70 protein-coding genes (1 of these 70 running past the window's edge) are annotated in these 115,343 nt (G+C 74.8%); 44 read left to right on the top strand and 26 right to left on the bottom strand.

Going from position 1 to position 115,343, the window contains the following annotated elements:
• The 4 genes from ACIPLC_RS18570 to ACIPLC_RS18555 all read right to left on the bottom strand — a co-directional run.
• Positions 1-47 carry the 5' portion of an amino acid adenylation domain-containing protein gene (locus ACIPLC_RS18570; protein ID WP_400474063.1) on the bottom strand. The gene continues 9,490 nt to the left of window position 1, outside the view, so the window shows 47 of its 9,537 coding nt (coding positions 1-47); its start codon is at positions 45-47; the stop codon falls past the left edge of the window.
• Between the two features lie 238 nt (positions 48-285).
• Positions 286-498: an MbtH family protein gene (locus tag ACIPLC_RS18565; protein WP_400474062.1), complete on the bottom strand. Its 213-nt coding sequence runs from the start codon at positions 496-498 to the stop codon at positions 286-288.
• 59 nt (positions 499-557) lie between these two features.
• Positions 558-686: a hypothetical protein gene (locus ACIPLC_RS18560; protein WP_400474061.1), complete on the bottom strand. Its 129-nt coding sequence runs from the start codon at positions 684-686 to the stop codon at positions 558-560.
• A gap of 295 nt (positions 687-981) precedes the next feature.
• Positions 982-2,178 (bottom strand): IS256 family transposase, encoded by a 1,197-nt coding sequence (locus tag ACIPLC_RS18555; protein WP_400474060.1) that lies wholly within the window; start codon positions 2,176-2,178, stop codon positions 982-984.
• 392 nt (positions 2,179-2,570) lie between these two features.
• Here ACIPLC_RS18555 and ACIPLC_RS18550 point away from each other — a divergent pair, with 392 nt between their 5' ends.
• Positions 2,571-3,554 (top strand): LuxR C-terminal-related transcriptional regulator, encoded by a 984-nt coding sequence (locus tag ACIPLC_RS18550; RefSeq protein WP_400474059.1) that lies wholly within the window; start codon positions 2,571-2,573, stop codon positions 3,552-3,554.
• A 54-nt stretch (positions 3,555-3,608) separates the two neighbouring features.
• On the opposite strand, the gene ACIPLC_RS18545 is transcribed toward ACIPLC_RS18550, so the two are convergent.
• The 3 genes from ACIPLC_RS18545 to ACIPLC_RS18535 are packed head-to-tail and all read right to left on the bottom strand — an operon-like array spanning position 3,609 to position 7,302.
• Positions 3,609-6,074: an ABC transporter permease gene (locus tag ACIPLC_RS18545; RefSeq protein WP_400474058.1), complete on the bottom strand. Its 2,466-nt coding sequence runs from the start codon at positions 6,072-6,074 to the stop codon at positions 3,609-3,611.
• An 11-nt stretch (positions 6,075-6,085) separates the two neighbouring features.
• On the bottom strand, positions 6,086-6,766 hold the full coding sequence (locus tag ACIPLC_RS18540; RefSeq protein WP_400474057.1) for an ABC transporter ATP-binding protein: 681 nt from the start codon (positions 6,764-6,766) through the stop codon (positions 6,086-6,088).
• Between the two features lie 2 nt (positions 6,767-6,768).
• Positions 6,769-7,302, bottom strand: coding sequence for a PadR family transcriptional regulator (locus tag ACIPLC_RS18535; protein ID WP_363374032.1), 534 nt, complete (start codon positions 7,300-7,302; stop codon positions 6,769-6,771).
• A 368-nt stretch (positions 7,303-7,670) separates the two neighbouring features.
• On the opposite strand from ACIPLC_RS18535, the gene ACIPLC_RS18530 reads away from it, so the two are divergent.
• The gene (locus ACIPLC_RS18530) at positions 7,671-8,117 is read left to right on the top strand and encodes a hypothetical protein (RefSeq protein ID WP_400474056.1); all 447 of its coding nucleotides are present in this window, start codon (positions 7,671-7,673) and stop codon (positions 8,115-8,117) included.
• The gene (locus ACIPLC_RS18525; RefSeq protein WP_400474055.1) at positions 8,117-9,427 is read left to right on the top strand and encodes a hypothetical protein; all 1,311 of its coding nucleotides are present in this window, start codon (positions 8,117-8,119) and stop codon (positions 9,425-9,427) included. Before ACIPLC_RS18530 ends, ACIPLC_RS18525 begins: the two co-directional genes overlap by 1 nt.
• A gap of 51 nt (positions 9,428-9,478) precedes the next feature.
• Here ACIPLC_RS18525 and ACIPLC_RS18520 read toward each other — a convergent pair whose 3' ends face one another.
• Both ACIPLC_RS18520 and ACIPLC_RS18515 read right to left on the bottom strand, forming a co-directional pair.
• Positions 9,479-10,921 (bottom strand): M1 family metallopeptidase, encoded by a 1,443-nt coding sequence (locus ACIPLC_RS18520; RefSeq protein ID WP_400474054.1) that lies wholly within the window; start codon positions 10,919-10,921, stop codon positions 9,479-9,481.
• Between the two features lie 23 nt (positions 10,922-10,944).
• Positions 10,945-11,880, bottom strand: coding sequence for a M20/M25/M40 family metallo-hydrolase (locus ACIPLC_RS18515; protein ID WP_400474053.1), 936 nt, complete (start codon positions 11,878-11,880; stop codon positions 10,945-10,947).
• Between the two features lie 142 nt (positions 11,881-12,022).
• Between ACIPLC_RS18515 and ACIPLC_RS18510 the strand changes: the two genes are divergently transcribed.
• From ACIPLC_RS18510 to ACIPLC_RS18485, 6 genes are all read left to right on the top strand, one after another.
• A complete protein-coding gene (locus ACIPLC_RS18510) occupies positions 12,023-12,859 on the top strand; it encodes a response regulator transcription factor (protein WP_400474052.1) in 837 nt (278 codons plus the stop codon).
• Positions 12,849-14,765: a sensor histidine kinase gene (locus tag ACIPLC_RS18505; protein WP_400474051.1), complete on the top strand. Its 1,917-nt coding sequence runs from the start codon at positions 12,849-12,851 to the stop codon at positions 14,763-14,765. The genes ACIPLC_RS18510 and ACIPLC_RS18505 overlap by 11 nt, the downstream gene beginning before the upstream one ends.
• Positions 14,766-14,809: 44 nt before the next feature.
• Positions 14,810-15,175 (top strand): PadR family transcriptional regulator, encoded by a 366-nt coding sequence (locus ACIPLC_RS18500; protein WP_400474050.1) that lies wholly within the window; start codon positions 14,810-14,812, stop codon positions 15,173-15,175.
• Complete coding sequence (locus tag ACIPLC_RS18495; RefSeq protein ID WP_400474049.1) at positions 15,172-16,164, top strand: hypothetical protein; 993 nt, start codon at positions 15,172-15,174, stop codon at positions 16,162-16,164. The genes ACIPLC_RS18500 and ACIPLC_RS18495 overlap by 4 nt, the downstream gene beginning before the upstream one ends.
• A 170-nt stretch (positions 16,165-16,334) precedes the next feature.
• Positions 16,335-16,988 carry an RNA polymerase sigma factor gene (locus tag ACIPLC_RS18490; protein WP_400474048.1) on the top strand — a complete coding sequence of 218 codons (654 nt, stop codon included), beginning with the start codon at positions 16,335-16,337 and terminating at the stop codon, positions 16,986-16,988.
• Positions 16,985-17,746, top strand: coding sequence for a hypothetical protein (locus ACIPLC_RS18485; RefSeq protein ID WP_400474047.1), 762 nt, complete (start codon positions 16,985-16,987; stop codon positions 17,744-17,746). Before ACIPLC_RS18490 ends, ACIPLC_RS18485 begins: the two co-directional genes overlap by 4 nt.
• A gap of 335 nt (positions 17,747-18,081) precedes the next feature.
• Here the strand turns inward: ACIPLC_RS18485 and ACIPLC_RS18480 are convergent, their stop codons facing one another.
• The 4 genes from ACIPLC_RS18480 to ACIPLC_RS18465 form a co-directional block, all read right to left on the bottom strand.
• Positions 18,082-18,801 (bottom strand): ATP-binding cassette domain-containing protein, encoded by a 720-nt coding sequence (locus ACIPLC_RS18480; RefSeq protein WP_400474099.1) that lies wholly within the window; start codon positions 18,799-18,801, stop codon positions 18,082-18,084.
• A gap of 217 nt (positions 18,802-19,018) precedes the next feature.
• Positions 19,019-19,822 (bottom strand): ArsR/SmtB family transcription factor, encoded by an 804-nt coding sequence (locus ACIPLC_RS18475; protein WP_400474046.1) that lies wholly within the window; start codon positions 19,820-19,822, stop codon positions 19,019-19,021.
• Between the two features lie 119 nt (positions 19,823-19,941).
• Positions 19,942-20,571: a hypothetical protein gene (locus tag ACIPLC_RS18470; protein WP_400474045.1), complete on the bottom strand. Its 630-nt coding sequence runs from the start codon at positions 20,569-20,571 to the stop codon at positions 19,942-19,944.
• Between the two features lie 713 nt (positions 20,572-21,284).
• Positions 21,285-21,704, bottom strand: coding sequence for a hypothetical protein (locus ACIPLC_RS18465; protein ID WP_400474044.1), 420 nt, complete (start codon positions 21,702-21,704; stop codon positions 21,285-21,287).
• Between the two features lie 328 nt (positions 21,705-22,032).
• Here ACIPLC_RS18465 and leuC (ACIPLC_RS18460) point away from each other — a divergent pair, with 328 nt between their 5' ends.
• Genes leuC (ACIPLC_RS18460) through ACIPLC_RS18440 form a run of 5 tightly spaced genes read left to right on the top strand, consistent with a single transcriptional unit; the run spans position 22,033 to position 27,659 of the window.
• A complete protein-coding gene (gene leuC, locus ACIPLC_RS18460) occupies positions 22,033-23,433 on the top strand; it encodes a 3-isopropylmalate dehydratase large subunit (RefSeq protein WP_400474043.1) in 1,401 nt (466 codons plus the stop codon).
• A 35-nt stretch (positions 23,434-23,468) separates the two neighbouring features.
• Complete coding sequence (gene leuD, locus ACIPLC_RS18455) at positions 23,469-24,116, top strand: 3-isopropylmalate dehydratase small subunit (RefSeq protein ID WP_400474042.1); 648 nt, start codon at positions 23,469-23,471, stop codon at positions 24,114-24,116.
• Positions 24,113-25,312 (top strand): pyridoxal phosphate-dependent aminotransferase, encoded by a 1,200-nt coding sequence (locus tag ACIPLC_RS18450; protein ID WP_400474041.1) that lies wholly within the window; start codon positions 24,113-24,115, stop codon positions 25,310-25,312. The genes leuD (ACIPLC_RS18455) and ACIPLC_RS18450 overlap by 4 nt, the downstream gene beginning before the upstream one ends.
• Positions 25,309-26,337 carry a TauD/TfdA family dioxygenase gene (locus tag ACIPLC_RS18445; protein ID WP_400474040.1) on the top strand — a complete coding sequence of 343 codons (1,029 nt, stop codon included), beginning with the start codon at positions 25,309-25,311 and terminating at the stop codon, positions 26,335-26,337. Before ACIPLC_RS18450 ends, ACIPLC_RS18445 begins: the two co-directional genes overlap by 4 nt.
• Positions 26,334-27,659 carry an MFS transporter gene (locus tag ACIPLC_RS18440; protein ID WP_400474039.1) on the top strand — a complete coding sequence of 442 codons (1,326 nt, stop codon included), beginning with the start codon at positions 26,334-26,336 and terminating at the stop codon, positions 27,657-27,659. The genes ACIPLC_RS18445 and ACIPLC_RS18440 overlap by 4 nt, the downstream gene beginning before the upstream one ends.
• Positions 27,660-27,747: 88 nt before the next feature.
• Here ACIPLC_RS18440 and ACIPLC_RS18435 read toward each other — a convergent pair whose 3' ends face one another.
• Positions 27,748-28,392 (bottom strand): response regulator transcription factor, encoded by a 645-nt coding sequence (locus ACIPLC_RS18435; protein WP_350880992.1) that lies wholly within the window; start codon positions 28,390-28,392, stop codon positions 27,748-27,750.
• The gene (locus ACIPLC_RS18430) at positions 28,380-29,672 is read right to left on the bottom strand and encodes a sensor histidine kinase (protein WP_400474038.1); all 1,293 of its coding nucleotides are present in this window, start codon (positions 29,670-29,672) and stop codon (positions 28,380-28,382) included. Before ACIPLC_RS18430 ends, ACIPLC_RS18435 begins: the two co-directional genes overlap by 13 nt.
• A 274-nt stretch (positions 29,673-29,946) precedes the next feature.
• Here ACIPLC_RS18430 and ACIPLC_RS18425 point away from each other — a divergent pair, with 274 nt between their 5' ends.
• The 23 genes from ACIPLC_RS18425 to ddaH all read left to right on the top strand — a co-directional run bounded on the left by ACIPLC_RS18425 (position 29,947) and on the right by ddaH (position 95,342).
• Positions 29,947-30,681 (top strand): ABC transporter ATP-binding protein, encoded by a 735-nt coding sequence (locus tag ACIPLC_RS18425; protein ID WP_400474098.1) that lies wholly within the window; start codon positions 29,947-29,949, stop codon positions 30,679-30,681.
• 3 nt (positions 30,682-30,684) lie between these two features.
• Positions 30,685-33,255 (top strand): ABC transporter permease, encoded by a 2,571-nt coding sequence (locus ACIPLC_RS18420; protein WP_400474037.1) that lies wholly within the window; start codon positions 30,685-30,687, stop codon positions 33,253-33,255.
• Positions 33,256-33,415: 160 nt separating this feature from the next.
• Positions 33,416-34,768 carry a serine hydrolase domain-containing protein gene (locus ACIPLC_RS18415; protein WP_400474036.1) on the top strand — a complete coding sequence of 451 codons (1,353 nt, stop codon included), beginning with the start codon at positions 33,416-33,418 and terminating at the stop codon, positions 34,766-34,768.
• Between the two features lie 18 nt (positions 34,769-34,786).
• On the top strand, positions 34,787-41,131 hold the full coding sequence (locus ACIPLC_RS18410) for an amino acid adenylation domain-containing protein (RefSeq protein WP_400474035.1): 6,345 nt from the start codon (positions 34,787-34,789) through the stop codon (positions 41,129-41,131).
• Complete coding sequence (locus ACIPLC_RS18405; protein WP_400474034.1) at positions 41,128-53,598, top strand: amino acid adenylation domain-containing protein; 12,471 nt, start codon at positions 41,128-41,130, stop codon at positions 53,596-53,598. The genes ACIPLC_RS18410 and ACIPLC_RS18405 overlap by 4 nt, the downstream gene beginning before the upstream one ends.
• A 12-nt stretch (positions 53,599-53,610) precedes the next feature.
• Positions 53,611-58,221: an amino acid adenylation domain-containing protein gene (locus ACIPLC_RS18400; protein WP_400474033.1), complete on the top strand. Its 4,611-nt coding sequence runs from the start codon at positions 53,611-53,613 to the stop codon at positions 58,219-58,221.
• Positions 58,222-58,276: 55 nt separating this feature from the next.
• The gene (locus ACIPLC_RS18395; protein ID WP_400474032.1) at positions 58,277-59,050 is read left to right on the top strand and encodes a thioesterase II family protein; all 774 of its coding nucleotides are present in this window, start codon (positions 58,277-58,279) and stop codon (positions 59,048-59,050) included.
• 299 nt (positions 59,051-59,349) lie between these two features.
• Positions 59,350-60,894: a tryptophan halogenase family protein gene (locus tag ACIPLC_RS18390; RefSeq protein WP_400474031.1), complete on the top strand. Its 1,545-nt coding sequence runs from the start codon at positions 59,350-59,352 to the stop codon at positions 60,892-60,894.
• Positions 60,895-60,923: 29 nt separating this feature from the next.
• Positions 60,924-62,186: a cation:proton antiporter gene (locus tag ACIPLC_RS18385; RefSeq protein WP_400474030.1), complete on the top strand. Its 1,263-nt coding sequence runs from the start codon at positions 60,924-60,926 to the stop codon at positions 62,184-62,186.
• Positions 62,187-62,191: 5 nt separating this feature from the next.
• The gene (locus ACIPLC_RS18380; protein WP_400474029.1) at positions 62,192-62,686 is read left to right on the top strand and encodes a flavin reductase family protein; all 495 of its coding nucleotides are present in this window, start codon (positions 62,192-62,194) and stop codon (positions 62,684-62,686) included.
• Between the two features lie 46 nt (positions 62,687-62,732).
• Positions 62,733-64,436: a 2-isopropylmalate synthase gene (locus ACIPLC_RS18375; RefSeq protein ID WP_400474028.1), complete on the top strand. Its 1,704-nt coding sequence runs from the start codon at positions 62,733-62,735 to the stop codon at positions 64,434-64,436.
• A 130-nt stretch (positions 64,437-64,566) separates the two neighbouring features.
• Positions 64,567-65,988: a PLP-dependent aminotransferase family protein gene (locus ACIPLC_RS18370; RefSeq protein ID WP_400474027.1), complete on the top strand. Its 1,422-nt coding sequence runs from the start codon at positions 64,567-64,569 to the stop codon at positions 65,986-65,988.
• A gap of 120 nt (positions 65,989-66,108) precedes the next feature.
• Positions 66,109-67,131 (top strand): 3-oxoacyl-ACP synthase, encoded by a 1,023-nt coding sequence (locus ACIPLC_RS18365; protein WP_400474026.1) that lies wholly within the window; start codon positions 66,109-66,111, stop codon positions 67,129-67,131.
• Positions 67,128-67,409, top strand: coding sequence for a phosphopantetheine-binding protein (locus tag ACIPLC_RS18360; protein WP_400474025.1), 282 nt, complete (start codon positions 67,128-67,130; stop codon positions 67,407-67,409). Before ACIPLC_RS18365 ends, ACIPLC_RS18360 begins: the two co-directional genes overlap by 4 nt.
• Positions 67,393-68,556 (top strand): acyl-CoA dehydrogenase family protein, encoded by a 1,164-nt coding sequence (locus tag ACIPLC_RS18355; RefSeq protein ID WP_400474024.1) that lies wholly within the window; start codon positions 67,393-67,395, stop codon positions 68,554-68,556. Before ACIPLC_RS18360 ends, ACIPLC_RS18355 begins: the two co-directional genes overlap by 17 nt.
• Positions 68,557-68,591: 35 nt before the next feature.
• Entirely contained in the window at positions 68,592-69,836 is a 1,245-nt protein-coding gene (locus ACIPLC_RS18350) for an HAD-IIIC family phosphatase (protein WP_400474023.1), read from the top strand.
• Between the two features lie 128 nt (positions 69,837-69,964).
• Positions 69,965-70,825 carry a 3-hydroxyacyl-CoA dehydrogenase family protein gene (locus tag ACIPLC_RS18345; protein WP_400474097.1) on the top strand — a complete coding sequence of 287 codons (861 nt, stop codon included), beginning with the start codon at positions 69,965-69,967 and terminating at the stop codon, positions 70,823-70,825.
• On the top strand, positions 70,822-72,756 hold the full coding sequence (locus ACIPLC_RS18340) for a non-ribosomal peptide synthetase (protein WP_400474022.1): 1,935 nt from the start codon (positions 70,822-70,824) through the stop codon (positions 72,754-72,756). Before ACIPLC_RS18345 ends, ACIPLC_RS18340 begins: the two co-directional genes overlap by 4 nt.
• Positions 72,757-72,775: 19 nt before the next feature.
• A complete protein-coding gene (locus ACIPLC_RS18335; RefSeq protein ID WP_400474021.1) occupies positions 72,776-77,437 on the top strand; it encodes a condensation domain-containing protein in 4,662 nt (1,553 codons plus the stop codon).
• A complete protein-coding gene (locus ACIPLC_RS18330) occupies positions 77,434-82,920 on the top strand; it encodes an amino acid adenylation domain-containing protein (protein WP_400474020.1) in 5,487 nt (1,828 codons plus the stop codon). Before ACIPLC_RS18335 ends, ACIPLC_RS18330 begins: the two co-directional genes overlap by 4 nt.
• 5 nt (positions 82,921-82,925) lie before the next feature.
• Entirely contained in the window at positions 82,926-94,028 is an 11,103-nt protein-coding gene (locus ACIPLC_RS18325) for an amino acid adenylation domain-containing protein (RefSeq protein WP_400474019.1), read from the top strand.
• Entirely contained in the window at positions 94,025-94,249 is a 225-nt protein-coding gene (locus ACIPLC_RS18320) for an MbtH family protein (RefSeq protein WP_063349723.1), read from the top strand. Before ACIPLC_RS18325 ends, ACIPLC_RS18320 begins: the two co-directional genes overlap by 4 nt.
• Before the next feature lie 253 nt (positions 94,250-94,502).
• Entirely contained in the window at positions 94,503-95,342 is an 840-nt protein-coding gene (gene ddaH, locus ACIPLC_RS18315) for a dimethylargininase (protein WP_400474018.1), read from the top strand.
• 195 nt (positions 95,343-95,537) lie between these two features.
• Here ddaH and trpD read toward each other — a convergent pair whose 3' ends face one another.
• Genes trpD through ACIPLC_RS18300 form a run of 3 tightly spaced genes read right to left on the bottom strand, consistent with a single transcriptional unit; the run spans position 95,538 to position 98,712 of the window.
• Positions 95,538-96,599, bottom strand: coding sequence for an anthranilate phosphoribosyltransferase (gene trpD, locus ACIPLC_RS18310; RefSeq protein WP_400474017.1), 1,062 nt, complete (start codon positions 96,597-96,599; stop codon positions 95,538-95,540).
• A gap of 41 nt (positions 96,600-96,640) precedes the next feature.
• Positions 96,641-97,216 (bottom strand): anthranilate synthase component II, encoded by a 576-nt coding sequence (locus ACIPLC_RS18305; protein WP_400474016.1) that lies wholly within the window; start codon positions 97,214-97,216, stop codon positions 96,641-96,643.
• Positions 97,213-98,712 carry an anthranilate synthase component I family protein gene (locus ACIPLC_RS18300; protein WP_400474015.1) on the bottom strand — a complete coding sequence of 500 codons (1,500 nt, stop codon included), beginning with the start codon at positions 98,710-98,712 and terminating at the stop codon, positions 97,213-97,215. Before ACIPLC_RS18300 ends, ACIPLC_RS18305 begins: the two co-directional genes overlap by 4 nt.
• Before the next feature lie 195 nt (positions 98,713-98,907).
• Between ACIPLC_RS18300 and ACIPLC_RS18295 the strand changes: the two genes are divergently transcribed.
• Complete coding sequence (locus tag ACIPLC_RS18295; RefSeq protein WP_400474096.1) at positions 98,908-100,251, top strand: class II 3-deoxy-7-phosphoheptulonate synthase; 1,344 nt, start codon at positions 98,908-98,910, stop codon at positions 100,249-100,251.
• 252 nt (positions 100,252-100,503) lie between these two features.
• Positions 100,504-103,617: an AfsR/SARP family transcriptional regulator gene (locus tag ACIPLC_RS18290; RefSeq protein WP_400474014.1), complete on the top strand. Its 3,114-nt coding sequence runs from the start codon at positions 100,504-100,506 to the stop codon at positions 103,615-103,617.
• On the opposite strand, the gene ACIPLC_RS18285 is transcribed toward ACIPLC_RS18290, so the two are convergent.
• Complete coding sequence (locus ACIPLC_RS18285) at positions 103,614-103,952, bottom strand: hydroxyisourate hydrolase (RefSeq protein ID WP_400474013.1); 339 nt, start codon at positions 103,950-103,952, stop codon at positions 103,614-103,616. The genes ACIPLC_RS18290 and ACIPLC_RS18285 overlap by 4 nt on opposite strands.
• Positions 103,953-104,253: 301 nt before the next feature.
• Here ACIPLC_RS18285 and ACIPLC_RS18280 point away from each other — a divergent pair, with 301 nt between their 5' ends.
• The 5 genes from ACIPLC_RS18280 to ACIPLC_RS18260 all read left to right on the top strand — a co-directional run bounded on the left by ACIPLC_RS18280 (position 104,254) and on the right by ACIPLC_RS18260 (position 109,529).
• A complete protein-coding gene (locus ACIPLC_RS18280) occupies positions 104,254-105,447 on the top strand; it encodes a LeuA family protein (protein WP_400474012.1) in 1,194 nt (397 codons plus the stop codon).
• The gene (gene leuC / locus ACIPLC_RS18275) at positions 105,447-106,847 is read left to right on the top strand and encodes a 3-isopropylmalate dehydratase large subunit (protein ID WP_400474011.1); all 1,401 of its coding nucleotides are present in this window, start codon (positions 105,447-105,449) and stop codon (positions 106,845-106,847) included. The genes ACIPLC_RS18280 and leuC (ACIPLC_RS18275) overlap by 1 nt, the downstream gene beginning before the upstream one ends.
• 169 nt (positions 106,848-107,016) lie before the next feature.
• Positions 107,017-107,655 carry a 3-isopropylmalate dehydratase small subunit gene (gene leuD, locus ACIPLC_RS18270; protein WP_400474010.1) on the top strand — a complete coding sequence of 213 codons (639 nt, stop codon included), beginning with the start codon at positions 107,017-107,019 and terminating at the stop codon, positions 107,653-107,655.
• A 119-nt stretch (positions 107,656-107,774) separates the two neighbouring features.
• A complete protein-coding gene (locus tag ACIPLC_RS18265) occupies positions 107,775-108,812 on the top strand; it encodes an isocitrate/isopropylmalate dehydrogenase family protein (RefSeq protein WP_400474009.1) in 1,038 nt (345 codons plus the stop codon).
• Positions 108,813-109,112: 300 nt separating this feature from the next.
• Complete coding sequence (locus tag ACIPLC_RS18260) at positions 109,113-109,529, top strand: ArsR/SmtB family transcription factor (RefSeq protein WP_400474008.1); 417 nt, start codon at positions 109,113-109,115, stop codon at positions 109,527-109,529.
• A 32-nt stretch (positions 109,530-109,561) separates the two neighbouring features.
• Here the strand turns inward: ACIPLC_RS18260 and ACIPLC_RS18255 are convergent, their stop codons facing one another.
• The 7 genes from ACIPLC_RS18255 to ACIPLC_RS18225 all read right to left on the bottom strand — a co-directional run bounded on the left by ACIPLC_RS18255 (position 109,562) and on the right by ACIPLC_RS18225 (position 115,110).
• Positions 109,562-110,959: a nitrate/sulfonate/bicarbonate ABC transporter ATP-binding protein gene (locus tag ACIPLC_RS18255; RefSeq protein WP_400474007.1), complete on the bottom strand. Its 1,398-nt coding sequence runs from the start codon at positions 110,957-110,959 to the stop codon at positions 109,562-109,564.
• Between the two features lie 33 nt (positions 110,960-110,992).
• A complete protein-coding gene (locus tag ACIPLC_RS18250) occupies positions 110,993-112,750 on the bottom strand; it encodes an ABC transporter permease (RefSeq protein WP_400474006.1) in 1,758 nt (585 codons plus the stop codon).
• A gap of 291 nt (positions 112,751-113,041) precedes the next feature.
• Positions 113,042-113,407, bottom strand: a complete 366-nt coding sequence (locus ACIPLC_RS18245; protein WP_400474005.1) for a VOC family protein — start codon at positions 113,405-113,407, stop codon at positions 113,042-113,044.
• The gene (locus tag ACIPLC_RS18240) at positions 113,404-113,874 is read right to left on the bottom strand and encodes a hypothetical protein (RefSeq protein WP_400474004.1); all 471 of its coding nucleotides are present in this window, start codon (positions 113,872-113,874) and stop codon (positions 113,404-113,406) included. The genes ACIPLC_RS18245 and ACIPLC_RS18240 overlap by 4 nt, the downstream gene beginning before the upstream one ends.
• Positions 113,875-113,983: 109 nt before the next feature.
• The gene (locus ACIPLC_RS18235) at positions 113,984-114,391 is read right to left on the bottom strand and encodes a winged helix-turn-helix domain-containing protein (protein WP_400474003.1); all 408 of its coding nucleotides are present in this window, start codon (positions 114,389-114,391) and stop codon (positions 113,984-113,986) included.
• 105 nt (positions 114,392-114,496) lie between these two features.
• Entirely contained in the window at positions 114,497-114,763 is a 267-nt protein-coding gene (locus ACIPLC_RS18230) for a hypothetical protein (RefSeq protein WP_400474002.1), read from the bottom strand.
• Positions 114,764-114,837: 74 nt separating this feature from the next.
• On the bottom strand, positions 114,838-115,110 hold the full coding sequence (locus ACIPLC_RS18225; protein WP_400474001.1) for a hypothetical protein: 273 nt from the start codon (positions 115,108-115,110) through the stop codon (positions 114,838-114,840).
• Positions 115,111-115,343: the final 233 nt, after the last annotated feature.

Raw genomic sequence — 115,343 nt, 5'->3', positions numbered from 1 at the left:
AGGGTCGGCCGCTGGTCGGCTCTGTGCGTCTGCTGGACCCCGGACATGTGACTCTCTCCCTCGTACGGCTGGCCCCCGGGTGCGGGAGCGGCTTGCTGGGCGACCTTCGGGGCGGTCGGCCCGGGCGGTCGATGGAGCGGCGGCGCGGCTTCAGCGGTGGTGCGGCGGCGCGGTTTCAGCGGTGCGGTGGTGCAACGGCGCGGCTCCAGCGGTGCGGTGGTGCGACGGCGCGGCTCCAGCGGTGCGGTGGTGCGACGGCGCGGCTCCAGCGGTGGCCTGCTGCGGTCAGTGGCCGGTCTGCTGGGCGATCAGGCTCTTCGGCCGCAGGTCCTGCCAGTTCTGTTCGACGTAGTCGAGGCAGTCCTGTCGGCCGGCGGCGCCGAAGACCTGCTGCCAGCCGTCGGGCACCGGGCTGAAGACCGGCCACAGCGAGTGCTGGCCCTCGTCGTTCACCAGGACGAGGTAGCTGGCGTCGGGGTCCTCGAACGGGTTCGCCATCGTCGGTTTCCTCTTTGTTCGGAGAATTTCGGGAGGGGGGAATTACGCCGGAGCGCGGCTCACGGACCCCAGCCGGAGTCGGCGTTGGGCGCCGAGACGGCTGTGGCGGAGGCCAGGGGCGAGTGCGGCTCGGCGCTGCTCTGGAAGCCCAGTCCGGCGACCAGCAGAACGGCGAGAATCCCGAGCATATGGTGAATGCGAACGGCAAGATTCTTCATCGCTAATTCCTTTTTCCGAGGGGGCGGTCGGCCCTCTTCGCTCGGAAATTCATCCTGCCGAGGCTCAAACGGGCGTGGAAGCTCTGGCCATGATCGGGAACACGCATTGCGGGAACCGGAAGCTCGAACAGACTGTGTCAAAAACAGACAGATATGATCCAAAGAGTGCCTGGCTCTGTCAGATCAGTGGTGGGAATCGGTCAGAGTTGCGAGTTCCGGTCAGCAGTGGGGGCCCCGGCCCCTCCGGGGCCGGGGTGACGGTGCATCAGTAGTGGGAGCCCCGGCGCAGTTCCTCGCGGACGGTGGGCCAGTCCTCGGTCCACGTCCGCCCCGCCGCGGCGGGTGACTCCAGGGCGAGTGTCGCCAGGTAGGCGCGCTTGAGCGCGGCCCGCTCGTCCTGCACCCGGCCCGCCGCCTGCTCGATCCGGCGCAGCCGGGCGTGCAGCCGTTCCAGGGTGCCCCCGCCCGCGAGCAGGCGCCGCGCCTCGGGGCCGAAGCGGAAGCCGGCGGCGAGCAGCGGCCAGGCCGCCCGCCACACCCGGAACACCTCGCGGTGGCCGGGGCCCCACTCCCGTTCGGCCCGGGACAGCCGCGCCATCGCCGCCCGCTCGGTGGGCGCGGCACAGATCTCGCGCAGCGTCCGCGCGAGCGCACCCCAGTCCTCGCCGGGCGCGTGCCGCAGCGCGGCGTGCAGCAGGTGGGCCATCGAGCCGTGCAGCACGGTGCGCGGCCACTGCGCGGCCACCGCCTCGGCCAGGCCCCCGCCGGTGTCGCCGACCAGCACCCACACCTCGCGCACCCCGCGCTCGGTGAGCTCGGCCAGCACCTGCGGCCAGTGCTCCCCGTCCGTGGCGGGCCACAGACCCAGGACCTCGCGCCGGCCGTCGGTGGCGATCCCGAGCGCCAGGTGCACCAGCGGGCCGCCCGAGCGGCCGCTGCGCACCGCGTCGAGGAAGACCGCCGGGTAGACGGGGTCGAGCGGGCAGCGCCGCCGCTCGTCGAGTTCGTCGAGCACCTGGTCGGTGATGGCGGAGACGGTCTCCCGGCTGAGCTCCACGCCGTACACCTCGGCCAGGTGCGCCACCAGCTCGCCCGAGCTGAGGCCGCGCGCGGTGAGCGAGATGACCAGCCGGTCGAGGCCGGGCAGCCGGCGGGCCCGGGGGCGGACGGCCCGGGGGCTGAAGCTGCCCTGGCGGTCCCGGGGCACCCGCACCTCGACCGGGCCGATCTCGGTGAGCAGCCGCCTGGCCCGGGCGCCGTTGCGGGCGTTGGCGCCGGGGTCGGCGCCGCCCAGGTGCTCCTGGAGTTCGAGTTCCAGGGCGTGCTCGATCAGCTGCTTGGCGAGGGTCTGGAACAGTCCGCCCTCGCCCAGCAGCCGGATCGCGCCGGAGCCGACCTGCTCGGCGGCGGCCTCCGCCAGCTGCCGCACCAGCCGCTGGTCCACCAGCTCGGCCAGGTCCACGGGTGGGACCGCCGGGCCGGGATCAGCTCGCAACAAGGGGTGCCCTCCGTCTGTCGGCCGTTCCGTCCGCCGGCCGTCCGCCCCGGCCGCCCTGACGGGGCGACAGGCGCGACACGGCGGCCATCCGCCTGTCGCGGCGGCCGTCCGCCCGCCACCGCGGCCGGGTACGGTCGGGTTCGCCACCGCCCGGTCGGCTCTCCCGCCTCCGGGCACGCTCGGCTTTGCCGTCAGCCGCTGATTTCCGCGCCACTTGGGCGTACACTCACGGCAGTCAGAGCCCGGGGGACGGCTTCCGAACGACAGGTGATCTCCATCCTGCCATTTCAGACGCCTGGCGGTGGCCGGTACGGGCATTCGTGAAACCGCAATGCCGAAGCCGGAAGGATGCCCAGATGTGCCGATCCCAGGACAACAGCGCGGGAATGGGGACACCCCAGCTCTGTGACCGGGGGATCGAGTTCTACCGGGTGGCGCTGGCCGAGGGCTGCGCCACCGGCGAGGCCCCCGAGTGCCTCCTCGCGATGGGCCTGCTGCGCTCCCTGCCCGGCTCCGGCGAGCGGCTGGCACCCGTCCCGCCCGACATCGCGGCCACCGGCCTGACCCGGCCGATCGAACTCGCCGTGCTGACCCACCAGGAACAGCTCGCCGAGATGCGCACCGCCTTCACCGCCGCCGACCGCGCCTACCAGGACGTGATGCGCCGGGCCCAGCTGCCGGTCCGCCTCCTGACGGGCGAGGAGATCAACCCCGCGCTGGAGAAGGCCGTCGCCGCCTGCACCGAGGAACTGCGCACCGCCCAGCCCGGCGGCGGCCGGAGCCCCGAGCACCTCGCGGACGCGCTCCCGCGCGACCTCGCCCTCGCCGGGCGCGGCGTGCGCCAGCGCACCCTCTACCAGCACACCGTGCGCTCGCACGGCCCGACGCTGGCCTACATCGAGCAGGTCACGGCCCAGGGCGCCCGGGTGCGCACCCTGAACGAGGTGTTCGACCGGGTGATCATCTGCGACCGCTCCGCCGCCTTCATCCCGGCCGCGGCCAACCGCGAGGCCGCCGCGATGCTGATCCAGTTCCCACCGCTGGTCGAGTACCTGCTCAAGCTCTACGAGCTGATGTGGGAACGCGCCGAGCCGGTCACCTACCTGGAGGGCCGCCACCGCCCCCAGCTGCTCACCGACCGCACCCGCCAGAACGTCCTGCGCCTGATGGTCAACGGCTACACCGACGAGGCCATCGCCTCCCGCCTCGGCATGAGCACCCGCACCGTCTCCAGCCACATCCAGAAGGCCAGCGAACTCCTCGGCAGCCGCAGCCGCGGCCACCTCGGCTACATCATCGCCCGCGAGGGCGTCCTGGACGAACCCCTCGACGACCTGTGACCGGCACCGGGGGCCGTCGCCGTCGCTCGGCGGGACGGCCCCCGGTGGCCGGTGCTACTCGTAGCGGAGTTCGCCGGGGCGCATGAGGCGGAGGAGCTGCGGCAGGCCGAGTGCGGTCGTGAGGAGGACGGCGCCGGCGGCGATCGCGGACATGGCCAGCATGGAGCCCCAGTCGAGGGCGAAGGCCAGTCCTGCCGTGTACTGCAGGACGGCTCCCATCAGCAGGCCGCCGCCGGTGGCCAGCAGCATGCCCAGGGCCATCGGGACGAGGGTCTGCCACAGCACCGACAGGCCCAGGATCCGGCGGCGGGTGCCGACGGCGCTCAGCACGCCGAGGATGCGGCGCTGCTCCCGGAAGCGCTCCAGTTGGCCGACCAGCAGGCTGAGGGCGACCAGGAGCAGGGTGACCGCGGAGCCGGCGGTGAGCAGGCGTTTGACGGCGAGGTAGGTCGGGTCGAAGGTGCGGTCGAGGGGGGATTCGGTGACGCCCTGCGGGTCGATCGCCATGACGTCGGTGGCGAGTTGCTCCTTCGGGTCCGGCAGGCCGTGGGCCATCGCGACCAGGACGGTCGCGGGCTGGCCGCGCAGTGCGGCGGCCGGGGCGGCGCCCGGGGTGAGGAGCAGCAGGCCGGCGCCGATCCGCCCGTTGGGGTCGGAGCCTTCGACGGGCTCGACGGTGGCCGTCACGGCGGGGAGCGGCCAGGACGGCGGCTCGCCGTCGCCGCGGAAGAAGGCGGCGTGGACGGGCGTGCCGGGCCCGGTCGCGGGGGCGGCGTCCGCGCCGTCGTCCGGCCGGGTGGTCCGGCCCTGGACGACGAAGGCGTCACCGTCCTTGCAGTCGGGCAGGGTGGCGAAGCCGCGCAGCACGGCGCAGCCGGCGATCCGGACGCCGGGCAGCTCCCAGGGCTTGGCGGTGGGGCTCTCCAGGGAGAGCTCGGTGTAGGCGGCGGTGGCCTGCACCCCGGGGGAGTGCGCCAGCCGGTCGGCGAGCCGGTCGGCCTGCGGGCCGCCGCCGGGGAAGGACACCGACTGCTGGTACGGCCCGACCGCGACGCTGGGGCGCGGGCGGCCCTCGTAGGTCGCGCTGACGCCGAGGAAGAGCGTCTGCAGGGCGATCGCCCCGGCGACGGCCACGACCACGCCACTGACCGCGGCCGAGGCGGGGCCCGAGCCCAACTGGAGTCGGCGGATGGCGAGTTGCCAGGACACTCCGCCGCCGGAGCGCCGGGTGGCGGCCTCCACCAGCCAGGGCAGCAGCGTGCAGACGCCCACCAGCATCAGCAGCACGCCGAACGCGACCAGCAGTGAGCCGCGGGTGTCCTGAACGGAGTTGAAGACGGCGGCGCGCTCCATCCCGGACGGGTTGTACTGCGTGGGCAGGACCAGGGCGAGCGCCGTCAGGGCCAGTCCGGCCAGCGGCAGTGCCAGCCGCCACCCGATCCGGCGCCGGCCGGGGCCGGACCGGCGGACCACGCCGAGCGGGTCGACGGTGACCCGGCGCATCGCGAGCAGGGTCACGCCGATGCCGAGGAGCGGGACGACCACGGCGATCGCGGCGGCGACGGCGGGGTGCGGCGCGATGTCCTCGGGGTAGAAACTGAGGCCGGCGAGCCGCAGGTGCCCGGTCAGCTGTCGGCCGAGCAGGAACAGCGCCGCGCCCGCGACCAGGCCCAGCGCCGCGCCGACCAGGGACTCGCCGGCGGCGAGCCGGGCGGTCATCCGGCGGTCCGCGCCGACCAGGCGCAGCGCGGCGAGCCTGCGGTCGCGCCGTTCGCCGCCGAAGCGGGCGGCGGCGGCGAGGAAGACGCCGACCGGCGCGAGCATCACGGTCAGGCCGACGGCGTTGAGCAGGATCAGCCGGGGGTCCATCGGCTTGGGCGGCGAGAAGTGGCCGTACGAGGTGATGCGGGTGGCCCCGGTGTCCAGCGAGAGCCGGTCGCCGCCGAGCAGGAAACCGGCCTGGCCGGGACCGAGCAGGCCGGCCGGGCCGATGGCGCCGACCACCGGGTAGGGGAGACGGTCGCGCAGCAGCTGGTTGGCCGGGTCCTTCAGGAGGTCGGCCAGGGCGGGCGAGACGACCATCCGCCCCGGCGGCGGGTAGGCGGCCACTCCGGGCGGGAGCGCCGCGTCCGGGCCCTCGGGCTGGACGACCCGCCCGCGGATCGCGGTGCCCCGGAAGGTGGTGTCGGCGGTGGCGACGAGGACCGTCCGGTCGCCGGGCGTGGGCAGGTCCTCGTCGTGGAAGGTGTCGTTCTGTACGTACAGGCGCTCGTTGCGGTGCTGGACGATGCCGGGGAAGGAGGCGGTGAACAGCAGCAGCGCCACCCCCAGGCCGACGCCGCAGGCGGTGAGCAGCAGCCGCCCCCAGCCGTCGCGCCCGTTGGTGAGGGCCAGGCGGACGCCGAGGCCGAGCTGGTCCAGGAACGGCGAGCGCACCCGGTCGGTGGCGGGGGCGTTCAGACCGGGGTCGCTCGCGCGGGGGTTGCTCGCGCCGGGGCCGCTCGCCCCGGGGTCGCTCATGCCTGGGCCGCTCATATCGCGCCCGCCAGGTCGCGGGTGCGGCCGTCACGGACGACGATCTCGCGGTCGGCGTAGGCGGCGACCCTGACCTCGTGGGTGACCAGGACGACGGCGGCGCCGGTCTCCCGGGCGGCCTGGGTGAGCAGTTTCATCACCCGCTCGCCGTTGAGGGAGTCGAGCGCGCCGGTCGGTTCGTCGGCGAAGACCGCCTTGGGCCCGGTGATCAGGGCCCGTGCGGCGCCCACCCGCTGGCCCTGGCCGCCGGAGACCTCGCCGGGGCGATGGGCGGCCACGTCGGCCACCTCCAGGCGCTCCAGCCATTCGCGGGCCCGGGCCTCGGCGGCCCGTCGGCGCAGTCCGTTGAGGCGCAGCGGGAGCGCGACGTTCTCCAGGCAGGAGAGTTCCGGGACGAGCTGGCCGAACTGGAACAGGAAGCCGAACTCGGTGCGCCGCAGGGCGCTCAGCTCGGCGTCGGAGCAGGCGGTGAGGTCGCGTTCCCGGTAGCGGATGCCGCCGCTGTCGGGGCGGGTGATCCCGGCGAGGCAGTGCAGCAGGGTGGACTTGCCGGAGCCCGACGGGCCCATCACGGCGACGAGTTCGCCGGCCGCGACGGTGAGCGAGGCTCCGCTGAGCGCGGGGGTGAGCCCGAAGCTCTTGTGCAGGTCGTGGGCGGAGAGCAGGGGTTCGGACATGGTCAACGCTGGGACTCCGTGATGCGGGCGGCGAGTTCGTCCAGGCGGGCGGCGGTGAGCTCCAGCCAGCGCAGGTCGGCTTCCAGGTGGAACAGGGCGTGGTCGCAGATCAGCTGGTCGGTGAGGTCCCCGGTGAGCTTGCGGCGGGTCAGCTCCCGCATCTCCTTGAGGTGTTCGGCCCGCTGGGCGTCCAGCACGTCGGCGCCGGAACGGCCGGTCAGGAGGGCGAGCACGACCTTCTGGTAGAGCGTGCTCTGCAGGTACGGCTGCGGGCTCTCCGGGTGCGCGAGCCAGTTGGCGAGGTCGGTGACCCCGGCGTCGGTGATCGCGTACCGCTTGCGCTCCGGGCCGTCGCCGGCCTCGACGCCGTCGACCACCACCAGGCCGTTCTTCAGCAGTCGGGAGAGCGTCGCGTACACCTGCCCGTAGTGCAGGCCGCGGTCGCGTCCGAAGTGCTCGTCGTGAAGGCGTTTGATGTCGTATCCGTGGCGGGGCTGGGTCTCCAGCAGGCCGAGGAACAGCTGTCCTAGTGACATGCCCAGGGACTATACAGGCCATGTATACACATGGGTGTATAGAGGGTGCTGCCCGCGGGTCGGCGCACGACGACGGCCCCTCCCCGAGCATCACCATGGAGGAGAACTACGGCAACGCCGCTGTGCAGTGCTGAGCGGCCGGCCATGACGCGCGGTGCCCCTTCCTCCCGGCCAGGGAGGGAGGGGCACCGTCGTCCGTGCTGCTGTCGGCGCCACCCGATCGTCCGACCGATCGTCCGACCGGCCGGGAGCCCGGTGCGCCGCCGGGGCCGGGCTGGTGTCAGGAAGGTGTCAGGGCGGGGGCGGTGATCGTTGGGATGTCGTCAAGAGTGGCCGGGGCCCGGGGCGGGCTCGGGTGAGGTGGGTGGATGCCGACTCCTCCGTTGCCCGATGTGCCCGGTCCCACTGGTGGTTACCGCAACGCGCCCACCGGGGTGCCGCCGTACAGCGGGCCGGCGTTGCCGACGCTGCCGGCCCTGGACGGGACGCTGGTGGTCGACTTCGCGCTGGTCGGCAAGGCCGGGGCGGATGCGGGCCGTGCGGCCGACGGCATGGCTGCCGCCTGGACGGCGCTCGGTTCCGCGGCCCTGTTCGGTGCGGCGCCCTGGGGGGACGACCCGGCCCTCGGGCAGGGCTTCGACCAGGTCTTCGCCCAGCCGCGGGACGACCTGCTGAAGGCGGTGCAGGCGCTGCCGGACACCCTGCGCAAGCTCGCCGACGCCCTCGGCGCCACCCGCAGCACGTTCGAGAAGGCCGACGAGCTCGCCACCGAGCTCGCCTGGACGTTCCCGGTGCCCGGCAGCGGCGGCGCGTGATGGCGGTCGACGCCCCCAACGCCTCGCTGCCGGACGGGCTGCAGAACCTGCTGATGATCCTGGTGGGCAACAAGTGGCCCACCGGGAACGAGACCGCGCTGCGGGCCGAGGCGGACGCCTGGGCCGAGGCGGCGAAGTCGATCCGCACCTGCATCCGGGAGCTGACGGACGCCAAGTCCCAGCTCGACCAGGGCTTGAGCGGCGCCACCAAGGACGCGTTCGACGCCTACCTGGCCAAGCTCGCCGTCGCCGACGACGCCGCGCTGCCGCTCATCGCTCAGTGCTGCGAGGCCGCCGCCGACGCGCTGCACAACCTGGCGAACCAGATCGAGACCCTGCGCATCGAGATCATCGGCGCGCTGGTGGTCCTGGCCGTCCAACTGGCCATCGACGCCGCGATGTTCCTCTTCGGCGGGGCCGAGGCGGCGCCGGTGGAGATCGCCTTCACCAGGGCCCTGGTGTGGGCCTTCCTGCGCAAGGCGCTGATCAGCGCGGTGACCCGGGTCGCCGAGTCGGTGCTCGCCCAGGTCGGCTTCGACCTGCTGGCCCAGGTGATCGAGCTGGGCCAGGGCCACCGCACGTCGATCGACGGCGGCGAGCTGGGCACCGCCGCCATCAACGGCGCGGTGGGCGGTGCGGTCGGTGTCGGCGCGGGGTGGCTCGGCAAGGGGCTGGGCAAGGGGCTGGGCAAGGGCCTCGGGAAGGGTTTCACCTCGCTGACCGGCAAGGAGGCCGGCGCGTTCGCCAAGGGCGCGGCCGGGCTGGTCTGGAACACCGGCTACGGGGCGCTGACCGGGATGGCCGAAGGCGTGGCGCAGGACTCGGTGTTCGGGCTGTCGGGCGACTACGTCTCCGGCGCGGCCAACGGCGCGTTCGCCGGGGCGTGGGGGTGGCGGCACGGGGCGATGAACCCCCGGAACAAGTTCTCCATCTCGCCGGGCGACCACATCGAGGGCTGGTTGAACGGAAAGCTGGAGGGGCCGCGCCCGCCGCGCGGCGGCACGACGGGGGACGGCACGCCCGGGGGCGGCCCGTCGGAGATCGAGCTCCGGCCGGTCGGGGAGCTGCCCCATGAGCTGCCGCCGCTGCCGCCGCAGGACACGGACCTCTCGGGCCTGTTCCACGAGATGGGCCACTTCCCGGCCCCCGTCGGCGACTTCAGGCCGAAGCCGGGCGGCACCTCGGCTCCGCCGCCACCGCCGCCACCACCACCGCCGCCATCACCGGTTCCGAGCCCGCAGCCGCACCCGCGAACCGTCTCGGACGCCATCCTGGAGGAGCTCAACCCGACTGTGCACCAGCCCTCCTGATGATTCATCAGGAGAGCTGGTGCCGGATCCATGAGGCGTGGGCCGCGAGTTCTACCGGCCGGCCGCCGGGGCCAGGGGGGCCAGGGCGCCGGGGTAGAGGTACTCCTTCGCGGGGATCGTGGTGCCGTGGGCCCAGGCGTCGAAGAAGCCCTTGAGGTCCTTGCCGGAGACCTTCGCGGCGAGGGCCTCGAACTGGGGGAAGGAGGCGTTGCCGTAGGCGTGGTCGGAGGTCCAGCGCTTGAGGGTGGCGAAGAACACGTCGTCGCCGACGGTGCGCCGCAGGGCGTGCATCATCAGGGAGCCCTTGAAGTAGAGGGCTGCGGCGAGCTCCTTGCCCTGGCCGGGGCCGTACAGCTTGGTGGACCAGTACTCCGGGTTGTTCCGGTTCTCCTCGACGTTGGCGGCGTAGAAGGCGGTGTCGAGGTTCGAGCCCTGGTGCTCGTCCCACAGCTGGTTGGCGTACTGGGCGACGCATTCGGCGATGCAGCCGTCGCGCCAGTCGGTGAACGAGACGCTGTCGCCGAACCACTGGTGGGTGATCTCGTGGACCGCCGCGGAGTCCCAGAAGTAGTTGGTGTAGGTGGGCCGGCTCTGGGTCTCCAGGTCCGGCGCGCCGGTGCCCGACTCCTTGGGCCAGCTGCGGACGATGGCGCCCGCGGAGGAGAACGGGTACGGGCCGAACTTGGAGGCCAGGAAGGCGATGATCTCCGGCTGCTGGGCCTCGGTCGCCTTGGCCATGTCGTCGATCGGCACGTCCGGGCCGTAGGCCGTGATGACCGGCGTCCCGTCGGGCAGCTCCGAGCGGTGGACGGTGAACTTGTCGATGGCGACGGTGCTGAGGTACGTCGCCATCGGCTTGTCCTCGCGCCAGCGGAAGGTCGTCGAGCCGTCCTTGCTGGTGGTCTGGCCGGGCCGGCCGTTGCCGATGGCCGTCCAGCCGTCGGGGACGGTGGCGGCGAGGGAGAAGGTGGCCTTGTCGGACGGGTGGTCGTTGGACGGGAACCAGGAGGTCGCGGAGTGCGGCTCGCCCATCGCGTTGATGCCGCCGGACACCAGTTGGTGCCAGCCCTCGGGGTCGGGCTTGCCCGCGTAGACCACCCGCACGGCGAAGGAGGCGCCGCCGGCCAGCCGGCGGGCGGGCACGATGTCCAGCTTGTGCTCTCCCGAGCGGGAGAACGACTTGGCCGGGGTGCCGTTCACGGTGACCGAGGCGACCTGGAAGCCCTTGAGGTCCAGGGAGAGGCGGTCCAGTGAGCGCAGGGCCCGGGCGGTGGCGGTGGTGTCACCGTTCAACTGGTCGGGGTGCGCCGGGTCGTAGGCGATCCGGACGTCGTAGTTCGCCACGTCGTAGCCGGCGTTGCCGTCCTCGGGGAAGTACGGGTCCCCGATACCGGCCGCTCCCGCGGGGGCGGCGGTCAGGGCGACGCCGAGGGCGGTGGCGGCCGCGACCAGGGTGGCGGCCTTGCGGCGGTGGTGAGTCAGCGGTGTGCGCATCTGTGGCTCCTGGGGACAGGCGATCAGGACCGGGCGGGGGCGGCCGGGGCGGCGGCGGGGGCGGTGGTGGCGAACTGCCAGACCACGCCGATCATGGCGTTGGTGCTGGTCGCCTGCGTCGCGGGGTCGACGTTGGCGAGGTTGTCGCACGCGCTGTGGAGGCAGTCCGAGACGCCGCTGCTGAAGCCGGACGACGGGATCCCCGCGTCCCCGAACGGCTGGCTGTCGGAGCTGTCCAGCGGGATGTCGAAGGTGGCCAGGCCTCGGTCGGTGAACCACTTCTCGAAGGCCTGGAAGGCCGCGGTCTCGTTGTTCTTCGCGTCCTTCACCAGGAGGTACTGCTGGAGGTTCTTGCTGCCCGCCTGGTCGAGGTTGAGGTACAGGTCGATGGCCTTGCGGTCGCCGGCGGACAGGTTCTTGACGTAGTCCGCCGAGCCGACCATCCCCAGCTCCTCCGCGCCCCACCAGGCGAAGCGCAGGTGCCGCTCGGGCTTCAGCTTGGCCTTGGCCACCTGGAGGGCGGTGGTCAGGACGGCCGCCGAGCCGGAGCCGTTGTCGTTGATCCCCGGGCCCATCGGGACGCTGTCCAGGTGGGCGCCGGTGAGCAGCACGTGGTCGGGGTCGCCGCCCTGCCAGTCGGCGATCAGGTTGTAGCCGTCCTTGCCGTCGTGGGAGAAGCGGCGCAGCTGCGTCTGGAAGCCGGCCCGGTCCAGCGCGTGCTTCACGTACGCCACCGACTCCGCGTACCCCTTGGTGCCGTGCGCGCGGTTGCCGCCGTTGCGGTCCGCGATCCGCTGCAGGGCCTGGAGGTGCGGCATCACCTCGGCCGCCTCGACGGTGGGCGCGGCCGGGGCGGGCTTGTGCTCGGCGGCCGTGGCCGCGGCGGCGGGGACGGCGGACAGCAGCAGGGCCGCCCCGAGGGCGCGGGCGGTGAGGGACACCAGACGGCGGGAGGGCATCACGCGGGAGCCTTTCGGAGGCGGGTCCGGGGGCTTCCCCCGGCGGATTCCCCCCACCCTGGTCCGTCGATGTCAGGAACTTGTCGAGAGGCTGTCGTGAAGCGGTAGGGGTGCTTCCGGAGGGCGACTTACGATCATCCTCATGTGCGCACATGTCGTGGTCGCCGAGGACGATCCCAAGCAGGCCGACCTGGCCCGCCTGTACCTGGAGCGGGAAGGGCATCGCGTGGTCGTCGTCCACGACGGCCGGGCCGCGCTGGACGAGGCCCGGCGCGGCCCGGTGGACCTCCTGGTCCTCGACGTGATGATGCCCGTCATGGACGGGCTCGACGTCTGCCGCGCCCTGCGGGCCGAATCCGCCCTGCCGGTGCTGATGCTGACGGCCCGCACCGCCGAGGAGGACCTGCTGCTCGGCCTCGACCTCGGCGCCGACGACTACCTCACCAAGCCGTACAGCCCGCGGGAGCTCGTCGCCCGGGTCCGCGCCCTGCTGCGCCGCGGGTCCCGGTCGCTGCCCCCGGGTGCTCCCGCGCCGCCGGCCGCGCCCACCCTGTCGCCGACCGCGCCGCCCGCCGCCGCGCCGCCCGCCGCCGCGCCGCCCGTCGCCGCGCCGCCCGTCGCCGCGCCGCCCGTCGCCGCGCCGCCCGTCGCCGCGCCTCCGGCCGTACTGACCGCCGGGGCCCTCACCGTCGACCCCCTGCGCCACGAGGTCACCGCCGACGGACGGCCGGTCAGCTGTACGCCCGGCGAGTTCCGGCTGCTGGCGGTGCTGGCCGCCCAGCCCGGCCGGGTCTTCACCCGGGCCCAGCTGCTGGAGCACCTGCACGGCATCGACCGGTACATCACCACCCGGACCGTCGACACCCACGTGATGAACCTGCGTCGCAAGATCGAACCACAACCCCGCCGCCCCACCCGCCTGCTGACGGTCTACGGCATCGGCTACAAGCTCGCGGAGGGGCCGCGCGGTGCGTCGTGACGCCCCGCCGCGCCGCAGCCTGCTGATCCGGCTGCTCGCCCTCTCCGCCCTGGTCTCGCTCTGTTCCATCGCCGCGACGGCCTGGCTGACCGCCCGCACCACGACGGGCGCGATCAGGCAGGAGCAGCGCCAGGTCGTCGCGGACCAGGCCCGGATCTACCACGAACTGCTCGGCTACGCGGCGACCCACCCCGACTGGACCGGCGCGGAGAGCACCGTGCGGCGGCTGGCCGCCGACACCGGGCAGCGCATCCTGCTGACCACGCCGCGCTTCGAGACGGTCGTCGACTCCGCGGCCGCCGCACCCGGGCCGCCGGCCGCCGCCGCACCCGGGTCACCGGCCGCCACGCCCGGCTCACCGCCCCCGGCCGCCACGCCGTCGGCGCCGGACCCGGGCGGCGCCGACCGGACGGCCCTGCCCCGGACGCCCACCACCACCGTCGACCCGCTCTCCGTCGACCTCGCCATGCTGCCCGACGCCCCGGCCGACCGGATCGACGCCCGCGCGGTGGGCCCGTTCCGGCTGACGAGCGCCGAGCGCGCGGCCGTGGAGGAGGCCGCGCGGAACCGGGCCGGCTGTCTGCGGTCGGAACTGGGCGTCGAGGCGACCGTCACCGACGACGCCGCCGGGCGCCCCGTGGTGAGCGTCCCCGGTGGCCGGCCCCTCGGGGTGCGCTGCGCGCCCCCGCTGGTGCTGGACGCCCCGACCCGTACCGAGAGCGCCGCGCTCGCCGACCTCACCGGGCTCGTCAACGCCTGCCTGGAGCGCCAGCAGATCCGGCCCGTGACGCTGTCCCTGACGCTCCAGTGGGCCCCGGCCCGCGACCGGGAGCAGGAGCAGGTGATCTCCGCCTGCCTCGCCAACTCCCGTCGGCAGCAGCTCGTCCGGTACGTGGCGCCGCCCGTGCTGCTGTTCGCCGGCGCGCCCGCCGGTGCGGCGGACCAGGCCCCCGTGCTGTCCGCCCCGCACCGCGGGCGGGTCGCCGAGGTCGCCGCGCTGGTGCTGGCGGTCACCGTGGCGATCACCACGACGGTCGGCCTGCGGCTCTCCCGGCCGCTGAACGCGCTCACCCGCGCCGCCCGGCGGATGACCGACGGGGACCTCTCCGCCCGGGTGACCGCGACCGGCCGCGACGAGATCGCCGGACTCGCCGCCGCCTTCAACGCCATGGCGCAGCGCCGCGAACAACTGGAGGAGTTGCGCCAGGCGATGGTCGGCGACATCGCGCACGAGCTGCGCACCCCGCTCAGCAACATCCGCGGCTGGTTGGAGGCCGTCGAGGACGGGGTCGTGACGGCGGACCGCGCCCTGACGGGTTCGCTGCTGGAGGAGGCCCTCCAGCTCCAGCACCTGATCGACGACCTGCGGGACCTCGCCGCCGCCGATGCCGGCGAACTGGCCCTGCACCGCGAGCCGGTGGACGCCGATGACCTGCTGAGCCAGGTCGCCACCGCGCACGGCGCCCGGGCGCAGGCGTCGGGCGTGGTCCTGGTCGTCGAGGCGGCCGCGGACCAGGCGGGGTGCGAGGTGTTCGCCGACCCGGTGCGCCTGCGCCAGCTGGTGGGCAACCTGGTCGCCAACGCCGTCCGGCACACCCCGGCGGGTGGCACGGTCACCCTGCGGACCCGCCGGGAGGCCGACGCCCTGCTCATCGAGGTCGCCGACACCGGCGGCGGTATCGCCGAGGCGGACCTGCCGTTGGTGTTCGAGCGCTTCTGGCGGGCCGACAAGTCCCGCAACCGGCAGAGCGGTGGCAGCGGTCTGGGCCTCGCCATCGTCCGCAAGCTCGCCGAGGTCCACGGCGGCGGCGTCCACGCGGCCAGCACCCCTGGCGCGGGCTCGGTGTTCACCGTGCGCCTTCCGGCTCCGGCGGCCGCCGGAGCTGGGGGTGGCGCGGGCCAATAGCTCAATCATCGACATATGTTCACCATTGATCTATGCTCGCCGCCATGGCTAACCGTCAACTACAGGAGCCGACTCGGCTCGTGCTCACCGCGCTCGCCGATGCCCCGCGGCACGGCTACGCGATCGTCCAGGAGGTCCTGGCCATCTCCGACGGCCGGACCAAGCTGCTCACCGGCACGCTCTACACCGCGCTGGACCGGCTCCTCCAGCAGGGGCTGATCCGGATCGACCACGAGGAGGTCGTCGGCGGCCGGATGCGGCGCACCTTCGCCCTCACCGAGGACGGCCGGGGCGTCCTGGGCGAGGAGACCGAACGGCTGCGGGCCGGAGTCGTCGAGGCCGAGCGCAGGCTCGCGCTCGGGCGCGCGCCGCGCCTCGGGGCGCTCCGGCTGAGCGGGGGCACGGCATGAGCGCGCAGCCCGTCCGGCTTCCGTTGGTCGGCATCTACCCCGCCTCCTACCGGGCCTCGCACGGCCAGGAGATCGCCGCCGTCTTCGCCGAGTCCGTCGAGGGCGCCGACCGGCGCACCGTGCTGCGCGAGTGGGCGGCGCTGGCCTCGCACGCCGTCCGGCTGCGGACCAGGCTCAGCTCCAGCGACCCCGCGGGCCGGGTGCTCGCCGGCGCCGCGCCGTACCTGCTGGCCGGCGGGGCGGCCCTGGCCTTCGTCCAGTTGCTGATGCGCCTCTTCATCACGGACACCCGCTTCGACGTGATGGGGTTGAACACCACGACCGCGACCGTGGTGCACGCGGTGCAGGCCGCCCCCTGGGTCCTCGCGCTGCTCTGCGCCGGCCTCGGGCGCTGGAGCGCCGCCCGCCTCCTGGTCCTGGCCGGCGTCCTCGCCCGGATCGGCGCCGCGGTCGGCTACTCCGTCCACCCGTCCGGCGTGCTCGTCGAGTCCTTCTACCTGCTGCCCCTCTGGCTCCTGCTCGGGGTGCCGCTGCTCGTCGCCCCGCCCGACGGCTTCGACCGGCGCGTCCGCGCCCGGGCCGGGATGGTCGCCGCGGCGGCCGCCATCGCGCTGCCGATGAGCGCACTCGTCCTGCTGTGGCCCTGGCGCGATCTGGACGACAACTCCGAGATCATCTTCCCGCGCAGCACCCAGATGCTGCTCGACGCGTCGTCGGCCTGGCCCGCCGCGGTGATGGCGACCGCCTTCCTCGTCCAGTTCGCCGCCCGCCGGCCCGACCGGCCACGCGCCGTCGGTGTGGCGCTGGCCGCCCTCCCCTGGGCGGTCATGCTCCCCGCGCCCTACTACTGGGCGCCGCCGCGCGACCTCGCCGACCTCGGGCGCAACCTCGCGGTCGTGGTCGGCCTGCTGGCCGTCGCCGCCGTCCTCGCCGCGTTCGGCCGCACCCTGGCCGCCTCCCGGGACCCGGAGCCGGTCGAGCCGGCCTGACCGCGGAGGCGGCGCCCCGAACTGCCCGCCGGTGTCGGGCCGGCCGGTCCGAGGATCCCCGAGTCCCTTCTTCCGGAAGGGGCTCGGGGATCCTTCGGCGATGGGGGGCGGCCCGGCGCGGTGTGGCGTGGATCACGGCAACGGGTGGCGGCGGCGGGACAGGAGCTGGTGTGGAGAATTCGATACGCGCCCGGGTGCGCGCTGGGGACGCGGCGGCGTTCGGGCTGGTCTTCGAGGACCACGCCCAGGCGGTGTACCGGCACGCCGTACGGATGACCGGGGACTGGGCCGTCGCCGAGGACGTGGTCTCGCTGACGTTCCTGGAGGCGTGGCGGCTGCGCGCGCGGGTCGATCCCGAGGGGGAGAGCCTGCGGCCGTGGCTGCTGGGGATCGCGGGCAACGTCATCCGCAACACCCGTCGGGCCGCGCGGCGCCACCAGCGGGCGCTGGCCAAGCTGCCACCGCGCGCGGCGATGCCGGACTTCGCCGGGGAGCTGGCGGGCCGGATCGCCGACGCCGAGGAGCTGGCCGCCGCGAAGGCCGCGCTGGAACGGCTGCGGCCGGCGGAGCGCGAGGTGTTCGCGCTGTGTGTGTGGGAGGGCCTGGACCACGCGGCCGTCGCCGAGGCGCTGGGCCGGCCGGTGGGGACGATCCGCTCGCGGTTGTCGCGGGCCCGGGCCCGGCTGCGGGAGTTGACGGCGAAGGAGCTCGCCGCGTCACGGTCCGCGCGCTCGGGAAGAGGTGGGCAACGCCCGGGCGCCGGCGGACAGGTAGCAGGTGACCGCGACCTCGCGGTCCGGCCGTACGAGGAGACGACCCGATGAACGCCACCCCCCGGGACCGGTCCGAGCAGACCGAGCGGGAGGACCTGGTCCGGCTGCTGCCGGCCCCGGCGGCCCCGGAGCTCCCCCCGGGCCGCCACCTCCTGCTGAAGGAACACCTGATGGACACCGTCACCGACAACTCCCGGCGCACGGCCCGGCGGCGCAGCCTGGCGCTGCGCCTGGCCCTCCCGGCGGGCCTGGCCGCCGCCCTGGTCGGCGCCCTCCTCGCCACGGGCCCCGGCCGCCCCGCCCCGGACACCGGGCACCAGGACGCCCAGCACCAGGACGCCCAGCACCCGGCCGGCGGCACCGGCCACGTGCTGGGCCGCGTCGACAACGCCGCGTACACCCTCGAAGGCGGTGACGACCTCGTCAAACTCACCATCCTGGAGCAGTACAAGCCGGTGGACCCGGACCAACTGCAGCGCGACCTGGACCGGTTCGGGATCCCCGCCCGGGTCTACGCCGGCCAGCCCGGCTGCCGCGCCTCCGAGCCGGAGACCCCGGACAACCAGGAGGGCCAGGACAGTTGGGACATGCGGACGGAGGGAGCCGGCCCGCTCGTCCTCACCGTCCGCCCCCGCGCCGTCCCGGCCGGTCTCAAACTCTTCATCTACCTGCCCTTCGCCGGGACCGACCCCGCCCACAGCTCGCGCGAGATGCACACCGGCCTCATGCGGAGCCCGGGCCCGGCCTGCATGCCGTCCAAGGTCTACTTCAACCCCCTGGCGAGCCTGATCCCGACCCCGCCGCACTGAGCGGCTGACGACTGACGGCTGACGACCGGCGGCAGTGGCTGGCGGGTTCGCAGCGGCGGCAGCAGCAGTAGCTGGCGACGGCAGGCGACGGCAGGCGACGGCAGGGGTGTCCGCCGGGGGCCTGCGGGGTGTCGCCGGGCGGGCCGGCCGGGTGTGGGGCGGCGGTCCGGGGATTCGCCGGCGCGGTGCGCGGGAGGACGCACGGGGCGCGGGGGCCGGCCGCTGGGGAAGCGCTGTGCACCGCTTGACCGGGGGGCGCCGGGGAGGGCGAGGGGCGCCGGGGAAGGGGGCGCCGGGGGCGCCCGGGGAGAGGGGCGCCGGGGAAGGCGGGCGGATCAGGTGGTCGAGCCTCTTCGGAGGTGCTGGAGGCAGTCGGCGATCTCGGCGGGGGTGGAGGGGCCGAGGGCGTCGGCGAGGCGGCCGTGGTGGAGGAAGACGACGCTGTCCGCGTACGCGGCGGCTTCCGGGTCGGTGGTGACGAGGACCGCCGTGAGGTCGAGGGCGCGGACCGCGCGGCGGAGCGAGGCGCCGATGGCGCGGGCGAGTTCGGGCGAGTCGTCGTGGCCGGGGGTGTCGACCAGCAGCAGGCGCGGGGAGCCGGCCAGCAGCCGGGCCAGCATGGCGTTGTGCTGCTGGACCCGGCCCAGCCTCCGGAGCGGCCGCCGCCAGAGCCACAGTCGGGTGATCCGACTGATCTGCCAGGCGTGGCGGCGGCCGAGTGCGGGAGCGCCCGGGTCGACGAACTCACGAACCGTCACATTGGGGTGGACAGGCTCGTGTTGGCCCCAGAGTGCGCCGACGGAGCCCCGTTCGCCGTCGGCCCAGTGGACCGTTCCGGTGGACGGGGTGGTGACACCGGCCATGCACTCCAGGAGTGCCGTGGTGCTGGCGCGTTCGTCTCCCATGACGGCACAGAAGCGGCCTTTTCGTACACCGAGTGAGAACTCGCGCAGGACCGCCGTGGGACCGTTCGTGCCCGGGTGGATTTTCGACACGTTTTCCAGCGTGACGGCACAGTCTGGGGCGGCTTCCCGCTCAGCTGGTGCACCTCCCATCATGAATCCGCTCCCAGGCTTCCGTAATTGATGCGTGCGGCGACAAGGCATCGTGCTTGCATGCCCAGAACCTACTCGCTCGTAATGGGTTTAGGCCATGCTGCCCGCATCCGTATGTATGGTGCACTTTCCTAGACCATCCGTGTCGGATCCAGATCGCGCCTCGGGGTGAGTTGTCGGTTCGTTACTTCGGGAATCGTCGGTATAGGGCGAATTGTCAGACCAGTGGATCCCCACGAAGAAGAGCCCCGCCCAGGGGGGTCAGGGTGTGGTGCACTTTGTTGAGCGAGCGCAGGGTGGTGATAAGGCCGGCGGCCCGCAGGACGGCGGTGTGCTGGCTCGCCGCGGCGGTGGAGATGCCCACCAACTCGCCGACCTCGGTGGTCGTGCAGGTGGTCGTCAGCACCTGGAGGACGGCCGCCCGGGTGCGTCCCAGCAGGGCGCCCAGGGCCTGGTCGCCGTCGGGTGCCGGGTCCCACAGGTTCTCCCGGTCGCGGGGGACGGGGATCGGGTAGAGCAGCAGTAGGGGCCGGTCGCCCTGCTGTTCGACCAGGATCGGAGAGCGGGAGAACAGGAACAGCGACGGCGCGATCTCCAGGCCGGTCGACTCCAGTTTGATGTCGTGCCCCGTCCCGGGGACCTCCAGCACCGGGGGGCGCCAGCGGATCGCCGGGTGCAGGGTGCTGAGCAACTGGTCGACGCCGCCGCTCATCATGATCTGGGCCCGGGCGTTCCGGTCGACTTCGAGCAGGGTCGACACCTGGCTCCAGTACGGCTCCACGGCGATCCGGTGGAATGTCTCCAGGTCGCGCAGAACCCGCGGTCGGAATTCGTTCCCGGATCCGGTCGCGGAGGAGTTCTCAAGAATTCGATAGAGGTCGGGGAAAGGGCGTACGGTGCGGGCGAGTTCGGCGAGTGCCCGGCCGTCCCGCTCACCCGCGACCCGTCGTCGCCAGGAATGGAAGACGGGGCCTCCGCCGCCCGTCGCGAAGGTTTCCAGGGCGCACAGCGCCTCTCTCATCGGATCCAGATGGGCGGCCGACGACACTTTGGCCAGGCTCGCCGGACTGAAGAATATGCGTCGCATTGCGGTGTTCCCCCTTGAAGGTCCGACGCTGTCGCGATCGGAGGTCATCGGTCTCAGGCGGGCATCGCTGCCGCTTCGATCACGTCCTCGGTCGCACAGTTCGGTCCGTAGGGGAGAATGGGGTAGAAGAGCGTCGGTCCGTCGGCAATGGCGTGGTCGTCGACCAGGACCGGGGAATCGGGTGCCAGGAAGTAGGACGGCGCAATCGTCAGCCCGACCTCTTCCAGTTGCACGTCCTCGCTCTGCCCGGGTATCTCCAGGGAGCAGGTGGAGAGCCGGACGGTCGGGTGAAGAGTGCTCAGCAGGCCGCGTGCGCCGCGGTCCTGGAGGATTTCCAGCCGCTTCCTCCGGTCGCTCTGAACCGTGAGGGAGATCACGTCCCAGTGCGGGGCGACCATGATGCGGTAGAAGGACTCCAGATCCCGGAGCAGGCGCATATCGGCGCCGTTCCCGGGGTGCCGGGCGCGCCGGACCATGGTGTCCAGATCGGGGAACGGGCGGACGGTTCGGGCGAGTTCGACGAGCTGCTGGGCGGACCCGAGACGGCGGGCGGGGCCCAGCCGGCGGGCCGGCCCCACGGGGCGGGTTTTATGCCATCGGAGCCGGCGTTTCGCCTGGCGGTGCCGGGAGGAGAGCAGGTCCAGGGCGAAGAGTGATTCGCTGACCCAGTCCGGGGTCGGCATGATACGCGTTCTCAACAGGCTTGCCGACGTGAAGTGCAGACGTGGCACGAGTCCCCCAGAATGCCGTTGATGTAGGCGGGTCGGGAGCCGGGATCCACGGTGAGGTGGATGGTCGAACCTGCGTGACCGCAAGTTCGACATGGCCATGCCCGTTCCCGTACCGACTACGCTACGTGGCACTTTAGGAGGGTGACAGTCGAGTCTTCGCCAGTTCGAAGGTGCAGTTCTCTGCACCTGATCCGGATAGCGCACTCGACTCGGTTCGACCGCCCTCTGACACGCCGTGCGGCGCATGGGGCGGGTGTGACAAGAGGGGCCTGTGGGACCGGAGTCGCGCTGGACGTGGGTCCGCGCTCTCGGCCTACCTGCCAAGAGCGCGGAAGTTCCTCAGGCGCGGATTCGATCTGCTCGTCAGATCGTGATCAACACGTTGATCAGAACGCCAACGGCGACCACCGCGAGGACGACCCAGGGCCACATCGGGCGTTCCTTAGTGGGCTTCCAGCCGGTCGAATCGGGCATGACTGCTCCTGGCTTGTATTGGTACGGGGAGATTTACGGCCGGGCCCCCCGGAAGACGGGGGACCCAACGAGGGGCCCGGCCAAGGGAATCGGTGGGGGAACTGTTAGTGCCCTGTTCACCGATTCCGGTCTGGGGTCACCGTGCGCTCCATGGGAGCCTCAACGGTGGCGCTGGTTCGGAAGCCCAGTCCTCACGGATAGTCGTGGTGATCGAGGCAGGTCTGGCGCAGTTCCTTGATGCGGTCGTTCTGCTCACCGATGTATCCGACCACGGTGCGCACCGCACCCTTCTCGCGGATGTCGGCGTTGCGCATCTTGTCGGCGGTCGACTGGATCGCATTGCGGAGCTTGTCGTCCCCGGCCTGCTTGGCCAGCCCGTCGAGCTCGTCGGCCCGGTCGCGCATCTTCTTGCGGGCCTCCTCCACGTTGTCCGGGAACGGATCGGTGAAGGTCTTGCCGAAGATCTTCGCGCACAGCTCGATCCGGTCGGCGGCCTTGGTACTGACCTGGCAGGCGGACGTTCCGGCGCCGACCATGAGGACGGCGGCCAGGGTCAGCACGACCGTCCTGCTTCGCCGGCCTCCGGGCTCGGCCCCGTGGCTCCTCCGCATCGGGTACATGCTTCCTCCCTGGCTCCCGCGGGATCCGATGATCTTCTGCCCGTCGTCCTGGCGTTGGTTCCGCCTTCGATGACTCCATCCTGAACCCGGGCGCGGCCGATTTCATGGGGGCTTACTTCCGATCCGAGGTGCAGTTCTCTGCACCTTTCTTCGTGCACGTGATCCGTTGTCCTGGGCGTTTTCGCACCGGCTTAAAGACGTGGTGGGCGGCGGGCGGTGCCATGGAGGCTGAGGTGCGTACGGCCGGACGGCAGGCGGTACCCGGCGTTCCGCCTCGGGGCCGTGGTGCACGGACAGCGCAGGGGAGAGAAGGACGACGATGGGCCCAGCACGGACACTCGCGGAGAAGCTGTGGGAGCGCCACGTCGTGGCGTCCCGGCCCGGCGAACCGGACCTCCTGTACATCGACCTCCACCTGACCCACGAGGCCACCTCCCCGCAGGCCTTCGACGGGCTGCGGCTGGCCGGCCGCAGCGTCCGGCGGCCCGGGCTGACCCTGGCGCTGGAGGACCACAACGTCGCCACCACGGCGACCGCGGTGCTCGACCCGGTCAGCCTGGTCCAGTTGGACACGCTGCGCCGCAACTGCGCCGAACAGGGCGTCGAGCTCTACTCGGTCGGCCACCGGCGGCAGGGCATCGTGCACGTCGTCGGGCCCGAACTCGGCCTGGTGCAGCCCGGCATGACGGTCGTCTGCGGGGACAGCCACACCGCCACGCACGGCGCGTTCGGCGCGCTCGCCTTCGGCATCGGCACCAGCGACGTGGAGCACGTCCTGGCCACCCAGTGCCTGGAGATCGGCCGGCCGCGCACGCTGGCCGTCGAGTTCACCGGCCAACTCCCCCCGGAGGTCGGGGCGAAGGAGATGATCCTCGCGCTGATCGCCCGGATCGGGGCCAACGGCGCGCAGGGCCACCTCATCGAGTACCGCGGCGACGCGGTGCGCGGGCTCTCCATGGAGGCCCGGATGACGCTCTGCAACATGAGCATCGAGGCCGGCGCCCGGGCCGGGATCGTCGCACCCGACGCGACCACCCTGGAGTACCTGCGCGGCCGTCCGCACGCCCCCGCCGGGGCGGACTGGGACGCCGCCGTCGCCGACTGGTCGACCCTGGTCACCGACCCCGGCGCGGTCTTCGACCGGACGGTCGTGCTCGACGTGGGCGGGCTCACCCCGCTCGTCACCTGGGGCACCAACCCCTCCCAGACCGTGCCGCTCGCCGCCGCGGTGCCCGACCCGCAGACCTTCGCCGACCCGCTCGAACTCGCCTCGGCCCAGAAGGCGTTGGCCTACATGGGCCTGCGGCCCGGGACGCCGATGCGGGACCTCGCGATCGACGTCGTCTTCGTCGGCTCCTGCACCAACGGCCGGATCGAGGACCTCCGCTCCGCCGCCGGGGTGCTGCGCGGGCGCACCGTCGCCGCCGGCACCCGGATGCTGGTCGTCCCCGGCTCGATGCAGGTGCGGGCCGAGGCCGAGGCGGAGGGGCTGCACGAGGTCTTCCTGGCTGCCGGCGCCGAGTGGCGCCTGCCCGGCTGCTCGATGTGCCTGGGCATGAACACCGACCGTCTTGAGGGTGTCGAGCGCTGCGCCTCCACCTCGAACCGTAACTTCGAAGGCCGCCAAGGGGCGCGGGCCCGCACCCACCTGGTGTCGCCCGCGGTCGCCGCCGCGACGGCGGTGGCCGGGCGGCTCGCGGTCCCCGCCGACCTGGCCTGACAGCGCCGGCCCGGCCGGAGAGAGGACAGCTGAGTATGGAACCCTTCGTCGAACACCACGGTCGCGCGGTCGCCCTGCGCCGCGACGACGTCGACACCGACCAGATCCTGCCCGCGGAGTTCTGCAAGCGGGTCACCAAGAGCGGCTACGAGGACGCGCTGTTCGCCCGCTGGCGCGCCGAGGACGGCTTCGTCCTGGAGCAGCCGCGCCACGCGGACGCGACGGTCCTGCTGGCCGGCCGGGACTTCGGCATCGGCAGCTCCCGCGAGCACGCCGTCTGGGCGCTGCGCGACTGGGGGTTCCGCGCGGTCGTCGCCACCGGCTTCGGCGACATCTTCCGCCGCAACGCCCTCAACAACGGGCTCGTCCCGGTCGACCTGCCGACCCCCGTGGTCGAGGAGCTGATGGACCTCGCGGAGTCCGCCGAGGGCCTGCGGCTCACCGTGGACCTGCGGGCCGGCCTGCTGCGCCGGCCGGGCGGCGAGCACCCGTTCACGGTCGACGCGCGGGCCCGGGCCCGGCTGCTCGAAGGGCAGGACGTGATCGCGGAGACCCTGCTCAGGAGCGGGGACATCGAGGCGTACGAGGCGGGCCGCCCGGCCTGGCTGCCGGAGATCCCGCGCGGCGCCTTCGACCGGGCCGAACGGCTCCTCCGGGCCGACGCCTCGGGGGTGGGTCGATGAGCGCCACCACGCGCCGTGACACCCCGGCCCGCCGCACCCTGGGCGCCGAGCGGGTGGGCGGGCTGCCCGGCGGGGGGCTGGCCGCGCTGCTGATGGAGGGCCTGCCCCCGGGCACGGTCGACCTCGCGGTCGGCACCCCGGCCTACCCCGACACGCCGCCCGGGCTGGTCGAGGCGGCGGTGGCCGCGCTGCGGGCCGGCGTCCACCAGTACCAGGACCCGGCCGGGGTGGCGCTGCTGCGCGAGCGGATCGCCGCGGCCCTGCCCGGCGCCCCGGACCCGGGCTCCGAGATCACCGTCACCGTCGGCGGCAGCGAGGGCCTGGCCGTCGCCCTGCTGTCGTTCGTCGACCCCGGCGACGAGGTGATCGTGTTCGAGCCCTTCTACGAGAACTTCCTCAGCGCCATCGCCCTCACCGGCGCCCGCCCGCGCCCCGTCCGGCTGCGCGAGCCGGACTGGAGCGTCGACCCGGACGAGCTGGCCGCGGCCTTCGGACCGCGCACCCGCGCCGTCATCGTGAACAGCCCGGCCAACCCGACCGGCGTCGTCCTGGAGCGCGGCACCCTCGACCTGCTCGCCGAGCTGTGCCGGCGCTGGGGCGCCGTGGTGATCTCGGACGAGGTGTACGCGGGGTACGTCTACGAGCCGGCCGGCTACCGCTCGGTCGCCGAGATCGAGGGCCTGGCCGACCGGTCCGTGGTGGTCGGCAGCCTCTCCAAGAGCCATGCGATCAGCGGCTGGCGGCTCGGCTTCCTGCGCGCGGCGCCGGACCTCACCGCCCTGCTGCGCAAGGTGCACGTGGCCACCACCGGCGGCGCGGCGGCCGCGCTCCAGCACGCCGCGGCCAATGCGGATCTGCTGCTGCCGGAGCGCTGGGACCACGCGGCGGGGATGCGCGAGCGGCGCGACCGGACGGTGGCCCTGCTGCGGGACGCCGGCTTCGACTTCGTCCCCCCGGCCGGCGGCTGCTACGTGCTGGCCCGGATCGACGGGCTGACCGACGAGCCCAGCCCGCGGTTCGTCCGCACGCTGCTCGCCGAGACCGGTGTGCTGGTGGCGCCGGGCACCTCGTTCTTCGTCGATCCGGCCGATGGCGAGCGCTACGTCCGGATCGCCTTCAACCGTCCACTCCAGACCCTCGACACCGCTGCCGAGCGGCTTCGCGCCCGCAGCCCGCAGAAGGGAGTCACTCCGTGACAACCGCCATCAGCATCTCGACCGAAGCGCGGCACGACGGACTGGTCCTCGGGATCACCGCCGAGAGCGCGCGGAACCGGCTGGTCGACCTCGGCAAGGAGCAGGGGGAGTTCATCCGCCAGCGGATCACCGAGCACGGCGCGGTCGTGCTCAGCGGCTTCGACTGGCAGGAGTGGCCGGAGCTGGACACCTTCGTCAACGCCGTCGTCGGCCGGCCGCTCGACTACACCGAGCGCTCCTCGCCGCGCACCGAACTGCACCCCGGGGTGTTCACGGCCACCGACCACCCGGCGACCGAGGAGATCTTCCTCCACACCGAGCAGTCGTACAACCTGAACGTTCCGCGCTACCTGTTCTTCTTCTGCCGCCAGGAGTCGCCGGACGGCGGCGCCAGCCTGCTGGCCGACTGCCGCGCCCTGCACGGCGGGCTGCCCCGGGAGACCGCCGAGCGGTTCGAGCGCGAGGGCTACCTGCTCGTCCGCAACTTCCGCCCCGGCCTGGGCCTTTCCTGGCAGGAGGCGTTCGGCACCAGCGACCCGGACGAGGTCAAGGCCTACTGCGACGCCAACCGCATCGAGCTGGAGTGGCTGGAACGCAACCACCTGAGGACCCGTCAACTCCGGTGGGCCGTCGCCACCCACCCGGAGACCGGCGTCCGCTCCTGGTTCAACCACCTGACCTTCTTCCACGCCCGCACCCTGCGCGAGGACGTCGCCGACTTCCTGCTGGAGGAGTACGGCCCGTGGGGGATGCCCACCAACACCTTCCACGCCGACGGCAGCGAGATCCCGGACGAGGTCGTCCGGCAGCTCCAGGCCGCGTACCGGGCGCAGCAGATCGACGTCAACGTGCACACCGGTGAGGTCCTGATCGTGGACAACATCAGCGTGGCGCACGGGCGGGCCCCCTTCGTCCCGCCGCGCGACCTGTTCGTCAGCATGGCCGGGGCGCACGCGTGGTCCGAACTCCGGCCGGTGGAGCGGACGTCGGCGCCCGCGGTGGCGCTGCCGACCGCGCCGCAGTGACGTCGGGCAGCACGACGGCCGACGCCGCCGTGGCCGCCGCGCCGGGCCCGCCGCCGCTGTCCCGCAACCGTGAGTACAACGTGTTGTGGACCGCGAACGTGGTCTCCCAGCTGGGGGCGCAGGGCACGCTGATCGCGTACCCGCTGCTGGTGCTCGGGCTCGGCGGCACCGCCTTCGAGGCCTCGCTGGCCGAGTTCGCCATCGCGGGGTCGCGGGCGCTCGCCGCGCTGCCCGCGGGGGCGCTGGCCGACCGGGTCAGCCGCAAGAAGCTGATGCTGGTCTCGGAGCTCGGGCGGGCCGTGGCGCTGGGCCTGCTCGCGCTGCTGGTGGCGATCGGGCACGCGCCGCTGGCGGCGATCGTGGTGGTGGCGGTCGTCGAGGGCGTGTGCACCGCGCTGTTCGGCACCGCCGACCAGGCGCTGCTGCCGAGCGTCGTGCCGCCCTCGCAGCTCACCGACGCGGTCACCCGGAACACCGCCCGCTACTACCTCGCGACCATCGTGGGCCCGGGGATCGGCGGATTCCTGTACGGCGTCCAGCGGTTGCTGCCGTTCGTCACCCAGGCGGTCACCTCCGCGATCGCCTTCGTCACGCTGCTGTTCCTGCGGCCGCCGGCGGCGAAGCCCGCACCGACGGCGCCGTCCGAGGGCGGCGCCGCCCGGGCCGAGGGCGGCGCTGCCCGGGCCGAGGGGACGTTGCAGGCGATGGCGTCGGGGCTGCGCTGGCTGCGCGGCAACCCGGCGGTGCGGGCCACCGTGCTGTTCGGCACCGCCTTCAACCTGGTGTTCAGCGGCCTGCTGATCGCCGTGGTGGTGATGGCCCAGCAGGACGGGCGGTCCGGTGCCGAGATCGGCGCCATCGGCGCCCTGATCGGCGCGGGCGGCGTGCTGGGCGCGCTGGCGGCCGGGCGGCTGCGCCGCTCGCTGTCGCCGTACACGGCGCTCATGGTGCTGACCTGGGCCACCGCCGTGCTGGTGCCGCTGCTCGCGGTGGTGCCGACCGGCTGGCCGGCCGGGCTGGTGCTGGGGGCCGCCGCGTTCCTCGCACCCACCGCCACCGCCCTGGTGGCGGGCCATCAGATGATGGTCACACCGGATGAGATGCGCGGCCGGCTGGCCGGCCTGATCGGGGTCTCGATGGGCGCCGCCGCGGCGCTCGGCCCGCTGCTGTGCGGGCTGCTGCTGGAGACCGTGCACGGTGTGCCCACCGTCCTGAGCTGTGCGGCGGTGTTCCTGCTGATCGCACTCGGCGTGGCCGTCACCCCCGCGGTCCGCGCCTTCCCCGCCCTGCCCGACCACCGGGAGCACCCGTCCGGGAGTTGAGGAGGGGGACACGAGGAGAGGGGCGGCGCCCGATCGGCGCCGCCCCTCCCGGTGTCCCCGGCCGCTCGGGCCCGCGGGCACCGGCCGCTCAGGCCCGCAGGTAGGTGAGCACGGCGAGCACCCGGCGGTGGCCGCTGTCCGGCGTCGGCATGTTCAGCTTGGCGAAGATGTTGCCGATGTGCTTGTTCACCGAACTCTCCGCGATGAACAGCATCTCGGCGATGGTGCCGTTGTTGCGCCCCTCCGCCATCAGCGCCAGGACCTCGCGCTCGCGCTGGGTCAGCGAGGACAGCGGGTCGTCGCCGGCCCGGCGGACCATCAGCTGCGAGATGACCTCCGGGTCCATCGCGGTGCCGCCGTCGGCGACCCGCTCCAGCGCGAGCAGGAACTCCTCGGCGCGCCCCACCCGGTCCTTCAGCAGGTAGCCGACCCCGGAGGCGCTCTGCGCCAGCAGCTCCGTCGCGTACGCCCGTTCGACGTACTGCGAGAGCACCAGGACGGGCAGGTTGGGCAGTTGCTTGCGGGCCTCGACGACGGCCCGCAGGCCCTCGTCCCGGAACGTCGGCGGCAGCCGGACGTCCACCACGGCGACGTCCGGGCGGTGTGCGAGCAGCGCGGGCAGCAGGTCGTCCCCGTTGTCCACGGTGGCGCACACCTCGTGCCCCTCGCTGTTCAGCAGCAGGACCAGCCCCTCACGGAGCAGGGCGTTGTCTTCGGCGATCAGGATCCGCATGGAATCTCCACCTTCAGTACGGTCGGGCCCCCGGGCGGGCTGAACAGGTCGGTGGTGCCGTCGAAGGCGGCGACCCGGCGCCGGAGTCCGAGGATCCCGCTCCCCGTGCCCTCGGTGGCGCCGCCCTTGCCGTCGTCCTCGACCCTGATCGAGATCGCGTCCGACGCGATCCGCAGCCACACCAGCGCGCTGCGCGCCCCGCTGTGCTTCGTGATGTTGGTGAGCGCCTCGGAGATCACGAAGTAGGCCGCGGCCTCGGCGGCGGCGGGCGCGCGGGGCGCCGCACCGGCCGACTCGTCGATGTCTATCCGGGTCGGGACCCCGCACAGCGCGGTGAGCGCCCGGACGGCGTCGGTCAGCCCGCGGTCGGCGAGCACCGGCGGGTAGATGCCGCGGACGAGGTGGCGCAGCGACTCCAGGGCCTGCTCGGCGAGGTTCTGGGCCGCGTCCACCATCTCCGGGACCTGCTCGGGCCGTTGGCCGAGCGCGCGCTTGATCATGCCGAGGCGCAGCGAGACGGCGACGATGCCGGCCTGCGCCCCGTCGTGCAGGTCGCGTTCGATCCGGCGCAGTTCGGCGTCGTGCGCGTCCAGCGCCTCGGCGCGGGTCACCGACAGTTCGCGGACCCGCTGGGCGAGCGCGACCCGGGGGCGGGCGGTCAGCAGCCAGCGGGACATCCGGGCGTGCACGAGGGCCAGCCCCCGCATCATGGCCATCGCCACCACGGCGTAGCCGATGCCGATGAACACCGCGACGAAGGACTTCAGCCACGAGTCGACGTTCATCAGGATGATCGAGTTGCGCTCGCTCGACGCGAGCTTCCACCACACCGGCGCGGACAGCCAGTTGAAGGCGTTGCCGCAGACGCTCAGGGCGAAGATGCACAGGGCCGAGCCGACGACGCCGTGGGTGACCACCCAGAGCAGGTCCTTGCGGACGGCCGGGTCGCGCGGGGAGGGCTTGCGGGGGCCGGTGCGGCCGGGCTCCAGGTCGCGGTAGGGCGTGCGGACCTCGATCTCCAGCAGCCGGCCGACCCGCCGGCGGTGGAACTCCGCGTACCTGCGCAGCACCCGCAGTGCCCTGGGCAGCAGCAGGAAGCCCGTTCCGACCAGGCAGAGCGCGAAGACGATGGCGATCAGGTAGAACAGCAGCAGCCCGGCGAGTCCGGTCATCAGGCAGAGCAGGACGTAGCCCGCGGCCGGAGGGAAACGGATCACCGTCTGGCGGACCCACTGCTCGGGCTGCAAGCGTCGCAACTCGGCGATACTGGGGGCGCGCACGGCTCCTAAAACCCTCCGAGTCGTCATCCCGATCACCCTACCACCGTCCCAATTACGGCGGTGGGTGGCACTTTTCTGCACCATCGAGTCTCCAGTTCGCGCCCTGGTTCCGCACCCCTTCCAAGACCTACCTTCGTGAACGTCAAGTAGTGCGTGCGAGTGGTGGAGGCCGGAAGTGAGCAGAAAGGGACGCGGAGCGCGGACGGAGGAGTTCCAGAGCGCGGCGGCGGAGGAGGAGTACGCGGCGCCGCCGCGGCCGGATGGCAGTGCCGCTCTGGACGCTCACTGGGTCGTCCGCCTCGACGGGGTCCGGAAGACGTACGGCAAGGGCGCCGGGGCCGTGCACGCGCTGCGCGATCTGTCCCTCGCCTTCGCCCGGGGCACCTTCACCGCGGTGATGGGCCCGTCCGGGGCGGGCAAGAGCACCTTCCTGCACTGCGCGGCCGGGCTGGACCGCCCGGACGCCGGCTCGGTGGTGCTCGGCGGTACCGAACTGGCGCAGCTCAGCGAGGTCGATCTGACCATCATGCGCCGGGAGCGGGTCGGCTTCATCTTCCAGGCGTACAACCTGATGGCGGCGTTGACCGTCGCGGACAACATCACCCTGCCGCTGATGCTCGCCGGCCGCCAGCCGGACCACCAGTGGCTGCAGCAGGTCGTGACGCAGGTGGGTCTCGCCGACCGGATGAGCCACCGGCCCTCGGAGCTGTCCGGCGGCCAGCAGCAGCGGGTGGCCATCGCCCGGGCGCTGGCGGCGCGGCCCGAGGTGGTCTTCGCGGACGAGCCGACCGGAGCGCTGGACACCCGCACCGCCAAGCAGGTGCTGACGCTGCTGCGCGAGGTCGTGGACAGCCTCGGGCAGACGGTGATCATGGTGACCCACGACCCGATCGCCGCCTCCTACGCGCACCGCGTGGTGTTCCTCGCGGACGGGAGCTACGCGGAGGAGATGACGCACCCCACGCCGGAGCGGGTCGCCGAGCGGATGACCCGGCTGGGGGAGTGGTGAGACGTGTTCAGGCTCGTCGTACAGACCGTCAAGGAGCGTAAGGCCGGGTTCGTCGGGGCGTTCGTCGCCCTGTTCGGCGCGTCCGTGCTCGTCACGGCCTTCGGAATCATCCTGCAGTCCGGCATCGGCAACGGGGTGCCGGTCCAGCGCTACTCCGGCGCTGCGGTCGTGGTCGGCGGTCAGAAGCACTTCACGGTCCACGAGGCCAAGAAGAGCAAGTCCAAGGACCTCAAGGACGCCGTCGGCGTCCCGATCGACCTGGTCGACAAGGTCGCCAGGACCGAGGGCGTCGACAAGGCCGTCCCGGTGCTCACCTTCCCCGCGCAGGTCGTCTCCAACGACGGCGAGGAGCTGGTCAAGGGCGCCGACGACCGGACGTCCAACGGCACCAACTGGGGCGCGGCCGCGCTCGGCCCGTACGACCGCAACGGCGACGAGCCGCGGCGCGCCGGCGAGGTGGTGCTGGAGAAGTCCGTCGCCGACCACCGCAAGGTGAAGGTGGGCGACAGCGTCAAGATCGCCTCCACCCGGGACGCCAGCTCGTACAAGATCGTCGGCATCGTCACCTACAAGGGCGGCGGCGGGGCGCTGCGCACTCCGCCGGTGTTCTTCTCCGACGACGAGGCGCGCACTCTGTTCGGCCGCACCGACCAGGTCAGCGCCATCGGCGTGCTGGCCTCCAAGGACACCAACGCCGGCAAGCTCGGGGACCGGATCGACAAGGCGCTCAAGGGCTCCCTGATCGATGTCTACACCGGTGACGGGCGCAGCAGCGTCGAGAACCCGGACGTCGCCTCGGCCCGGGGCAGCCTGAAGGAGCTGGCGGGCTCGCTCGGCGGCACCGTCGTGCTGATCACCATGATGGTGGTGGGCAGCACCCTGGCGCTCAGCGTGCACCAGCGGCGGCGCGAGCTGGCGCTGCTGCGCGCGGTCGGCGCCACGCCCAAGCAGATCCACAAGATGATCTCGGGCGAGGCCCTGGTGGTCTCGCTGGTGGCCTCGGTCCTGGGCTGTTTCCCCGGCATGCTGGCCGCCGGGGTGCTGCGCGGGGCGCTCGGCGCGGTCGGCATCCTGCCGGACGACTTCGAGTTCTCCTACGGCCCGATCCCGGCGATCGCCGCGGTCGGCATCGGCGTGATCGCCGCGCAGGTGGCGGCGTTCGCGGTGGCCCGCCGGGTGGTGTCGATCCGGCCGGTGGAGGCGCTCAGCGAGGCCCAGACCGAGCAGCCGGGCATCGGCGGCGCCCGGGTGGCCATCGGCGTCCTGCTGTTCGTCCTCGGTTTCGCCGCCTCGCTGCTACCGCTGTTCTTCGGCAGCATCTTCGCGGTGGCCGGGGCCGGCAGCGGCGGGCTGATCATGGTGATCGCGATCCTCATGCTGGCCCCGCCGGTGGTGGCGAGGGCGACCAGGCTGATGGCCGCGCCGTTCCAGCGGCGGTTCGGGACCCTCGGGTTCCTGGCCGTGGCCAACACCCGGGCGAACGCCCGGCGGCTGGCGGCCGGCATCGGCCCGCTGATCCTGGCGATCGGCTTCGCCTCGGTGCAGCTGTTCATCCCGACCACCACGTCGGGTGCGGCCGAGGCGCAGGCCCAGGCGGGCGTCGTCGCCGACTACACCGTGACCAGCGAGTCCGGCGGCCTGCCGGTCAGCGCGCCGAAGTTCATCGCGGGCCTGGACGGGGTGGACGCCGCGGCCGGGACGGTGCGGGTCGACCTGTTCGCCTCGACGAAGATGCTCGGCTCGCCGGAGATCTTCGACTACAAGGCGCAGGGGCTGACCCCGGGCAACCTGAGCCGGGTCGTCGACCTGGACGTCTCCGAGGGCTCCCTGGACAACCTGTCCACGGACACGGTGGCGATCAGCAGCGGGGCGTCGGCCACGCTCGGCGCGAACGTCGGCGGCCAGATCAAGGTGCACATGCCCGACGGGCAGACGCTGGAGCCGAAGGTGATCGCCGTCTACAAGCGCGGCCTGGGCTTCGGCGACGTCACCCTGTCCTACGACACCGTGCTCCAGCACAGCTCGCGCCGGATGTACGACTCGGTGCTGGTCCGGGCCAAGGCCGGCGCCGACAAGAAGAAGGTGATCGGGGAGCTCACCGGGCTCAACGACCGCTACCCCGGGGTGCACGTCCAGGACAAGGGCGGCCTGTCCGCCGCCCAGGCGAAGGCGGGCACGACCAACCTGTTCGGCAGCGCGCTGCCGCTGATCCTGGTCTTCGGGTACATCGCGGTGGCCGTCGCCAACACCCTGGTGATGACCACCCTGTCCAGAGCACGGGAGTTCGCGCTGCTGCGGCTGGTGGGCGCGACCCCCGAACAGGTCATGCGGATGATGCGCACCGAGACGCTGATGCTGATCCTGATCGCGGTGGTGGTCGGCAGTCTGGTGCCCATCGTGCCGTTGATGACGGTGAGCATGGGCCTGACCGGGTCCCTGGTTCCGCACATTCCGCCGCTGCTCTACCTGGCGATCGTGGCGGCGACTTCGGCCCTGGCCGCGGCGGCCGTTCTGGTGCCGACCAAGCTCGCCCTGCGCGCCCGCCCGGTGGAGGCCATCGGACTGCGCGAGTAGCTCCGCCCGCACCATTGCGACACCGACCCGCCGATGGGGTCCGCGACCGCGGACCCCATCGGCGTTTTCGGGTTTCCGGGCAGGTCGAACGGCGTTTCGCAGTGCGGCAACCAGGGTCATTCGGCTGCCGCTTAACGACCCTGACCGGCCCCGCCGCCCGGTGTTAGCCTGCATTCACCAGAGCGAATTCCCCTTTTGTGCAATCCCCGTACCGACGAGCCGTGGATGGAACACGGCCGAACGGGGCTGTTGTGCTGCGCCATTTTCGGATTCCGGTGAATGCGGTGGGTGGGTTTTAGTGAATTCACAGTCATGGCGTGAAAAGGCCGGACGGCTCGCGCGCGAACACGGTGTGCGCTCCCTCCGGTGCGCCTTCTACGACGCCGGCGAACTCCACGTCGCCGAGGCGGGTGCGGAGCCCGGGCCGGCGCCCGCCGCGCCGTTCGCCTCGCTCACCAAGCTCTTCACCGCGACGCTGGCCATGCAGCTGGCCTTCGACGGCGACCTCGACCTGGACCTGCCGGTCGGCGAGTACCTGACCGAACCCTCTTTCTCCGAGCTGAGACTGACGACCCGTCACCTGCTTAGCCACTCCTCCGGGATGGTCTGCGACGGCCCCGGCGACGGCGGGTTGCGGGCCGCCGTCGCGGCCGGCCCGCTGTTCGCCCCCGGCACCGCGTTCTCGTACTCCAACGCCGGGTTCGCCCTGGCCGGAAAGGTCATCGAGGCCGCCGCCGGGGTGAGTTGGCGCAGCGCCGTGACGGACTTCCTGCTCCGGCCGCTGGACATCGAGCCGGCCTTCCTGGCGGCCGAGGAGATCCCCCGCGACCTCGCCCCCGCCGCCGCGATCGCCGGCACCGTCACCGACCTGGTCGCGTTCGCCCGGCTCCACCTGGACGACCGCGACGCCTCGCACGCCGCCCTGCTCGACCGGGAGGCCGTCCGGGAGCTGGCCGAACCGCCCTTCGACACCCTGCCGTTCGGCCTGGCCGACGGCTGGGGCCACGGCTGGGCCCGGTACGGCAACGGCGCCGACCGCTGGCTCGGCCTCGACGGCGTGGGCGCGGGCGCCACCTGCCACCTGCGGATCCAGCCGGAACGCGGCACCGTGATCGCCCTCCAGGCCGACTCCGCGGCCGGCCTCGGCGCCTGGCAGGACCTGCTGGCCCAGCTCCGGGCCGAGGGCGTGGACATCGCCGGCTACGCGCCGGGCCCCGCCGCCGGCGCCGCGCAGGACCTGTCGGACCGCGTCGGGCAGTGGGCCAACGGCGAGACCGTGTACCGGATCCGCCCCGGCGCCGACGCGGCGGACGGCGCGCACCCCGGCGCCACCGTCCTGGTCGACGACGACGGGATGGAGTACGACCTGACCGGCCGAGGCGAGCGCTTCTTCGCCGCCCGGCACCCGCGGCTGCCCGAGGTGGAACACCTCGGCCGCTTCCTGCTCGACCCGGAGACCGGGCGCGCGGACCACATGCAGTTCGGCGGCCGCGTCCTGCGACGCGTCGCCTGAACAGGCTGGAGAGCGAACGTGACGATCACCAACGACAGTGTCCTGTCGCCGGCGCAGCAGCGCCTGTGGTTCCTGAACCGCTTCCAGGAGGGCGCCGCCGGCCACACCCACACGGTGGCGCTGCGGCTGGCCGGCGGCCCGGGTCCGGAGCAGCTGCGCGCCGCGTTGGACGCCCTGGTCCGGCGGCATCCGCTGCTGGGCACCGTGCACCGCGAGGCCGAGGGCCGCTGCCGCCCCGAACCCGCCCCCGACGGCGGGGCGTTCGCCGGGCTGCGGCCCGAGCCGGTCGCCCCCGACGGGCTCGACGAGGCGCTGGCCCGGGCCGCCGGACAGGGCCTGGACCTCACCCGGGAGCCCCCGCTGCGGGCCCGGCTGCTGGCCACCGGGCCGGACGTCCACGTGCTGGTCCTGACCGTGCACGAGATCGCGGCCGACGAGCGCTCCCTCGCCGTGATCGTCGACGACCTGGCCCGGGCGTACGCGGCGGCCACCGCGCCGGCCGCCCCCGGCGAGCCGGAGCCCGCCCCGCAGTACGCCGCGGCGGCCGCCGCCGACCGGGAGCTGAACGGCGCCCCCGAGCGGCCCACCGAGCACGCCGCGGCCGAACTCGCCCACTGGCGCGCCACCCTGGACGGCGCACCGGCGCAGCTCGACCTGCCCGTCGACCGGCCGCGCCCCGCCGTCACCCGCTACGCCGCCGACGAGTACCGGACCACGCTGGACGGCCCGCCGGCCGCGGCCCTCGCCGACCTGGCCGCCGACTGCGGCACAGGCGTCGAGGCGGTGCTGCACGCCGCCGTCGTGGCGCTGCTCGGCCGCTTCGGCGCCGGTGCCGACGTCCCGCTGATCGGCAGCCTGCCCGGCCGCGACGACGGGCGGCGTGCCGCCGTGGTCGGCCCGCTGGCCAACCCGGTGGTGCTGCGGGTCGTCCGCCGGCCCGGCGCCTCCTTCCGCGAGCTGGTCCGCGACTGCGCGGCGGTCGCCGACACGGCCCGGCGCCACGGCGGCGTCCCGTTCGAGACCGTGGTCGGCGACCTGCGGCCCGAGCGCGCGCTCAACCGCCACCCGCTGGCCCAGGTGGCCTTCGACCTCGCCGAGGACCTGCCGGCCCGCCTCGACTTCGGCCCGCTCGACGCCCAGGTGGCCCAACTGCCCCGCCAGCAGTCCCCGTTCGACCTCCAGCTGCGCTTCCGCGCCGCGCCCGACGGCTCCGGGCTGCGCCTGGCCGCGACCTTCAGCACCGAACTGTTCGACGAGGCGACCGTCCGCCGGCTCACCGAGGCGCTGCCGCGCCTGCTGGCCGCCGCCGTCGCCGCGCCGGACGCCGACCCGGACGGCCACGAGGTGCTGGACCCGGCCGAGCGGCACGCCCTGCTGACCGCGTGGAACGCCACCGACCGGCCGGTGCCCGACGCCGACGTCTCCGCGCTGTTCCGGGCCCGGGCCGCCGCCCAGCCCGCGCGGACCGCCCTGATCGCCGGCGACACCGTGCTCAGCTACGCCGAACTGGACGACCGGGCCGAGCGGTTGGCCGGCGAGCTGCGCCGCCACGGCGCCGCCCCGGGCCGGCTCGTCGCGCTGGCGCTGCCGCGCTCCGCCGACCTCGTCGTCGCCCTGCTCGCGGTGGCCCGCACCGGCGCCGCCTACGTGCCGCTCGACCCCGACTACCCGGCCGACCGGATCGGCTACATCCTCGACCACGCCGCCCCCTCGGCGCTGGTCACCGACACCGCGACGGCCGGGCGGCTGCCCGCCACCGCCGCCCACCGGGTGCTGCTCGACGACGAGCAGGTGCGCGCCCGGCTGGCGACGGAGCCCGCCCCGCCGCAGGGCCCCGCCGCGACCGCCGCCGACCCGGCCTACGTCATCTACACCTCCGGCTCCACCGGCCGCCCCAAGGGCGTCGTCATCAGCCGCCACGCGCTGACCAACTTCCTGGTGTCGATGGCCGACCTCTTCCCGCTCGCGGCCGAGGACGTCTGGACGTCCGTCACCACGATCGCCTTCGACATCGCCGCCCTGGAGCTCTACCTGCCGCTGGTCGGCGGCGCCACCGTGGTCCTCGCCGACCGCGCGACCGTCACCGACCCCGCCGGGCTGGGCGCCCTGGTCGGCCGCACCGGCACCACGATCATGCAGGCCACCCCCAGCCTCTGGCAGGCCCTGTGCGACGAGGCCCCGCAGGCGGTGCGCGGCCTGCGGATGCTGGTCGGCGGGGAGGCCCTGCCGGCCGCCCTCGCCGAGCGGATGCGGGCGCTCGGCAGCGAGGTCACCAACCTGTACGGGCCCACCGAGACCACCATCTGGTCCACCGCCGCCCGCCTCGACGACCGCCCCGGCGCGCCGACCATCGGCCGGCCGATCGGCAACACCCGCGTCCGGGTCCTCGACGAGGCGCTGCGCCTGGTACCGGTCGGCGTCGCCGGCGAGCTGTACCTCGCCGGGGACGGCGTCGGCACCGGCTACCTGCACCGCGAGGACCTCACCCGGGACCGCTTCCTGCCCGACCCGTACGGCGCCGAGGGCGAGCGCATGTACCGCACCGGCGACATCGTCCGCTGGGCCGCCGACGGCAACCTGGAGTACGTCGGCCGCGCCGACTTCCAGCTGAAGGTCCGCGGCTTCCGGATCGAGCCCGGCGAGATCGACGCCGTCCTGGAGCGGCACCCCGCGGTGGCCCGCGCCGTCACCGTCGCCCGCGAGTACGCGCCCGGCGACACCCGGCTGGTCGCCTACGTGGTGCCGGCCGGCGAGGGCGGCGCCGACCCGGCCGAACTGCGCGCGCACGCCGCCGCCACGCTGCCCGGGTACATGGTCCCGGCCGTGGTGGTGCCGATCCCCGAGATCCCGCTGACCCCCAACGGCAAGACCGACCGGGCCGCGCTCCCCGACCCGGGCACCGCCGCGACCGGCAGCGGGCACGGGCCGCGCAGCGCCCGCGAGGAGCAGCTCTGCGACCTGTTCTGCGAGGTGCTCGGCGTCGCCTCGATCGGCGTCGACGACAGCTTCTTCGACCTCGGCGGCCACTCCCTGCTCGCCACCCGGCTGATCGGGCGCATCCGCTCGGTGCTGGACGTCGAGGTGCCGATCCGCACCCTGTTCGAGTCGCCCACCGTCGCCGGGCTGGCCGGTCGGCTGGGCAGCGAGCCCGCCCGCCGGGCCGGGCTGGTGCCGGTCGACCGCGACCGGCCGCTGCCGCTCTCCTACGGCCAGCAGCGGCTCTGGTTCCTGTACGACTACGAGTCCCAGGGCACCGAGTACAACTCGCCGCTCGGCCTGCGGCTGACCGGGCCGCTCGACCGGGACGCCCTCGGGCGCGCCGTCGACGCCCTGGTGGCCCGGCACGAGGCGCTGCGCACCACCTTCGCCACCGAGGGCGGCCAGGGCGTGCAGGTCGTCCACGCCCCCGCCCACCGGCCGGTGCGCTTCACCGACCTCGCGGCCGAGGGGCGCGTCGACGACCTCGACCAGCTGCTGCGCACCGAGCTGAGCCGCTCCTTCGACCTGCGCGGCGGCCCGCTGCTGCGCCCCTGGCTGATCCGGCTGGCCGATGCCGAGCACCTGCTCGTCCTCGACATGCACCACATCGTCACCGACGGCTGGTCCAAGGAGGTGATGGCCCGCGAGCTCGTCGCCCTGCTCGGCCAGGAGGCCACCGGCCGGCCCGCCGCGCTGAGCGAACTGCCCCTGCAGTACGCCGACTTCGCCGTGCACCAGCACGGCGACCGGGGCGCGCGGGAGGCCGCCGACCTCGCCTACTGGAAGCGCCGGCTCGACGGCGTGGTGCCGCTGGAGCTGCCGACCGACCGGCCCCGGCCCGCCACCCGCGCCACCCGGGGCGCCGGCCACTCCTTCGAGCTGAGCCCCGAGCTGGTGGCCGCCCTCACCCGGCTCTGCCGCCGGGAGGGCGTCACCCTGTTCACCGTCCTCACGGCGGGCGTCCAGCTGCTGCTGTCCCGGTACGCGCGCCAGCGCGACGTCGCGGTGGGCACCATCGTCTCCGGCCGCGAGCACAGCGAACTGGAGGACGTGCTCGGCTTCTTCGTCAACACGCTGGTGCTGCGCGCCCGGACCACCCCCGACACGACCGTCGGGGCCTTCCTGGCCGACGTCCGGCAGGGCGTGCTGGAGGCCTTCACCCACCAGCACCTGCCGTACGACCGGCTGATCGACGAGCTCAAGCCGGACCGCGACCCCAGCCGCACCCCGCTGATCCAGGCCGCGCTGATGCTCAAGCGGGCCCAGGACGTGCTGCCCGGCCCGGACGGCCTGCGGGTCGAGGAGAGCGCCCTGCCGCGGATGCACGCGTTGTTCGACATCGGCTTCGAGTTCGAGGAGCGCGACGGGCGGCTCGGCGGCCTGGTCGAGTACAGCACGGCGCTCTTCGACCCGGAGACCGTCGCCCGGATCGCCCGCCACCTCACCGTGCTGCTGGAGGGCATGGCGGCGGCCGACCCGGACCGTCTGGTCGACGAGCTGCCGCTGATGGACGAGCAGGAACGCCGGCTGGTCACCACCGGCTGGAACGCCACCGCGACCGGCGCCCGGTTCCACACGGCGACCATCCACGGGCTGGTCGCCGACCAGGCCCGGCGCACCCCGGACGCCGCGGCCGTCACCACCGAGGACCGCAGCCTGACCTTCGCCGAACTCGACGCGCTGACGGACGCGCTGGCCCACCGGCTGGCCGACCGCGGCGTCGGCCCGGGCACCGTCGTCGGCGTCCGCACCCGGCGCGCCGCCGAGATGACGATCGCCCAGCTCGCCGTGCTCAAGGCCGGCGGCGCCTACCTGCCGCTCGACCCCGAACTGCCCGACGACCGGACGGTCTACGTGCTCCAGGACGCCGGGGTGCCGGTGCTCCTCACCCAGCGCGACCTGCCCGGGCCCGAGGCGCCGGACGGCGTCGAGGTGCTGTACGTCGAGGACACCGGGCCCGGCACGCACGACGGGCCGCCCGAGGTCGCCGTCGGCCCGTCCGACCTCGCGTACGTGATCTACACCTCGGGCTCCACCGGCCAGGCCAAGGGCGTGCTGATCGAGCACCGCGGCGTGGTCAACCTGTGCGACTGGTACCGGGACTTCTTCGACGCCGGGCCCGGCGACCGGGCCACCCAGATGGTGCCGCCCGGCTTCGACCCGACGGTGCTGGAGCAGTGGGGCGCCCTCGCCTGCGGCGTGGAGGTCCGCTTCGCCTCCGACCGCGTCCTGGAGGACCCGCACCTGCTCGCCGGCTGGATCGTCGAGCAGGGGATCACCCTCATCCTCATCCCGGCGCCGCGCCTGGAGGCCCTGCTCGACCAGCCCGCACTGCACCGGGGCCGGGTGCGCCACATCCTCACCGGTGCCGACGTGGTGCGCCGCCGGCTGCCGCGCGGCTCCACGATGGCCCTGTCCAACCTGTACGGCCCGACCGAGACCACCGTGCTCACCACCGGCACGGTGCTGGAGGCGGAGGAGGACGCCCCGGTCGGGCGGCTGCCCTCGATCGGCCGGCCCATCGCCAACACCACCGGCTACGTGCTCGACGAGCGCCGCGAGCCCGTCCCGGTGGGCGTGCCCGGCGAACTGTTCGTCGGCGGCGCCGGGGTGGCCCGCGGCTACCTGGGCCGCCCGGAGCTCACCGAGGAGCGGTTCGTCCCGGACCACCTCGCCGCCACCGCCGGCTCGCGGCTGTACCGCACCGGCGACCTCGTCCGCTGGCTGCCCGACGGCACGATCGAGTTCCTCGGGCGGATCGACAACCAGGTCAAGGTGCGCGGCTACCGGATCGAGCTGGGCGAGATCGAGACCGCGCTGCTCGACGACGAGAGCGTCGAGCAGACCGCGGTGGTCGCCCGGACCCAGCCGTCCGGCCAGACCGCGCTGACCGGCTACGTGGTGCCCGCGGACGGCGCCGCCGACCCGGAGAAGATCCGGGCCCGGCTCGCCGAGCGGCTGCCCGGCTACATGGTCCCCCCGGTCGTCATGGTCCTGGACGCGTTCCCGATGACCACGAGCGGCAAGATCGACCGGCGGGCCCTGCCGGAGCCGGTGGAGCAGCGGCCGGCCGGCGAGCCCACCGCGCCCCGGGACGAGACCGAGGAGGCGCTGGCCGGGATCTGGGCCGAGGTGCTGGGCGTGCCCGTCGTGGGAGCCGAGGACAACGTCTTCGACCACGGCGCCAACTCGGTGCTCACCCTCCAGGTCACCGCCCGGATCCGGGAGGTGTTCGGCGTCGGGGTCTCGGCCCGGCACGTGTTCGCCGCCCGCACCGTGGCGGCCCTGGCGGACCAGGTCCGCAAGCAAGTACTCGAAGACGTGCGCCGGACACCGGCGGACCGGACGACGACGCGCGGTGGCGCGCGGGGGAGCAACCGATGACAGACCAGCGACACAGCGAGGGCCAGGACGCCGACGAGATCCTGCGGCAGCGGCTGGCGGCCGCCGGCGGCGGCGACCGCGACGCGATCCGGCCCGGCGGAGACGGCCCGGCCCCGCTCTCCTTCGGTCAGGAACGGCTCTGGTTCCTCCAGGAGTTCGAGACCGACGCGGTCGAGTACACCACCTCCTTCGGCCTCCGGCTGCGCGGCGGCCTCGACCTGGCCGCGCTGCGCACCGCGCTGACCGGCCTGGTCGAGCGGCACGAGCCGCTGCGCACCGTCTTCACCACCGAGGACGGCGTGGCCCGCCAGGAGGTCCGGCCCGCCTACGCCCCGGACACCGAGCCGGTGGACCTGAGCGCGCTGGGCGCCGAGGAGCGGGAGGCCGAGTTCGCCGCGCTGCTGCGCCGCGAACTCGCCACCCCCTTCGACCTCGCCAGCGGCCCGCTGCTGCGCTCCACGGTCGTGCGGCACGGCCCGGACGACCACGCGCTCTTCCTCAACCTGCACCACATCGCCGCCGACGGCTGGTCCAAGGGCCTGCTGACCGGCGAACTCGGCGAGCTCTACCGGGCCGCCGTCGAGGGCCGCCCGCACACCCTCGCCCCGCTGCCGGTCAGCTACCGCGACTACTCCCGCTGGCAGCGCGAGCGCTGCACCGACGACCGCCTGGCCGGTCAACTGGACTACTGGCGCGACGAGTTGGCGGACATCCAGCCGCTGGAGCTGCCCACCGACCGGCCCCGCCCGGCGGTGCGCACCACCGTCGGCGCCCTGCACGCCTTCCAGGTCGACGCCGAGGTCGCCGCCGGCCTCGACACGCTCGGCGCCGAACGCGGCACCACGCTCTTCGCCGTGCTCGCCGCCGCCACCCAGGTGCTGCTGGCCCGGCACACCGGCCAGCGCACCGTAGGCCTCGGCACCGTGTCGGTGGGCCGCGACCGCACCGAACTGGAGCCGCTGGTCGGTTTCTTCGTCAACACCCTGGTCCTGCACGGCCGGATCGACCTGGACGAGGCCTTCGGCGACCTGCTGGAGCGCACCACCGACCAGCTCTGGGACGCCCTCAGCAGCCAGGACGTCCCCTTCCACCGCCTGGTGGACGAGATCCAGCCCGAGCGCGACCCGAGCCGGACCCCGCTGGTGCAGGCCGCCCTGGTGCTCCAGAACGCGCCCGGCGGCCTGCCCGACTTCGGCGGCCCGGCCGTCGAGGAGTTCCGCGCGCCCTCGGTGTCCTCCATCTTCGACCTGACCCTGGAGTTCGCCCCGGCCGCCGACGGCACGCTGGGCGGGACGGTGGAGTACAACACCGACCTGTTCGACGCCTCGACCATCGACGCGCTCTGCACCCGCCTGCTGCTCCTGCTGGCGGGCGTCGCCGCCGACGCCGACCGCCCGGTCGGCGACCTGCCGCTGCTCACCGCCGCCGAACTCACCACCGTCACCCGCGACTGGGCCGAGAACCGGGTGCCCTACCCGGCCGACCGGACCGTCCACTCGCTGGTCGCCGAGCAGGCCGCGGCCACCCCCGACGCCGTCGCCGTCACCGCCGCCGAAGGAGAGTTGACGTACCGTCAGCTCGACGAGCGGGCCGACCGGCTGGCCCACCTGCTGCTCGACCGGGGCGCCCGCCCCGGGCAGCACGTCGCGGTCTGCCTGCCCCGCGGCACCGGCCTGGTCGTCGCCCTGCTGGCCGTGCTCAAGGCCGGCTGCGCCTACGTGCCGCTGGACCCGGACTACCCGGCCGACCGGCTGGAGTTCATGCTCGCGGACACCGGGGCCGCGCTCTGCGTCACCGACCGGGAGCTGCTCGAACGGCTGCCCGACCTGGCCGTCCCGGCCCTGCTGCCCGCCGAGCGCACCGCCGAGCTGGCCGCCCTCCCGGCCGGGCCGCCGAGCACCGGCGCGGGGCCGGAGAGCGCCGCCTACGTCATCTACACCTCCGGCTCCACCGGCAAGCCCAAGGGCGTCGTGGTCGAGCACCGCGCCATCGTCCGGCTGGTCCGCGGGGCCGACTACGCCCCGCTGGCGGCCGACGACGTGGTGGCGCAGGTCGCCGACGCCACCTTCGACGCGGCGACCTTCGAGTTCTGGGGCCCGCTGGTGGCCGGGGCGCGGATCGCCGTCATCACCAAGGACGTCCTGCTCGACCCGCCGGCCTTCGCCGCCGCACTGCGCTCGACCGGCGCCACCGCGATGTTCCTCACCGCCGGCGTCTTCAACCAGGTCGTCGGCCTGGAGCCCACCGCCTTCGGCGGCATGCGCCACCTGCTGGTCGGCGGAGAGGCGCTCAACCCGCGCCGGATCGCCGAACTGCTGGCCGGCGGCGCCCCGCCGCAGCGGCTGGTCAACGGCTACGGCCCGACCGAGACCACCACCTTCGCCGTCTCCCACCTGATCCGCGAGACCGACGGCGTACGCGCCATCCCGATCGGACGCCCGATCTCCAACACGGCCGTGTACGTCCTCGACGAGCGCCGCCGCCCCGTCCCGCCCGGCACGCCCGGCGAACTCTGGATCGCCGGCCCCGGCGTCGCCCGCGGCTACCTGGGCCGCCCGGAGCTGACCGAGGAGCGCTTCCAGCCCTCGCCGTTCGCGGCGGAGCCCGGCGAGCGGATGTACCGCACCGGGGACGTGGTGCGCTGGGCCGACGGCCTGGTCGAGTACCTCGGCCGCGCCGACACCCAGGTCAAGGTCCGCGGCTACCGGATCGAGCCCGGCGAGGTCGAAGCCGTCCTGGAGGCCCACCCCGCGGTGGCCGAGGCCCTGGTGGTCGCCCTCACGGACGGCGACCACAAGCGGCTGGTCGGCTACCTGCGCGCCGAGCCCGGCGCCGTCATCGCGCCGCAGGACCTGCGGGCCTTCGCCGAGCAGCGGCTGCCCTCCTACAGCGTTCCGACCGCCTTCGCCACCCTCGACGCCTTCCCGCTCACCCCCAACGGCAAGGTCGACGTCCGGGCCCTGCCGGCGCCGGACGCCCCCCTGGAGCGGGAGGACTACCGGGCCCCCGAGGACCCGGCCGAGCAGGCGCTCGCCGAGGTCTGGTCGGAGGTGCTCGGCATCGGCAAGGTCGGCGTCGACGACAACTTCTTCGAACTCGGCGGCGACTCCATCCTGAGCATCCAGGTGGTCGCCCGGGCCCGCCGGGCCGGACTCGTCATTACCTCGAAGGACATCTTCTCCCGGCAGTCGCTCGCCGACCTCGCCCGCGCCGCCCGCCCGGTGGAGGAGGCCCCGGTCGTCCAGGCCGACGCGGACGACCACGAGCCGGCCCCGCTCGGCCCCGTCCAGGAGTGGTTCTTCGCCCACCACACCCGCGGCGCCCACCACTTCAACCAGTCCGTGCTGATCACCCTGGACGGCGCGGTCGACGAGCCCGCGCTGGCCCGCGCCCTGGCCGGCCTCGTCCGCCGGCACGAGGCCCTGCGCACCCGCTTCGCCACCGGCCCCGACGGCCGGCGGGTCCAGACCGTCAGCGCGCCGGACGCCGACGCCGTGCCGGCCGAGGCCCGGATCGAGCGGATCACCCTCGACCAGGCCGCCCCCGGGGAGCGCGCCGCCGCCATGCGCACCCTCGCCGAGGCCGCGCAGGCCTCGCTGGACCCGGCCGAAGGGCCGCTGGTGCGCACCCTGCTGTTCGACCACGGCGTCGGCGAGCCCGCGCGGCTGCTGCTCACCGTGCACCACCTGGCCGTGGACGGCGTCTCCTGGCGGATCCTCCTGGAGGACCTGGAGAGCGCCTACCGGCAGGCCGTCCGCGGCGAGGACGTCGACCTCGGCCCGGCCGGCACCTCGTACCGCGGCTGGGCGCGCCGCCTCGCCGCCTTCACCCGGGACGGCGGCCTGGACGACGAGCTGGCGCACTGGGCCCGCCCGGTGCCGGCCGGCTCCGCCGACCTGCCCACCGACCGGCAGGGCCGCAACAGCGTCGGCGACACCCGCGCCGTCAGCGCCGGCCTCGACGCCGAGCGCACCCGGCAACTGCTCCAGGACGTGCCCGCCGTCTACCGCACCCAGGTCAACGACGTCCTGCTGACCGCGCTCGGCCGCGCGCTCGCCCGCTTCACCGGCCGGGCCCGCACCCTGATCACCCTGGAGGGCCACGGCCGCGAGGAGATCCTGGACGGCACCGACGTCTCCCGGACGGTCGGCTGGTTCACCTCGATCTTCCCGGTGCTGCTGGAGTCCCCGGCCGACCGCCCGCTCGGCCGGCTCATCCGCGACACCAAGGAACTGCTGCGCGCCGTGCCCGGCCGCGGCGCCGGCTACGGCCCGCTGCGCTACCTGCGCGGCGACCAGCCGCAGGCCGGCGCCCTGGCCGGGGCGCCGCAGCCCCAGGTCAGCTTCAACTACCTCGGCCAGTGGAGCGACGCCGCGGCCGGCAGCGAGCTGTTCCGCGCCGTCGAGCCGGACTACGGCCTGGACCACCACCCCGACGAGGAGCGGCCGCACCTGCTGGACATCGTCGGCGAAGTCCGGCACGGCGTGCTGACCTTCGACTTCCACTACGCGCCGCAGCGCCACGACCAGGCCACCGTGCAGCGGCTCGCCGACGACTTCGCGGCGGCCCTGACCGAACTCGTCGAGCACTGCCTAACCCCCGGCGCCGGCGGCGCCACCCCCGGCGACTTCCCGCTGCTCACCCTCGACCAGGCGACCGTCGACCGGCTGGTGCCGGCCGGCTCCACCGTCGAGGACATCCACCCGCTGACCCCGATGCAGAGCGGGATGCTCTTCCACACCCTCAACCAGGACGGCGTCGGCGCCTACTCCGACCACGTCGCCTTCCGGCTGGAGGGCGTCCGCGACGTCGACGCGCTGGCCGCCGCCTGGCAGCACGTGGTCGACCGCACCCCCGCGCTGCGCACCCGGCTGGTCTGGGACGGCGTCCCCGAGCCCGTCCAGGTGGTCGAGCGCACCGCCCGGCTGACGGTCCGCCGCCTCGACTGGACCGGCCTGCCCGCCGCCGAACTGGACCGCCGGCTCAAGGCGCTGATCGACGAGGAGCGCGCCACCGGGATCGAGCTGTCCCGGGCGCCGCTGATGCGCCTCGCCCTCGCCCGCGAGGACGAGCGGACCGTCCGCGTCGTGTGGACCTTCCACCACGCCGTCCTGGACGGCTGGAGCACCTCGCACCTGTTCGCCGACCTCTTCGCCGCCTACCAGGCGCTCACCGACGGCAGGGGCAAGGCCCCGGCCCTGCCCGAGCGCCGGCCGTTCCGCGACTACGTCGCCTGGCTGGCCCGGCAGGACAAGGACGCGGCCGCCGCCCACTGGAGCGCCCTGCTGGGCGACCTGGACGCGCCGACCCAGCTGCCCTTCGGCCGCTCGGTGCCCCAGGGCCACGAGTCCCAGTCCGCCGGGCAGGTCCGGGTGGGCCTGTCCGGCGCCGAGACCGACGCGCTGGTCGCGATGGTCCGCCGCCACCGGCTCACCCTCAACACCGCCGTCCAGGGCGCCTGGGCGATCCTGCTGGCCCGCCACTCCGGGCAGCGCGACGTCTGCTTCGGCACCACCGTGGCCGGCCGCCCGACCGAGCTGCCCGGCGCCGACACCATGGTCGGCAACCTGCTCAACACCCTGCCGCTGCGCACCGAGGTCGACCAGGACGCCCCGCTGGTGGAGTGGCTGGCGGCCCTCCAGGCCGAGCAGGCCGAATCCCGGCGCTTCGAGTACTCCTCGATCGCCGAGATCCAGCGCAGCAGCAAGGTCCCGCGCGGCAGCGCGCTGTTCCAGACCCTGGTGGTGTTCGAGAACTACCCGGGCAACGGGGCCGCCGCCGAACGCCACGGACTGCGGCTCAGCGACGTCCGCGCCGTCGACACCACCAGCTTCACGCTGGACCTCACCGCCTACGACGACGACGGCTCGCTGACCCTGCTGCTCTCCTACGACCCGGCGCTCTACGACCGCGCCCAGGCCGAGGTGCTGGCCGACCAGCTCGCCGTCCTGCTCGGCAGCATGCCCACCGCCCCCGGCCAGCGGGTCGGCGACGTCCCGATGCTGTCGCTGCGCGCCCGCGACCGCGTCCTGTACGAGTGGAACGACACCGGCACCCCGGGCGCCGACGCCTGCCTGCACGAGCTGATCGCCGAACAGGCGCAGCGGACCCCGGACGCCGAGGCGGTGGTCTTCGAGGAGACCGCGCTGACCTACGCGGACCTGGAAGCCCGGGCCAACCGGCTGGCCCAGCACCTCGTCGGCCAGGGCATCGGCCCGGAGACCGTCGTCGCCATCTGCCTGGACCGAGGCCCGGACACCGTCGTCGCCGCCCTCGGCGTCCTCAAGGCCGGCGCCGCCTACCTGCCGCTGGACCCCACCCACCCCGCCGAGCGGCTGCGCCTGGTGCTGGACGACAGCGCCGCCGCGATGCTCGTCACCCAGCGGGACCTCGCCGAGCGGCTCCCGCTGTGCGACGCGACCGTGCTCTGCCTGGACGCCGACCGCGAGGAGATCGACAGCTGGCCCGCCGAGGCGCCCAGCACCGAGGTGACCCCGGACAACCTCGCCTACGTCATCTATACCTCCGGCTCCACCGGCAAGCCCAAGGGCGTCACGGTCGAGCACCGCAGCGTCGCCCGGGCCGCCGCCGCCTGGCGCGAGGCCTACCGGCTCGACCGCGGCCCCGTCCGCCAGCTCAACCTCGCCAGCATGGCCTTCGACGTCTTCGTCTCCGACCTGACGCACGCGCTGACCACCGGCGGTGCCCTGGTGCTCTGCCCGAAGGACGCCACCACCGACCCGGTGCGCCTGCTCGACCTGATGGAGCGCCAGCGCGTCACCCACGTCGAGACGGTGCCCTCGCTGGCCAACGCGCTGGCCGACGAGGCCGCCCGCAGCGGCCGGGCCTTCCCGCCGCTGCGCTACCTGGCCGTCGGCTCGGATAACTGGCGCACCGACGACTGCCGGCGGCTGCTGAAGAGCGTCGCCCCCGGCACCGTCGTGCTCAACTCCTACGGCGTCACCGAGGCCACCGTCGAGTCCTCGTACTTCACCGTCACCCCGCAGAGCCTGCCGGACGTCGCGTCCGTGCCGATCGGCCGGCCCATCCCGGGCACCCGGATGTACGTCCTGGACGCGGACCTGGAGCCGCTGCCGGTCGGCGTCGTCGGCGAGCTCTACCTCGGCGGCAGCGGCGTCACCCGGGGCTACCTGGGCCGCCCCGACCTCACCGAGGAGCGCTTCTCCGCCGACCCGTTCACGCCCCACCCCGACGGCCGGCTCTACCGCACCGGCGACCAGGCCCGCTTCCTGCCCACCGGCGACGTCGAGTTCCTCGGCCGCGGCGACGACCAGGTCAAGATCCGCGGGTTCCGGGTGGAACTCGCCGAGATCGAGGCCGTCCTGCGCCGCCACCCCGACGTCCTGGAGGCCGTCGCGGCGCTGCGCTCCGAGCCGGGCGCCGTCCTGACCGGGTACGTCGTGCCCCGGCCGGACACCGCGCCGGAGAGCGCCGAACTGCGCCGCTACCTGGAGGGCTCGCTGCCCCGCCACATGGTGCCGCAGGCCTTCGTCCGGCTCGACCGGCTGCCGCTGAACGCCAACGGCAAGGTGGACCGGCGGGCGCTGCCGGCCGCGGCCGCCGACGACCGCCCGGTCACCACCAGGACGGCCCCCCGCAACCCCGCCGAGCAGGCGCTCGCCGGGCTCTGGGCGGAGGTCTTCCGGGTGCCCGAGGTCGGCGTCGACGACAACTTCTTCGACCTGGGCGGTGACTCGATCCTGAGCATCCAGGTCGTCTCCCGGGCGCGGCAGTTGGGACTGCGCCTCAGCTCGCAGGACATCTTCAGCCACCAGACCATCGCCGGGATCGCCGCGGCGATCTCCACCCACGAACCCGAGGAGCCGGCCGGCGTGAACACCGAACCCGTCACCGGAAGGGCGCCGCTGACCCCGATCCAGCGCGCCTTCTTCCACCACCACACCGAGGCCCCCCAGCACAGCACCATGTCCGTGCTGGCCGAGCTGCGCGAACTCCCCGACGAGGCGCACCTGCGCACCGCGCTAGACGCCCTCCTCACCCACCACGACGCCCTGCGCACCCGCTTCCGCACCGTCTACGGCCGCTGGCAGCAGGAGATCGCCGCCCCCGGCGACGGCTGGCCGCTGGAGCGGCTGGACCTCACCCTGGAGGCCGACCCGGAGGGCGCGCTGCTGGCCGCCGCCACCGCCGCCCAGTCCGGCTTCGACCTGGCCGAAGGCCCGCTGGTGCGGGCCGTGCTGGCCGACCTCGGCGGCACCGCCGGCGCCCGGCTCTTCCTCACCGCCCACCACCTGGTGGTCGACGCGGTCTCCTGGCAGACCCTGCTCGGCGACCTGGAGACGGCCTACCGGCAGGCCGCCGAGGGCCGGCCGGTCGACCTCGGCTCGCGCGGCACCTCCTTCCTCGACTGGTCCCGCCGGCTCTCCGAGCACACCGCGGTCGGCGGCTTCGACGAGGAGCTGGACCACTGGTTCGCGGCCGGCCGCGCCGGCGGCGAGCCGCTGCCCGCCGACCTCACCGGCACCCCGACCGTCGCCACCGCCGCCGCCGTCCGGGTCGGCCTGGACGCGGACAGCACCGACGCGCTGCTGCGCGAGGTCCCCGCGGTCTACCGCACCCAGGTCAACGACGTCCTGCTGACCGCGCTCGCCCGGGTGCTCGCCGACTGGACCGGCCGCTCCGCCGTCCTGGTGGACCTGGAGGGCCACGGCCGCGAGGAGATCTTCGACGACGTCGACCTGAGCCGCACCACCGGCTGGTTCACCACCTCCTTCCCGGTCGCCCTGGACACCGCCGACGGCGCCGACTGGGGCGCCCGGCTGCGCTCCGTCAAGGAGCAGCTGCGGGCCGTCCCGCAGCGCGGCCTCGGCTACGGCGCGCTGCGCCACCTCAGCCCGGCCGGGGCGCCCGGCGAACTGCTGGCCGAAGGCCCCCGCGCCCAGGTCGGCTTCAACTACCTCGGCCGGGTCGTCGACGGCCACGGCGGCGGCCTGCTGCACGACGTGCGGCTCGGCTACGGCACCGAGCAGGCGCCCGGGGAACTGCTGGAGTACCCGCTCGACATCGTGGCGTACGTGCGCGACGGCAAGCTCGGCTTCGAGCTGTTCCACTCCACCGCGACCCACACCACCGAGACCGTCCAGCGGGTCGGCGACCAGCTGGTCGAGGCCCTGCGCGGGATCGTCGCGCACTGCCGCGAGGCCGGCGCCGCCGCCTCCGGGGCCACCCCCTCGGACTTCCCGCTCGCCCGGGTCGACCAGCCGCTGCTGGACGAGCTGACCCGCTCGGGCCGGATCGCCGACCTCTACCCGGCCACGCCGATGCAGCACGGCCTGCTGTTCCACAGCCTCACCGAGGAGGGCGAGGGCGTCTACCTCGGCCAGCTGTCCTTCCTGCTGGAGGGCGGCGTGGACGCGGACGCCTTCGCCGAGGCCTGGCAGCGCCTCGCCGACCGGACCCCGATGCTGCGCACCGCCTTCGCCCGGGTGGACACCGACCAGCCGCTCCAGGTGGTCCGCGAGCACGTCACCGTGCCCGTCGAGCGGCTGGACTGGAGCGCCCTGCCGGCGGCCGAGCGCGAGCAGCGGTTCGCCGCCCACCTCGCCGAGGACCGCACCCGCGGCATCGACCTGGCCGTGGCGCCGCTGATGCGCCTGGCCCTGATCGACGAGCCGGACGGCGCCCTGCGGGTCGTCTGGACCTCGCACCACCTGCTGCTGGACGGCTGGAGCAGCGCCGAACTGGTCTCCGAGGTGGTCGACGACTACCTCCGGCTCACCGGCCACGACCGGCCCGGCCCGGCCGCCCGCCGCCCGTTCCGCGACTACGTGGCCTGGCTCGGCGAGCAGGACCTGGCCGAGGCCGAGCGCTACTGGCGCGGGCAGCTCGACGGCTTCACCGCCCCGACCGCCCTGCCGGCCGACCGGGCCGGCGAGGAGGCGGCCCGCCAGGGCAGCGAGGCGACCAGCGTCTTCCAGCTGGAGCCCGAGGTCACCGAGCGGCTCGCCGAGGTCGCCCGGCGCCACCGGCTCACCACCAACACGCTCGCCCAGGGCGCCTGGGCGCTGACGCTCTCGCGCTACGCGGGGGAGCGGGAGGTCTGCTTCGGCTCGGCCGTCTCCGGCCGCCCCGCCGACCTGCCCGACGTCGAGTCGATGATCGGCCTGTTCATCAACAACCTGCCGGTGCGGGTCGAGGTCCGCCCCGAGCAGCCCGTCCTCGACTGGCTGGGCGACCTCCAGCGCGGCCAGGTCCAGGCCCGCAGCCACGAGTACGTCTCGCTGGCCCAGATCCGCGGCTGGACCGGACTGCCCGCCGGGGTCGACCTGTTCGACAGCTACGTGGTCGTCGAGAACTACCCCTTCGACGGCGAGATGGGCTCCGACCAGGGCATCCGGATCCGCGACGTGCGCTCCCAGGAGCCCACCAGCTACGCCATGGTGCTCGCGGTCTTCGCCGGAGAGCAGCTCTCCTTCCGGCTCGCCTACGACCCCGGGCTCTTCGACGCCGACACCGCCGACCGGGTCACCGGCGACCTGCGGGCCCTGCTGGAGGAGATCGCGGCCGAGCCCGAGCGCACCCTCGCCGAGCTGCGCGCGCTGGCCCCCGCCCACCGGGAGCGGCTGCTCACCGGCCACAACGAGACCGCCACCGCGCTCACCACCGACGCCCTGGTGCCCGAGCGGTTCGCCCGCCAGGCCGCCGCCACCCCGCAGGCCGTCGCCCTGGTCCACGGCGGCGAGCGGATCACCTTCGCCGAGCTGGACGAGCGGGCCAACCGGCTCGCCCACCACCTCGCCGACCGGGGCGTCGGCCCCGAGGTGCCCGTCGCGGTCTGCCTGCGGCGCGGCCCCGGCCTGATCACCGCGCTGCTCGCGGTGCTCAAGGCGGGCGGCGTCTACACCCCGCTGGACCCGGCCGCCCCGGCCGAGCGGCTGCGGCTGCTGGTCGAGGACGTCAAGCCCCGGGTGGTGATCGCCGACGAGGCCGCGAGCACCACGCTGGCGCTGCCCGCCGACGTCGCCCTGGTCGTCCCGGAGCGCGAGCGGGACGCGATCGCGGCCCGGCCCGGCACCGCCCCCGACCCGGACCTCGCCCCGGAGCACGCCGCCTACGTCATCCACACCTCCGGCTCCACCGGCAGGCCCAAGGGCGTGCTGGTCGAGCACGGCAGCCTGGCGAACCTGCTCGACAGCCACCTGCGGACGGTCTTCGAGCCGCTGCGCGAGGCCTGCGGCGACCGGCAGGTCCGGGTCGCCCACCTGGCGCCCGCGTCCTTCGACGCCTCCTGGAACCCGGTGCTGTGGATGGTCGCCGGCCACGAACTGCACCTGGTCGACGACGAGGTGCGGCGCGACGCGCACGCCCTGGTCGCCTACCGCGCCGAGCAGCGGATCGACTTCCTGCAGACCACCCCGTCCTGGTTCCGCCAGCTCGACGACGCCGGACTGCTCGCCCCCGGCACGCACCCGCTGCGCGGGGCGGCGCTCGGCGGCGAGGCGATCGGCCAGGCCCAGTGGGACCGGCTGCGCGCCCAGTCCGACCTGATCGCCTACAACTTCTACGGGCCCACCGAGGCCACCGTGGACGCGCTGGTCTGCCGGGTCGCCGACAGCCCCCGGCCCGTCCTCGGCCTGCCCGTCCAGAACGTCCGGGCCTACGTCCTGGACCCGGAGCGCAACCTCGCCCCGGTCGGCGCGCCCGGCGAGCTGTACCTGGCCGGCGACGGCCTGGCCCGCGGCTACCTGGGCCGCCCCGACCTGACCGAACAGGCCTTCCTGGCCGCGCCGTTCGACCCCAAGGAGCGGCTGTACCGCACCGGCGACCGGGTCCGCCGGCTGTCCGACGGCAAGCTGGAGTTCCTCGGCCGGCTCGACGACCAGGTCAAGCTGCGCGGCTACCGGATCGAGCCGGGCGAGATCACCGCGGCCCTGGACGCCCACCCGGGCGTCGCCGAGTCCGTCGTCCTGGTCCGCGGCGAGGCCGAGCACGCCCGCCTGGTCGCCTACCTGCGGCCGGCCGCAGGCGGCGTCCCCGGCGGCGCCGAGCTCGCCGGCTACCTCGCCGAGCGGCTCCCGGCCCACCTGGTGCCGGCCGCCTTCGTCGAGGTGGAGTCCTTCCCGCTCACCCGGCACGGCAAGATCGACCGGGCCGCGCTGCCCGACCCGGCCGAGACGGCCGTCGAGGCCACCGAGGAGTGGGTGGCGCCGCGCGACGAGACCGAGAAGCTGATCGCCGGGATCTGGTCCGAGACCCTGCACGTGGAGCGGGTCGGCGCGCACGACAGCTTCTTCGCCCTCGGCGGGCAGTCCCTGACCAGCGTGCAGGCGATCACCAGGATCAAGCAGACCTTCGGCATCCGGATCGCCTTCCGCAGCCTCCTGGAGAACCCCACCGTGGCGGGGGTGGCGCGACTCGTCGAGGACGCGCTGCTGGAGGAACTGGAGCGAGAGGCCGCGCGCCAGTCGGCGCCGGCGGCGGAGTGAGGGGCGACCAACATGAGTGAAACCCAGACGTCCACGTCCCGCGAGGACCGCATCGCGGCCCTGCCCGAACACCTGCGGGCCCTGCTGCGGGACCGCCTGGCGGGCGCCGAGGCACCCGCCCCCGAGGCCGCCGCGAGCACCGCGCTGCGCCCCGTCGACCGCAGCCGTCCGCTGCCGATGTCCTTCGCCCAGCAGCGGATGTGGTTCCTGTACGAGTTCGACCCGGAGTCCGTCGGCTACAACTCCTCCTTCGCGCTGCGGCTGCGCGGCGACCTCGACCGCGCGGCGCTGCACCGCGCGCTGTCCGCCGTCGTCGACCGGCACGAGGCGCTGCGCACCACCTACGACCAGGTGGACGGCGTCCCGGTGCAGGTCCCGCACCCGAGCGTGGACATCCCGCTGCCGGTCGTGGAGGCCGGCGGCGGGACGCCCGAGGAGCGGGAGGAGGAACTGCTGCGCCTGGTCCGCGAGGAGGCCGGCCGGCCCTTCGACCTGCGCACCGGCCCGGTGCTGCGGACCCTGCTCGTGCGGCTCTCCGACCGCGAGCACGTGCTCGTCCTGAGCATCCACCACATCGCCCACGACGGCTGGTCGCTGTCGATCGTCACCCGCGAGCTCGGCCAGTACTACGCGGCCGCGCTGAAAGGGCGCGAACCGGACCTGCCCGCCCCGGGGCCGCAGTACGCGGACTACTCGGTGTGGCAGCGCGAACGGGCCTCCGACGGGCGGCTCGACGAGCAGCTCGACTACTGGCGCGAGCAGCTCGACGGCGTCCCCGTGCTGGAGCTGCCGACCGACCGGCAGCGCCCCGCCGTGCCCACCGGGGCGGGCGCCTTCCACGAGTTCAGCGTCCCGGCGGCGACCGTCGCCGGGCTGCGTGAGCTCACCGAGTCCGCCGCGGCGACGCTGTTCATGACGCTCACCGCGGCCACCCAGCTGCTGCTGGCCCGGCTCTCCCGGCAGGAGGACGTCGCGATCGGCACCCCGGTGGCCGGCCGCGACGAGCCCGAACTCGCCGACCTGGTCGGCCTGTTCCTCAACACCCTGGTGCTGCGCGCCCGGCCCGAGCCGGGCCTGGGCTTCCGGGAGTTCCTGGGCCAGGTCCGGGACACCGTGCTGGCCGGCTTCGACCACGCGGAGGTCCCGTTCGAGCGGGTGGTGGACGCCGTCCAGCCCGAGCGCGACCCCAGCCGGATGCCGCTCGCCCAGGTGCTCATCGTCCTGCAGAACGCCCCCGAGGCGGTGCTCGACCTGCCCGGGCTGACCATGGAGCAGCTGGCCCTGCCGCAGGCGAGCACCGGCTTCGACCTCGTGGTGGCCTTCGAGGAGCGCCCCGACGGCAGCCTCTGGTCCGCCCTGGAGTACAGCACCGACCTGTACGACGAGGCCACGGTGCGCCGCTTCGCCGGCCACCTGACCACCCTGCTCGAATCTATCGCCGCCGACCCCGACCAGGAGCTGGGCCGGCTCGACCTGCTCAACCCCAAGGAGCACCACCGGCTCACCGTGGACTGGGCCCGCAACCCGGTGGCCTTCCCCGAACAGGACCCGGTGCACCTGCTGGTGGCCAAGCGGGCCGCCGAACGCCCCGACGCCCTCGCGGTGGTGCGCGGCGACGAGCGGCTCAGCTACGCCGAACTCGACCGCCGGGCCGGCCTGTTGGCCGAGGTGCTGCGCTCCCGCGGCACCCGCCCCGGCGACATCGTCGGGGTCTGCTGCGAGCGCGGCCCCGACCAGGTGGCCGCCACCCTCGCGGTGCTCAAGGCCGGTGCCGCCTTCCTGCCGCTGAACCCGCGCTTCCCGGCCGCCCGCCGGGAACTGATGCTGGCCGAGACCGGCGCCGGGTTCGTCCTCACCGAACGCTCGCTGGCCGCCGGCCCGGGCGAGTCCGCCGCCGAGCCGCTGATCCTGGAGGACCTGCGCCCGCAGCTCGACGCGCACACCGGACCGGTGCCCGGGGGTGACCGGGTGGGGCCGGACGCGCTCGCCTACGTCGTCTACACCTCCGGCTCCACCGGGACGCCCAAGGGCGTGCTGCTGGGCCACGGCGGCCTGACCAACGTGATCAACGCCTCGCGGCTGATCGTCGGCGCCGGGCCCGAGCACACGGTGACCCAGCTCTCCTCGCCCAGCTTCGACGGCGCGGTCTGGGAGACCTTCCTGGCCTTGGTCTCCGGCGCGGCGCTCGCCCTCCCGGCGAACGAGTCCGAGGCGCTCGGCAGCGAGCAGCTGCGCGCCATGGCGGGAGGCCGGCCCACCGTCCTCGCGCTGCCGCCCGCCGCGCTCGCGGCGGTCGAGCCCGAGGCGCTGCCCGTCGGCTCGGTGGTGCTCGCCGTCGGCGACCGCTGCCCGGTCGGCCTGGCCCGCAGGTGGTCGCGGGTCCACCGCTTCATCAACGGCTACGGCCCGACCGAGAACACCGTCGGCGCCACCATGTTCGAGGTCGAGGACGAGGAGGCCGGCGCCCGGCTGTCGATCGGCCGGCCGCTGCCCAACACCGAGGTCTACCTGCTGGACCCGCACGGCAACCCGGTGCCGCCCGCCGTCACCGGCGAGATCCACCTCGGCGGCCGCGGCGTCGCCCAGGGCTACCTGGGCCGCCCGGAGCTGACCGAGCAGCGGTTCGTCCCGCACCCCTTCGCGGACGACCCCGGGGCCCGGCTCTACCGCACCGGCGACCTCGGCGCCTGGCTGCCCGACGGGCGGATCGACTTCCGCGGCCGCGCCGACGACCAGGTCAAGATCCGCGGCTTCCGGGTCGAGCCCGGCGAGATCGAGTCGGCCATGCAGCGCCACCCCGCGGTCGACCAGGCCGCCGTGGTGGTCCGCGAGAGCGACCGCGGCAAGCAGCTCGTCGGCTACCTGGTCGCCGCGCCCGGCCGCGACCGGGGCGAGGCGGTCCGCGAGGTCCGCGAGGCCCTGACCGAGGAACTGCCCGCCTTCATGGTGCCCGCCGCGCTGATCCCGCTGGACGCGATGCCGCTCACCACCAACGGCAAGGTCGACCGGGACGCCCTGCCGGACGCCCGGGAGGCCCTGACCAGGGTCTCCACCCCGCCGAACGGCCCGGTGGAGACCGCGCTGGCCGAGGTGTTCCGCTCGGTGCTGGGCATCGAGGACGTCGGCGCCGAGGACGACTTCTTCCTGCTCGGCGGCGACTCCATCCTCTCCACCCAGGTGGTCGCCCGGGCTCGCCAGGAGGGCCTGCACTTCACCGCCCGGGACCTCTTCCAGCACAAGACCGTCGCCGCGCTCGCCAAGGCCGCCGGGACGGGGGAGAGCGGGCCGGCCGAGGAGGACCCGTACCGCACCGGGCCCGTGCCGCTGACCGCCGTGCAGCAGTGGTTCTTCGAGCACCACACCGTCAACCCGGACCACTTCAACCAGTCGCTGCTGTTCGAACTCGTCCCGGGCGCCGACGTCGAGGCCCTGCACGCGGCCCTGGCCGCGCTGGTCGGGCGGCACGACATGCTGCGCGCCCGCTACACCCGCGACGACGACGGCACCTGGTCCCAGGAAGTGGCGGCCGAGGCCGATGGCTGCTGGGACTTCCACCGGCTCGACCTCGCCGGGGTACAGGACGCCGAGGAGCGCGCCGCCGAGGCGTTCCGGCAGGCCCAGCGGGGCCTGCGGCTGGCCGACGGGCCGCTGCTGCGCGCCGTCCTCGCCGACCTCGGACCGGACCGCCCGGCCCGGCTGTTCCTCACCGCGCACCACCTGGTGGTCGACGGCGTCTCCTGGCGCATCCTGCTCGACGACCTGCGCTCCGGCTACGCCGACCTGACGGCCGGCCGGCCCCTCCGGCCCGCCCCGCGCTCCACCTCCTTCGGCCAGTGGTCCCGCCGACTGCGCGAGCACGCCCTGACCAGCGGCTTCGACGACGAGCTGGCGCACTGGCGGGCGCTGCCCGCACCCGCCGGGGAGCCCCTCGACACCGGCCGGTTCGGCGACCGCCGCACCGCGCGGCACACCCTGACCGAGGACGAGACTGAGGCGCTGCTGCGCCGGGTGCCCGGCGTGCTGCGCGCGCAGGTCCACGAGGTGCTGCTGACCGCCCTGGCCCAGGCGCTGGCCGCCCAGGGCCACGCCGACGACGGCGGCACCGTGATCGACCTGGAGGGGCACGGCCGCGAGGAGATCCTGGACGGGGTCGACCTGTCCCGCACCGTCGGCTGGTTCACCACGATCTACCCCGTCCTGCTCGACGTGCCCGCGGACCTGGCGCCGACCGCCGCCGTCCGGACGGCCAAGCGCCGGCTGCGCGCCGTCCCGCGCCGAGGCATCGGCCACGGCGTCCTGCGGCTGGCGGCGGCCGCCGCCGCCCGGGAGGACCTGCTGGTCCCGGCGCCCAGGGCCCGGATCGGCTTCAACTACCTCGGCCAGTGGGACAACCAGCTGCCCGAGGGGGACCGGCTGATCCTGAGCCACCTGGACCACGGCGGCGGCGACCACGAGCCGGGCGAGACCCGCACCTACGAGCTGGACGTCGCCGCCGCGGTCGAGGGCGGCCGGATGGAGCTGTCCTGCGTGTACGCGGGCGGCCGGTTCGACGAGGCGGCGGTCACCGCCCTGCTCCAGCGCATGCACGAGGCCCTGCGCGAGATCGTCCGGGCCTGCGGATGACCGGCCGGGCCGGTACGGACACGGCCCCGCGGGGCCGACGGAAGGAAGTGACCGTTTGAACGACGACCAACCCTGGCTGGTGATCCCCCGGCCGCGCCCGGAGGCGACCAGGCGGCTGGTCTGCCTGCCGCACGCCGGCGGCAGCGCCGGCTTCTACCGGCCCTGGGCCAACCACCTCTCGGCGGCCGTCGAACTCCAACTGGTCCAGTACCCGGGGCGGGAGGAGCGGATCGAGGACCCCTTCGTCCAGGACGCCGCGATCCTGGTGGCCCAGCTGACGCGGGCCCTGCTGGAGACCGACCGCCCCGGCGTCGAGACGGTCGTCTTCGGCCACAGCATGGGCGCGCTGCTCGCGTACGAGACCGTGCGGTCGCTGCACGCGCAGGGCCTGCCGGTGGCCCGGCTGGTGCTCTCCGGCTACCCGCCGCCGCAGGCGCCGGCCGGCTCCGGCGACGGACCGGCCGGCCGGGAGCCGGCCCTGCCGCGCAGCGACGACGAGCTCCTCGCCACGGTGGCGGGCCACGGCGGGACCCAGATGTCGATCTTCGACGACCCGGACATCCGGGAGATGGTGCTGCCGATCCTGCGCAACGACTACCTGCTGATCGACTCCTACCGGCCCACCGCGCTCCGCCCGGTGGACTGCGGGGTCGTGGTGCTCACCGGGGACTCCGACGTCACGGTGAGCGTCGAGCGGGCCCGCGGCTGGGAGGCGCTGGCCGGCAAGGAGTTCGCCTTCCACGTGCTGCCCGGCGGGCACTTCTACCTGACCGCGCAGCGGGCCCGGGTCATCTCGCTGCTGCACGACTACCTGCTGGACGGGGACTGAGCCGGCCCGGCCGGGCCGCGTGACCCGGCCGGGCCCCGTGTGACCCCGCCGAACCCCCGCCGAACCCCCGCCGAATTCCGGCGAGTTCCGGCGAGTTCCGCCGAACAGATGGCACCCCCAACCATCGGGTGCCATCTGTTCGGCATGTCGGAAAACCCCCGGCGAAGGCCGGGACGCGCTGGAGTGCGTGTTTCCGCTGAGGCTTAAAAGCCTGTTTTCCGCAGGCGCCGCTGCCGGAGGATTTCGAGCCATGGGACAGCCCGGGCTCCGGGTTGAACGACCGGCTGAGAGGGTCAGGAATGCTGGGCAACGTCGTCATCGTCGGTGGTGGGACATCTGGTTGGATGGCCGCCTCGTACCTGCGCGCCGCATTCGGCGATCGCATTTCCGTCACGCTGGTGGAATCCAAGCGAATCAAGACCATCGGGGTCGGCGAGGCGACCTTCAGCACCGTCCGGCATTTCTTCAACTACCTGGGCCTGCCGGAGCACGTCTGGATGCCCAAGTGCAATGCCACCTACAAGCTCGGCATCCGATTCGAGAACTGGCGGCGCAAGGGCCACTACTTCTACCACCCCTTCGAGCGCCTCCGGATCGTCGACGGCCTGCCGCTCACCGACTGGTGGCTGAACAGCCGCTCCGGCGACCGCTTCGACCAGGACGTGTTCCTGATGGCCGCGATCTGCGACGCCCAGAAGTCCCCGCGCTACCTCGACGGCACCCTCTTCGAGCAGGACTTCAAGGAGGGCGGCAACGCGACCGAGCGCGACACCCTCACCGAGCAGGACACCCAGTTCCCGTACGCCTACCAGTTCGACGCCTCGCTGCTGGCCGACTTCCTCTCCGAGTACTCCACCGAGCGCGGCGCCAAGCACATCGAGGACGACGTGGTCGAGGTCGTCCAGGACGACCGCGGCTGGATCAGCGGCGTGCGCACCAAGGAGCACGGCCTGATCGAGGGCGACCTCTTCATCGACTGCACCGGCTTCCGCGGCCTGCTGATCAACCAGACCCTGGAGGAGCCGTTCACCTCCTTCCAGGACACCCTGCCCAACAACCGCGCGGTGGCGCTGCGCGTCCCGGTCGACATGGAGAAGGACGGCCTGCGCCCCTGCACCACCGCCACCGCCTCGGACGCCGGCTGGATCTGGACCATCCCGCTGTTCGGCCGCATCGGCACCGGCTACGTCTACTCCGACGAGTACACGACGCCCGAGGAGGCCGAGGCCACGCTGCGCGCCAAGGTCGGCCCGGCCGCGGACGACCTGGCGGCCAACCACATCAAGATGCGGATCGGCCGCACCCGCAACGCCTGGGTCAACAACTGCGTCGCCATCGGCCTGTCCAGCGGCTTCGTCGAGCCCCTGGAGTCGACCGGCATCTTCTTCATCCAGCAGGGCATCGAGGAACTGGTCAAGCACTTCCCGGACGCCACCTGGGACCCGGGGCTGCGCCGCTCCTACAACCGCATCGTCGGCAACACCATCGACGGCGTACGGGAGTTCCTCGTCCTGCACTACAAGGCCGCGGCCCGCGAGGACAACGCCTACTGGCGGGACGCCAAGACCCGGGTGATGCCCGACGGCCTGGCCGAGCGGATCGAGCTGTGGAAGGCCAAGCCCCCGACGGAGGCCACCATCTTCCCGCACTTCCACGGGTTCGAGTCCTACTCCTACCTGGCCATGCTGCTCGGCCTCGGCGGCATCGAGCTCAAGGCCCCGCCGGCCGTCGCCCTCCAGGACGGCTCCCGCGCGGAGAAGGAGTTCCAGCTGCTGAGCGACCAGTCCGCCGAGCTCCTGAAGCGCCTGCCCAGCCAGTACGAGTACCTCGCCCAGATGCACTGACCCTTCGGCGCCCCGAGGAAGGAGGCACCATGGACAGTCTTCCGTACGTACCGGCCGCGGTGACGCTCGCTCTGCTCGTCCCCGTGGCACTGCTCGGACGCCGGCTGGCGAAGCTGCTGCGGCAGCCGGAGATCGTCGGCGAGATCATGGCCTGCCTCCTGCTCGGTGCGCTGCTGGCGAGCCAGTGGGGCTGGAAGCCGGCCACCATGGACGGCGGGGCCGTCCTGGAGAAGGCGGGCCACCTCGGCCTCGCGCTCTTCCTGGTGGGCGCCGTCCACGAGATCCGGGCCGGCGGCAGCCGGCTGGGCGGGCGCACCATCGCGCTGACCGCCACCGGCTCGCTGCTGCTGCCGCTCGGCTGCGGCGTCGCGTTCGCCGCGTGGGTCCTGGCCGACGGCTCCCCGGCCCTGCGCGGCGGCGCACCGGCCGGGGTGCTGGTCCTGATGCTGGCGATCGCGCTGGCGGTCACCGCCGTCCCGGTGCTGGCCGGCATCCTGGATGACCGCGGCATGCTCAACACCGCGATCGGCCGGCTCTGCATGGCGGTCGCGGTCTCCATCGACGCCGTCACCTGGTCGCTGCTGGCGATCGCGATCGGCCTGGCGCACGGCGGCGGGAAGATCACCCCGTACCTGGTGTTCGTCGTCGGCCTGCTGGGCGCCTGGCTGATCCGCCGGGCCGGCGGCCTCCCCGGGCCCCGGGCCCGGGCCGGGCGGATCCCGGTGGCGGTGCCGATCGGGCTGACCGCCGCCGCGGCCGTGGCCGCCGCCCTGACCACCTCGCGGCTGGGCCTCACCGACGTGCTCGGCGCCGTCCTGGTCGCCCTGGCGCTGCCGGGCGACGACGGCGCCGGCCCCTGGACCAGGGCCGCCCACACCGTCGGCGGCTGGGGCCGGATCGGGCTGCCGCTGCTGTTCACGGTGACCGGCATGGGCCTCGCCTCGGCGCCGCTCAGCGTGTTCTCCTGGCAGGCCGTCGTCCTGTCCGTGGTGCTCGCGGTCTTCGGCAAGCTGGTCGGCAGCTACTTCGGCGCGAGGGCGGCCGGCCGGCCCCCGGTGGAGTGCATGCGGATCGCGGTGTTCCTCAACGCCCGCGGCCTGACCGAGCTCGCCGTCCTCCAGGCGGGGTACCAGGCCGGGATCCTCACCCCGGCGCTCTTCCTCGCCCTCGTCGTGATGGCCCTGTTCACGACGGTGCTCAGCGGCCCGTTGCTGTGGGTCATCGACCGGCGCACGGCGAACGTGGACGCGCCCCGGACCGCGGAGCCGGTCCCCTACCCAGTCGAGCGGTGAATCACGTGGAACTCGTCACCTCAACCCCCTCCGACTTCCGGACCTTCATGGCCGGATTCCCGAGCGGCGTCGCCATCGTCACCTCGCTGGACGACGCCGCCCGGCCCTGGGGCATGACCTGCTCCGCCCTGTGCAGCGTCACCGTCGAACCGCCCACCCTGCTGGTCGGCATGCGGGCGGAGAGCCCGACCCTGAAGGCCGTGCTGCGCAGCGGCCAGTTCGCGGTGAACCTGCTGCACGCCGAGGGCCGCGGCACCGCCGAACTGTTCGCCTCCGGCGACCCGGACCGGTTCGACGCCACCACCTGGCAGCTGCCCCCCGGCGCAGGCGGACCCCACCTCGTCCACGACGCCCACGCGGTGGCCGACTGCCGGGTCAGCCAGCTGGTCCCCGTCGGCGGCCAGCGGATGGTCTTCGGCGAGGTCATCCGGACCACCGAGCTCAGCGACGCACCGCCGCTGCTCTACGGGAGGAGACAGTTCAGCACCTGGCCCGCCTGAGCAGAGCGTTCCCACAAGACGCCCAGACCACCGTTGTGGAGGAGAGATGACCGCTCAACCCACCGACGCGGACACACCGCAGGGCACACCTGCCCGCGACCAGGGCATCCAGCGCCACAGCGCGATGCCGGTCCGGAAGTACCAGCCCTACCAGGCGGTCGGGCTGCCCGACCGCGGCTGGCCGGGCCGCCGTGCGGAACAGGCCCCGCTGTGGTGCAGCGTCGACCTGCGGGACGGCAACCAGGCCCTGACCGACCCCATGGACATCACCCGCAAGCGGCGGATGTTCGACCTGCTGGTCGCCATGGGGTTCAAGGAGATCGAGGTCGGCTTCCCCACCTCCTCGCAGGACGACCACGCCTTCCTCCGTCACCTCGTCGACACCGGCGCGATCCCGGACGACGTCGTCGTCCAGGTCATGACGCCGATCCGCGGCGACTTCATCGAACGCACCGTCAAGGCCCTGGAGGGCGTGCCGCGCGCCATCCTCCAGATCTTCAACCCGACCTCGGAGGTCCAGCGCCGCCTGGTCTTCCGCAAGGACCGCCGGCAGACCACCGCCATGGCGCTCGACGGGGCCGAACAGGCCCTCAAACTCCAGGACTCGATCCCCGGCACGGACATCTACCTCCAGTACGCGCCGGAGTCCTACACCCAGACCGAGCCGGACTACGCGCTCGAACTCTGCAACGCCGTCCTCGACTTCTGGGCCCCGCGGGCCGCGCACACGCTGCGGATCAACCTGCCCTCCACCGTCGAGGTGTTCCCGCCGCAGGAGTTCGCCGACCGGATCGAGTACACCCACCGCAACCTGCTCCACCGCGAGCGCACCATCCTCGGCGTGCACCCGCACAACGACCGCGGCAGCGGCGTCGCCGCCGCCGAACTCGCCGTCCTCGCCGGGGCCGACCGGGTCGAGGGCACCCTGTTCGGCAACGGCGAGCGCTCCGGCAACGTCTGTCTGGTCACCCTGGCCATGAACCTGTTCTCCCAGGGCGTCGACCCGATGCTGGACCTGAGCGACATCGACGGCATCCGCCGCATCGTCGAGAGCTGCAACCAGATGCCCGTCCACGCCCGCCACCCGTGGGCCGGCGACTTCGTCTACACCTCCTTCGCCGGCTCCCACCAGGACGCCATCGCCAAGGGCCTGCGCGCCCGCGAGGAGTCCGGGCAGGAGGTCTGGGACGTGCCGTACCTGCCGATCGACCCGCGCGACATCGGCCGCGACTACCAGGCGCTGATCCGCATCAACACCCAGTCCGGCAAGGGCGGCATCGCCCACCTGCTGCGCACCGAGTACGGCATCGAGCTGCCGCGCCGCCTCCAGATCGACTTCGCCGCCGAGATGCAGGCGGTCTGCGAGGAGATCGGCGGCGAGATCACCGGCGACCAGCTGTGGGAGCACTTCGTCGAGCGGTACGTGGCGCTGGGCACCGAGACCGTGCCCGGGCTGCCGCAGCCGGAGCCGCTGGCGGCCGAGCCCGGTGACACCCGTTGGAGCGGGGCCACCGCCGAGGCGGTGGCCGGCTACGGGCTCGACGCCGTCGTCCAGAGCCTCACCGTGGACCGGGCCGGCGCACCGCTGAACGCGGTCACCGCCGCCTTCGAGATCGTCGTGGACTCCCATTCCTACTGGGGGGTCGGCATCGCCGACGAGGAGGGCGAGGCCGTCGGCCGGGCCGTCCGCGCCGCGTCCCTGCGGGCGCTGCTGGACACCGAGCGGACCGGTCTGTCGGGGGCCCGCTAGGGCCACCGGGCCGTCGGTTCGTACGGGCCGTCGGTTCGCACAGGGCCGATGGGCTCAACGGGGCCGCCGGTCCGGACGGGGCCGTCGGGCCGGACAGGGCCGCCGTGGGCGGGGGAGGGAGGAGCCAAGCATGCCCTGGAACACCTTGATCGACGTGGCACGGGAGGACGTGCTCCCGCTGACCGCCCAGATCCGGGACGGCATCAAGCGGGAGATCGCCGAGGGGGCGCTGCACCCCGGCACCCGGCTGCCGTCGAGCCGTCAGCTCGCCGAGGACCTCCGGGTGTCCCGCAGCGTCGTCGTCGAGGCCTACGGGCAACTCGTCGCCGGCGGCTACCTGGAGGCCACCCGGGGATCGGGCACCCGGGTCGCCACCCACCTGGACCGGGGCACCCGGATGCCGACCCTGCTCGGCGACGCCCGCCCCGCCCCGGTGATCCGCTGGGACCTGCGGGCCGGCGGCGCCGACGCCTCCGCCTTCCCGCAGCGCGAGTGGCTGGCCGCCTACCAGCGGGCCGCGCGCCGGCTCGGCCCGCGCGACCTCGGGTACCCACCGGTGTCCGGCGTCCCGGCGCTGCGCGCCGAACTCGCCCGCTACCTCGGGCGGGCGCGCGGCGTGCACACCACCCCCGAGCACGTCATGGTGGTCTCCGGGTTCGCCCAGACGCTCGGCCTGGTCTGCGCCACGCTGCCCCGCACCGGCCTCGGCGCGCTCGCCGTCGAGGACCCGTGCCACCCCCAGCAGCGCCAGTTCATCGTCGAGTCGGGCCTGGACTGCCCCTCCGTCCCGGTCGACGAGCACGGTATCGACGTGGCCGCGCTGGCCCGCACCGGCGCCCGCGCGGTGCTGGTCACCCCCGCCCACCAGTTCCCCACCGGGGCCGTGCTCAGCGCCGAACGGCGGGCCGCGCTGGTCCGCTGGGCGGAGGACGTGGACGGCTGGATCATCGAGGACGACTACGACGGCGACCTCTGGCTGGACCACGGCCGCCGGCCCACCGCGCTGCAACGGCTGGCCCCGTCCCGGGTGCTCTACGCGGGCACCGCGAGCAAGTCGCTGGCCTCCGGGATGCGGCTGGGCTGGCTGGTCGCCCCGCCCCGGCTGCGCCGCCGGCTGGAGGAGGTCCGCTCCCAACGGGACCTCGGCTGCGACGTGTTCACCCAGCACGCGTTCGCCGAACTGCTGGACAGCGGCGAACTCGACCGGCACCTGCGGCGCCAGCGCGAACGGCTGCGGGCCCGCCGCGAGGTCTTCCACGAGGCCGTGCGGCGCCGGCTGCCCGGGGCCCGGATCGTGGGCGCCTTCGCCGGCCTGCACGCCTACGTCCAGCTCCCGCACCGGGTGGACGAGGCCGCGCTGGTGGCCCGGGCGCTGCGCCGCTCGGTGCTGGTGCGCGGCGGCCGCTCGTACCACCACCGGTCCTGGCAGTCCGGGCCGGCCCTGGTGGTGGGGTACGCCGGGGTGCCCCGCAGCGGCGTCGCCGAGGCGGTGCGGGAGCTGGGGGAGGCCTACGCCGAGTCGGTGGCGGACGGCTGCCTGCGCAGCGCCTGAACCGAGCCCCCGCGCGGAACGCGGCCGGGCACACCGAGAGACGCCGGACGGATGCCCGGACGGGCGGCGGACGGACACCGCACGGACGGCGGACAGACAGTGGAGAGTCGAGGACACGGCATGGTGACGACGAGGACGGGGGGCGCCCCCGCGCCGCTCGCGGTGCGCGAGGCGGCCTGGCACCTGCCGGAGCAGCGGGTGCCGGTCGGCGAGCTGCCCGAACTGGCGGGCCTGGACGGCGAGCGCAGAACCACGCTGGCCGGCCTGGGGATCGACACCGTGGCCGTCGACCGCGACCTCGGCCCGACCGGGCTGGCCGAGCGGGCGGCCCGCAGCGCGCTCGCCGGCGCCGGGCTCGCCGCCCAGGACCTGGACGCCCTGATCGTCGTCGACTCCCGGGCCCCCGAGACCCTGCTCAGCTCCGAGGCGACCAGACTCCAGGCCCGGCTCGGCGCCGACCAGGCCGTCACCTTCGGCGTCGGCGGCCTCGGCTGCGTCTCGCTCGGCCCGGCCCTGCTCGCCGCCCGCGGGCTGCTCGCCGCCGACCCGGACGTCCGGCACGTCCTGGTCGCGCACGCCTCCACCCCGGCCACCCCCGGCCGCTACCGGCACCCGGTCACCGTCAACGGGGACGCCGGGCAGGCCCTGCTGCTCGCCCGCACCGGCCCGGTGCGGGTGCTCGACCTGGTCCAGGAGACCAACGGCGCGTACTGGGACCTCTTCCGGGTGGACTACCAGGACCGCCCCTGGGAGAGCTGGCAGGAGGAGTGCCGGGACCTGCCCGGCTACTCCTTCCGGCTCGCGGTGGAGACCAGGAACCGGCTCACCGCGCTGCTGGAACGGCTGCTCAAGCGGCACGGCCTCGACCGCGCCGACCTCGCCGGCTGCGCCAGCCAGAACCTCTCGGCGGGCGGACTGCGCTTCCTCGCGGAGTCGCTGGGCGTCGAACTCCTGCCGGAGTGCCGGGAGAACCTGGCCCGGTACGGCCACCTGGGGCCGAACGACGTCTTCCTCAACCTCTGGACGGCGCTGGCGAACGGGCGGCTGGCCGAAGGCGACCGGGTCGTCCTGGTCAACGTCAGCCCGGTGGCGGCCTGGAACCTGCTGCTGGTGGAAATCGGACCATGGGAGAGCACCGCGTGACCGACACGGCAATCGAGATACGGGAGTTCCTGACCGTCGCACTGCGCCGGCCGGTGGCACCGGACGAGGACTACTTCGCACTGGGGCTCGCGGACTCGCTGTTCGCGCTGGAGCTGGTGGTCTTCGTCGAGGAGCGGTTCGACATCCGGATCGAGGTGGACGACCTCGACCTGGACTCCTTCCGCACCGCCCAGCGGATCGCCGCGCTGGTCGAGCGCAAGCGGGCCGGCCTGGGCGCGGGCGAGGGGACGGGGGCCGGCCGTGCCGCTCACGGCTAGCGGCACCCGGCCGTCCGCCCCGTCCGGTCCGGGTGCCTCGGTGGTCGACGCCGCGGCCGACCTGGCCGCCGCCGTCCGCGACGACGCCGCCCGCTGGGACGAGCGGGGCGCGCTGCCCGACGAGGCCGTCCGCGCGGTGGTCGCCGCCGGGCTGCTCGGCCTCGACCTGCCCGTGCGCCACGGCGGTGCCGGCGCCACCCCGGCCCAACTGGGCGAGGCCGTCGCGCACCTGGGCGGCGTCTGCGGCGCCCTGCGCGCGCTGCTCACCGTCCAGGGCATGACGGCCGCGGCGCTGCTGCGCTGGGGCGGCGAGGAGCAGCGCGCGCGGTGGCTGCCCGCGCTGGCCTCCGGCGAACGCCTGGCCGGCTTCGCCGCCACCGAACGGGAGGCCGGCAGCGCGCTCGCCGAGGTCGGGACGCGGATCGAGGACGACGGCGAACGGCTGGTCGTCACCGGCGCCAAGCGCTGGGTGACCTTCGGGCAGAGCGCCGACGTGTTCCTGGTGCTGGGGCGCACCGACGCCGGCCCGACGGCCGTCCTGGTGGAGGGCGACCGGCCCGGGATCGTCCGCGAGCCCGTCAGCGGCCAACTCGGCCTGCGCGCCGCGCGGATCGCCCACCTCACCTTCGACCGGGTGCGGGTGCCCCGGGAGAACCTGGTGGCGCCGCCCGGGCTGGGCCTGACCCACACCGCCGCCGTGGCGCTGGACCACGGCCGGTTCACGGTGGCCTGGGGCTGCGTCGGCATGGCGGAGGCCTGCCTGGCCGACGCCGCCGAGCACGCCGCGCGGCGGGTCCAGGGCGGTGTGCCGCTGGCCGGGCACCAACTGGTGCGCTCGCTGCTCGCCCGCTCCGCCGTCGACACGGCGGCCGCCCGGGCGCTGGCCGAGCGGGCCGCCGAGGCCCGGGCCGGCTCGCCGCTGGGCGCCGCCACCGAGACCGTGGTCGCCAAGTACGCGGCGGCCGGGGCGGCGAAGGCGGTCGCCGACCGGGCGGTCCAGATCCTCGGCTCGGTGGGCTGCGAACCCGGCAGCCGGGCCGGCCGGTTCTACCGGGACGCCAAGGTGATGGAGATCATCGAGGGCAGCCCGCAGGTCGCCGAACTGCACATCACCGACCGCCTGTTGCGCCAGGGGGTGCACCGATGACCGGGCCGGAGTCGACTGGGCCGGAGTCGACTGGGTTGGAGCCGACTGGATCGGAGTCGACGGGATCGGATCGGCCGACCGGGCCGGAGCGGCCGACCGTCAAGGTCCTGGTCTGGGACCTCGACGACACCCTCTGGGACGGCACCGTGCTGGAGGGCGACGACCCCGTGCCGTTCCCCGCCGCGACCGCCGCCCTGCGGGCGCTGGACGAGCGCGGCGTCCTGCACGCCGTCGCCAGCCGGAGCGACCCGGCCGTTGCCACCGCCCACCTGGAACGGCTCGGGCTGCACGACCTGTTCACCGTGCTGGAGGTCGGCTGGGGGCCCAAGTCGGGCGCGGTGCGCCGGATCGCCGAGACCATCGGCATCGGGCTGGACACCGTGGCCTTCGTCGACAACGACCCGGTCGAGCGCGCCGAAGTGGCCGCGGCCCACCCCGTGGTGCGCTGCTACCCGGCCGAGCAGGTCGACGCCCTGGCCGAACTCCCCGAGTTCCGGCCCGAGTTCGTCACCGCCGACGCCCGCGAACGTCGGCTGCGCTACCGCGGCGAGGCGCGCCGCACCCAGGCCCGGGAGGAGCACCAGGGCACCCCGGAGGAGTTCCTCGCCTCACTGGGACTGGAACTGACGATCCGTCGGGCCGGGCCGGACGACCTCGCCCGCGCCCACGAACTCACCGTCCGCACCCACCAGCTCAACACCACCGGCCGGACCTACGGCCTGACGGAGCTGCGCGCGCTGTGCGACTCGCCCGACCACCGGGTGCTGGTCGCCGAACTGACCGACCGGTTCGGCGACTACGGCACCATCGGCCTCGCGCTGAGCGAGCGGACCGGGCACCGGGAGGGCGGCGGCTCGGCCGGGCCGGCCGAGGTGCTGCGGCTGCTCCTGCTGTCCTGCCGGGTGATGTCCCGGGGCGTCGGGCCGGCGCTGATCGGGCACGTCGTGCGCGCCGCCCTCGCCGAAGGGCGCCGCCCGCTGGCCGAGTTCGTGCCCACCGACGTCAACCGGGTGATGCTGGTGAACCTCCGGTTCGCCGGGTTCACCGTGGTGGGCCAGGAGGGGGAGGGCCGGCTACTGCTCGGCTACCCGCCCGCAGCCCCGCCGCCCTCGCCGCCGGGCCACCTGAGGCTGCTCGCTCCCGAGGCGCCTGAAGCCCCCGCGGCCCCTGCGGCCCCCGAAGACCCCGTGACCCCCGAGGCGCCCGCTGCGCGTGAGGCCCCTGCCGACGCCCCCGCAGACGCCCCCGCCGACGCCCCCGACGCCCGGAACCGGCCGTGACCGGGCCGGAATCCGCCGTGACCAGGAAGGACACCGTGCACACGCAAGACACCCAGAACCGCGAGGCCGGCGAGGACCGGGCGGGCGGCACCGGCCGGATCCCGGTCGGGATCGTCGGCGCCGGCACGATGGGCACCGCCGTCGCCCAGGTCTTCGCCGCGGCCGGGCACCCCGTGGTGGTGGTCGACCGGCAGCGGGCCGCCCTCGACGCCGGCCCCGGCCGGCTGCGGGACGGCCTGCGGGCCGCGCGGCTGCTCGGCCGCCGCCCGGCCCCCGGTGAGGCTCGCGGGGAGGCCCCCGGCGAGGCCCGCCCCTCGGCGGCGGAGACCGTCGAACTGGTCGACTGGACGGACGAGTTCGGTCGGCTCGCGGCGGTCGGCTTCGTGGTGGAGTGCGCCTCCGAGCGGCTGGCCGTCAAGGAGCAGGTGCTCCGGGAGCTCGACCGGGTCTGCGCCCCCGCCACGGTGTTCGCCTCCTGCACCTCGGCCATCCCGGTCGAGCGGCTCGCCTCCTACACCGACCGGGCCGACCGGGTGCTCGCCACGCACTTCATGAACCCCGCCTACCTCAAGGAGACGGTCGAGGTGGTGCGCGGCCCGGCCACCACCGCCCGGACGCTGGAGACCACCCTCGCCCTGCTCGCCGGGGTCGGCCGCCGCGCCCACGTCGTCCGCGACTCGCCGGGGTTCGTCTCCAACCGGGTGCTGATGCCGATGGTCAACGACGCGGCCGCCCGGGTGCAGGAGGGTATCGCCGACGCGGAGACCGTCGACCTGATCTTCCAGGAGTGCTTCGGCCACGCCATGGGCCCGCTGCGCACGGCGGACCTGATCGGGCTCGACACCATCGTGGACACCCTCGACGTCCTGCTGGAGACCACCGGCGACGAACGGTTCCGGCCCTGCGACCTGCTGCTCGACCTGGTGCGGCGCGGACTCCTCGGCCGCAAGACCGGGCTGGGCTTCCACGCCTACGGGACCCGCCCGTGACCGCCGGGCGGCCGGCCCCCGACGTGCTCGACCTGATCCGGGAACGGTTCCGCACGGTGCCCGACCGGACGGCCGTGGCGGTCGGCGAGCAGAGTCTGACGTATCATCAACTCGACGCCGAAACCAGGGAATTGGCCGATCGGCTGGCCGCAGCCGGGGTCGCCCCCGGACAGCTCGTCCTGCTCCACCGCCGCCAGGGCGTGCGCACCGTCGTCGGCATGCTGGCCGCACTGCGGCTGGGAGCGGCCTGGTGCGTCCTGGAGCCGGAGCGGCCCGCCGCGATGGTGCGCGCCCTGCTGCGCGACAGCGGCTGCGCCGTCCTGGTGTACGACGACGCCGACCCGGCCACCCCGCCCGCCGCCGTGCGGGAGCTGACGGCCGGCTGCGGGCAGCCGGTCACCGCGGTGGCCGAGGGCGGACCGGCCCCGGCCGCAGCCCCGGCCCCGGCCGCAGCCCCGGCCCCGGCCGCAGCCCCGGCCGCGACCGCCGGCCGGCCGGACGCCGAGGTGCCCCCGAACGCGCCCGCCTACGCCGTCACCACCTCCGGGACCACCGGGGAGCCCAAGGCCGTCCTGGTCTCCCGCGGCGCGCTCGCCCACCTGGTCGCCTCCCGCGACGAGGACCCCGCCGCGACCACCTTCACCGCCTCCCGGCTCTCCTGGGACGCGCCGCTGCTGATGCTGTTCCACACGCTGTGCGGCGGCGGCACGGCGGTGCTGCCCGACGAACGGGCCCTGCCCGACCCGGAGGCCGCCGCCGCGCTGATCCGGCGCCACCGGGTCGAGGTGGCGGTCGGCCCGCCCTCGTTCCACCTGCTGGTGCTGCCCCACCTGGCCGGCGCCGACGCCCACCTGCGGCAGTGGATCGTCGGCGGGGAGGCGCTGTCGGCCGCGCAGGCCGAGCGGCACCGGGCCGTCCTGCCCGGCACCCGGCTGGTCAACGAGTACGGCGCCACCGAGACCACCGTCACCGTGCTCGCCCAGCCGGTCGCACCCGTGCCGGTCGACCCCGTCCCGATCGGCCGGCCCACCCCGGGCACTCGGATCCACCTGCTGGACGAACGGCTCGCCCCGGTCGGGCCCGGGCAGGCCGGCGAGCTGTACGTGGCCGGACCGCAGGTCGCCGAGGGCTACGCGGGGCGCCCGGCCGAGACCGCGCTGCGCTTCCTCCCCGACCCCTTCGCCACCACCCCCGGCGCCCGGATGTACCGCACCGGGGACCTCGCGGCCGCCGACCCCACCGGGGCGCTGGTGTTCCGCGGCCGGGCCGACGGGCAGCTCAAGATCCGCGGCGTCCGGGTCGAACGCGAGGCCGTCGAAGCCGCCCTGGAACGCCACCCCGCCGTCCGGCAGGCCGCCGTCCTCGCCGTGACCGGCCCCGACGGCGCCACCGCGCTGGCCGCGTTCTGGCGCCCCGCCGACCCGGCCGCCCCGGCGCCGGACACCGCCGAACTGCTGGCGCACTGCACCGCCCTGCTCGGCGGCCAGGCCCGGCCCGAGCGCTTCGTTCGGGCGGCCGGCTTCCCGCTCGCGCCGTCCGGCAAGACCGACCTCCAGGCGCTGCGCGCCCTGCTCGCCGAGGACCCCGGCGACCCCGGCGAGACCGGCGGGTCGGACGGCCTCGGCGGACGCGACGAGCCCGCCGCGGCGGACGGCGCCCCGCAGCTCGTGACGCGCTACTGGACCGAGGTCCTCGGACACGGCGACTTCGGACCGGACGACGACTTCTTCGCCGTCGGCGGCAACTCGCACCGGATCGTCGAACTCCACCTGCGCCTCGAAGGCCGCTGGCCCGGCGCCGTCCGCGTCGGCCGGCTCTTCGACCTGCGCACCGTCGCGGAGCAGGCCGCGGCCGTCGCCCCGGTGGCCGTCGCCCCGGCGGCCGGACCGTCCACCGGCGGCGCCCGGCCCGACTCCGCGTACGAAGTCTGACGAACGGGAGAGAGCAGCAGTGATCAGGACCCCCGCGACGGCCCCCGCCGACACCGACATCGCCGTCGTCGGCATCGGTGCCCGCTTCCCCGACGCCGACGACCTGGCGTCCTTCCGGGCCAACCTCGCCGCCGGCCGGGACTCCGTCGGGGACATGCCCGCGGCCCGGGCCGCCGCCACCGGACTCGACCCGGACGCGGGCTACCTGCCGATGGGCCATCTCGCCGACGTCCACACCTTCGACCACGCCTTCTTCGGCCTCTCCCGGCGCGAGGCCGCCCTGATGGACCCCCAGCAGCGGATCGCGCTGGTCCTCGCCCACCGGGCCGTCGAGGACGCCGGCTACGCCACGAGCGCCCTGCGCGGACGCCAGGTCGCCGTCGTGCTCAGCGCCGCCGCCTCCGGCTACCTCGGCGCCGCCACCGAACCCGGCCCGCTCAGCGCCCTCGGCAACGTGCCCTTCGCGCTGCCCGCCCGGATCGCCCACGTGCTCGGCTTCGAAGGCCCCTGCTACGCCGTCGACACCGGCTGCAACGGCTCGCTCGTCGCCGTCCACCAGGCCTGCCGCGAACTGCGCGACGGCGAGGCCGAGTACGCGCTCGCCGGCGGCTTCAGCCTGCGCCCCGGCGGCCTGCCCGCCCGGCAGACCGAAGGCATGACCGAACTCGTCTCCCCGAGCGGACGCTGCCGGGCCTTCGACGCCGACGCCGACGGCACCGCCAGCGGCGAGGGCGGCGCCGTCCTGCTGCTCACCACCCTCGGCCGGGCCCGCGCCGACGGCGCGCCCGTCCATGCGGTCATCCGCGGCAGCGCCGTCCGGCACAACGGCCGCGCGGCCGCCACCATCAGCACCCCGAGCGCGCCCGCGCACGCGGCGGTCATCGGCGCGGCCTGGCGCGCCGCCGGACTCGACCCCGCCCTGGCCGGCTACCTGGAGGCGCACGGCTCCGGCACCCGGCTCGGCGATGCCGTCGAACTGGAGGGCCTGGCCCAGGTGTTCGGGGCGCGCGGGTTCGGGGCGCGGGGCCGGCGGCTGCCGATCGGCTCGGTGAAGACCAACGTCGGCCACCTCGACCACGCGGCCGGGATCGCCGGCCTGGTCAAGGCCGTCCTCGCGGTCGGCCACGGCGAGCTGTACCCGTCCCTGCACTTCCGCCGACCCGTCGACGAGGCCGCGCTCGAACCCGTCGAGGTCGTCACCGCGCTGCGCCCCTGGGAGGGCGAGGAGCGGATCGCCGGCGTCAGCTCGTACAGCCTCGGCGGCATCAACGCCCACTGCGTGGTCCAGCGGCCGCCCGTGCCCCCGCGCGCCGACCGGCCGGGCACCCCCCGGCTCGTCGGCGTCTCCGCGCGCAGCCGCACCGCGCTCGCCCGGCTCTGCGCCGACCTCGGCACCGCGCTGAGCGGCCCGGCGGCCTCGGACGCCGACCTCGACGACGTCGCCCTCACCCTCAACTCCGGGCGCACCCACCACGGACACCGGGTCGCGGTGTGGGCCCGCGACACCGCCGGACTCGGCCGGGCCCTGCTCGAACGGGCGGCCCGGCTCGGCGCCTCGGCACCGGCCGGCGGCGCCCCGCGCGGCGGCCGGATCAGGCCGCCCGCCGTCTGCCTGCTGCTCTCCCCGGACGCCGCCCCGGACGCCCCCGGACAGGCCCCGGCGGAGCTGCCCGACGCGCTGCCCGCCACCGGCCCGGCGGCCCGGCTGCTCGCGGGCCAACTGGCCCTCCACCGCGAGCTGTCGCGCTGCGGCGTGCCCGTCGAGACCGTGCTGAGCAGCGGCGTCTCCCGGTACGCCGCCCGGTACCTGCTCGGCACCCTCACCGCCGAGGACACCCGCGAACTCGCCGCCGCCGGGGCCGAGGCCGCGCCGCCCGACCGGGACCGGCTCGTCGCGGCGGCCGAACGGCTCGCCGCCGCCGGACCGGTGGTGTTCCTCGACCCCGGCCCCGGCGGCACCCTCGGGCGGCTGCTCGCCGAGCGGTTCGGCCCGGACGGGCAGGACGGCGCCCGGCTGGTCACGGCGGCCGCCGCCGACGACGGAGGCTTCGCCGCACTGCTCGGCCGGCTGTACGAATGCGGCCTGGACCTGGACTGGCCGGCGCTCGGCCCCGAGCCCGGCACCGCCCGCCGGCTGCGCCTGCCCGGACACCCGCTGGCCGCCACCCCCTGCTGGATCCGGCCCGCACCGGTGGCCCCCGTCACCCTTGCCGCCCCCGCCGCCCCCGCCGCCCCCGCCGCGTCCGTGGCGCCCGCCGCCGAGCGCCCCGGGGCCGGCCCCGTCGAGGACCCCGAACGCTGGCTCGCCGCAGTCCTGGGAGAACTCCTGCACAGCGAGCAGCCGCCCGGCCCGGAGGCCGACTACTTCGAACTCGGCGGCAACTCGATCATCGCCCTCCAGCTCGCCGACCGGATCCAGACCCGCTTCGGCTTCCGCCCCCGGCTGCTCGATGTCTACGAACACCCCGCCGTCGGCGCGTTCGCCGACCTCATCCGCCGCCGGGCCGGCGCCCCCGCGGCCCCCGCCCTGCCGCCGATCACCCCGCGCGACACGCCCCCGGTCACCTCCTTCGGCCAGGACCGGATCTGGTTCCACCACCAGCTCGACCCCGGCACCACGCTCTACAACCTCCCGATGGTCAGCCTGATCAGCGGCCCGCTCGACGTCGACGCCGTCCGCGGCATGTGGCACGACCTGATGCTGCGCCACGCGGTGCTGCGCTCCAACTTCGCCGAGGAGGACGACGAGCCGGTGCTGCGCATCCGCCCGGAGCCCGGCGACTTCTTCACCTTCCATGACGTCTCCGCGGATCCGGACCCGCTCGCCGCCGCCCGCGAACTCGTCCGGCAGGCCGCCGAGCACCGCTTCGACCTCGCCCACGACCCCCTGGTGCGGGTGCTCGTGGTCCGGACGGCCCCCGAGGAGCATGTGCTCCAGGTGACCATGCACCACGCCGTCAACGACGGCGCCTCACCGCGGATCTTCGAACGCGAGCTGCCCGAGCTGTACGCCGCCCGCCGCGAGGGCCGCCCGCACCGGCTCGCACCGCTGCCGGTCCAGTTCGCCGACTACGCGGCCTGGCAGCGCGAACTGGTGGCCGGCCCGGCCCTGGACCGCGAACTCGCCTACTGGTGCGAGACCCTGCGGGACGCGCCGGTGCTGCGGCTGCCCACCGACCACCCACGCCCGGCCCGCAAGGACTACGCCGGCGACCTCGCGGTGTTCACCGTGGACGCCGCCCTGATGCGCGAGCTGCGGCGGCTCGCGGCCGACCGCTCGGTCACCCTCTTCGTGGTCCTGCTCGCCGGCCTCTACCTCCTGCTGGCCCGCCGCAGCGAGCAGGACGACCTGGTCGTCGGCATCCCGACCACCGGACGCAACCGGCCCGAACTGGAAGGCCTGATCGGCTTCTTCAACAGCACCGTGGCGCTGCGCGCCGACCTGTCCGGCGCCCCGTCGGTGACCGGATTCCTGCACCGGGTGCGCGCCGTGGTGCTGGAGGCCCTGGAGCACCAGGAGATTCCCTTCGACCGGGTCGTCCAGGCCCTGACGGACGAGCGCGATCCGGGCCGGAGCCCGCTGTTCGACGTGTTCTACGTGCACCAGGAGCTGCCGCCGATCCAGCAGATCGAGGGCACCTCGACCGGGTACTTCGACATCGGCCACAGCACCGGCAACCTGTTCGGCGGCCTGCCGGCGGGCACCGCCAAGTTCGACCTCACCCTGATCACCTCCGACCGGGTCGGCGACGACGCCATGACGGCCTGCCTGGAGTTCAGCACCCGGCTGTTCACGAGCGAGACGGCGGCCGCGTTCGTCGAGGAGTACACGGCGCTGCTCCGTGAACTCGCCGCCGCCGATGGCGAGGTGCCGATCTCCCGACTGTGGGCCGGGGCGTCGGCGGCCGTCTCCGCCGACGCGGCTCTCGTCTCCGCCGACGCCGTCCCGGCCGCCCCCGCCGAGGTGTCGGCGGCCGGCCCGCCCTGGCCCGTCCGGCTCGACGTCCCCACCGACCGCCCCCGCCCGGGCCGCCCCGACTACACCGAGCGCAGCGTCACCGTCCCGGTCGACGAGTCGCTGCGCGGCGCGATCGCCCGGTCCGGCCCGCACCCCGACCGGGTGCTGCGGGCCGGCTGGCTGGTGCTGCTCTCGTGGATCTCCGGCCAGGACGAGGTGGCGGTCGGCCTGCCCGGCGGCGCCCTGCTCCGGGCCGACCTCGCCGACGAACCCGCCTTCGCCGACCTGCTCGGACGGACCACCCCCGGCGGGACGCCCGGCCCCGGAGCCGAGCCCCCGGTCCGCTCCCGGGGCGACGGCGGTGGCGGTGGCGGTGGCAACGGCGTCGGCCCGCGCGGGGCCGAACTCGACCTGGGGTGGCGGGCGGAGAGCGGCGCCGCCCCCACGGCGCTGACCGTGCACTACGCCCCCGAACTCTTCGACCCGCCGACCGCGGCCGGCTTCGCCACCGGCCTGCGCGAGCTGCTGCGCGGCCTGCTCGCCGAGCCCGACCGCCCGGTCCACGACGTGGCGGCCGACTACGCCGACTGCGCGGACCAGGCCGACTGCGCGGACCACGCCGACTGCGCGGACCACGCTGACCACGCCGACCACGCCGACCACGGCGACGCGCCCGAGGCCGCGACCCCGCACCCCGACGACGACACCGTGAGGGCCCTGTGAGCAGCTCCACCGCCACCCCGCTCGACGCCGCCCGGCGAGCCGTCCTGCGGGACACCCCGTCCCTGCCCGCCGACTGCGTGGCGCGCCTGGTCCGCTTCGAGGGCCCGGTCGGGCTGGACCGGCTGCGCCGCGCCGTGGCCCGGGCCCTGGCCGAACGCCCGGACCTGCACACCGGCTACCGCGCGGCCACCGGGGGCGGCGCCGGTCTGCTCCGTCCGGCGGACCCGGCCCAGCCGCCCGCCGTCGCGGTGATCGACCTCGACCCGGAGGAACTGGACGGCTGGCTCGCCGCCGAGCTCGTCCGCCCGCTGGACCTGCTCGGCGGGCCCCTGCTGCGCCACGTGCTGATCCGCCGACCCGACGGCGGGCTCAGCTGGTTCCTGCGCCACCACCGGCTGGTCGACGACGACGCCGGGCTGGCCGCACTCGTCCGCCGGGCCGGCGAGCTGTACGCCGAGGACGGCGAGACGGCCCCGGCGCAGGCCCCCGCCCAGGCACCCGCGCCGGACCCGGACACCGACCGGCCCGCCGACCGGGCGTACTGGCGGGAGGTCCTGGGTCACACCGGCCCCGAGCCCGCCGCCGCCCGCCCGGCCGGGGCCGCCGCGCCGCCTGCCGACCTGCCCTGGCTGCCGGTGGCCGACCCGGCCGCGCTGGCCCGGGCCGCCCGGGCCGGCGGCGCGGGCCCCGCCGCGGTGCTGCTCGCCGCCGCCGCCGTCCACGCGCACCGGCTGACCGGCGCGCGGGAACTGCTGCTCGGCCACTGGACGCCGGCGCCCGGCCCGGTCGGCCGCGGCCTGGTCGTCCCGGTGCGCCTCGCCCCGGCCCCCGGGCTCAGCTTCACCGACGTCCTCCGGCAGGCGGGCCGCGCACTGCGCGCGGCCCGCCGCCACGGCCACCGGCCGGACGTCGACCTGCCCTGGGGCCCGTCCTCCGGGTACGGCCTGGTCACCGGGATCGCCGACAGCGCCGAGCGGGTGGTGTACGGCCCCGGGACGGTCGCCGTCCTGGCCCGCGCCTGGGGCGAGCCGCTGCCCGGCCTGCTCCTGCGCGCCGACCCCACCCCCGGGCCGGCGGACCCGGACGGGGCGTGGCGGGTCGCCGCCGGCGGCCACGGCGCCGACCCGGCGGCCCACCGCCGGCTGGTCCGGTTGCTGGCGCGGCTGGCGGCCCGGCCCGACGAGCCGGTCCACTCCTTCGACCTCGCCGGGGAGGACGAGCTCGCCCTGCTGCGGAAGGCCAACGCCACCGAACACGCGGTGCCCGAGACCACCGTGCCCGCCGCGTTCGCCGCCCAGTTGGCGCGGACCCCGTCCGCCGTCGCGGTGCGCGGCGGGGGCGAGGTGCTGGACTACACCGAACTGGACGGGCGTTCCGAGCGGATCGCCCGGATGCTCGCCGGCCTCGGCGTCGGCCGCGAGGACGTCGTCGCGGTGCTGCTGCCCCGCACCCCCGCCCTGGTCGCGGCGGTGCTGGGCGTGCTGAAGGCCGGCGCCGCCTACCTCCCGGTCGACCCGGGCCACCCTCGCGGCCGGGTGGCGTTCGTGCTGGCGGACGCCCGCCCCCGAGTGGTCCTGACTGCGGCGCAGCTGGCCGCCGTGCTGCCCGAGCCGACCGCCGACGGCCCGTCCGTCGTCCTGCTGGACGAGGCGGCAGCACCGAATGTGACCGCCGTGCCGGCCGAGACCGCCGTACCCGCCGCGCCGGCCGAGACCGCCGTACCGGCCGTACCCGCCGCGCCGGCCGCACCCGCCGTACCGGCCGGGCCCGGGCCCGTGCCCGCCGAGGCGCCGCCGACCCGCCCGCTGCCCGGCAACGCGGCGTACGTCATCCACACCTCCGGCTCCACCGGGACGCCGAAGGGCGTGGTGGTCACCCACCGGGCCGTGGCCAACCTCGCCGCGTGGGCGGCGGCCGACCTCGGCCCCGAGGCCCTCTCCCGGGTGCTCGGCTCCACCTCGCTCTCCTTCGACCTGTCGGTCTTCGAGCTCCTGGTGCCGCTGTTCGTCGGCGGCAGCGTCGACCTGGTGGACAACCTGCTCACGCTGCTGGAACGCCCGGACTGGTCCGGCAGCCTGGTCAACACCGTGCCGTCGGTGTACCAGCAGGTCGCCCGGGCGGAGTGGGTGCGCGAGCGGGCGACGACCTACGTGTTCTGCGGCGAGCCGCTGCCCGCCGCGCTGGTCCGCCAGGTGCACGCCCGCAACCCGGACGCCCGGGTGCTCAATCTCTACGGCCCGACCGAGGCCATCGTGTACGCCACGGTCGGGGCGTGCCCGCCCGGTGCGGACGGCGAGCCGTCGATCGGCGTGCCGATCGGCAACGTGCGCGCCCACGTCCTCGACCCGGCCCTGCGGCCCGCGCCGGTCGGCGTCACCGGCGAGCTCTACCTGGCCGGCGACTACCTGGCCCGGGGCTACGCCCACCGGCCCGGGGCCACCGCCGAGCGCTTCCTGCCCGACCCGTTCGGCCCGCCCGGTGCCCGGATGTACCGCACCGGGGACCTCGCCCGCTGGACCGCCGCCGGGGAGCTGGAGTACGCCGGCCGCACCGACCACCAGGTGAAGGTCCGCGGCCACCGGATCGAACTCGGCGAGATCGAGGCCCGGTTGACCGCCCTGGACGGCGTCCGGCGGGCCGTGGTGGTCGCCACCGACGACGGCGAGGGCGACCGCCGCACGACGGCCTTCCTGGTCGCCGCCGAGGGCCGCCCGGCCGATCCCGAGGCCGTCCGGGCGGCGCTGCGCGAGGTGCTGCCCGCACCGGTCGTCCCGGCCGCCCTGGTCTTCCTCGACGACCTTCCGACCAACGCCAACGGCAAGACCGACCGGAGCGCGCTCGCCGCCCTGGCCGCCGGCGCCGCGGCGGGGACCACGCCCGAGCCCCCCGCCGCCCCGGCCGCCAGCCCCACCGAGGTGCTGCGCGAGCTCTTCGCCGGCGTCCTCGGCCTGCCCGAAGTCGGCCCGGACGACAGCTTCTTCGCCCTCGGCGGCGACAGCATCCGCTCCATCAAGCTGCTCCGCCGGGCCCGCCGGGCCGGGCTGGCGCTCGCCCCGGAGGACGTGTTCGCACACCTGACCCCGGCCGGACTCGCGGCCGTCGCCACCGCGCTCGACCCCGCCGACCAGGGCGCCGCCCGGCCCGCCGACGGCGAACTGCTCCCGCTGGACGCCGCCGAACGCGCCTGGTTGCAGGCCCGGTTCCCGGGCCACCGGGACGTGCTGCCGCTGACACCGCTCCAGGAGCGGCTGCTCTTCCCCACCCAGCACAGCCAGGGCGGCGGCGGGGCCTACGTGATGCGGCTGTGGATGCTCTTCGACGGGCGGCTCGACCCGGTGGCGCTGCGCCGCGCCGTCGAGGCGCTCTGCCGCCGCCACCCGAACCTGGCGGCCGGGTTCGTCCGCCTCCCCGACGGCCGGCCCGTCCAGGTCGTCCCGGACCGCCTGCCGCCGTTCACGGAGCTGGACCTCAGCGGTCTCACGGCGGCCGAACAGGAGGCGGAGACCGAGCGGTTGGCCGCCGAGGCCAGGACCACCCGGTTCGACCCGGCCGACCCGCCGCTGATCCGCTTCACCCTGCTGCGGCTGGGCCCCGGAGAGGGCCTGGGAGCGCAGCGGTACCGGCTGGAGGTGGTCGCCCACCACACGCTGATCGACGGCTGGTCCAACCAGCTCCTCCTGCCGGAGCTGTTCGCCCTGTACCGCGACCCGGCCGGGCTGCCCGAACCGGTGCCGCTCCGCGACCACCTGGCCTGGCTGGCCGGCCGGGACCACGAGGCCGCCCGCCGGGCGTGGCGCGAGGCCCTGGCCGCGCCGATCGAACCCACCCTGGTGACGCCGCCCGGGCTGCCGCCCGCCGCCGGGTGGCCGGGCCGCCGCTACCGGCTCCTGGGCGAGGCGCGCACCGAACGCCTCGGCGCCCTCGCCGCGGGGCTGGGCATCACGCTCAACACCGTGCTCCAGGCCGCCTGGGCGCTGCTGCTGGCCGAGCGGACCGGCCGCCCCGACACCGTGTTCGGGATCATCGTCTCCGGCCGCTCGCCGGAGCTGCCGGGCTCCGAGTCCGTCATGGGGTTCCTGATCAACACCCTGCCGCTGCGGGTCACCCTGCGGCCGGACGAGTCCCTGGCCGGGCTGCTGACCCGGGTCCAGCGCGAACAGGCCCGGATGATCGCCCATCAGCACCTGGGAATCCCCGCGATCCAGCGGGCGACCGGCCTCGGCGAACTCTTCGACACCGTCATGGTGTACGAGAACTTCCCGCAGTCCGGGGACCAGGGCGACGCGCTCCCGGGGGTGCGGATCACCGCCTCGGGCAGCGAGACGGCCGCGCACTACCCGCTGTCGCTGATGGCCATCCCGAGGGACGGCGGCGGACTGGAACTCGACATCCTGCACCGCGAGGACGCCGTCGACGCCGAGGCCGCCGACGCCCTGCTCGCCCGGTTGCTGGGGCTGCTCGACACCCTCGTCGCCGAGCCGGACACCACCGTCGGCGCCCTCGACCTGCTCGACCCCTGGCCCCCGGCCGCCGGGCCCGCCTGCACCCCGCTCCCCGCCGACGCCACCGCCGACGCCACCGCCGACGCCGCCGAGCCCGCCCTGCCCGCCGACGGCCTGGAGCCCATGCTGGCCACCCTGCTGCCGCTGCGCTCGACCGGCACCGGGGCGCCGCTGTTCTGCGTGCACCCGGCCGCCGGGATCGGCTGGACGTACGCGGCGCTGCTGGGGCCGCTCGGCGACCGGCCGCTCTACGTCCTGCAGTCCCGCGGCCTCGACGGCCGGGGGCCGCTGCCGGCCAGCCTGGAGGAGGTGGCCGAGGACTGCGTGCGGGAGATCCGCGCCGTCCAGCCCGACGGGCCCTACCACCTGCTCGGCTGGTCGTTCGGCGGCCTGGTCGCCTACGCCGTGGCCGCCCGGTTGCAGGAGCAGGGCGCCGAGGTGGGCCTGCTCGCGATGCTCGACAGCTACGTGCTCGCCGACCTGCCCGCCCGCTCGGAGTCCGAGGTGCTCGCCGAGCAGGGCCATGTCCGCAACGCCCTGCTGCGGCTGACCGGCGTCGACCGCCCCGCCGACGCGCCCGCGCCGACCGCCGAGGAGTTCCTCGCCCTCGCCAAGGACTCCGACTCGCCGCTCTCCGTCTTCTCCGAACACCACCTGACCGCGCTCGCCGAGGTCTACGACAACAACGTCCGGCTCGGCCGGGCCTTCCGCCCCGGCGGGTACCGCGGCGACCTGCTCCTCATCGAGGCCGTCCCCGAGACCAGCGGGCCCGTCCAGGACCCGGAGACCTGGCGGCCCTACCTGGCCGGTGGCCGGCTGCTGCGGCACCGGACCGACCACGGCCACCAGGACCTCGGCGGCCCGGCCGCCCTCGTCGACCTCGCCCCGGCGCTGCTCGACCGGCTCGGCGACCCGGCCGGGCCACAGGGTCCGCAGGGGCCGCACCAGCCGCACGAGCCGCACGAGCCGGAGAGGAGCTGAACCGGATGTCCGCCATGCCCGCCACGCCCGTCACGCCCGCCCGACGGTGGCCGCTCACGGCCCCGCAGTCGGGAATCTGGTTCGGCCACGAGGCCGACCCGACCCGGCGGCGGTTCACCGCCAGTCAGTACGTCCGGTTCCACGGCGCGATCGACGAGGAGCTGTTCGAACGCGCGCTGCGGGGCGTGGTGGCCGGCAGCGAGAGCATGCGGGTGCGCTTCGAGCCGACCGCCGACGGCGCCGTCCAGATCATCGAGGACGCCGCCGACTGGCCGCTGCACCGGCAGGACCTGCGCCGCCACGAGGACCCGGCCGCCGCCGCCCGCGCGTTCATCGCCGCCGAACTCGCCCACCCCTATGACCTGACCGCCCGCCCGCCCTTCGACCACTTCCTCCTGCGGACCGGCGAGGCGGAGTACCTGTGGTACCTCCGGATGCACCACATCCTGTGCGACGGGGTGGGCGCGGCCGGGCTGATGCGCCGGGTGGCGGCCGAGTACACGGCGCTGCACGCGGGCGAGCCGCCCTCCACCGGCGTGCACGACCCGCTCCAGGCCCTGCTGGACGACGACGCCGCCTACCGCGCCTCCGCCCGGTTCCGCACCGACGCCGCCTTCTGGGCCGAGGAGTTGGCGGGCCTCGGCGACCCGCCCCGCCTCGCGGGCGGGCGCAGCGCCCCGACCGGCTCGGGCCCGCGCCCGCCGGTCGCCGTCCGCACGGAGCTGTCCGCCGAACGCTGGGCCGGCGTCCGCGAGCGCGTCGGCGCGGGCTGGACGGCGCTGTTCCCGGCCGCGCTCGCCGTCGCGCTGCACGCCGACACCGGCGAGGGCACGGCGGTGATCGGCCTCGGCGTCCGGGGCCGGGACGCCGCGCTGGCCCGGCGGGCCCTCGGCATGACCGCGAACGTCGTCCCGCTGCGGCTCGCCGTCGACCCGGCCGCCACCGTCGGCGGCCTGGTGGCGGCCACGGCGGACCGGGTCCGGGCCGCGCTGCGCCGCCAGCGGTACCGCTTCGAGGACCTGCTCCGCGACACCGCCGCCGCCCGGGGCGACCGGCCGCTGATCGGCCCCACCCTGAACCTGCTGCCGCTCGACCCGGGCCTGCGGTTCGGCGGGATCCCGGCCACCGTGCACGAGGTCTCGCCGGGCCTGCCCGAGGACTTCGCGCTCGGCGTCTACGACAACGGCCGCGCCACCCTGCCGGTGTTCGCCGACGCGGTCGGCGACTACCCCGAGGACACCGTCCGGGCCCACCTGGACCGGGTGCTCGACCTCGTGACGGCGCTGGCCGAGGCCCCCGAGGGGCTCCCGGTCGCCCGGCTGCGCACCGGCGGTGCCGTCGCCCTGCCCGCGCCCGCCTCCGCGCCAGCCTCCGCGCCCGCGCCCGCCTCCGCGCCTGCGCCCGGGCCGGCCCGGACCGGTCAGGACGGCGACACCCTGGTCTCGCTGTTCGAGCGGCAGGCCGCCGCCCGCCCGCAGGCACCCGCCGTGGTGCTGGGGGAAACCGTCCTCACCTATCGCGAACTCGACCGGCGCGCCGACCGGTTGGCCCGTCGGCTCGCCGCCCGGGGCGTGCGCCGCGGCGACCTGGTGGGCGTCGCCCTGCCCCGCTCGCCGGACTTGGTGGTCGCGCTGCTCGGCGTCCAGAAGGCCGGCGCCGGCTACCTGCCGCTGGATCCGGACTACCCGGTCGAGCGGCTGCGCGCGACCATCGAGGACGCCGCGCCCCGGCTCGTGGTGACGGACGACTCCGCCCGGGCGGCGCTGCCCGACGGCGTCGAGACCCTGCCCGTCGACGGCGCGGACGAGCCCGCCGACCGGACGGCGCCGCAGCGCCCCGGCCCGGGCGACGTCGCCTACGTCATCCACACCTCCGGTTCCACCGGCCGCCCCAAGGGCGTCCTGGTCACCCACCGCAACGTCACCCGGCTGCTCGCCACCACCGCCGACCGGTTCGGCTTCGGACCGGACGACACCTGGACCCTGTTCCACTCCTACGCCTTCGACTTCTCGGTCTGGGAGCTGTGGGGCGCCCTGCTGCACGGCGGCCGCCTGGTCGTCGTCCCCCGGGACACCGCCCGCTCGCCCGAGGAGTTCCTGCGCCTGCTCGCCGACGAGCGCGTCACGGTGCTCAACCAGACCCCCTCGGCGTTCACCCAGCTGGCCGCCGCCGACGCCGCCCACCCCGGCCCGAGCGCCCGGCTCGCCCTGCGGTACGTGATCTTCGGCGGTGAGCAGCTCGAACCCTGGCGACTCGCGGACTGGTACCTGAGGCACCCGCAGGACGCGCCCCGGCTCGTCAACATGTACGGCATCACCGAGACCACCGTGCACGTCACGGCCGGCGACCTCGACGCCGCCGCCGTGGCCCCGGGCACCGCCACCATCGGCCGGCCGCTGCCCGACCTGCGGGCGTACCTGCTGGACGCCGCCCTGCGGCCGGTGCCCGACGGCCTGCCCGGCGAGCTGTACGTGGCCGGCCCCGGCCTCGCCCTCGGCTACCTCGGCCGCCCCGCGCTGACCGCGGGCCGCTTCACCGCCGACCCGTACGGCCCGCCCGGCAGCCGGATGTACCGCAGCGGGGACCGCGCCCGCCGCCGCCCCGACGGCGAACTCGAACACCTCGGCCGCACCGACCGGCAGGTGAAGATCCGCGGCTACCGCATCGAGCCGGGGGAGATCGAGGCCGCGCTCGCCGCGCTGCCCGGCATCTCCGGCGCCGCCGTCCTCGCCACCGAACGGGAGCCCGGGCGCAGGCAGCTGACCGCCTACCTGCTCGGCACCGAGGAGGCCGTCCGCGCGGCCGCCGACCACGCCCACGCGTCGCTCCCGGACCACCTGGTGCCCGCGGCCTTCGTCGCCGTCGAGGACTTCCCGCTGACCGCCAACGGCAAGCTCGACGAGCACCGGCTGCGGGCCCGGGAGACCGGGACGGCGGACGGCCGGGGCCGGGCGCCCAGCGGCGAGCACGAGACCCGGCTGCACCGGCTGTTCGGCGAAGTCCTCGGGGCCGAGGGCTTCGGCGCGGACGAGAGCTTCTTCGCCCTCGGCGGCGACTCCCTCTCGGCGAACCGGCTGGTGGTCCGCGCCCGGGCCGAGCTGCCCGCCGAGCAGTCCGCCGGACTGACCATCCGGGACGTCTTCGCGGCCCCCACCGTGGCCGGCCTGGCCGCCCGGATCGGCGCCCGTGGCGCCGCCCGCAGGGGTGAGGCGACGGCCGGCGGGGAACGCCCGCGGCGCCCGCAGGCCGGCCCCCGGCCGGAGCGCATCCCGCTCTCCCACGCCCAGCGTGGCCTGTGGTTTCTGCACCGGCTCGGCGAGCAGGCGTCGACCTACCACATCCCGCTCGCCGCCCGGCTGACCGGGCCGCTCGACCTGGCCGCGCTACGGGCCGCCGCCGGCGACGTCCAGCAGCGGCACGAGAGCCTGCGCACCGTGTTCCCGGCCACCGACGGGCAGCCGTACCAGCGGATCCTCGACGACCCGCCCCTCCCGCTGACCGTCCGGCACCTGGACCCCGCCGGCCTGGACGCGGCGGTGCACGAGGAGGTCCACCGGCCCTTCGACCTCGAACAGGGCCTGCCCTGGCGGCTGGTGGTGTTCACCGCCGGGCCCGGCACCCACCTGCTGCTGATCGTCCTGCACCACATCACCGCCGACGAGCAGTCGCTGGGCCCGCTGACCCGCGACCTCGCCGTCGGCTACGCCGCCCGGGCCCGGGGCCAGGCCCCCGCCTGGCCCCGACTGCCGCTCCAGTACGCCGACTTCACGCTCTGGCAGGGTCGGGAGCTCGGCCCGGCCGGCGAGCCCGACAGCCCGCTGGCCACCGAACTGGCGCACTGGCGCGAGGCCTTGCGCGGCGCGCCGGAGCGCACCGCGCTGCCGGTGGACCACGAGCCCGCGCCCGGCGCGGCCCTGCGCGGGGCCGCCGCCGAGTTCCAGTGGGACGCCGAACTGGTCGCCGCAGCAACCGAATTGGCGGCCGACCGGGGAGCCACCCTGTTCATGGTGCTGCACGCGGCCGTCGCCTGCCTGCTCGCCCGCGCCGGCGCGGGCACCGACCTCGTCCTCGGCACGGTCAGCGCCGGTCGCGCCGACCCCGCCCTGGACGACCTGGTCGGCTACTTCGCCCAACCGCTCGCCCTGCGCACCGACCTCTCGGGCCGCCCGGGCTTCGCGGAGGCCGTCGACCGCGCCCGGCACGCCGACCTCACCGCCTTCGCCCACGACCGGGCGCCCTTCGACCGGGTCGTGGACGCCCTGGCACCCGACCGGGAACTCGGCCGCCACCCGCTGTTCCAGGTGATGATCACCCTGCACGGCGGACGCCAACCCGCGCTCACCCTGCCCGGACTGTCCGGCGCACCGCACCGATTCGAGCGGGTGATGGCCAAGTTCCCGCTGCTCTTCGAGTTCGCCGAACAGCCGGACGGCACGGTGCGCGGCGTCCTGGAGTACAGCACCGGCCACTTCCGCCCCGGGACCGCCGACCGCCTGGCGCAGGGCCTCGGCCGCCTGCTGGCGGCCGCCCTGGCCGACCCGGCGGCCCCCTTCGACACCCTCGACACCCTCGACACCCTTGACGCCCTCGACACCCTTGGCATCCGCGACGCCCCCGGCCCCGCTGCCGCCCGCCCGCTCCCCGCGCCCGCCGCCGGTGCGGAGGGCGGCTCGCCCGCCGAGGAGCAGCTGCGGACGCTGTTCGGCAGCGTCCTCGGCCGGGCGCGGCCCGGGCCGTCGGAGGGGTTCTTCCGGCTCGGCGGGGACAGCATCCTGGCGATCCAACTGGCCACCCGGGCGCGGTCGGCGGGCGTGCTGATCACGCCGAAGGACGTGTTCACCCACCAGACCCCGCGCGCCCTCGCCGCCGCCGCGGCCGCCGCTCCGGACGGCGGCCGCGCACCGGCCGCCCGGCCGGCGGTGCCCGCGCCCCCGGGCGGGGCGTTGCCGCCCACCCCGATCGCGGACTGGCTGGCGGCCCGCGGCGGACCGATCCACGGCTACGCCCAGTCCCTGCTGTGCGAGGTGCCGCCCGGCGCCACCGAACACACCCTGCGCACCGCCCTCCAAGGCCTCGTCGACCACCACGACGCGCTGCGGACCCGCCTGACCGGGGCCCCGGGCGAGCCGCTCGCCTTCGAGATCCGGCCCGCCGGGACCGTCCCGGCGGCCCCGCTGCTGCACCGGATCGACCTCGCCCGCGAGGGCCTCACCGCAGCCCCCGGCCGCGACCCGGGGCCCGCCCTGCTGGCCCTGGTCGCGGAACAGCGGCACGACGCCCGCCGCCGCCTCGACCCCTACCGGGGCGAACTGCTGCGGGCGGTCTGGTTCGACGGCCCCCGGGGCGGCCTGCTGCTGATGGTGATCCACCACCTCGCCGTCGACGGCGTCTCCTGGCGGATCCTGCTCGACGACCTCGCCCGGGCCCACCGGGCCGCCGCCGCCGGCCACCCGGCCGACCTCGCCGCCGTCCCCGTCACGGCCGCCGACTGGGCCCGCGCGCTGCGGGACGCCGAGGCCGACCCGGCGGTCGCCGCCGACCGCGCCCACTGGCACGAGCTGCTGACCGCCGGCACCGGCACCATCGGCACCCGGCCGCTGGACCGCACCCGGGACACCGTGGCCGCAGCCGAGACCCTGCGCACCACCCTGGGCGGCGGCCCGACCGCCGCCCTGCTGACCGACCTGCCCGACCGCCTCGGCGCCGCCGTGCCGGAGGTCCTCCTCGGCGCCCTCGCCGCCGCCCTGCGCGGCTGGCGCGCCCGCAGCACCGACGACCCGCTCCTGGTGGACGTCGAGGGCCACGGCCGTGACCCGGAACTCGCCGCCCTCGACGGCCTCGACCTCTCCCGGACGCTGGGCTGGTTCACGGTCATCCACCCCGTCCTGCTGGACACCGGCCCGGCCGCACCCGACACCAGGGGAGGGGGCTGCGCCGACGACTTGGCCCACGCCGTCGCGGCCGCCCGGCAGCGTCTGCGGGCCACCCCCCACCGGGGCCTGACGTACGGCCTGCTCCGGCGGTCCGGCACGCTGCCCGACCGCGCGGCCCCGATCGCCTTCAACTACCTGGGCCGCTTCGACACCGCCCGACGCGGCCCCTGGCAGCCGGTCCCCGGCACCCTGCGGGGCGAGGCCGACCCGACCCTGCCGCTCGCCCACACCCTCTCGGTCGACGCCTTCGTGGAGACCGGCCCGGACGGCCCACGGCTGCGGGTCGAATGGGCCTGGCCGGCCAGCGTCCTCGACACCGACGTCGTGGCCGAACTCGCCGCCCGCTGGGAGCAGGCCCTCACCACCCTGTCGTCCGTCGGCCCGCCCCGGGCCGGGGGGCCCGCAGCCGACCCCCAGCCCGAGGCCCCCGCGTCCGCCCCCGAGCCCCCCGAGGCCCCCGCGTCCGCCGCCGTCCTGCTGCCCGCCACGCCGCTCCAGGCCGGCCTGCTGTTCCACTCCCGCTACGCCGCCCACGACGGCCGCCGCGACCCGTACCTCGTGCAGCTCGTCCTCGACCTCACCGGCGCGATCGACCCGGAGCGGCTACAGGACGCCGCCCGGCGGCTGCTGGTGCGCCATCCGCAGCTCGCCGGGGCCTTCACCAGCGGCGAGTCCGGCCCGCCGCGGCAGGTCGTGCCGGTCGAGGTGACGCTGCCCTGGCGCACCGTGGACCTCACCGGGCGGGCGGAGGGGGAGCAGTCCGCCGACGCCCGGCGGCTCGTGGCGGAGGACCGCCGGCCGTTCTCGGTCGACACCCCGCCGCTGATCCGGTTCACCCTGCTGCGGCTGGCCGCCGACCGGTGGCGGCTCGTCTTCACCCACCACCACCTGCTGCTGGACGGCTGGTCGGTGCCGATCGTGCTGCGCGAGCTGCTCGCGCTGCACCAGGGCGTCGAGCTGCCCCCGGCGCCGTCCTACCGCCGCTACCTCGACTGGCTGGCCGGGCGCGACGACGCGGCCGCGCGCAGCGCCTGGCGCGTCGCCCTCGCCGGGGCCGAGCCCACCCGGGTCGGCCGGCCCGCGCCGGCCGGCGGCGAGGGCGCCGACGACGGCCCGTCGACGAGCGTCTTCACCCTGCCCGCCGGGCTCACCGCCGGGCTGCGGGCGCGCGCCGCGCAGTGGGAGGTGACCCTCGGCTCCCTGGTGGCGACGGCGTGGGCGCTGGTGCTCTCCCACCTCACCGGCCGCGACGACGTCCTGTTCGGCACCACCGTCGCCCAGCGCCCGGCCGAACTGCCGGAGGCGGACCGGCTCGTGGGCCTGCTGATCAACACCGTGCCGGTCCGGGCCCGGCTGCACCCGGGCGAGTCGGTGCGCGAGCTCGCCGCCCGGCTCCAGCGGGAGCGCACCGCGTTGCTGGACCACGAGCACCTGGGCCTCACCGAGGTGGAGAAGGCCGCCGGTGCCGGGCGGCTCTTCGACAGCTCACTGGTGTTCGAGAACTACCCGCTGGACGAGGCCGGGTTCGTCGAGCCCGCGCCGGGCCTGCGGATCGGCGCCGTCGAACCGTTCGACGGCACCCACTACCCGCTCTCGCTGGTGGTGCTGCCGCGCCAGGGCGGCCTGGACGTGCGGCTTCAGCTGCGCCCCGCCGAGTTGGACCGGCACCTCGACGCGGACCGGCTGCGCACCTTGCTGACGGCCGCCTGCACCGCCCTGGCCGGCCCGGGCGCGGACGCGCTGACCACCGGCCGGGTCGATCTGCTGCCGCCCGTCCAGCGGGCGGGGCTGCGGGCCTGGGGCACCGGCCCGGCGGCCGACGCCGAACCGGTGTCGGTCGGCGCGCGGTTCGAGCGGCTGGCGGCCGACCACCCCGACCGGGTCGCCCTGCGACTCGTCGACGGCACCGCCACGGACGGCACTTCGGACGGCACTTCGGACGGCACTTCGGACGGCACCACGACGGACACCACCCTCACGTACGGCGCGCTCAACGCCGACGCCAACCGGCTGGCCCACCACCTGGCCGGCCTCGGGGTGCGGCCCGGCAGCCGGGTCGCCGTGCGGCTGCCGCGCTGCCCGGAGGTGCCGGTGGCGATGCTGGCGCTGGCCAAGCTCGGCGCCGTCTGCGTCCCGCTGCACCCGGGGTTCCCGGCCGAGCGGCTCCGGGCGCTCGCCGACGAGGCGGGCACCGAACTGCTGCTGGACGCCGACCTGTTGGCGGCGGCCCGGCGGGCGGGCGGGAGCGCGGGCGACCCCGGCGTGGAGGTGCTGCCCGGGCAGGTCGCCCAGCTGCTGTACACCTCGGGCTCGACCGGCCGCCCCAAGGGGGTGGCGGTCACCCACCGCAACATCCTCGCCCTGGCCGACGACCCGCTGTGGCACGGCCCCGACCACGACCGGGTGCTGTTCCACTCGCCGCACGCCTGGGACGCCATGGTGTACGAGCTGCTCATGCCACTGCTGACCGGTCGTCAGGTGGTGGTGGCCCCGCCGGGGGAGCTGACCCCGGCGGACTACGCCCGGGCCGTCGAGCGCGGCGGCGCCACCGCGGCCTGGCTGACGGCGGGCCTGTTCGACCTGCTGACCGAGCAGATCCCGGCGGCCCTGGCCCGGCTGCGCCTGATCTGCACCGGCGGCGACGTCGTCCCCCCGGCGGCGCTCGCCCGGGCCCGGCGGGCCGCGCCCGGCCAGCGGCTGCTGGACCTGTACGGGCCGGTGGAGAGCACGACCTTCGCCCTGGGCCACGAAGTCCCGGCGGGCCCGGTCCGTGAGGGCGAGGCCGTCCCGATCGGCCGCCCGCTCGCGGGGACGAGGGTGCTGCTGCTGGACGCCGCGCTGCGCCCGGTGCCGCCGGGCGTCCCCGGCGAGATCCACCTGGGCGGCGAGGGCCTGGCCGTGGGCTACCACGGCGCCCCGGCCCGGACGGCCGAGCGCTTCGTCGCCGACCCGTACGGCCCGCCGGGCGGCCGGCTGTACCGCACCGGGGACCTGGGCCGGTGGGACACCGAGGGCCGGCTGCACTTCCTGGGGCGCGCGGACCGGCAGGTGAAGATCAACGGGTTCCGGATCGAGCCGGGGGAGATCGAGGCCGCGCTGTGCGCCGAGCCGGAGGTCACCGCCGCCCGGGTGGTGCCGCACGGGGCGGGCCCGGCGGGCCGCTCGCTGGTCGGGTACGTGGTCGCCGACCGGCCGGTGGCCGCCGGCGAACTGCGCCGCCGGCTCGCCGGGCGGCTGCCGCGCCACCTGGTGCCCGCCGTGCTCGTCCCGGTCGACGCGCTGCCGCTGGACGCCAACGGCAAGGTCGACACGACCGCCCTGGGCCCGCCGCAGCGGTCGGCCCCGGGGCCGACCCGTTCGCCCCGCCGGGAGGTCCTGGCGGCGCTGTTCGCGGAGGTGCTGCGGGTGCTGGCGGTCGCGCCGGAGGACGACTTCTTCGCGCTCGGCGGCAACTCGATCGCCGCGATGCGCCTCGCCGGGCGGATCCGGTCCACCCTGGGCGTCGACGTGCCGCTCGGCGAGCTGTTCGACGCGCCCACGGTGGCCGGGCTGGACCACCGGCTCGACCGCGCCGCCCGTACCGATGGAGCCGGCGGCGGCGCCCCGGCGCTCGGCGACCGGACGACCCGGCCCGACCGGCTGCCGCTCGCCCCCGCCCAACTGCGCCTGTGGACGGCCAACTACCTGGGCGAGCACCGCCCGGACTACCTCACCACCCTGGCCCTCGACCTCACCGGCGGGCTCGACCCCGCCGCGCTGCGGGTCGCCCTCGGCGACCTGCTGGCCCGGCACGAGGCCCTGCGGACCGTCCTGCCGTACGGCCCGGACGGCCCCGAGCAGCGCATCCTCGCGCCCGCCGATGCCCCGCCCGATGCCCCGCCCGGCGCCCCGCCCGGCGCCCCGCCCGGCGCCCCGCCCGCCGACGCCGACCTTGCCGAGGCCTTCCTCGCCGCCGTCCCGTCCGCCGCGCCCCGCTTCCTCGACGTCCCGCCGGAGCGGCTGGACGCCTGGATCGCCGCCGAACTCGACCGCGGCTTCGACCTGTTGACCGAACCGCCGCTGCGCACCGCCCTGCTGCGCAGCGGCCCCGACCGGCACACCCTGCTGCTGGTGCTGCACCACGCGGCGGTCGACGGGCACGCGCTCGAACCGCTGCTGGCCGACCTGCGGTCCGCCTACCGGGCCCGGGCGGCCGGTGGGGCGCCGCGCTGGCCGTCGCCCGCCGTCCAGTACGCCGACCACGCCCTGTGGCTGCGGCGGCGGCTCGGCGACGAGGACCGCCCGGAGAGCCCGGCCGCCCGGCAGGCCGCCTACTGGAAGGGCGCGTTGGCCGCCCTGCCGCCGTGGCGGGGCCTGCCGGACGCCACCGGCGCCCCGGGCGCCGGGCCGGGTGCGGCCGGCACCGTCCGCTTCGCCCTCGACCCGGGGGAGCACCGCCGACTGGCGGCCGCCGCCCGGGCCTGCTCGGCCGGCACCGGCATGGTGCTACAGGCGGCGTTCGCCGCCGCGCTGGGCGACCTCGGCGCGGGGCACGACCTCCCGATCGGGGTGCCGCTGGCCGGCCGGGACGACGAGGTGCTGGACGGCGTGGTCGGCTGCCTGGTCAACACCGTGGTGCTGCGGGTCGACACCTCCGGCGCCCCGACGGCCCGCACCCTGGTCGGGCGGGTCCGGGAGCGGCTGCTGGCCGCCCACGCCCACCAGGACCTGCCGTTCGACCGGGTGGTGGAGCTGGTCAACCCGGCCCGGCGGGCGGGGCGCCAGCCGCTGTTCGGGGTGGCGGTCTCCCATCTGGTGCGGGCCGAACCGGCCGACGGCGGGCGGTGGGCCGACGCCGTGACCGTCGCCGAGCGGCCCGTCCCGGTGGCCCGCACCGCCGTCGACCTGCTGCTCCAACTGGTGGAGCGGCGGACCGCGGACGGCGCACCCGGCGGGCTGGAGTGCGCCCTGGTACACGCGCTGGACGGCTGCGACGAGCCGACCGCCCGGCGGGTGGTGGCCGCCTTCCGGCGGCGGGTCACCGAGTTCTGTGACGAGTTGAACGATGAGGTCAACGGCGAGCTCAACGACGAGGTCAACGGCGAGCTCAACGGCGAGTTCAACGGCGAGCTGGCCGACGAGTCGAACGACCTTGCCCACGTGCACGACCACAACCATGAAGTGAGGGCCCGATGAGCAGCACCAACCCCTTCGACGACGAGCAGGGCGCGTTCCTGGTCCTGGCGAACGAGGAGAACCAGCACGCGCTCTGGCCCGCCTTCGTCGACGTGCCCGCCGGTTGGCGCAGCGTGTTCGGCGAGGAATCCCGGCAGGCCTGCCTGGATTACGTCGAGAAGAACTGGACCGACCTGCGTCCGCGCAGTCTGGCCGAGGCGATGGACGCCCGCGTCGACTGAGCGCGATCGGCCGGTCCATCAGGGCTGTTCCACCCTGGCTTAAGGATCTTCCGTCCCCCGCAAGCGAACTGACAGCATGTCAGGGACGGGCGCGGGGCCGGCCCGCAGGAACGAGTGCGGCGCGCCTGGGTTTCCCCCACGCCCGGCCGCGCCGCCGGCGAGCCGGCCCCGGAGCCCCGCAGGCACCCGATTGCCGCCCGTCCGGACCGCAGCGCCACCGCCCGTTGTCCGAAGCCCTCACGAGGAGTCACCGATGAACGCTGTCACCCCGCGCCCCGCCGAGCGCACGGCCCGGCCCCGGCACTACCTGATGTGCCGCCCCAGCCACTTCGAGGTCACCTACGCGATCAACCCGTGGATGGACCCGGCGAAGCCGGTCGACACCGGGCTCGCCGTGGCGCAGTGGGAGCGGCTGTACGCGCTCTACCAGGAGCTCGGCCACCGGGTCGACCTGATCGACCCGATCCCGGGCCTGCCCGACATGGTCTACGCCGCCAACGGCGCCACCGTGGTGGACGGCAAGGTGCTCGGCGCCCGCTTCCGCAACGCCGAACGCGCCGCCGAGGGCCCCGCCTACCTGGAGTGGTTCCGCGCCAACGGCCACCCCGAGCTGCACGACCCGGAGCACGTCAACGAGGGCGAGGGCGACTTCCTGGTCACCGCCGAGTACGTGCTCGCCGGGCGGGGCTTCCGCAGCACGCCGGCCGGCCACGCCGAGGCCCAGGAGTTCTTCGGGCGCCCGGTGATCGGCCTGGAGCTGATCGACCCGCGCTACTACCACCTGGACACCGCGCTGGCCGTCCTGGACGGCGACGAGATCATGTACAACCCCGAGGCCTTCTCCGCGGGCAGCCGCGAGGTGCTGCGCCGGCTGTTCCCGGACGCGGTGCTGGCCGACGCCGGCGACGCCGCCGTGTTCGGCCTCAACGCGGTCAGCGACGGCCTGCACGTGTTCCTGCCGGAGGCGGCCACCGGCCTCGCCGACAAGCTGCGGGAGCGCGGCTTCGAGCCGATCGGCGTCGACCTGTCCGAGCTGCTCAAGGGCGGCGGCAGCGTCAAGTGCTGCACGCTGGAGCTGCGCCCCCGCGCCTGACCGCTGCCCGTCCGCCCCTTCGCCCCTTCGCCCGCCTCCGTAACGCCGGGGGCGGACGAACGGGGCGGACGCGGGCCGTACGACCACCGCGCACGAACGCGACGGGCCGCGCGGGCCTCCCCCCGAGGAGGTCCGCGCGGCCCGTCGGCGTCGCGCCCCGGTGCCGCCGCCCGGTGCCGGCGGCCCGGCGGTCACTCAGTCCGGCCGCCCCGCGTACGGCCGCGCGCTCTCCGCCCAGCGCTTCAGCAGGGCGGCCGCCGCGCCCGAGTCGACCGCCTCGGCGGCCCGGGGCAGCACGGCCGCCAGCCGCTCGACGACCGGCCGTTCGGAGGGCGTCAGCGCCGCCAGGCCGGCCGCCGCGGACAGCAGGACGGCGTCGCGGACGGGGCCCTGCTCGCCGTCCAGGACGGCGTGCACCACGCCCGCGTTGTGGGCCGCGTCGCCGCCGCGCAGCGCGTCCGGGGCCGCCGTCGCGATCCCGAGCTCGCGCGGGTCGAGCCGCTCCTGCACGAACCGGCCGGTGGTCGCCGTCCAGACCGTCGAGGTGGTGGAGACGGACAGTTCGTCGAGGCCGTCGTCGCCCCGGAAGACCAGCGCGTCCACGCCCTGGCGGGCGAACACGGCGGCGATCAGCGGGCCCAGCCGGGGATCGGCGACGCCGACCGCCATGGCCGTGGGCGAGGCCGGGTTGGTCAGCGGCCCCAGCGCGTTGAACGCCGTCGGCACGCCCAACTCCTTGCGGGCGACGGCCGCGTGGCGGAAGGCCGGGTGGAAGGCCGGGGCGAAGCAGAAGCCGATCCCGACCTCGCGCACCGAGCGGGCCACCTCCTCGGCCGAGAGTTCCAGCGCGATGCCGAGCCGCTCCAGCACGTCCGCCGAGCCGGAGGCGGAGGAGGCCGAGCGGTTGCCGTGCTTGACCACCCGGGCCCCGGCGGCCGCCGCCACGATCGCGGCCATGGTGGACACGTTCACGGTCTTCGCGCCGTCCCCGCCGGTGCCGACGATGTCCAGTGTCGGCCCCGGCACGTCGACCCGCACCGTGTGCTCGCGCGCGGCCCGGACCAGCCCGTCGACCTCCTCGGCGGTCTCGCCCTTGGCCCGCAGCGCCACCAGGAACCCGGCCAGCTGCGCCGGTGCCGCCTCGCCGCGCATCACCCGGTCCATCGCCCAGGCGGTGTCGGCGGTGCTCAGGTCCGTCCCGCCGATCAGCGCCGCGAGCAGCTGCGGCCAGCTGCGCGATTCACCATTCCCTGTCACTGGTCACCCATTTCCGCTCGTCGGTTCCGATGTGCGTGCGGTCAGCGTCCGGCGCCGACCGCGAGGAAGTTCTCCAGCAGCTGCATGCCGCCGGTGGTGGTGATGCTCTCGGGGTGGAACTGCACCGACTCGATGGGCAGGCTGCGGTGCCGCATGCCCATGACGTAGCCGTCGTCGTCGGCGGTCGCGGTGAGTTCCAGGTCCTCGGGCAGCGGCCGGGTGACGATCAGGGAGTGGTACCTGGTCGCGGTGAGGCTGTTGCCGAGGCCGGCGAACAGGCCGCGCCCGTCGTGCGTCACGGTGCTGGTGCGCCCGTGCATCAGCCGGTCGGCGACCTGGACCCGCCCGCCGAACGCCAGGCCGATCGCCTGGTGGCCCAGGCACACGCCGAGCAGCGGGACCTTCCCGGCGAAGTGGTGGACGAGTTCGACGTGGCCGGAGGCCGCCGGGTGCCCGGGGCCGGGGCCGAGCACGACCGCGTCGGGCGCGGTCGCGGCCAGCTGCTCGGGGGTGCGGGTGTGCGAGCGGACCACCTCGGTGTCCGCGCCGAGCGCCCGCAGGTACTGGTCGATGATGTGGACGAAGCTGTCCCGCGCGTCCACCAGCAGAACCTTCATGCCGTCAACTCCTCGCCCGTCAGCGCCCAGTAGGCGGCGCCCAGCTTCGCCAGCGTCTCGTTCCACTCGCCCTCGGGGGTCGAGTCCGCGACGATCCCCGCGGAGCTCTGCACGGAGTACACCGCGCCGTCGTGCGCGATGGTGCGGATGCACAGGGCCAGTTCGCTCCAGCCGCCGACGTCGATCAGGCCGACGGCGCCGGCGTAGGCTCCGCGCGGCTCCCGCTCGATCTCGTGGATGATCTCCATGGCGCGCAGCTTCGGCGCGCCGGTCATGGTGCCGGCCGGGAAGGTCGCGCACAGCGACCGCCACACGTCGGCGTCCTCCTCCAGCTCGGCGCTGACCGTGGACACCAGGTGGAAGACGTGCGAGAAGGTCTCCACCACCATCAGGTCGTCGGCCGTCAGGGTGTGCGGCTTGCAGACCCGGCTGATGTCGTTGCGGGAGAGGTCGACCAGCATGACGTGCTCGGCCTGCTCCTTGGTGCTCGCCAGCAGGGCCTTGATCCGCCGCTCGTTCTCCTCCTCGTCCTGGTCGCGACGGGTGGTGCCGGCGATCGGGCGCATCACGATCCGGCCGTCCTCGATCCGGAACAGCAGCTCGGGGCTGGCGCCGATCAGCGTGCCCTCGCCGTTCGGGAGCAGGTACATGTGCGGGGAGGGGTTGCGCGAGCGCAGCCGCCGGTAGACCTCGACGGGTGTCAGCGCGGTGCGGACGTCGATCCGGTGGCCGACCTGGATCTGGTAGATGTCGCCGACCCCGATGTGCTCCAGGCAGCGCCGGACCCAGCCGTGGAAGGTGTCGCGGTCCACGCTGTCGTGCACGGACTGCGGGCGGACGGCCGGCGGGCACGCGGCCTGCGGCGCCTGCCCGGCCGCCTCCCGGGCCGCGCCCGCGAGGTCGTGGCGGCCGTGCTCGCCGAAGGCCGGGCTGTCGGCGGTCCGCAGGACCGGCGCGCCGTCGGTGCCGTAGTGCACGCTGTCGCGGAACAGCGTCAGCACGGCGTCCGGGCGGGTCGGCGGCAGCGCCCGGGCCGGCAGGTCCTCCATGTGCCAGGCCGCGTCGTAGCCGAACCGGGCCAGGAAGCCGAAGTGGAAGCGGTCGCCGGGCAGGCCCGGCTCCAGGCCGAACAGGCCCTGCGCGCGCCGCAGGAACTCCCAGACGCGGGCCGGGTCGGGGGCCTCCAGCCGCCCGGGGGCGTCCGCGGCGGGGGTCAGGCCCGCCGCCTCGGCGGTCGCCCGCAGTGCCGGGGCGACCTCCGCGATCCCGTCGATCTCCAGGTACGAGCCGTACAGCCGGATCTCGGCGAGCGGGCCGCAGCCGAGCACCGCGGGCCCGCCCTGCCGGCCGGACTCGGTCAGGCTCTCCAGCAGGTACACCTGCTCCGCGCCGAGCCGGTCGCCCAGCCGGGTGTAGAGCTCCAGCGGGTCGTGCGGCGGCAGCGGCTCGGTGCCGAGCCGGACGGCGAACGGAGGGTGCGATGGCGCGTCTGGCATCGGAATCCTCATCGTGAATGGCCGGCTGGGTACGGCCGGTGAACGAATGGCCCCCAGTCAATCCGTTCGTCCCGGAAGGCGGTCAGACCAGTTCTCCGGTGCGGGAGCAGGCCAATTCGCGGATGCTTGACCTTCTTTCCGCGGCCGGGCTGCAATGAGCGGGCCAGCGATTTCCGTTCCCATCCGAGGGCCGTGATGAATCGAATTCCGCAGACCGGAGCACCTGCCGCCTGGCGTTCCCTGCCGGCGGCCCAGCAACCGCAGTGGCCGGACCGGGCGGCGCTGCGCGAGGTGGTCGCCGACCTGTCGGCCGCCCCGCCCCTGGTGCTCGCCGAGGAGTGCGACCGGCTGACCGACCGGATGGCCGCCGTCGCCGCCGGCGAGGCCTTCGTCCTCCAGGGCGGCGACTGCGCCGAGACCTTCGGCGGGCTCACCGCGGACGCGGTCACCGCCAAGCTGCGCACCCTGTTGCAGATGGCGGTGGTGCTGACCTACGCGAGCGGCGTCCCGGTCGTGAAGATCGGCCGGCTGGCCGGGCAGTACGCCAAGCCCCGCTCCCAGCCGGACGAGACCCGGGGCGGCCTCAGCCTGCCCTCCTACCGGGGCGACGCGGTCAACGGGCCGGAGTTCACCGAGGCGGCCCGCCGCCCGGACCCGGCGCGGCTGCGGCGGATGTACGAGGCGTCGGCGGTCACCCTCAACCTGGTCCGCGGCTTCGCGGCCGGCGGCAGCGCCTCCCTCTACCAGGCGCACCAGTGGAACCGCGGCTTCCTGGAGGACTCCGCCGAGGCCCGCCGCTACGAGGAGCTGGCCGACGGCGTGGACCGCGCGCTGCGCTTCCTCCAGGCCTGCGGCTGCGACCCGGCCGGGCTGCTGGAGGCCGAGTTCTTCGCCAGCCACGAGGGCCTGCTGCTGGACTACGAGCAGCCCCTCACCCGCACCGACCCGCGCACCGGGGCGGACTACGCCACCAGCGGGCACCTGCTCTGGATCGGCGAGCGGACCAGGGGCCTGGACGACGCGCACATCGCCTACTTCGCCGGGATCCGCAACCCGATCGCCGTCAAGCTCGGCCCCACGACCACCGCGGACGAGGTCCTCGGCTACGTCGATCGGCTGGACCCGGACCGCCGGCCCGGCCGGCTGACCTTGGTGGTGCGGATGGGCGCGGGCCGGGTGCGCGAGCTGCTGCCGCCGCTGGTGGAGAAGGTCACGGCGGAGGGCGCCCGGGTCGCCTGGATCTGCGACCCGATGCACGGCAACACCGTCCAGACCGACGACGGCCGCAAGACCCGCCGCTTCGACGACATCCTGGGCGAGGTCGCCGGCTTCTTCGAGGTGCACCGGGAGCTGGGCACGCACGCCGGCGGCATCCACGTCGAGCTCACCGGCGACGACGTCACGGAGTGCCTCGGCGGCGGCGACCAGGTCCGCGCCGAGGACCTGCACCAGCGCTACGAGACGGCCTGCGACCCGCGGTTGAACCACCGCCAGTCCCTCGACCTCGCCTTCCGGGTCGCGGAGCTGATGAAGGCCTGAGAGTCGGCACCGGCCTGAGAGTCGTCACAGACCTGAGATCCCCGGTGACGGATGGCCGGATCGGTGCGCGCCGATCCGGCCGTCCGGCTTTTCCGCGACGATTCCCCGCCGGTTACCCGGGGGTACGGACGTCGATCGCAGTCCGTCAGGCGGCGTCTTTTGGGGAGAACTGAAAATCATTGACCCGTTGACCGGGCCGTCCCTAGAGTGCCTTGCGATCCTGCGCCTATTCCTCTGGGGGGAGTGGAAACGGTGGGGCACCGACCTGGTTCCGGCATACGCCACGACGGCTCTTCCTCACCCGCGCCCCGGGTCGAGTACCGCATTCTCGGCCCGCTCGAAGCGCTCGTCGACGCCAGGCTGCTGAACCTCGGCGGGATCCGCCAGCAGACGGTGCTCGCCGCGCTCCTCCTCGACGCCAACCGGGTGGTCAGCGTCGACCGCCTGGTCCGCGCCCTCTACGAGGAGGCCCCGCCGGCCACCGCCCGCGCACAGGTGCAGATCAGCGTCTCCGCCCTGCGCCGGCTGTTCGCCGCGCACGGCCTCTCCGACGTCATCACCACCCACCCGCAGGGCTACATGGTGAAGGCGGCGGACGCCCAGCTCGACCTGCTCCAGGCCCGTGGCCTGGTCGGGAGGGCGCGGGCGCTGCGCGACGACGGCCAGAAGACCGAGGCCCACGACCGGAAGGCGGAGGCCGCCGCCCTGTTCCGGCAGGCGCTCGGACTGTGGCGCGGCGACCCCCTCGGCGGCCTGCCCAGCGAGGCGATCCGGTCGGCCGCCGGCCAGCTCACCGAGCAGTGGGTCGGTGCCACCGAGGAGTGCATCCAGCTCGAACTCGCGCTCGGCCGGCACGGCGCGGCCGTCGGCGAACTCCTGGGCCTGGTCGACGAGTTCCCGCTGCGGGAGCGGCTGCGCGGCCAGCTGATGCTGGCGCTCTACCGCTCCGGGCGCCAGACCGAGGCGCTCCAGGTCTACCGCGACACCCGCCAGTGGATGATCGACGAACTCGGCGTCGAACCCGACCCCCGGTTGCAGCGGCTCGAACACTCCATCCTCGGCGCCGACCCCCGGCTCGACCTGCCCGACAGCCGCCCGGCGGCCGCCCCGGCCACCCCGGGCGCCGAGTCCGCCGCCGCGCCGCCCGTCGCCCCCGTTGTCCCCGCCGCCCCCGTCGCCGTCCCGGAGATGCTCCCCGCCGACCTCGCCGACTTCACCGGCCGCGAGCACCTGCTCGCCGGCCTGCGCGAACGGCTGCTGCTCTCCTCCCACGACCAGTCCCGGCTCGCCGTCCCGATCGTCTCCGTCGTCGGCAAGGCCGGGGTCGGCAAGACCGCCGTGGCCGTCCACGCGGCCCACCAGATCGCCGCCGAGTTCCCCGGCGGACAGCTCTTCGCCGACCTGCACGGCGGGGCCCCCGACACGGTCGGCCCGGCCCAGGTGCTGGAGCGCTTCCTGCGCGCCCTCGGCGTCAACGGCACCGCCATCCCCGACGGCCTGGAGGAGCGGGCCGAGATGTACCGGGCCCTGCTCGCCGAACGCCGGGTGCTGATCGTCCTCGACAACGTCGCCACGGAGAGCCAGATCACCCCGCTGCTGCCGGGCAAGCCCACCTCGGCCGTGATCGTCACCAGCCGGCGGCACATCGGCAGCCTCGCCGGAGCCGTCCGGGTGGACGTCGACACCTTCGCCCCCGACCAGTCGGCGGAACTGCTCGGCCGGATCGCCGGCCCCGAACGGGTGGCGGCCGAACCGGAGGCGGCGAAGGCGCTGGCCGAACTCTGCGACCACCTGCCGCTGGCGCTGCGCATCGCCGGCGCCCGGCTCGCCGCCCGGCCGCACTGGGAGATCACCGAACTGGTGGAGCGGCTGGAGGACGGGACCCGCCGGCTCGACGAGCTCAAGTACGCCGACGTCGGCATCAGGGCCGGCCTCTCGCTCACCTACGAGAGCGTCAGCGAGGACGCCCGCCGGCTGCTCCGGCGGATCGCCCTGATCGACGAGGGGCCGTTCTCCACCTGGGTGGGCATGGCCCTGCTCGACCTCCCCGAGTACCAGGTCCAGGACCTGATCGACGAACTCTCCGACGCCCAACTGCTGGACGCCGTCGGCACCGCGCCCGGACGCCACACCCAGTACCGGCTGCACAACCTGATCCGGGTCTTCGCGCGCGAACGCCTCGTCGACGAGGAGAGCGTCGAGGAGCGGGAGGCCGCGCTGGCCCGGGTGATCGGCTGCTTCCTCCACCTGCTGATCGAGGCGAGGCAGCGCGAGTACGGCCGCGACGTGCTGATCCGCGGCCGCGGCACCGCCCTGCACCCGCTGCCCGCCCGGACGGTGGACCGACTGCTGGCCGAGCCGCTGCAGTGGTTCTCCCGGGAACGGCCCATGCTCGTGCCCCGGGTCAGACAGGCGGCCATGATGGGCCTCACCGCGCACTGCTGGGAACTCGCCGTCACCGCCGTCACGTTCCTGGAGACCCACGGCCGGCTCGACGACTGGCGCGACACCCACGAACTCGCCCTCGCGGCCGCGCGCAAGGGCGGCGACCGGCTCGGCCAGGCGGCCGCACTGCACTCCCTCGGCTCGCTCGCGCTGACCCGGCAGAACTTCGCCGCCGCCGAGGAGCGCTTCCGCCAGGCCGCCGGCATCTTCACCGACCTCGGCGACGACCTCGGCTCCGCCCTGACCGCCCGCGGCCTCGGCTACCTCGCCCGGGTGGACGGCCGGATCGACGAGGCGACCGCCCACTACCAAGCCGCCCTCACCGTCCTGCGGGCGAGCGGCGGCTCCGTCGCCGTCGCCTACGTGCTGCACAACCTGGCCCAGCTCAAACTGGGCGAGGGCGACGAGGACGGCGCCGGAGCACTCCTCGACGAGGCCCTACGGCTGAGCCGGGAGGGCCGCGGCCGACGGGTCGAGGCCCAGGTGCTGCACCGGATGGGCCAGAGCCACCTGGAACGCGGCGGCTACGACCGGGCCCTGGACGCCTTCTCCCGGGCCCTCGACGTCGTCCGGCTGATCGGCGACCACACCGGCGAGATCTACGCCCTGCACGGCATCGGCGCGGCCCGCCACCGGCTCGGCGAGACCGGCGAGGCCGCCCACGCCCTGCACCGCGCCCTGCTCCTCGCGGAGGGCTCCAACGAGCGGCTGATCATGGGCCGGATCCTCGTCACCCTCGGCGAGTTGGCGCTCGGCACCGGGGAGGCCGACCTGGCGGTGGAGCACCTGCGGCGGGCCCGGCTGGTGTTCCGCCTCATGCGGACCCCCGCCGAGGAGGCCCGGACGCTCGACCTGCTGCGCTCCGCCCGCCTGGCCGCCGGTGACCCCGAGCCCCCCGCAGGCCCGGGTCCACCTTCCTAGTCGGCGATGAAGGCCACCGCGTAGTGGTTCAGCGACAGGGTGAGGTTCACCCGGTGCCCCGACTCGCCGTCGGACACCCGGAAGGTGGCCGCCACCTCGGGGTGCACGGTGGACAGGCCGAGCCCGTTGAAGTACCGGTCGACGTCGAACACCAGCCGGTAGAGGCCGCGTCCACCGTCCGTCCCGCCCCACTCCTCGATCCGGCCGCTCGCGTCCGTTCTGCGCTCGACCACCGGCACCCACTCGTTGTCGACCAGCGACTCCAGTCTCGCGTCGAGGCCGGCGGCGGTGCGTCCGTGGACGCTGTCCAGCGCTTCGACGATGACCCTCGCCATCAGCCCACCCGCCCCGGGCGCGGTAACCGGGCCGGCGGGCGTTCCTCGGCCGGGATATCTCGCATGAAAACCACTCCTTGCCTCAGTACACGATGCATCGGGAAAAGGGCGCGTCAAGCCTATTGTGGGGGGTTCTACTATCGGTCCGCCATCGAATGATTATTTGTTCGAAAAGCCTTGACGGGCAGTGATTCCGGCCCAGTAAAGTCACCGCTGCCAGCCACAATCCTCCGCCGCCGCACACCGCGACCTCCCGTCCGGTCGCCCGTCCGGCGGCGTTCCCGAAAGAGGCGGAAAATCCATGTCTTCGAAATCCGTCCCCACCGCACGGCGGCTCCGGGTATTCGACTCGACACTGCGCGACGGCGAACAGGCCCCGGGCAACGCGATGAACCCCGACCAGAAGCTGGAGCTGGCCCTCGCCATCGAGGCCACCGGCGTCGACACCATCGAGGCCGGCTTCCCCAGCTCCTCACCGCGTGACTTCGAGGCGACCAGACTCATCGCGGGCGCGCTCACCACCGCCAAGGTGGCCACCCTCAACCGGGCCGTCCGCGCGGACATCGAGCTGGCCGCCGAGGCCGGCGGCGTCGAGCGCCACCAGGTCCAGATCATGGCCACCGGCAGCGACGTCCACCTGGAGCACAAGCGCGGCCTCACCCGGGCCGAGGGCCTGCACGAGATCGTCGACAGCATCCGGTTCGCCCGCGAGCTGGGCTTCACCGACATCACGCTCGGCATCGAGGACGCCAGCCGGGGCAGCGACGACCTGCTGCGCCCGATGATCGAGGCCGGCATCGCGGAGGGCGCCGGCACGGTGGCGCTCGCCGACACCACCGGCTGCCTGATCCCGGCCGAGTTCGGCGCCCAGGTGGCGCGGGTCCGCTCCTGGATCCCGGACGACGTCATCCTGTCCACCCACTGCCACCAGGACCTCGGGCTCTCCCTCGCCAACGCCCTGGCGGGCGTCGCGGCGGGCGCGGACGAGGTGCAGGCCACCATCGCCGGCATCGGCGAGCGCGCGGGCAACACCCCGCTGGAGGAGCTGGCCGCGGTGCTGCTCTACAAGGGCGAGCAGCTCGGCCTGACCAGCCGGCTGCGCACCGAGAAGTTCTACGAGGCCTACCAGCTGCTGGCCCGGATCATCGGAATGTCGACGCCGCGCAACAAGGCGATATTCGGGGAGAACGCCTTCGCCACCCAGGCCGGAATCCACCAGGCCGGAATGCTGCGCAATCCGGTGACCTACGAATACGTCGAACCGCACAGCTTCGGCCGGGAGCGGGGAATTCTCATCGGCCGGCACTCCGGGCGCAATGTGGTCCGCAACCTGTTCGACCAGATGGGCCTCGGCGCCGAGCGCGACCTGCTCGACGAGATCTACGAGACCTACATCGCGGGCCGCGCCGACGGCACCTGCATCGAACTGGGCGAACTGCGCGAGATCATCGCCGGGCGCCTGGAGCGCACCACCGAGATGGCGGTGGCCAGCTGATGGGCGGCACCGAGCGCAACCTGATCGAGAAGGTCTGGCAGAGCCACGTCGTCGACCAGGCGCCGGGCGAGCCCGACCTGCTCTACATCGACCTGCACCTGCTCCACGAGGCGAGTTCCCCGCAGGCCTTCGACGGCCTCCAGCTGGCCGGCCGGCGGGTCCGCCGGCCCGACCTCGCGCTCGCCCTCGAAGACCACAACGTGCCCACCAACACGCTGCTGGTCAAGGACGCGATGGGCAGCGCCCAGCTGGAGCGCCTGCGCGAGAACTGCGAGGACCAGGGGATCGAGCTGTTCTCGCTCGGCGACGACCGGCAGGGCATCGTGCACGTGGTGGCGCCCGAACTGGGCTTCGTCCGCCCCGGCATGACCGTGGTGTGCGGCGACAGCCACACCTCCACGCACGGCGCCTTCGGGGCGCTCGCCTTCGGCGTCGGCACCAGCGACGTCGAGCACGTGCTCGCCACCCAGACGCTGGCGCTCCAGCGCCCCCGGACGATGTCCGTCGAGTTCGTCGGCGAGCCGCCGGCCGACGTCACGCCCAAGGACCTGATCCTCGCGCTGATCGCGCACATCGGCGCCAACGGCGCCAACGGCTACGCGATCGAGTACCGCGGCAAGGCCGTCGAGAACCTCTCCATGGAGGGGCGGATGACGGTCTGCAACATGAGCATCGAGGCGGGCGCCCGCGCCGGCCTGATCGCCCCCGACGACACCACGCTCGCCTACCTGCGCGAGCGCTGGGACCAGGCCGCCGAGGCCGACTGGGACGAGGCGGTCCGCTACTGGCAGTCCCTGCGCACCGACGAGGGCGCCGCCTTCGACCGCGTGGTCGAGCTGGACGTCACCGGGCTCAAGCCCTTCGTCACCTGGGGCACCAACCCCGGCCAGGCCGTCCCGCTGGACGGCGCGGTGCCGGCGCCCGAGACCTTCGCGACCCCCGCCGAGCAGCAGGCCGCGCGCCGCGCCCTGGAGTACATGGGCCTCGAACCGGACGTCGCCCTGCGGGACGTCGAGATCAACACGGTCTTCCTCGGCTCCTGCACCAACGGCCGGATCGAGGACCTGCGGGCCGCGGCCGACGTGCTGCGCGGCCGCAAGGTCTCCGACCGGATCACCATGCTCGTCGTCCCCGGCTCGATGGCCGTCCGGGCCCAGGCCGAGGAGGAGGGCCTGGACCGGGTCTTCCTCGACGCGGGCGCGCAGTGGCGGCTGTCCGGCTGCTCGATGTGCATGGGCATCAACGCCGACCGCCTCCAGGGCATCCAGCGGGTCGCGTCCACCTCCAACCGCAACTACGAGGGCCGGCAGGGCACCCACGCCCGCACCCACCTGGTCTCGCCCGTCGTCGCCGCCGCCACCGCCGTGGTCGGCCGCCTGGCCGCGCCGACCGAGCTGTGACCGCGCCCGCCGGGCACACCCGCCCGGCCCGTTCGACCCGCCCGGCCCGTTCGACCCGACCGACCCGACCGGCCCGTTCGACCCGACCGACCCGACCGGCCCGTTCGACCCGCCCGGCCGACCGCCATCAGACCGACCACAGCGAGACCGACCAGCAGGGGGCAGAGGCATGAAGGAGCCGCTCACGGCGCACACCGGACAGGCCGTGGCACTGTCCCGGGACGACGTCGACACCGACCAGATCATCCCGGCCGAGTTCTGCAAGCGGCTGACCAAGTCCGGCTATGCCGACACCCTGTTCGGGCACTGGCGCCAGGCGCCCGGGTTCGTCCTGAACCAGCCGGAGCACCAGGAGGCGAGCGTCCTGGTGGCGGGTCACAACTTCGGCACCGGCAGCTCCCGCGAGCACGCCGTGTGGGCCCTGCGCGACTGGGGCTTCCGGGCCGTCATCGCCACCAGCTTCGGCGACATCTTCCTGCGCAACGCGCTGAAGAACGGCCTGCTGGCCGTCGCGCTGCCGGTGCCCGTCGTCGCCGACCTCGCCGAACGCGCCCAGGCCGACCCGAAGTTCGAGATCACCGTCGACCTGGAGCAGCTGACCGTCGGCACCGACCTCGGGACCTGGGAGTTCGAGGCCGACCACCGTGCCCGCTGGCTGCTGCTCAACGGCCTCGACGACATCGACGTCACCCTGCGCAAGGCCGACGCGATCGCCGCCTTCGAGCAGGGCCGCCCGGCCTGGATGACCAGCATCACCCGCGGCGCCCTCTCCTCCCCGGACACCGCGAAGCAGCGCCGGGCCTCCTGACGACCGCACCCCCCGGCGCAGCTCCCAGGGCCGCGCGGCGGTGACCCTGCCCGACGCCCCCGGCCCGGCCGACCCGACCCACAACCGGCCGGCCCCACCCCAGAAACGGTGAGAGACCCATGACCAAGACAGTGACCGTCATCCCCGGTGACGGCATCGGCCCCGAGGTGACCAAGGAGGCCCTGGAGACCATCGACTCGCTGGGCCTGGACCTCGCGGTCGACGTGCTCGACCACGTCAACGCCGACACCTACCTGCGGACCGGGGTCTCCCTGTCCGACGAGGACTTCGAGCGGATCAAGGCGAGCGACTCGGTGCTCTTCGGCGCCATCGGCGACCCCCGGGTGAAGACCTCGGACTACGGCCGCGGCGTCCTGCTGCGCCTGCGCTTCGACCTCGACCTCTACGTCAACCACCGCCCGGCCACCCTGTTGCAGGAGCGGCTGAGCCCGCTGCGCGACGCCCGGACCCGTGCCATCGACGCCGTGATCGTCCGCGAGAACACCGAGGGCCTCTACACCGACATCGGCGGAGTGCTGCGCGGGAACACCGTGCACGAGATGGCCGTCGACGCGGACGTCAGCACCTACATGGGCGTCTCGCGGGTGATGGAGTACGCGTACTCGATCGCCGAGCGCGGCGTCTGCATGGTCGACAAGTCCAACGCCGTCCGGCACGGCGGGCAGGTGTGGCAGCGGGTCTTCCGGGAGGCCGCCGAGAAGCACCCCGGCATCAGTTCCACCCACCTCTACGTCGACGCCGCCGCGATGAAGCTGATCTCCGACCCGTCCCAGTTCGACGTGATCGTCACCAACAACTCGTACGGCGACATCCTCAGCGACCTGGCGGCCATGCTGGCCGGCGGCCTGGGCAACGCGGCCTCCGCCAACATCAACCCGGACACCGGGTTCGGCCTCTACGAGCCGGTGCACGGCAGCGCGCCCGACATCGCCGGCCAGGGCATCGGCAACCCCTTCGGCGCCATCCTCAGCTCCGCGCTGATGCTGGAGCGCCTGGGCTGGGCCGCCGAGGCGAAGGCGATCCAGCTGGCCGTCGGCACGGCCGTGGCCGACGGCGCCTGCACGCCGGACCTCGGCGGCTCCCTCACCACCCAGCAGGTCGGCGCCGCGGTCAGGGCGTCCCTCGCCGGGGCCTGACGGCACGAACCGCCCCCGCCCCCAACCGCCGCCGTGGTCGCCCCACCGACCACGGCGGCCGCCGCTCAGCCCCAGGGGTTGTGCTCGTGCGACCCGCTGACCGCGGTACGGAACGTGGTGTGCTCGATCATCTCGTACGGACTCCAACTCCTGGACGGCGCGGCCGGTCGGCAGCGGCTGAAAGGATGGCCGAAGCCTGGCAGCCCCGGCCATCGGCCCGCTATCGACGCCCGCGCCCGGCCGGATGGCGCCGCGTTCCGCGCCGGCGGTGCGGCGGTGCGGCCTCGGTAGGATCCTGACATGGGTGCGCAGGAAGAGGCGTGGGACACGGAGGCGGCGGAGCGGGCGGTCGCGGTGCTGAAGGCGGTCGCCGACCCGTCCCGGTACCGGCTGCTCTGGGCGCTGAGCCGGCGGGAGCTGCCGGTCAGCGAACTGGCGGAGCTGCTGGGCGCGCACGTGGCGGCGACCTCGCAGCACCTGGCCAGGCTGCGGGCGGCCGGGCTGGTCGTCTCGCGCCGGGAGGGCACCCGGATCTTCTACCGGGCCGCCGAGGTGCGCGGGCTGCTGACGGAGGCGGCGCTGATCGCCAACGACCTGCCCGGGCGCGGTGACGGCGGTGACGGCGGCGGTCCGGGCCCGGCCGCCGCGACGGCCGAGCAACCGTTCGCCCGCGCCGTCCGCTCCGCCCGCCGCCGCCCGGCCACGGGCCAGGCCTGAGACCCGCCCTGAACCGTTCAAGCCGTCTCCTCTCAAACCGTCTCCTCGTCGAGCCGGTACTCCCGCAGGGCGGCGTCGTAGCCGAACAGCCCGGCGTAGCGGCCCCAGTCGGTGGCGGTCTCCAGCTGCCGGTCGACCTGCTCGCTGGTGTAGTGGTGGGCGAGCAGGTCGCGGAAGAAACCGGCGCGCACGGCGGTGCCGGGCCGGCCGCGCAGGCCGTTGGTGATCAGCCGGACCAGCGGGACGTCCACCGCGGCGTCGGCGAAGATGGTCCGGGACTCCTGGACGTCGGCTCCGGCGAAGGCGGTGCCCGTCCCGGTGAGCAGCAGGTCGTCGCCGTGGATCTCGGCGAAGCCGAGCAGGTCGAGGGCGTCGAGCTGGGGGAGCATGTCGTCGATGTCGAGGCCGAGTTCGTCGGCGAGGTCGGCGAGGTCGCAGCGGCCGCCGCGGTGGGCGATCATCGCGGCGAGGCCGGAGAGGCCGTCCACGCTGGCGGTGGGCAGCGGGGTGTTGGCGACGGTGCGCCGGTCGGGCCGGGTGCCGTCGGCGCGGCCGGGCAGGCGGGTCTCCTTGGGCCGTCCGGTCATGATCCGGTAGACCCGGTCGACGAGTTCGTCGAAGGCGTCGGCGTCGCGGTCGCGGGGCCGGTCGAGGTCGACCTCGACGGTCTCCCGGATGGTGCCGTAGGGGCGGGAGCCGAGGACGACGATGCGGTCGGCCATCAGGACCGCCTCCTCGATGTTGTGGGTGACCAGGACGACGGCGCGGGTGGGGAACTGGCCGGACTCCCACAGTTCCAGCAGTTCGCCGCGCAGGTTCTCGGCGGTGAGGACGTCCAGCGCGGAGAAGGGCTCGTCCATCATCAGCACGTCCGGTTCGACGACCAGGGCGCGGGCGAAGCCGACGCGCTGGCGCATGCCGCCGGAGAGCTCCTTGGGGTAGGCGGACTCGAAGCCGGCCAGGCCGATCAGGTCGATGGCCTGGACGGCGGCCTCGGCGCGCTCCCGGGGCGGCACGCCGCGGGCCTCCAGGCCGAGTTCGACGTTCTGCCGGACGGTGAGCCAGGGCAGCAGCGCGAAGGTCTGGAACACCAGGGCGGTGCCCGGGTTGGCGCCGGTGAGCGGGGTGCCGCGGTAGGCGACGGTGCCGGAGCTGGGCGGGATCAGCCCGGCCAGGCAGCGCAGCAGGGTGGACTTGCCGGAGCCGGAGCGGCCGAGCAGGGCGACGATCTCGCCGGCCCGGACGGTGAGGTCGATGCCGGACAGCACGGGCAGCGCGCCGTCGGCGCCGGCGTAGGCCTTGGTGAGGCCGACGGTCTCCAGCAGGATCCCGCCGTCGGCGGGGGAGCGCGGGGAGAGTGGGGAGAGCCCTGTGAGGGCGGTGGTGGCGGGCGGCGCGGTGCGGGCGGCGCGCGGGAACGGGAAGCGCATGCGGGGACCTCCGGGGCGGGGAGCGGGCGCGGGTCAGAGCGAGTAGCGGCGCTCGGCCAGGCGGTAGAGGCGCCGCCAGAGCAGCCGGTTGAGGGCGACGACGTACAGGCTCATCACCGCCACCCCGGCGAGCAGGTGCGGGTAGTCGCCGCGCTCGGTGGCCCGCGCGATGTACGCGCCGAGGCCGGTGGCGGTGAGCGTGGTGCCGCCGAAGGTGACGACCTCGGAGACGATGGAGGCGTTCCAGGCGCCGCCGGAGGCGGTGAGGCCGCCGGTGACGTAGGCCGGGAAGATCCCGGGGATGATCAGCCGCCGCCAGCGCTGCCAGCCGCGTACGCCGAGGTCGTCCATGGCCTCGCGCAGGTCGGTGGGGATGGCCATGGCGCCGGCGATGGTGTTGAACAGGATGTACCACTGGGCGCCGAGGGCCATCAGCAGGACGCCGCCGAGGTCGATCGACACGCCGGTCCGCAGCAGCAGCCAGACGACCAACGGGAAGAGGAAGTTGGCCGGGAAGCTGGCGAGCACCTGCACCAGCGGCTGGGCGATCCGGGTCAGCCGGGGGGAGAAGCCGATCCGCACGCCGACCGGCACCCAGACCAGGGTGGCGACGGTCACCAGGACGACGACCCGGGCGAGGGTGGCGAGGCCGAGCAGCAGCGGTTCGCCGAACACGCCGAGGCCGGTCGCGCCGTGCAGGTAGCGGCCGAGGTCGACCAGGCCCCAGAGCACCAGGCCGCCGGCGACGGCGGCGAAGGCGGCGTCCCCGGCACGCCGCCGCCCGGGGGCGACGGCCAGCGGGCGGTCGTCGGTGCCCAGCAGGCGCCCGGCCCGGGAGAGCGCCCGCCCCGTCGGGCGCAGCAGCCGGCCGAGCAGTTCGGGCCAGTGGGAGCGGCGCAGCAGGTCCAGTACGACGGAGCGCTGCACCTCGGTGGCCTCGGACTGCTCGTTCTTGAAGCGTTCGGCCCAGGCGGTGAGCGGGCGCCAGAACAGCAGGTTGACGCCGACCACCAGGACCACCATGGTGGCGATCGCCCAGCCGACCCGGCCGAGGTCGCCGGCGGCGATGGCCGCGCCCGCGTAGGAACCGACCCCGGGCAGCGCATAGCGCCGGTCGTCGACGCTGATCGCCTCGGAGGCGACCAGGAAGAACCAGCCGCCGCCGAAGCTCAGCATGCCGTTCCAGACCAGGCCGATCATGCCCGAGGGCAGTTCGACCTTCCAGAACCGCATCCACCGGGTGAAGCGGAACGAGCGCGACAGCTCGTCGAGTTCGGGCGGCAGCGAGACCAGCGAGCAGTAGAAGCCGAAGGTCATGTTCCACGCCTGGGAGGTGAAGATGGCGAACACCGCCGCGCACTCCAGGCCCAGCACGGAGCCCGGGAACAGGGCGCGGAAGCCGGTCACCGCGACGGTCAGGAAGGCGAGCACGGGCACCGACTGGAGGATGTCCAGGGCCGGGATCAGGATCCGTTCCAGCCGGCGGCTGCGGGCCGCGGCGTAGGCGTAGCCGAAGGTGAAGACCACGGACACGGCGAGCGCGGCGAACATCCGCAGCAGCGAGCGCGCCGCGTCGTACGGCAGCCGGGCCGGGTCGGTGTCGACCGCCGCGTTCCGGCCGGTGGAGAACCGGACGGTGGTGCCCTGCCCGACCCGCAGCGCGAGGTAGAGCAGCACCAGGACGGCGGCCGCGACGAGCGCGTCCACCCAGGTCATCCGGGCCAGGCGGGCGGCCGTCCGGGACGGCAGTGAGCCCCGGGCGACGCCCGGGGCCGGCTTCGGCAGGGTCATGGGGAGCACCTCCGGCGCGCACCCGGGGCCCCCGGGGCGGGAGAGGTGCGTGCGACGTCAGCGGGATCGGGAGGAACGCCGCGTCCCCCTGGACCGTCGCGTCAGGCGCGCGGGCGGGCGCAGGGGAGGCGGCCGGTACGGCGGCGCGTACTGGGAGGGTCTTCGCCCATGGCCGCCTCCTCCGGTGGTGTCGTCTCGGTCCGTCCTGCGGGTCCGCGCAGGGCCTCGGGCAGTCTGCTCCTTCGGTAGGTCCGTGGGCAAATGAGCCGGTGCCCGGGCCGTCTCGACTCCTCAGGCCGTCTCGACGAACTCCAGCAGGTTGCCGACGGGGTCGGTGGTGTAGAAGCGGCGCCGGGGCGGCAGGCTGTCGTCCCAGACCACCTGCGCGCCGAGCTCTGACAGCCGCGAGGCGAAGTCGTCGATCTCGGAGACCGCGATCCCGGGGTGCGCCTTGGTGCTGGGGCGGAAGCGCTCCTCGATGCCGAGGTAGAGCCGCACCCGGCCGCCGTCGGCGGCGAACCAGCAGCCGCCGCGTTCGGTCAGCGGCCGGGGCTTGGGGATCTCGGCCATCTGCAGGACGTCGCCGTAGAAGGCCCGCAGCAGGGCCTCGCTGCCGGGTGGTGCGGAGAGCTGGACGTGGTCGAGGGCCGTGATCACTGCGGCCTCCTCTCGGGAGCGGTGTGGTGCCGGGCCGTGGTGACCAGCAGCCGGGCGGTCGGGGTGGGCAGGTCGAGGTGGTGGGCGATCCACTGGGGGTCGTGCCCGTGGGTGGCGAACACCCAGGCGGTGTAGAGCCGGTTCAGGCCCGGGGCGCCGGGCGACAGCAGCAGCGGCCGGACCTGCTCCATCGGGAAGCCCTCCAGGGAGCGGGCGCTGAACCACTGGGTGTCGTCCTGGCCGAGGGCGGCGGCGGGCGCCGGCCGGCCGGTGCGGCGCCCGCTGCGGGCGAGCAGCAGGGCGAGGAGCAGCCCGGCCCCCGAGGCGCCGATGAGCACGCCGGAGAGGAAGAGCCGCAGCCGCCCCGGGGCGACGCCGACGGCGATGCCCTGGAGGGTGAGGAGGAGCAGGACGCCGCACAGCGCCGTGCCTCTGCCGGTCCAGGGGAACAGGGCGGTTCTGGTCATGGCGGTGTCCTCCTTCGGTGGGGTGGTGGTCGGCGGGCCCTGGGGCGGACGGGCCTCGGCCGACGTGGTCAGGCGGTGCGGTCGGACGGCGCGGGCGGTCGGACGGCGGTCAGGCGACGCGGGTCAGGCGGGGGTCGTACTTGTAGCCGATCTGGCGGACGGTGGCGATCGCCTCCCGGTGGCCCGGGCCGAGTTTGCGGCGGATCCGGGCGATGTGGGTGGCGATGGTGCGGGTGTCGCCGGTGTCCGGCCGGCCCCAGACCGTCTCCATCAGCTGGCGGCGGGAGTGGACCCGCAGCGGGTTGTCGACCAGGTGCGCGAGCAGCTCGAACTCCAGGTAGGGGAGCGTCAGTTGCTGCCCGTCGACGGTGACGGTGCGCTGTTCGGGGTCCACCACCAGACCGGTGTCCGGGTCGACGGCGGGCCGGCGGGTCGGTTCGGGGCGCGGCCGCCGGGGCGGGGCGGCGGCGGTGTGGTCCGAGAAGATGGCGTCGAGCCTGGGGTAGCGCACGGCCATGGCGGATGCTCCTTCGGCGGGTCGGTGCGGGTCGGTGCGGGTCGGTGCGGGTCGGCACGAATCGGTACGCATCGGTACGCATCGGTACGCATCGGTACGGGGTGGTCAGCGGGCGGGGTGCCAGGGGTGCCAGGAGGCTTCCAGCCGGGCGGTGCCGTCCGGGGCGGTGACGGTCCGCCAGCTGGCCCGCAGCCGGACGGGGCGGTCGGCGGAGGCGGCGGCCTGGGCCGGGGCCTGGGCCGTGACGGCCTGGAGGACGGGGCTGTCCAGCGGGCTCTCCGCCAGGCGTCGGCCCACGGCGGCGAGCGCGGCGCGCAGGCGGCCGCGGCCGGCGGACGGGAGGGAGGGGTGGAACGCGGCGACGATGGACATGGCAGGTCACCTCCGTGACGGGGCGGCGGGTGGAGGGGGTGCGCGAGGGCGCGGGTGGTGCGGTCGGCGGGGCGTCAGCCGTGCGGCCGGTGGCGGGTGGCGGCGCGGCTGAGGCGGCGCGCGGCGGCCGGCGGGAGGTCCGCGAAGTCGGCGAGCCAGTCCGGCTGGTGGCCCTGGCGGGCCAGCAGGTAGGCCAGGTGCACGCGCGGCTCGTACGCGGAGGCCCGGGTGTTGGGCGTGCCGGAGTGCGGGCAGGCGCCGGGGTCGTCGAGGCGGTAGTCCCTCTCGACGCCGTCGTGCAGGGCGAGGCGGACGCGCGGGCAGTGGTGGTGAACGGCGGTGCGCATGGCCGTACTTCCTTCCTTCCCCGGGTGCGGGGCGGTCGAGGTTTCCGGGTCGGGGCCGGGGCGGCGGCACTGTCGGGCGCCGCCCCGGCGGCGGCTCAGTGGTTGAGCGCGGTCTGGACGATCTTGATGATGACCATGACCATCGCGACCAGGAGGTAGGCGCGCAGGGCGCCCATGCCGACCTTGCGGGCGGTGGACATGACCGGCTTGCCGAGGGTCTCCAGCGGGGGCAT

It is taken from the genome of Kitasatospora sp. NPDC086801 (assembly GCF_044745805.1).
Classification (GTDB): domain Bacteria; phylum Actinomycetota; class Actinomycetes; order Streptomycetales; family Streptomycetaceae; genus Kitasatospora.
The sequence above is the reverse complement of the archived record's forward strand: the minus strand, read 5'-3'. Positions and strand labels throughout refer to the sequence as shown.

What these genes read in the sequence shown, in the direction of transcription:
- ACIPLC_RS18405 (WP_400474034.1), top strand. Translation starts at nt 41,128, where the DNA reads ATGACAGACCAGCGACACAGCGAGGGCCAGGACGCCGACGAGATCCTG.
- ACIPLC_RS18230 (WP_400474002.1), bottom strand. Translation starts at nt 114,763, where the DNA reads ATGTCCATCGTCGCCGCGTTCCACCCCTCCCTCCCGTCCGCCGGCCGC.
- ACIPLC_RS18255 (WP_400474007.1), bottom strand. Translation starts at nt 110,959, where the DNA reads ATGCGCTTCCCGTTCCCGCGCGCCGCCCGCACCGCGCCGCCCGCCACC.
- ACIPLC_RS18540 (WP_400474057.1), bottom strand. Translation starts at nt 6,766, where the DNA reads ATGTCCGAACCCCTGCTCTCCGCCCACGACCTGCACAAGAGCTTCGGG.
- leuD (WP_400474042.1), top strand. Translation starts at nt 23,469, where the DNA reads ATGGAACCCTTCGTCGAACACCACGGTCGCGCGGTCGCCCTGCGCCGC.
- leuD (WP_400474010.1), top strand. Translation starts at nt 107,017, where the DNA reads ATGAAGGAGCCGCTCACGGCGCACACCGGACAGGCCGTGGCACTGTCC.
- ACIPLC_RS18535 (WP_363374032.1), bottom strand. Translation starts at nt 7,302, where the DNA reads ATGTCACTAGGACAGCTGTTCCTCGGCCTGCTGGAGACCCAGCCCCGC.
- ACIPLC_RS18390 (WP_400474031.1), top strand. Translation starts at nt 59,350, where the DNA reads ATGCTGGGCAACGTCGTCATCGTCGGTGGTGGGACATCTGGTTGGATG.
- ACIPLC_RS18465 (WP_400474044.1), bottom strand. Translation starts at nt 21,704, where the DNA reads ATGCGGAGGAGCCACGGGGCCGAGCCCGGAGGCCGGCGAAGCAGGACG.
- ACIPLC_RS18265 (WP_400474009.1), top strand. Translation starts at nt 107,775, where the DNA reads ATGACCAAGACAGTGACCGTCATCCCCGGTGACGGCATCGGCCCCGAG.
- ACIPLC_RS18345 (WP_400474097.1), top strand. Translation starts at nt 69,965, where the DNA reads ATGGGCACCGCCGTCGCCCAGGTCTTCGCCGCGGCCGGGCACCCCGTG.
- ACIPLC_RS18450 (WP_400474041.1), top strand. Translation starts at nt 24,113, where the DNA reads ATGAGCGCCACCACGCGCCGTGACACCCCGGCCCGCCGCACCCTGGGC.
- ACIPLC_RS18400 (WP_400474033.1), top strand. Translation starts at nt 53,611, where the DNA reads ATGAGTGAAACCCAGACGTCCACGTCCCGCGAGGACCGCATCGCGGCC.
- ACIPLC_RS18485 (WP_400474047.1), top strand. Translation starts at nt 16,985, where the DNA reads ATGAACGCCACCCCCCGGGACCGGTCCGAGCAGACCGAGCGGGAGGAC.
- ACIPLC_RS18515 (WP_400474053.1), bottom strand. Translation starts at nt 11,880, where the DNA reads ATGCCCTCCCGCCGTCTGGTGTCCCTCACCGCCCGCGCCCTCGGGGCG.
- ACIPLC_RS18260 (WP_400474008.1), top strand. Translation starts at nt 109,113, where the DNA reads ATGGGTGCGCAGGAAGAGGCGTGGGACACGGAGGCGGCGGAGCGGGCG.
- ddaH (WP_400474018.1), top strand. Translation starts at nt 94,503, where the DNA reads ATGAACGCTGTCACCCCGCGCCCCGCCGAGCGCACGGCCCGGCCCCGG.
- ACIPLC_RS18295 (WP_400474096.1), top strand. Translation starts at nt 98,908, where the DNA reads ATGAATCGAATTCCGCAGACCGGAGCACCTGCCGCCTGGCGTTCCCTG.
- ACIPLC_RS18250 (WP_400474006.1), bottom strand. Translation starts at nt 112,750, where the DNA reads ATGACCCTGCCGAAGCCGGCCCCGGGCGTCGCCCGGGGCTCACTGCCG.
- ACIPLC_RS18300 (WP_400474015.1), bottom strand. Translation starts at nt 98,712, where the DNA reads ATGCCAGACGCGCCATCGCACCCTCCGTTCGCCGTCCGGCTCGGCACC.
- ACIPLC_RS18530 (WP_400474056.1), top strand. Translation starts at nt 7,671, where the DNA reads ATGCCGACTCCTCCGTTGCCCGATGTGCCCGGTCCCACTGGTGGTTAC.
- ACIPLC_RS18385 (WP_400474030.1), top strand. Translation starts at nt 60,924, where the DNA reads ATGGACAGTCTTCCGTACGTACCGGCCGCGGTGACGCTCGCTCTGCTC.
- ACIPLC_RS18480 (WP_400474099.1), bottom strand. Translation starts at nt 18,801, where the DNA reads ATGGGAGGTGCACCAGCTGAGCGGGAAGCCGCCCCAGACTGTGCCGTC.
- ACIPLC_RS18325 (WP_400474019.1), top strand. Translation starts at nt 82,926, where the DNA reads ATGTCCGCCATGCCCGCCACGCCCGTCACGCCCGCCCGACGGTGGCCG.
- ACIPLC_RS18560 (WP_400474061.1), bottom strand. Translation starts at nt 686, where the DNA reads ATGCTCGGGATTCTCGCCGTTCTGCTGGTCGCCGGACTGGGCTTCCAG.
- ACIPLC_RS18565 (WP_400474062.1), bottom strand. Translation starts at nt 498, where the DNA reads ATGGCGAACCCGTTCGAGGACCCCGACGCCAGCTACCTCGTCCTGGTG.
- ACIPLC_RS18475 (WP_400474046.1), bottom strand. Translation starts at nt 19,822, where the DNA reads ATGAGAGAGGCGCTGTGCGCCCTGGAAACCTTCGCGACGGGCGGCGGA.
- ACIPLC_RS18240 (WP_400474004.1), bottom strand. Translation starts at nt 113,874, where the DNA reads ATGACCAGAACCGCCCTGTTCCCCTGGACCGGCAGAGGCACGGCGCTG.
- ACIPLC_RS18435 (WP_350880992.1), bottom strand. Translation starts at nt 28,392, where the DNA reads ATGCGGATCCTGATCGCCGAAGACAACGCCCTGCTCCGTGAGGGGCTG.
- ACIPLC_RS18235 (WP_400474003.1), bottom strand. Translation starts at nt 114,391, where the DNA reads ATGGCCGTGCGCTACCCCAGGCTCGACGCCATCTTCTCGGACCACACC.
- ACIPLC_RS18500 (WP_400474050.1), top strand. Translation starts at nt 14,810, where the DNA reads ATGGCTAACCGTCAACTACAGGAGCCGACTCGGCTCGTGCTCACCGCG.
- ACIPLC_RS18370 (WP_400474027.1), top strand. Translation starts at nt 64,567, where the DNA reads ATGCCCTGGAACACCTTGATCGACGTGGCACGGGAGGACGTGCTCCCG.
- ACIPLC_RS18510 (WP_400474052.1), top strand. Translation starts at nt 12,023, where the DNA reads ATGTGCGCACATGTCGTGGTCGCCGAGGACGATCCCAAGCAGGCCGAC.
- ACIPLC_RS18550 (WP_400474059.1), top strand. Translation starts at nt 2,571, where the DNA reads ATGTGCCGATCCCAGGACAACAGCGCGGGAATGGGGACACCCCAGCTC.
- ACIPLC_RS18285 (WP_400474013.1), bottom strand. Translation starts at nt 103,952, where the DNA reads ATGGCGAGGGTCATCGTCGAAGCGCTGGACAGCGTCCACGGACGCACC.
- ACIPLC_RS18365 (WP_400474026.1), top strand. Translation starts at nt 66,109, where the DNA reads ATGGTGACGACGAGGACGGGGGGCGCCCCCGCGCCGCTCGCGGTGCGC.
- leuC (WP_400474011.1), top strand. Translation starts at nt 105,447, where the DNA reads ATGGGCGGCACCGAGCGCAACCTGATCGAGAAGGTCTGGCAGAGCCAC.
- ACIPLC_RS18375 (WP_400474028.1), top strand. Translation starts at nt 62,733, where the DNA reads ATGACCGCTCAACCCACCGACGCGGACACACCGCAGGGCACACCTGCC.
- ACIPLC_RS18525 (WP_400474055.1), top strand. Translation starts at nt 8,117, where the DNA reads ATGGCGGTCGACGCCCCCAACGCCTCGCTGCCGGACGGGCTGCAGAAC.
- ACIPLC_RS18520 (WP_400474054.1), bottom strand. Translation starts at nt 10,921, where the DNA reads ATGCGCACACCGCTGACTCACCACCGCCGCAAGGCCGCCACCCTGGTC.
- ACIPLC_RS18495 (WP_400474049.1), top strand. Translation starts at nt 15,172, where the DNA reads ATGAGCGCGCAGCCCGTCCGGCTTCCGTTGGTCGGCATCTACCCCGCC.
- ACIPLC_RS18320 (WP_063349723.1), top strand. Translation starts at nt 94,025, where the DNA reads ATGAGCAGCACCAACCCCTTCGACGACGAGCAGGGCGCGTTCCTGGTC.
- leuC (WP_400474043.1), top strand. Translation starts at nt 22,033, where the DNA reads ATGGGCCCAGCACGGACACTCGCGGAGAAGCTGTGGGAGCGCCACGTC.
- ACIPLC_RS18305 (WP_400474016.1), bottom strand. Translation starts at nt 97,216, where the DNA reads ATGAAGGTTCTGCTGGTGGACGCGCGGGACAGCTTCGTCCACATCATC.
- ACIPLC_RS18225 (WP_400474001.1), bottom strand. Translation starts at nt 115,110, where the DNA reads ATGCGCACCGCCGTTCACCACCACTGCCCGCGCGTCCGCCTCGCCCTG.
- ACIPLC_RS18545 (WP_400474058.1), bottom strand. Translation starts at nt 6,074, where the DNA reads ATGAGCGACCCCGGGGCGAGCGGCCCCGGCGCGAGCAACCCCCGCGCG.
- ACIPLC_RS18470 (WP_400474045.1), bottom strand. Translation starts at nt 20,571, where the DNA reads ATGCCGACCCCGGACTGGGTCAGCGAATCACTCTTCGCCCTGGACCTG.
- ACIPLC_RS18280 (WP_400474012.1), top strand. Translation starts at nt 104,254, where the DNA reads ATGTCTTCGAAATCCGTCCCCACCGCACGGCGGCTCCGGGTATTCGAC.